The following is a 105,185-nucleotide window of genomic DNA, read 5'->3' as shown; positions in this document are numbered from 1 at the left end:
GCTCACCGTCGACCGGGATGGTGATCGTGCCGGTGCAGCCGTTCTGCGAGGTGATCTGGTGGGCGTGCTGGTCGTGGCCGAGCACGTAGGTCATGGTGACCTTCGAGCAGTCGATCGCCCCGTCCTCCGGGTCGGTGACCGTGACGCTCCACGGCACGCTGTCGCCGAACGAGACCAGCTGGCCCTTCGCCGGGGCGTTGACGACGACCGTCGGCGCGGTGTTGCCGACGCTGATCAGCACGCTGGACGTGGCCGGGGCGTTCTGGTTGTCCCGCACGGTCAGCGTCGCGGTGTAGTTGCCGTTGGTGTTGTACGTGTACGACGGGTTCGCCGCGGTGGAGTCCTGCGTGCCGTTGCCGTCGAAGTCCCACGAGTACGTCAGCGGACCACCCTCCGGGTCGCTGGACCCGGCGGAGGAGAACGTCACCGCGAGCGGCGCCGCACCCGAGGTCTTGTTCGCGCTCGCCACGGCGGTCGGCGCGCGGTTGCCGCCACCCACGTAGTCGTAGCGGTACAGGGCCGAGTTGGCGTCGCCGTTGAAGTAGCCGGTGCCGTAGTCCAGGACGTACAGCGCGCCGTCGGGGCCGAACTGCATGTCCATGACCTGCTTGCCGCCCCACGGGAACGTGTCGATCGCGCCGCGGGTGCCGTCGCTGTTGACGACGATCGGCTTGATCCAGCCACGCCCGAACTCACCGGCGAAGAACATGCCGTTGAAGCTGGCCGGGAATTTCGTGGCCGACGGGTTGGCCGCGTCGTAGCGGTACACCGGGCCGCCCATCGGCGACTCGGAGCCGCCGCCGAACTCGGTCGGGCTGCCGCTGTCGCCGCCGTACTTGATCCACGCGGGCCGCGCCGCGGGCAGGGTGCCCAGGCCGGTGTTGCGGAACGAGTTGTTCGTCGGCCCGCCGGCGCAGTTGTACTTGGCGCCACCGGTGCCGGCGGCGAAGTCCCACTCGTTGTAGATCTCGGTGCTGGTGTTCGAGCCGGTGCAGTACGGCCAGCCGTAGTTGCCGGGCGACGTGATCCGGTTGAACTCGACCTGCCCGGACGGGCCGCGGTTGGCGTTGGTGGTGCCGGCGTCGGGGCCGTAGTCGCCCACGTAGACGATGCCCGTGGCCTTGTCGACGCTCATCCGGAACGGGTTGCGGAAGCCCATCGCGTAGATCTCGGCCCGGGTGTTCGCCGTCCCCGGCGCGAACAGGTTCCCGGACGGGATGCTGTACGTGCCGTTGGCGTTGACCTTGATCCGCAGGATCTTGCCCCGCAGGTCGTTGGTGTTGCCCGCCGAACGCTGCGCGTCGTAGGCAGGGTTGCGGTTGGTCCGCTCATCGAGGGGCGAGTAGCCCGCGGAGTCGAACGGGTTGGAGTCGTCGCCGGTCGACAGGTACAGGTTGCCGGCCGCGTCGAAGTCGATGTCGCCGCCGACGTGGCAGCAGATGCCGCGGTTCGCGGGCACGTCCAGGATGTTGACCTGGCTGCTCATGTTGACGGTGAAGTTCGCGTTGAGGGTGAACCGGGAGAGGCGGTTGACCCCGGTCCAGGTGGCCCAGTCGGTGGCGGTACCGGTGGCCGGCGCGTCGCCCGCGGGGGTGCTCAGCGGCGGCGCGTAGTACAGGTAGATGTAGCGGTTCGTGGCGAAGTTGGGGTCGGCCGCGACGCCCTGCAGGCCTTCCTCGTCGTGCTGGTAGACCGGGATGTTGGCGATCACCGACGTGGTGCCGTTGGCGTCGGTGCGCCGCAGCGTGCCGTTCCTGGCGGTGTGCAGGACCGAGCGGTCGGGCAGCACCGAGATGGTCAGCGGCTCGCCGACCTCGGGCTCGCCCTTGGCGAGGGTGACCTGCTGGAAGTCGGCCGCGTTGATCGCCGCCGCCGCGGGCGCGGCCTGGACGACGACGGCGCTGACGCTCGCGCTCGCCGCAACAAGGAGCAGGGCGGCACTCATCGGCCGCCATCGATGACGTGAGGGTTGTAGGTTCACTGTGTCCCTTCCTGACGAAACGTGCCAGGCAGGGCGCGCGCCGCCGCGCCGGATGCCGTGTGCCTCCGCAACACAGACATGCCCATCGATGCATCCACTGTCGCCGGATAACATCGATGAAACACTCCAGTGTCGTGGGGGACACACTAGGAGCTTCGAACCAACCTGTCCACACTTTCCGTCGCGTTGGCATGAACTTTTGTCCCGCTAACCAAAAGTCACCGCCCGCTACGTCTGCGCGCATGCATTATGATGGGTGGCGTCACCGACAAGAAATTTGGTCGGTGGTGCTAAGGTTGCAGGTAAAGCAGCGCGCCGCCACCGGCCTGGCTCCGTGCCGACTCGGCGGGTCACGGCGCGCCGGCTCGTTCCTTCGTCCCTCATCGACACAGCGCTGGGCGGTGGCCATCGGACAGAACTTTTGACAGGTGTCGAGGAGTTGCCGCCCCGCCCCTCGTGCCCGGACCCGGCACAAGGCTGCTGGAAGCCGGTGAGCGCCGGCGCCTGACACCACGGACCTGGAGCGTTTTGTCGCCTGACACCACGGGCCTGGAGCGCTTTGTCGACGGCTCTACGTGGGCGGCGCGCCGGAGATGTGAGCCCTGGCCAGCCGCACCGCCACCGCCCCTGTCACATCGGCGCGCGGCATGACAGGCGCGCTCCGGAATGCCGACGACTCCGTGAGCCGCCGAGGAGAAGGCCGCGTTCTAGGCGGTCGAGGACGTGCAGCGCCGCTCCGGCGACGAACAGCTGTGGGCCCGCCTGACGGCCACCCCCTTCGAAGGCCCCGAGAATGAGCTCGCCGCCCGCCGCCACCGGCCGTCAACCCCACCGTCAGGATGTGTCCCGGTCTCAACCGCCGTGCGGGGGCGCCGTCCCGCTGGAGCGGCCAGGACCGGCGGGCACTCACCCAGGACACCGTCGCCGAAGGCCTCCTGCTCTTCGGCGCAGAGGGCCTGGTCGCGGGCGACTGGAAGCCCCCGGGTGGCGCCTCGATCAAGACCTGCTTCATCGGCTCGTGCGTGCTGAGTTTCGCGGACCAGTACCGCGCGGGGCGGCGGCACAAGGCCAGATAGGAGCAACACCTGCGGCGGCGATGTCGCGATGATCACGCGCGTTCGGACCCGACCCGTGGGCATCGCCGCACGCTGGGACGGCATCCGCCGGGGGCTTCAGGGAGTTCGGCCCTCGCGCCCGTGACGCGATCATCCTGACCGGGCGCGGCTACTCGCAGATCGAGATCGCCGACTTCGTGAACATCAGCGTCTGCGGTGGCGGGGGGTTCCGCACCGCGATCGGGCCCCGGGACCAGCACGTCACAGACGGGCGCGGGTGAGCGACGTTGGCGTCGAGGTCGGCAAGATCACCATGGTGGTGGGCTTCGTGTTCAGGGGGTCAGGTCCGTTGGCGCCGAGGTGGTCGTGACCTCGCCAGCGCGGGGCGGCGCAGGTCAGCAGGGCTGGCGCCAGGCGTCGAGGTCCTGCTTCTTCTTCATCGACGAGAAGCGCAGGGCGGTGGTCTTCGGGCAGAACTTGGCGGTGTCGACGTCGTACTCGACGTGGAAGACGGGCTTGCCGGCGGCGATGAAGGCCTTGAGGGTGTCGCACTCGTCGTAGTGGGCGCACTCCTCGTTGACCGCGAAGTCGAACGCCGGGGCGAGGGCGGCGGCCTGCTCGACGTCGTTCTTCAGGCCCACCGCGAGGCCGAGGCGGTGGGCGAGGTCGGCGACGCGGCGGTTGAACGTGAGCTGGTCCTCGGCGGTGAGGGGGAAGCCGCTGTTGTTGGCGTAGCCGTCGACGTTGTCGGGCTCGACGGCGTCGAAGCCCTTGTCCTTGCACACCTTGAAGCGGGCCTCGAGCAGCGGCGCCAGGGTGTCCCAGCGGCGGATGTCGAGCCACTTCTCCCCCGGCCAGCCCTCCAGGCCCTTGCCGCGCACCGACTCGGGGAAGTTGCCGGCGTCGGCGCGGAAGTCCTCGTGGGCGCCGGCGTTCACGTAGCAGATGACGTGACGGCCCGCGGCCTTGAGCTTCGCCACCTCGGCGGCGGAGGTGGTGACGGCGTCGACGTCGTACACGTCGACGGCCACCGACGTGTCGAGCGTGCCGGTCAGCTGCCACTGCCAGGTGAGGCCGACGGCCGGCCGCCACCAGCCGACGGGGGTGGCCGGCGCGGGCGACGGCGACGCGGACGCTGAGCCGAGGCCGCCGTAACCGGACGGGGGCACCGCGGCGGTCTTCGGGGTGCCCCGGCCCTCGTCGGGGTCGCCGCCGGCGCCGGTGCACGCGGCCGCGTACAGGACGGTCAGCATGACGAGGCCGAACAGTGCGAGGCGGAGCCGCCGGTCGGTCACCGCGCGGCCGCCGCGCGCTGCCGGACCACCGTCGGGATCCCCTCGTACGGTAGGGGGGCGACGAGGTCGGTGACGAGGCCGTGCGGGGCGCGGGACAGCAGCAGCGCGGTGGCGGCGCCGATCCGCTCCGTGGGGACGCCGTAGACGAGGTGCGCGGCGTTGGGCCAGTCGCGGCCGTCGGGCAGCCCGTACGCGGGCGGTGCGTCCACATAGGACTCCCAGGGGCCTTCGAAGGTGCAGACCACGTCGGCGAGGTCGGCGTAGCCGGGCAGGCAACGGGTGCCGGGGTTGAGGACCACCGATCCGCGCACCGCCCGCACCACCTGTGTCACGTAGGCGAGGCCGGCCGCGTCGGCCGGCACCTGGTCGAAGAAGATACCGCCGACCGGGTACCGCGCCCAGCCGACGATGTCGCACCACACCTCACCGTTGGCGCGGCGGCCGTAGTCGAGGTCGACGTAGCCGAGCATGCGCACGCCGGAGCGGTGCAGGCGGGCGGTCGCGACCGCGTACACCTCGTCGCGCTCGGCGCCGCCGGGGCCGTTGTGGACGTTGACGATCGCGGTGGGGCGTTCGGTGCTGCGGCACAGCGCCTCCCACGCGTCGGGGTCGGCCAGCGGGTGGACGTACATCGGCAGGAGCATCATCGGTAACTCTCCGGGTCACGCAGGACGAGCGCCGCGACGGCGAGGCCGGGCAGCCCCGCACCGAGCAGGGTCGCGACGGCGAGGGTTTCGGTGAACGTGGGGGCCACGTGCACCAGGGCGGGCGCCCAGTGCCCGACGCCCGCGACGAGCAGCGTCGGCCACCAGACGACGAGGGCGGCGGTGCCCGCCCGGCCGTGGGCGGCGAGGACGAGGCACAGGGCGTACACGCCGGTGAGCAGGATCGCGGCGGCGAGCGCCTGCCCGCCTGGGCCGCTGATCCCGACCCACACGGCGCCGGCGATCGCGGCCCCGAGCGCGACGGGGACGCTCAGCACCCCGACGGTGCTTTTGCTGATGCGGGCGAGCCGCCGGTCGAACGCGGCGCGGTCGGCGAGGACGGCCCGCGCGTACGCGATGCGCCGCTGATGCCAGACCAGCGTCAGCTCGATGAGCGGGACGCCGACGAGCAGCGGCACCGCCTGGACCGGCACCCGGTGCGGGGCGATCCCGTCGAGGGCGACGGCCCGCAGCAGCGCCGCCTGGCCGGTGCCGACGAGGCCGTAGAGCAGCGCGTAGCCGATGTCGCCGCGCCACGACCGCCACCGCCGCCACGGCATCCGGCCGCTGACGTCCGCGCCGGCGACGGGGCGGAACGCGACGGCGAGCAGGGCCACGACCCCGCCCAGCAGCGCGGTCACAGCCCAGGTCCCGGCCCCGAGCGCGACGCAGGCGGTGGCGACCCAGCAGGGCGCGGCGGCGGCGAGGACGACCCGTTCGCGGCGGGTGACGAGCGCGACGGCGGCGACCGCGAACAGGGCGAGCTGCACTCCGGCGATCGTGTACGCGCGGACCCCGCTGCCGGCGAGCGCGACGGCCCAGACCGCGGCGAGGCCGAGGAACCCGGCGCCGAGCAGGCGGGCGGCGGCGGTGACGCCCCGCTCCGACAGCGCCCGGTAGCCGAGGTACGACAGCGCCTGCCCGCCGCCCCAGCCGAGCAGCAGCGTGCCGGTCGTCGCGAGCGGCGGGGCGCCGTCGACCTCGGCCGCCGCGCCAAGGCCGATCGCGAGCGGGGTCAGGTAGATCGTCGCGCGGGTCAGCGTGTCGGTGATGACCGCGCGGGGCGTCGGCCCCTCCTCCAGGGGCGTGGCCTGCACGACCGTGGCGGCGGTTTCGACGGTACGGGCAACGACCCGCCCGGCCAGCGCGAACACCGACGGCAGGCCGTACTCCCGGTCGGCGACGCGGTCGTTGATGCCGTTGGCCTCGAGGATCGCGGCGACCTCGTCGACGTCGACGGCGCCGACGCAGTCCTCCAGCATCCGGTCGGCGAGCGCGGCGACGGGGTCGGTGGAGGCCCGCCCGACGTACCGCAGCGACTCGCCGCGCTCCAGCGCCGGCGGCCGCGCCCGCCGCTGCATCGGCACGACCAACAGCGAATCAGCACTCATGCCGCCACCTCTGCTGCGCTCCGGCGTCGGCCTGAGCCACACCTGTCATGCTGGTTCGCGGCTCCTCCGCTGCGCTCCGGCCCGCTCACGCGGGCACCAGGACGGGGTCGGGGACGGGTGCCGAGGCGGTGACGCGGTGGCCGGTCAGCCGCTGGTACCGGCCGCGGTACGCCGACAGGCAGCGGTCCAGCGTGTACTCCTTCAGCGCCCGTTCCTGGCCGGCGCGGCCGGTCGCCGCCCGCAGCTCGGGCGAGGTGAGCAGTGCGACGCACGCCTCGCCGAACGCCTGCGGGTCGCGGGGCGGCACGACGAGCCCCGCGTCGCCGACGGCCTCGGCGACGCCGCCGACGTCGGTGCTGACCGTCGGCCGGCCGCACATCATCGCCTCCAGCACCGTGTACGGCATGCCTTCGGAGATGCTGGACAGCGCCGCGACCTGCCCCTCGGCGAACGCGTCCCGGCTGGAGGCGCACGGCCCGGCCCAGGTGACCGCGTCGGTGAGGCCGAGCTCGGCGGCGGTGTCCCGGCAGGCGGCCGCGTAGGCCTCGTTGCCGGCCGGGACGGGGCCGGCGAGGTGGAGCCGCGCGTCGGGCACCTTCGCCCGGACCACCGCGAGGGCGCGGATGAGGGTTTCGAGGTCCTTGAGCGGGTCGATCCGCCCGACCCAGGAGATGACCGGCCCGGCCGGCTCCTCGGGCAGCGGCGGGAAGCGGGCCGGGTCGACGCCGTTGCCGATGACGGCGAGCTTCGCCGGGTCTGCGCCGTGCCGGACCGCCCACCGCGAGTTGAACCCGCTGACGGGGGTGATGAGGTCCGACTCCCAGTACGCCAGCCGGGCGAGCGCACGGTGGAAGCGCAGCAGCGCCGTCTTGACGCCGGGTGACTGGTCGCCGGCGCTGAGGTAGCGTTCCCGGAGGTACACGCCGTGCTCCGTCATCATGAACGGCACCCCGAGGCGCCATTTCGCGGCGAGGGCGACCATCGCCGACAGGCCGTTGGCGTTGGCGTGGACGAGGTCCGCATCCGGCGGGATCTCGGCGGCGAGCGGGCGGAGCGCGTGCTCCACCAGTACACCGGCGACATCCGCGTCGCGAAGGGTCAGCCGCGGCAGGTGGATGCCGTCGGACCTGGCCCGCGCCCACGCGTCCAGCAGGACGTCCGCGAGCCTGGCGCCGGCCAGTGGATGCCGTCCGCCGCGGGCGGGCAGGAACCGCCCCGGGCGGGGCCGCGCGAGCTCGGCGAGCTCACGCAGCCCCTCGGAGAACACGACCAGGTCGGCCGCGGTGTCGCCGAGCATGCCGCGGCACAGCCTGGCGGCGGCCCGTTCGGGTCTGCCGCGGGCGGGCCGGGCGGTGCCCCAGACCGGGACCGCTGTCAGCGACCGGACGTTGCCGGGCAGCTGGACCGCGGGCCGGTCCGGTTCGGTGCCGACGATGGCGACGAGGTCCCAGTCCACCTCGGACAGTCCTCGGACCAGCTGGTCGCACCAGGTGCTGACGCCGCCGGTGACGTACGGGTAGGTGCCTTCGTTGACGAGCACGACACGCACGGCGCGGACCTCAGGCCGGCAGCCGCAGCTGCTGCGACGCGCCGCGGCCCAGGCTCCGCCAGGTGGAGCGTTCGCCGCCGTACGGGTCGCCGAAGTTGCCGCCGACGACCTCGATGCCGAGCACCGACATGCTGATGACCTTGGTGCCGTTCGGCATGGTCATGGGCACGTCGAGGGCGCCGCCGCCCCGGTTGACGACGGTGACCCGGCCGTCGAGCGTGTACGCCTCCACGGCCCGGCTCCGCAGCGCCGCCGCCCACGCCGCCTGTCGCTTGTTCTGCAGCGCGGTCTCGGCGAACTTCGGGTTCACGACCGGGGTCGCGCTCGTGTAGGTCGCGGTGTAGCGGGCGAGGACCGCGTCGAGGACCGGGTAGAGGATGCGGTCCTCGGCGAGGTTCGACTGGTGCGCGTAATGCGGCGCCGGGCTGGTGGAGACCACGTGGTCGTAGGCGATGCGGGCCTCGACCGGCACGATGTAGGTGTCGAAGCCGTTGGCGCCGAGCGGGGTGATGCAGGTGGAGGCGGGGTTGTTCTCGCAGATGCCGCTGCCGCCGTGGGCCCGGCTGGTGTAGATCCAGTTGTACTCGTCGACCTCTTCGGCCTTCGTCGCCACGTTGTAGTAGATGTTCATCGGGTAGCGGGGCACGGTGACGGCGTTGCCGACGGCGCGGGTGGTCTGCTCCCGGGAGGCGTCGGAGGCGATGTACTTGACGCCGGTGCCGTTCAGCGCGGGCGCGAGGTTCGGGTTGTCGGCCGGCATCTGCGGCAGCGTCTTCAGGCCGGAGTGCTCGCCGGTGACGAGCTCGGCGGCGTCGACGGTGATGCCTTTGCTCTTCGCCCAGTCGATGTTGCGCTTGATCTGGGCGGTGATGTCGGCCTGCGACGTCCACCGGGTGGCGCCGTAGCCGTCGGTCGCGCACTTCCACGGCGACACGGTGAAGTCCTGGACGCAGCCGAGGTACGGGTGCTCGTACGTGTGGTTGATCCAGCGGAACTGGTTCTTGTTGGTCACCATGGCGGTGGTCAGCGGGTCGCCGGCACCGGCCTCGACGCTGCCGCCGCCGTTGAACGCGATGTCGAGCTTGAGGTCGTTGGCCTGCTGCCAGGCGATGAGTGCCTGCACGTCGGCGGGCGTCATCCGGATCGTCGTGTTCTCGATCCCGGGGCCGCAGTCGTCGCCGACGGTGCAGTTGTGTGTGGTGTCCCACCGGTCGTCGGGCAGGAGCACGTCGTCGACGTGGACGCTGAGGAAGTTGCGGGTGTTGCCGAGGTGGACGCCCTTGGTGAGCCAGGTGATCAGGCCGTGGCCGAGTTCCATCGCGTGTGTCTGGTAGCGGTTGGCGGCGAGCGTGACGACGAGCTCCTCGCGGCCGTCGTGGGTGTAGACGCCCATCAGCGAGCCGTTCGGGGCGTTGGGCACCGAGCCGGTGACGAGCGGGGTGAAGGTCGCGCCTTCCCGCCGGGTGCCGAGGTACCCGTAGGACTCGATGACGGCCGGGTCGCGGTCGTCGATGCGGACGGCGCCCTTGAGGTAGCCGAAGCCGGCGGCCTTGCCGGCGTCGGTGACGGTCATCGCCGCGCCGTCGAGCACGCCGCTCCAGGCGAGGTCCTGCCCGACGTTCGGGTTCGCCCACGTGTACGCGTCGATCTGGCGGATCTTGAACTCGCGTTCGAAGTCGGCGAGGGCGGTCGCCTCGGTGCCGGTGACCGCGCTCTCGTTCGGCACGATCACGCCCTGGAACTTGGCCCGCCGCACGCCGCTGACGGAGTCGGCGAGGAACGCGGGGGTGATCCGGGCCCGGCCGGCGTCGGCGAGCTGCAGCGCGTCGTAGGGGACGCCTTCGCGGTCGAGCTGGGCGCGGAGCATGTCGACGCCGGTGCTGCCGTCGTCGAGCACGAGGACACGCAGGTCGATGCGCTGGCGTGGTTCGGCGGCGAGCGCCGGCGGGGCGAAGACGAGGCCGGTGAGGCCGACGAGCGCGCAGGCACCGGCGATGGCTCGCCGGCGGATCCGGAACTTCAACGTGCTGCTCCTTCGGGCGGGGGGTTTCGCTGTTCGCTGTCGCTTGTCCGTGCTTTCGTTCGGCAGGTGTACGAGCAGGTGCCGCGGCGGGCGGGTCAGGCACCCTGACCTGGGGCTCCGCGACCGGGGGCGGCGGGCGGTCAGGCTCTTCGAGGGGGTGGCGGGCGGGGTCAGGCGGCCTGGGGTTCCGCGACGGGGGTGGCAGCGGCGCTGCGGACGATCTCGTCGAGGTCGTGGCGGGCGCGCCAGCCGAGCAGCTCGTGGACCCGGGCCGGGGAGGCGACGACCGCCGCGGGGTCGCCGGTCCGGCGGGGCGCCACGACGTACGGCAGCGGCAACCGCAACGCGCCGGACACCGCGGCGATCATCTGCAGCACCGAGGCGCCCTCGCCGCGACCGATGTTGAGGACCTCGTCGTGGAGGTCGCCGTCCCTGAGCGCCAGCGCCGCGTGGGCGTGGGCCTCGGCGATGTCGGCGACGTGGACGTAGTCGCGCACGGCGGTGCCGTCGGGCGTCGGGTAGTCGTCGCCGTAGACGACCGCCGGGAGGCCCTCGGCGGCCGCCCGCAGCAGTCGCGGCACGAGGTTGGTGCCGCCGTGGTCGCGCAGGTGCGGGGCGCCGGCGCCGGCGACGTTGAAGTAGCGCAGCGCCGCCCAGCCGAACCCGACGCTGGCGGCCGCGTCGCGCAGCATCCATTCACCGATCAGCTTGGTGCGCCCGTACGCGTTCTCGGGTGCCGTGCGGGCCAGTTCGCTGACCGGCGAGCAGGTCGGCGTGCCGTAGACGGCGGCGCTGGAGGAGAACAGGACCGACCGGGTGCCGGTCGCGGCGACGGCGGCGAGGACGGACCGCAGCCCGTCGAGGTTGTCCTGGTAGTAGCGCAGCGGGTGGGCGGTCGACTCGGCGACGTCCTTGCGGGCGGCCAGGTGGATGACGCCGTCGGGCTGGAAGCGGCGGAACAGGTCGCGCATCGTGGTGCTGTCGCGCACGTCGGCGCGCACCAGCGGCACCCCGAGCGGCAGGCGGGCGGCGCGCCCGGTCGACAGGTCGTCGACGACGACCGATTCGACCCCGGACGCCCCGAGGGCGGTGACGACGTGCGCGCCGATGTACCCGGCGCCTCCAGTGACAAGCCATCTCACGATGGGGGCAACGAGGGTCTATCACTACGAATCGGGCAACTGTCGGGTTCCTGACACTTGGAACACCCAAAAGTCCGACCAAAGTCCCCCCAGTTTGCCCGCTTCCTCGACCCACGCCTTCCGTTTTGTCCGATTTACGCCTATTCGAGTGAGAGGCGCGTCGCAAGGCTCATGCCGGCCGTCGCGCTGCCGACGTCTCTGGTCGGAACGACGACCAACGACCGGACGGGGGAGGCACATGACTGAGGCTCGGCTGCCGATCCCGCTGTGGCCCTTCGGACCGCACCACGACCTGTCACTGCAGGTGCACGAGCTGACCGTGCACGGCCGCAACTCCGAGGCGCTCGAGCTCGCCGACCGGCTCGAACACGTCGTCGCCATCCTCGGCGACGACCGCAGCGCCGGCATGATCCGCCAGGGCCGCCTGTACGCGCTGATCAGCCTCGGCCGGTTGCACGAGGCCCTGGAGGAGGCCGACCGCCTCCTGCAGATGCACCGCGCCGCCGGCACCCGCACCGGCGAGGCGAAGATCCTCGCCGACACCGCCGAGATCCTGATCAAGCTCGGCCTGCTCGACGAGGGCCTGCACCACCTCGCGAGCGCCCTGCGGCTGATGGAGACCATCCCGCGCGGCAACGTGCGGTACATCTCCGCGATGTCGTCGGTCAGCGAGGCCGCGCGCGCCGCCGAGCTGTACGAGCTGGCCGACGAGGTGTCCGCGTTCGCCGTCGAGTCCTTCAGCCCCGGCACCGACCAGCGCGCCGCCGCCGAGCTGCAGCGCGCCGAGCTGCTCCTCGAGTGGGGCCTGCGGCTGGAGCACGTCGGCCTGGTGGAGGAGGCGAACGTGCGCTTCGCCCGCAGCGTCGGCCTCGTCCGGTACTGGGTGCAGAACCACTTCCACGACGCGCCGCTCGCCACCGTCCTCTACACGCTCGGCCTGGTGAAGATCGGCGCCGTCGACGAGGCCCTCGTCCTCGCCGACTCGCTGGTCGTGCCGCTGCGCACCAACGGCCACGAGCACGAGGCGCGCCTGGCCCACCTCGCGTACGGCATCGCCCTGCGCTGCACCGGCCGCCTCCGCGAGGCCCGCCGCGAGTTCCTCGCCGCCGACGAGCTGGCCCCGCTGAGCCCGCAGCGGCTGATCTTCCAGTACGAGCTGGCCCTCCTCGCCGCCGCCGAGCTCCCCGGCGACTCCACCGGCGCTCTGCTCAACGCGGTCCGCGCCCACGCCCGCCACCTGTGGCGGCTCCGCCTGGAGCGCCGCTCGATGCTCCAGCAGGCCCGCCGCCGCGTCGACCTGGAGGCCGCCCGCGCCCGCGCCGACCGCGTGGCCGCGTCGGACGCCCTGACCGGCCTCGGCAACCGCCGCCAGTTCGACCGTCAGCTGGCCGGCGTCGCAGGCACCCTGGTCCTACTTTTAGTGGACATTGACCATTTTAAGGGCATCAACGACCGCTTCTCCCACATCGTCGGCGACCGTGTCCTGCGCGAGATCGCCGCCATCCTGCGCTCCCACTGCCGCCCCGAGGACACCGCCGTCCGCCTCGGCGGCGACGAGTTCGCCCTCTTCCTGCGCACCGACCTGCCGACCGCCGCCCGCATCGGCGAACGCATCCTCAACGTCGTCACCGCCCGCGACTGGAACCAGCTGGCGTTCGGCCTGCACGTCACGCTGAGCATCGGCGTGGCCGCCCTCGACGACGGCATGGACGGCCGCGAACTCTACGACCTCGCCGACCGCAACCTCTACACCGCCAAACGCACAGGCCGCGACCGCCTCGCCGCCTGACCCGCGCTCCCCCGCCCACCGCTGGCCAGCCTGTCCCACCCGGTCCGGGACACGCGCGGGCGCGGGGGCGGGGCGGGGGCTGCTCAGGAAGGTCCGGGCCGCTCAGCGAGGCAGGCGGTCCGGTGGGTGTCGGAGGTGCGGGGTCTGACGGCCGGTGGGCGTTCCGCTCTATCCCAGCCTAGACCCGGCTTCCAAACCGGCGAACCGCATCGTCACCCGGTGTAACCGGGGTGAGTTGACAAAAGGCGGTCAGGCGCGGAGCAGGCGGGCGGCGTCCACGGCCCAGTAGGTGAGGATGAGCTGGGCGCCGGCGCGGCGGATGGAGGTGAGGGTCTCCAGGATGACGCGGTCGCGGTCCAGCCAGCCGTTGGCGACGGCGGCCTCGACCATCGCGTACTCGCCCGAGACCTGGTAGGCGGCGACGGGCACGTCGACCGCGGCGGCGACCTTCGTGAGGACGTCCAGGTACGGCAGGGCCGGCTTGACCATGACCATGTCGGCGCCCTCGGCGATGTCGAGGGCGACCTCGCGGAGGGCCTCGCGCAGGTTGCCGGGGTCCTGCTGGTACGACTTGCGGTCGCCGACGAGGGCGGACTCGACGGCCTCGCGGAAGGGGCCGTAGAAGGCGCTGGCGTACTTCGCCGCGTAGGCCAGCTGGGCGACCTCGGTGAAGCCGGCCTCGTCCAGGGCGCGGCGGACGACGCCGACCTGGCCGTCCATCATGCCCGAGGGGCCGAGGACGTGAGCGCCGGCGGAGGCCTGGGCGACCGCCATCGTGGCGTACGCCTCGAGGGTGGCGTCGTTGTCGACCGTGCCGTCGGCGGCGAGCAGGCCGCAGTGGCCGTGTGAGGTGAACTCGTCCAGGCAGAGGTCGCTCATGATGACGGTGGCGTCGCCGACCTCGGCGGCGAGGTCGCGGATGGCGACGTTGAGGATGCCGTCGGGGTCGGTACCGGCGGAGCCCTGCGGGTCCCGGGAGGTGGGCACGCCGAAGAGCATGATGCCGCCGACCCCTGCCTGGACCGCCTCGACGGCGGCCTTCCGCAGGGATTCGCGGGAGTGCTGGACGACACCGGGCAGCGACGAGATCGGTCGCGGCTCGGTGAGGCCCTCTTTGACGAACATGGGCAGGATGAGGTTCGACGGCTCGACGTGCGTTTCGACGACGAGCCGTCGCATCGCTGGGGTACGACGCAGCCTGCGTGGGCGGACGGTCGGGTAGCCAGCCATGGTGAACCCCCTGCGGCAAAAACGATCTAGCGGATGACGACCTAACGGAACCGGAGCGCGGTCGGGCCCTGGACCTTGGAGCCGCGGCGCTGCTTGGCAGGCATCGCGGCGAGCTTCTCGCGCAGTTCCACGGCGTAGCCGGCGAGGGCTTCGACGAGGTCGGGCACGGAGGCGTGCGGCGGCTGGACGTCCACGCGGAGCCCGAACTCGACGGCGGTGTCGGCGGTCTTGGGACCGATGACGGCGACGACGGTGCGGGCGTGCGGCTTGCCGGCGATGCCGACGAGGTTGCGGACGGTGGAGGACGAGGTGAAGAGCACCGCGTCGAAGCCGCCGGACTTGATGGCGTCGCGGATGTCGGCCGGCGGCGGGGCCGCGCGGACGGTCCGGTACGCGGTGACGTCGTCGACCTCCCAGCCGAGTTCGGTGAGTCCGGCGGCGAGGGTCTCGGTGGCGATGTCGGCGCGGGGCAGGAGCACCCGGCCGACCGGGTCGAGGATCTCGTCGTGCGGGGAGAACTCGGCGAGGAGCCCTTCGGAGGACTGGTCGCCGGCGGGGATGAGCTCGGGGACGATGCCGAAGCCGCGGACGGCCTCGGCGGTCGCCTCGCCGATGCAGGCGACCTTCACGCCGCCGAAGTGGCGGGCGTCGAGGCCGTGCTCGGCGAACTTCTCCCAGACGGCGCGGACGGCGTTGACCGACGTGAAGACGGTCCAGGCGTAGCGGCCGTCCACGAGGCCCTTGATCGCGCGTTCCATCTGGGCGGGTGTACGGGGCGGCTCGACCGCGATGGTCGGCACCTCGCACGGGATGGCCCCGTAGGCGCGCAGGCGCTCGCTCATCGCGCCGGCCTGCTCCTTGGTGCGGGGGACGAGGACCTTCCACCCGTACAGGGGGCGGTTCTCCCACCAGCCGAGCTTCTCGCGCTGGGCGACGCCGGCGCCGAGGCACAGGACGACCCGGCCGGCGAAGCCGAGCGCGGCGGCGACCATGCTGTCGACGGTCGTGGCGGAGCTGTACTGGGTCTCGCCGGTGCCGTCGCCGGTGACGGAGACGGGCGTGGCGGGGTCGACGCCGGCGGCGAGGAGGCCGTCGCGGACCGCGGCGAGGTCACCGGCGTCGACGGCGACGGCCGAGGAGCCCCGGCTGACGGCGGCGGCGATGGACTCGAAGTCGACGCTCTGGACGTCGTCGACGTCAGCGGTGACGCGGACCCCGGGGAGGGGCACGCCGGCGTACGTGGCGACGCCCGCCGCCTGTCCGATGCCGGGGACGACCTCGAACGGGACGGCGGTGCGGGCGACGGCCTGCACCTCCTTGAGCACCGTGTCGTGGGCGAGCGGGTCGCCGCCGACGAGGTGGATGGCGCGCAGCCCGGACCGGGCCGCGGACAGCAGCACCTTGGCGACGTCGCCGGGCGCTCCCTCGGCCGGGGAGAACTGCGTCTCGGGGTCGGCTTCGGCGCGGATCACGCTGAGCAGCGACTCGGGGACATTGCGGTCGTGGACGATGTGGTCGGCGGACACCAGCGCCTCATGGGCGCGACGCGTCAGCAGGCCTGGATCGCCGGGGCCGGCCCCGACGAAGGCGATCCGGCCGGTGCTGCCCTTACGGGTGCGGGTCATGCTGCACTCCCAGTGCGTTGTCGGCGCCTTCTTCGCGCAGGTCGCGGGCCAAGGCTCGGCCCACCTCCGCGGCGTCGGCGAGCGTTCCGGTGCGCGACAGCCGGAGGGCGAACCCGCCGTCCGGGCTGAAGACAGCACCGCGCAGATAGATCTCCGGGCCGTCGTCGCCTTCTGCGACCTCGGCCAGTGCCGCGATCGGGGCGGAGCATCCCGCCTCGAGCTCGGCCAAGAGCGCCCGCTCGGCGGTGACCGCCGCGCGGGTGTATTCGTCGTCGAGCGCGGCGAGGAGGTCGCGCAGCTCGGCATCGTCTTCTCGGCATTCGACCGCGAGTGCGCCCTGCGCGGGGGCGGGCAGCATCAGCAGCGGGTCGAGGACCTCGGTGGCTTCGCCGCCGCGGCCGAGGCGGGCCATGCCGGCGTGGGCGAGGACGATCGCGTCGTACTCGCCTTCGGCGAGCTTGCGGAGGCGGGTGTCGACGTTGCCGCGCAGCGGAAGCGGCTCGAAGTGGCGGCCGAGCGCGTTGAGCTGTGCGATGCGGCGGAGTGCGCCGGTGCCGATACGCGCGCCGGCGGGCAGCTCGTTGAGGGTGAGGCCGTCGCGGGCGACGAGGGCGTCGCGGGGGTCGTGGCGCGGCGGGATCGCGGCGACGACGAGCCCGTCGGCGGGGGCGGTCGGCAGGTCCTTGTAGGAGTGGACCGCGAAGTCGATCTCCTTGGCGAGCAGGGCGTCGCGGAGCGCGGACACGAAGACGCCGACGCCGAGGGTCTGGATGGGCGCGCTGGAGCGGTCGCCGGGGGTGACGATCTCGACGAGCTCCACGTCGCGGCCGGTGCGGTCGCGCACGGCCTGGGCGACGGTGCCGGACTGCGCCATGGCGAGGGCGCTGCCCCGGGTGCCGAGTCGCAACGGGTTGGTGGACATCAGGGGTGCACCTCGCCTGCGGCGGCCGGGTCGATGTCGGCGGTGGGGATCTGCAGATCAAATAGTTCCCGGAGCGCCTGAGCATATGCCTCGCCACCGGGTTCGGCGGCAAGTTGGCGCACGCGGACGGTCGGCTGGTGGAGGAGCCGCTGGACGATCCGGTGGACGCTGTGGGCCACCTCGGCGCGGTGGCCGTCGGTGAGCTCGGGGCAGCGCTGGGCGAGCCGGCCGAGCTCGGCCTCGACGACCTCGTCGGCGCGGGCGCGCAGGGCGGCGACGGTGGGCGCGACGTCGGCGCCGCGCAGCCAGGTGAGGAACGCCTCGACCTCGCCGGCGACGATGTCCTCGGCGGCGCGCTGCTCGGCGTCGGCGGTGGTGGACAGCGACGTCGACAGCAGCTCGATGTCGACGAGCGTGACGCCGGGCAGGTCGCCGACGCCGGGTGCGACGTCCCGCGGCAGCGCGAGGTCGAGCACGAGCAGCGAGTCACGGGAGCCGGAGAGGGCGGCGCCGACCAGGGCGGCGTCGAGGACGGGCTCGGGTGAGGCGGTGGCGCTGACGACGACGTCGACCTGCTCCAGTGCGGTCGGCAGGGTGGCGTACGGCACAGCGACGGCACCGTGCAGCTCGGCGAGCCGTTCGGCCCGCTCGTGGCTGCGGTTGGTGACGTACAGGGGGTGCGCGCCGGACCGGCGCAGCGTGGCGAGCGACAGGGCGCCCATGGCGCCGGCGCCGATGACGAGCGCGGGGCGGCCTTCGACGGGGCCGGTGGCGCCCTGGCCGTATGCGAGGGCGGCGCTGACGACGCTCTGCCCGGCGCGGTCGATCTCGGTCTCGGCGTGAACCCGCTTGCCGACGCGCAACGCCTGCTGGAGCAGCTCGTGCAGGACGCGGCCGGCGGTGCCGTGTTCGGCGGCGGCGCCGTAGGCGTCGCGGAGCTGGCCGAGGATCTGGGCCTCGCCGACGACCATGGAGTCGAGGCCGGCGGCGACGCGGAAGGCGTGCCGGACGGCGTCGACCTCGTAGTGGACGTAGAGCTGGCTGGCCAGGTCGCCGACGGTGGTGCCGGACCGTGCGGCGAGGACGCCGCCGATGTCGGCGAGGGCACCGTGGAAGGCGGTGACGGCGGCGTAGATCTCGACCCGGTTGCAGGTCGACAGAACGACGACCTCGTCGACGTACGGCTGGGCGACGAGGTCACGCAGGAGGGTGGGCAGCTGCTCGCCCGTGACGGCGAGGCGCTCCAGCAGGGGCACCCCGGCGGTCCGGTGCGAGATGCCGACGACGAGCAGGTTGGATCCGTTCATGCCGTCACCTGCGCTGCGCTGCGGCGCCGGCCTGATCCGGCGCCGAGCCGCTGGTGGATGGCTGCTCCGCTGTGCCCCGAACTGTTCACGTGGCCACCGCCTCCCCGCCGAGCCGGTTGGCCATGCCGACCCGCCCGGGTTTCTGCACCGCGGCCGGCAGCGCGGTGAGCGCTGACTTGCGGTGCTCGTGGAAGGACAGGATTTGCAGTTCGATGGCCAGATCGACCTTACGCACGTCGACGCCGTCGGGAACGTTCAAGACGCATGGTGCGAAGTTCAGGACACTGGTGACGCCGGCCTCGACGAGGCGGTCCGCGACGTGCTGGGCGGCGTGCGCGGGGGTGGCGATGACCGCGATCGAGATCGATTCCTGTTCGACCACTTCGGGCAGGTCGTCGATGTGGCGGACGACGAGGCCGTTGATGTGCTCGCCGACGCGGCCGTGGTCGGCGTCGAAGAGGGCGGCGATGCGGAAGCCGCGGGTGCCGAAGCCGGCGTACCCGGCGAGGGCGTGACCGAGATTACCCACGCCGACGAGGGCGACGGCCCTGCGGTGGGTGAGCCCGAGGACCTGTTCGATCTGGTCGATGAGCAACGTCACGTCGTAGCCGACGCCGCGGGTGCCGGTGCGGCCGAGGTGGGAGAGGTCCTTGCGGAGCTTGGCGGAGTTGACGCCGGCGGCCGCTGCGAGGCCCTCCGAGGAGACCGTGTCGTGCCCGTCCTCGGCGAGGTGGTGCAGGGCGCGCAGGTATTCCGGAAGCCGGGCGACGGTCGCCTCCGGGAGATCCGGAAAGTCCGGTCCGCCGGTGGGGCCGGTGCGCTGCTGGCTCATGAGTCTCCGTGACGACGACGGTATGCGAGGCCGCTCGCGATGGCTGTGACCGCCTGTGCTAGCGGGGTTCGTCGTTGCAACAGAGTAGGCGCTTGTGAAGCCGTGCACAAATCGCGATCTTGAAGCGTCCACGCCAACCACGTAGAGGTCAGCGCCCGCCCGTGCGGTCCATGTCGACATGGAATGCCCCCGCGGCACCTGCGTGCCCCTTTCCCCGGACCTGGCCGGCAGCGGGCGGGCGCTCGATGAAGTATCACTACAAAATCGGGCATTTCACTGACGCCACGCGGAAGAGAAAAACTCACCAGTAGCCAGGCTACACGTCTCGGTAGGGTTGCCCCTACTACCGAGAAGCCAGGCGGCGGGATGGGATGGGCGGGGCGTCATGCATAGCGTCGATGACATGACAACGACCATCACCCCTCGCCGCCGCGGAGTCTTCCGCCAGCTTGCCGTTGACACCCAGTACGTGCTGCTCGGCTTCCCACTCGGCATCCTGACCGTGGTGCTCTTCCTCGTCGGCTTCGCCCTCGGCGTCGGGCTGATCGTCACCGTGCTCGGCTTCCCGATCCTGGTCGCGACGCTCTTCCAGGCCCGCGGCTTCGCCACCGTCGAGCGCGCGCGGATCGGACCCGTGCTCCGGACCCGGCTACCACACCCCTATTACAAGAAACCCGACCCGGACGACGGCTTCTGGCGAAAGATGATCGTGCCGCTCAGCGACGGTCAGTCGTGGCTGGACCTGCTGCACGGGATCCTGCGCTTCATCCCGAGCACGATCGCCTTCGCGTTCGTCGTCACCTGGTGGGTCGGCGCCCTCAGCGGTGTCACCACCATCCTATGGGACTGGTCGATCCCCCGCCCCCCGGACAACAAGGACCTCAACGAGCTCATCGGCATCGGCGGCGGCGACAGCGGCCGGGTGCTGCTCTACACCGGGCTCGGCCTGATCTTCGCGCTCACCCTGGTGCCGGTCGTGCGGGGCGCCGCGCAGCTGGAGGCGCAGTTCGCCCGGGCGCTGCTCAACGGCGTCAACGAGCTGCGGGAGCGGGTCGCGGAGGCCGAGGCCGGCCGGGACGCCGCCCGCGCCCAGCGGGAGGCCGCCGTCTCCGCGGAGGCGACCGCGCTGCGCCGCCTCGAGCGCGACATCCACGACGGCCCGCAGCAGCGGCTCGTCCGGCTGGCGATGGACCTCGGCCGGGCCGACCTGCAGTTCGAGTCGGACCCGCAGGCGGCGCGCGCCACGGTCGCGGAGGCCCTCGCGCAGACCCGGGAGACGCTCGACGAGCTGCGGGCGCTGTCGCGCGGCATCGCGCCGCCGATCCTGGTCGACCGCGGGCTGCGGGCCGCGCTGACCGCGCTCGCCGGCCGGTCGCCGGTGCCCGTGGACCTGGACCTGCCGGAGCTGGACGAGCGGCTGGCGGAGAGCCTGGAGACCACGACCTACTTCGTCGTCGCCGAGGCGCTGACCAACGTCGCGAAGCACGCCGGTGCCGAGGAGTGCCGGGTGCGGCTCCAGCGGTCGGCGTACGGGCTGCTGGTCACCGTCGAGGACGACGGCGTCGGCGGGGCGAGCCTGGCCAAGGGGCACGGCCTGACCGGCCTCGCCGACCGGGTCAAGGCCGCCGGCGGCGAGATGACCGTCACCAGCCCGCCCGGCGAGGGCACCCGCCTCACCGCGATCCTGCCCGTCTGAGCCGCCCGATCCGAGCCGCCCCCATCTGAGCCACCTCGATCTGAGCCGCCGTGCGGGCCGGGCCTCACGTCTGCAGGTACGTCAGCACCGCCAGCACCCGGCGGTGCTGCTCGTCGTCCGGGGGCAGGTCGAGCTTGGTGAAGATGTTCTTGACGTGCTTCTCGACGGCGCCGTCGGTGACGACGAGCTTGCGGGCGATCGCCGTGTTGGAGCGGCCCTCCGCCATCAGCCCCAGCACCTCGCGCTCCCGCGGGGTGAGGCTGCGCAACGGGTCGTCGCGGCGGCGGCGGACCAGCAGCTGGCCGACGACCTCCGGGTCCAGGACGGTGGCGCCGGACGCGACGCGCCGCATGCCGTCGAGGAAGTCGGCGACGTCGGACACGCGGTCCTTGAGCAGGTAGCCGACGGCGCCGGCCCGGTCGGCGAGGAGGTCGTCGGCGTAGGAGACCTCGACGTACTGCGACAGGACCAGGATCGGGGTGCCCGGCACCTGCCGGCGGGCCTCGACGGCGGCGCGCAGGCCCTCGTCGGTGTGCGACGGCGGCATCCGCACGTCGACGATCGCGACGTCGGGCCGGTGCTCGACGACCGCCGCGACCAGGCTCGGGCCGTCGCCGACGGCGGCGACGACCGTGTGGCCGCTCTCGGTGAGCAGCCGCACCAGACCCTCCCGCAGCAGCACCGCGTCATCCGCGACAACCACCCGCATATTCATGCCGTCACCTCCGCTGCGCTCCGGACCGCTCATGCCGCCAGCTCGACGGCCTCGAGCAGCGTGTACGCCACCGGCAGGCCGGTCGCCTTCAGCAGCGTCTCGTCGGTGAAGCCGCCGGCGTACAGGACGCAGGACGCGCCGACGGACGTGGCGGCCTCGCCGTCGTCGACGGAGTCGCCGATGAGCACGACATCGGCGGGGTCGAGGGCGAGGGCCTGCAGGTGGCGCTCCAGGTAGGTGGCCTTGCGGTGGCCGCCGACGGTGCCGGGCAGGCCGTCGACGCGGACCAGCCGGGCGCCGAGGCTGTGCCGCTCGACCTCGATCAGCAGCTCGTCGTGGAAGAACATCGACAGCAGCGACTGGGTGCCGGTCCAGCGGCCCATCGCGGCGAGGGCGTCGGGGACGAGCTGCACGTCGGCCATGCCCAGCCGGTACGCGTCGTGGAACGCGTCGTCGAGCAGCTGGAACTCGACCTGGTCGACGGGGCGGGCGAGCACGTGCGCGTAGTAGTCGAGGATCGGGCGGCGGAAGTCACGGCGGTGGTCGGCGGCGGTGATCACCGGGCCGCCGACGGTGGCCAGGCAGACGTTGGTGGCGTCGACGACCAGCTTCAGGTCGTCGAGCAGGGTCCCGTTCCAGTCCCAGACGAGGTGCTTCACGCGGGTGAGGATAGCCGTATGTCGCGCAGGAGCCGGTCCTCCTCCACGCGCCAGTAGCCGTGCTCCCTGCCGTCGAGGAGGACGACCGGGATGCGGAAGCCGTACTCCTCCTCCAGGGCCTCGTCGCCGGTGATGTCGACCTCGGTCCAGGCCTCGCCGGTCGCGGCGGCGACCCGTTCCATCGCCTCCTTGGCGACGTCGCACAGGTGGCAGCCGGGCCGGGTGTACAGGGTGAGCCTCATCGCAGCGCCGCCTTACGGATCTTGCCGGTCGCGGAGTGGGGCAGCTCGTCGACGAACTCGACGGCGGTCGGGCACTTGAACCTGGCGAGGTTGCGTTCGCAGTGCGCGATCAGCTCCTCGGCGGTGACCTGTGACCCGGGGCGCCGCACGACGACGACCTTGACGGTCTGGCCGGTGTACGGGTGGGGCACGCCCAGCGCGGCCGCCTCCACCACCGCGGGGTGCGCGGCCAGCACGAGCTCGACCTCGTGCGGGTACACGTTGAAGCCGCTGACGAGGATCAGCTCGCCGAGCCGGTCGACGATGAACAGGTCGCCGTCCTCGTCGGCGTAGGCGACGTCGCCGGTCGCCCACCAGCCGTCGGCGCCGGGCGCCTCCTCGCCGCCGGGCCAGTAGCCGTCGAAGAGGTTCGGGCCGCGCACGACGATCTCGCCGGGGTCGGTGCGCACCTCGTCGTCCTCGTCCAGGAGCACCTCCTCACCGCCGGCGTCGAGGAGCTTGAGCTCGACGCCGGGGATCGGGCGGCCGATCGAGCCGGGCTTGACCGTGCGGCTGGAGAGCGTGCTGGACACCACGGGGGCGGCCTCGGTCAGCCCGTACCCCTGATGCACCGGCTTCCCGGTCGCCTCGGCGAAGCGTCGCTCGGCGGCGGCGTCCAGCGGAGACGCGCCGCAGACGGCGAGGCGGACGCCGGACCAGGCGCGGGTGAGCCGCTCCCCCATCAGCGACCAGGCGATGAACATGGGCGGGACGCCGACGACGCCGGTGACGCCGTGCCGCTCGATGGCCTCCAGGGAGTCGGCGGGGTCGAACCGCTCGACGAGCACGCCGCACGCGCCGTGGTAGGCGACGGCGCCGAGGCCGCTGTTCAGCCCGTACGCGTGGAAGAGCGGCACGGCGAGCAGCAGCACGTCGTCGGGGCGCACCGGCGGCGGGTCGATCGCGGCGAGCTGCTCGTGGTTGGCGAGCAGGGCCCGGTGCGACAGCATCGCGCCCTTCGGGGCGCCGGCGGTGCCGGACGTGTAGAGGAGCAGCGCCAGGCCGCCGTGCGTCTCGGCCGGTGCGGCGGCGGCCGGCTGGAGCAGCTCCGGCAGGTTGCCGCCCAGGGTGTACCGGCGGGCCGGCGTCTCCACGGCGGCGGTGACCGGCTGGGTGCCCACCAGGACCGCGGCGCCCGAGTCGGTGAGCACGTGGGTCAGCTCGCGGGCGGTGTAGGCGGGGTTGATCGGGACGGCGACCAGCCCGGCGCGCAGCACCCCGAAGAACACGGCGGCGAACTCCGGCACGTTGGGCAGCGCGATCGCGACCCGGGCGGGGCCGTGGTCGTCGGCCGGCAGGGCGAGCCCGGCCAGGTGCGCGGCGACCGCGTCGACCTGCCGGTCGAGCTCCGACCAGGTGATCAGGGTGGCGTGTGATCGCAGGGCCGGTCGGGCGCCAGCGGAGGCGGCGGCGCGCCGGACCAGGTCGGCGAAGTTCGTGACGTCCTGCACGGTCGATCAGTCTGCCACGTCACGGGTGACTTGCCGCCACCTGAGAGATCACCCGTCACCTATCACCCTCGGGGCACCCGGTGCTGTGCCAGGGTGCTTAGGCGCCCGACACGCCGACTGAGTAAAGGTCCACTCGATCGTGTGGGTTGGGTGTGTCGCACCCGAGTAAGTGCGGCGTGTCTACGTCCCGTTTGCCCAAGTATGCGGCGTGTTGCACGGCGAGTTGCCGTCGCGTGACGGACAGCATGTGCGCCGAGGCGTCCCCGATCCGTGGGAAGAATTGTGCCCTCACGCCAAAGACTGCCCACATGCGGGTGACGCCGGACCTATCATCACCCAAGTCAGCTCACCCCATTTGTTGCGAGTTGACACCCCTCACCCCGAGGAGGCCGAAGTGCCCGTGATCGCGCCGAATAGGCCGTGTCGTCTGGATTGCGCAGCATGACCGCGATTCAGCACGTGTTCGACGCCGAGCACGCACTCGCCGATGGGCTGTCGATCCTGCGCGAGTCCGTCCGCGACTCAGTGCGCGACATGTTCAGCACGGTGATCCGCGGTGAAGGCGGCAGCGTTCCGCGTACACGGGGACGCCCCCACACCAACGAGGCACCCACCCGGCAGGGTTCCGGTCAAGGCACCGGCACAAACGTCAGACCGAACCCGGGCGCCAAGCCGTCGCCGGGTGCCGGTCTCATCGAGGAGGACACGGTCCCGATCACGAAGTCCGTGGTCGCCGGGACGCTCGTCGACACCGCGCCCGAGCCGGGTGGCCCCGCGCAGGAGCCCGCCCCGAAGCCGGCGCGGCCGGACCGCGGCGACCCCGCCTCGGAGGTGTGGGCGCTGATCGAGCGCGCCCAGGCCGGCGACGGCGCGGCGTTCGGCCTGCTGTACGACCGGTACTTCGACACCGTCTTCCGGTTCGTGTACTTCCGCGTCGGCAACCGGCAGCTCGCCGAGGACCTCACCGCCGACACGTTCCTGCGCGCGCTGAAGCGCATCGGCAGCTTCACCTGGCAGGGTCGCGACCTCGGTGCCTGGCTCGTCACGATCGCGCGGAACCTCGTCGCGGACCACTTCAAGTCCGGGCGGTACCGGCTGGAGGTCACCACGGGTGACGTCCTGGACGCCGACCGGCCCGACCGGGGGCCCGAGGGCAGCCCCGAGGCCGCGGTCATCGACCACATCACCAACGTCGACCTGCTCAAGGCGGTCAAGCAGCTCAACCCGGAACAGCAGGAGTGCATCGTGCTGCGCTTCCTGCACGGGTTCTCCGTCGCGGAGACCGCACAGGCCATGAGCAAGAACGAGGGAGCGATCAAGGCGCTGCAGTACCGCGCCGTGCGTGCCCTCGCGCGGCTGCTCCCCGACGGATTCCAGCCGTGACCGTTGTCACCTTCCGTTACAGTGCCTCCTCCGGCGCCGTAACCAGCTTCCGCTCTGCACCGTTGGTCCGGGTGCGACCGTCGGCTTGGCGCACGGCGGACGCGGTGGCACACCATCCCGCTGCCCTGCCGCGCCTGAGTGACGCGATCAGTGAAGGGGGGTGCCTCAGGTGATCGGCTCCGTCTTCCACCGTCGCCGGGTTGAGCGTTTCGCGCAGCTCGTGGACGAGGCTGCAGGAGCCCGCAGGCACCGCATGAGGTCCACGCTCGACGACTCCCTGACCGAACTGGTCTCGGTCAGCCAACGGCTGGCCGAGATGCCGGTCAAAGTGGAGACGCAGCAGGAGTTCAAGGACGGGCTGCGGGCCATGCTCCTGGCCACAGCAGAACGAGAAGGCATCGGCATCACCGCCAAGGACCCGGAGCCCGAGGCGGCCCGCAGGGGCGTGCGCTCGCTGCGGCGCCCGGCGGGCAGCAGGCCGGCGGTCAGCCGCCGGACCCGGACCCGCGGCGCGATCGTCGTCGGCCTCGCCGCCGGCACCCTCGCGCTGTCGGGCATGTCCGCGGCGAGCGGCGACGCCATCCCCGGCGACGCCCTCTACACGGTGAAGCGGTCCACGGAGAAGGCCCAGCTGGCGCTCGCCGGCTCGGACATCAGCCGCGGCCAGCTGTACCTCGAGTTCGCCCGGACCCGGCTCGACGAGGCACAGGCGGTGAAGGACCCGACGGGTCTGACCGCGGTCCTCGACGACATGGACAGCGAGACGCTCGAAGGTGTGCGCCTGCTGACCACGACCGCCGTGAGCCGCAAGGACGCCGCCGCGCTCGACGCCATCGACGCGTTCGTGTCCACGCAGCACGCGGGTGCCGAGAAGCTCCGCAACGGCGTCGACGGCGACGCCAGGGCACGGGCCGGCAACTCCGTCACCCTGCTCGACGAGATCGACCGGCGCTCCAAGGCGATCCGCCCGCTGATCAAGTGCGGCACCGCCGCGGTCTCCGCCGCCGACCAGCTCGGACCGGTGCCCAACAGCACCGCGTGCAAGCCGGCCGGGCAGAAGACCTCCGGGACCAACCAGCAGCCCGGCAACACCCAGCAGCAGAACAACCCGGGCCAGACCGGCACCCCCGCCGGCCAGCGTCCCGTCCCGAGCGGATCGGCTTCCAACGGCACGGCGACCGAGTCCGCGCCGGCGGTGCCCTCCCAGGGTCCCTCACCTTCCCCCACGAAGAACCAGGGCCTGCTCGACTGGCTGTTCCACTGATGGTCCGCCAGCAGCGTTGAGAAGGGCCCGGTGTCTGACACCGGGCCCTTGTCGTTGTCCATGCCGGTACGGTTGGTCGAACACGACAGGGGGTTTCTCCGCATGCCGATCCGACCTTCGACCGCCGCGCTCGCCCTGCGCCGCCGCCGGCAGGGCCGAATCGCGCCGCCCAGATCCACTTCGCCGTCAGCCGGCTGGGCCGTCGCGGAGGTCGAGGCCGCGCTCGCCGTCCCGGCCGACCTGTCCGCCGCCGCGTTCTTCGACGTCGACAACACCATGATGCAGGGCGCGTCGATCTACTACTTCGCCCGCGGCCTCGCGAAGCGCCGCTACTTCACCAGCGGCGACCTGGTCCGCTTCGCGTACCAGCAGGCCCGCTTCCGCCTCCTCGCCTCCGAGCATGCCGGCACCGTCGCCGGCGCCAAGTCCGCGGCGCTCACGTTCATCGCCGGCTGGAAGGTCGACGACATGTCGCGCCTCTGCGAGGAGATCTTCGACGAGCTGATGGCCGACCGCATCTGGTCCGGCACCCGTGCCCTCGCCCAGCTCCACCTCGACGCCGGCCAGCGGGTCTGGCTCGTCACCGCCGCCCCCGTCGAGCTCGGCCGCATCATCGCCCAGCGCCTCGGCCTCACCGGCGCCATCGGCACCGTCGCCGAGATCCAGGACGACGTCTACACCGGCCGCCTCGTCGGCGACCTCATGCACGGCCCCGAGAAGGCCGCCGCGATCACCGCGCTCGCCTCGGTCGAGGGCCTGGACCTGTCGCTGTGCTCCGCCTACAGCGACTCGGTCAACGACACCCCGATGCTCTCCACCGTCGGCCACGCCGTCGCCGTCAACCCCGACCCCGCCCTGCGCCGCGAGGCCCGCAAGCGAGGCTGGGAGGTCCGCGACTTCCGCACCGGCCGCAAGGCCGCGAAGATCGCCATCCCCGCCGCCCTCGCCACCGGCGCCATCCTCGGCGGCGTCGCCACCGCCGCCGCCCTACGCCGCCGAGCTGTCACCCGCCAACAGCTTCGCTGAAGCGCTGTCACCCGCTGTCACCCGCCTGTGGCCTTCGGCCATGGGCTCGCCTCCCCACCGCTGCCGCGGCGGGGCCCGCCGGGGGATTCTCACCCCGGACCCCCAATGCGCCGCTGCGCGACGCACTGCCAGCGCTGCCGCGCGGCAGGACCGCGCAGCACGCCGCATCCCGGTGGCCGCCCACCGCCGTGGCTGGGCGGCCCTTCCCATCATGATCCGGTAAACCTTGTGCACCCAGGGCTGCACAAGGTTTACCGGATCATGGGAACGGATGCGCCCGGGCTTGCCGCGGGGTCGATCGGGGTCGATCGGGGTCGATCGGGGTCGATCGGGGTCGCCGAAGAGGCGGGAGAGACGCGGTGGTCGGCCACGTCGGGCACGCGTGAGCGGTATCCGGCCAGCGGCACGCGCGGCCGTGCGCCGCTCGCGGCGCATTGGGGTCCGGGTGAGAATCCCCGGCGGGACCCGCCGCGCCAGCGGTGGGGCGGCGAGCCCATGGCCGAAGGCCACAGGCGGGTGACAGCGTTATGCGAAGGCGTCGGGGCGGCGGTCGAGGAGCTTGTAGAGGGTCTGCTGGATCGTCTCGCGGACCTGGTCGGCGAGGTTGAACACGACCATCGGGTCGTCGGCGGAGTCGACGAAGTCGGCGGTGGGGATGGGCTCGCCGAACTCGATGAGCCACTTGCTCGGCAGCGGCACCAGGCCCAGCGGGCCCAGCCACGGGAAGGTCGGGGTGACCGGGAAGTACGGGGCGCCCAGCAGGCGGGCGAGGGGGCGCAGGTTGCCGATCAGGGGGTAGATCTCCTCCGCGCCGACGATGGAGACCGGGACGATCGGCGTGCCGGTGCGCACCGCCGCGGAGACGAAGCCGCCCCTGCCGAAGCGTTGCAGCTTGTACCGCTCGGCGAAGGGCTTGCCGATGCCCTTGAAGCCCTCGGGGAAGACGCCGACGAGCTCGCCCTCGCCGAGGAGGCGTTCGGCGTCGGGGTTGCACGCGAGGGTGGCGCCGGACTTGCGGGCCATCTCGGACAGGACCGGGAGGCGGAAGACCAGGTCGGCGCCGAGGAGCCGGAGGTGGCGCCGGGCGGAGGTCTCGTCGTGGACGGCGACGGAGAGCATGAGGGCGTCGAGGGCGACGGTGCCGGAGTGGTTGGCGACGACGAGGGCCGGGCCTTCCTTGGGCAGGTGCTCGACGCCGAAGACCTCGGTGCGGAACCACTGGTTGTACAGGGGGCGCAGCAGCGGCAGGAACACGCCGTCGGTCAGGTGCCGGTCGAACCCGAAGCCGTCGACCTCGTAGTCGCCGGTGAGGCGTTCGCGGACGAACGCGAGCGCGCCGGCGACCCGGTCGTCCCACTGGTCGGGCAGCGCGGGCTCGGACGCCGCGGCGTCGGACCTCGCGGCACCGGGCGCCCTGGAGCCGGGCACCGCACGGTCCGTCGCGGCAGTGTCAGGCAGCGCGGCGTCGGCCGCCGCAGCGTCCGGATCCGCGGCACCGGGCAGCGCGGCGTCGCGCTCCGAGGCGCCGGGCAGCGCGGTGTCCGGCGGCGTGGCGTCGGGGTCGGGCAGCCCTGGGTCAGGGGAACCAGGGTCGGTCATGAGCCCGCCTCCAACGCGGCGCGCGCCGCACGGGTCCGTCGGAAGCCTTCGAGCAGGGTCTGTTCGACGGCGCGGATACGGTCCGCCGGCAGCGCCTCGCCGGAGCGGCGGCTGCGGACGAACTCTTCGAAGGCCTCCGCCGTGGTCCTGGGCGTGAACCCGAACTCGCGGACGAGCCTGCTGGTGTCGACGACCCGGCCGTGGACGAACAGGTCGAGCTGGTCCAGCGACACGATGCCGCGGCCGAGACCGGCGGCGATGCCGAGGCCGGGCTCGAGGACCGGCATGGTGATGCGTCCGGCGCGCCGGATCGCCTGCGACAGCGTCAGGGTGCCGCCGCCGGCGACGTTGAACGTGCCGGGGTGCGACTCGGCCACGGAGCGGTGCAGGACCTCGAACGCGTCGTCGACGTGCAGGAACTGCAGGCGCGGGTCGCGGCCGAACACGGTCGGCACGACGGGCGCGGCGAAGTACCTGGTGAGGCTGGTGTCGACGGTCGAGCCGATGAACGGCGCGAAGCGCAGCACGGTGGCACCGACGTCGGGGCGCCGGCGGCGGAAGCCGCGGACATAGCCCTCGATGTCGAGGACGTCCTTGGCGAAGCCGCCGCGCGGGATCTCCCGCGGCTCGGTGTCCTCGGTGAAGATCGCCGGGTCGCGGAAGGACGCGCCGTAGGCCGCGGTGGAGGAGCGGACCACCAGCTTGCGCAGCCGGGACGCCTGCTGGCAGGCGGCGAGCAGCTGCATCGTGCCGATGACGTTGAGCTCTTTCATCGCGGCGCGGCCGCCGTGCTGGTCTGCGGCGGTGGTCACCGCGAGGTGCGCCACCGCTTCGACCCGGGCGTCGACGATCACCCGCAGCACCCCGGGGGTGCGCAGGTCGACCTGGTGCACGTCGACGTCCTTGAGGACGGTGGCGAGCTCGCCCGCCGGTGCCGTGGCGTCGATGCCGACGACCCGCTCGATGCGCGGGTCCTTGGCGAGCCTGGCGGCCAGGTGCGCGCCGAGATATCGGCCCACCCCGGTCACCAGGACTACCCGTGGCGTCGTCACAGCGTCACCTCCGAGCCGGGGCGGACCGCCGACGCGTTGCTACTTGCCGAGACGACGACGCTGGACGCGGGTCTTGCGCAGCAGCTTGCGGTGCTTCTTCTTGGCCATACGCTTGCGGCGCTTCTTGACCACCGAGCCCATACGGGTATCTCCTCGAAACAGCGGAACGCGTGCCATCGCTGGCACGCCGAAGACATGGTTAGCGGCTCCAGCGTAGCCGCACCCCCGCGTGATCGGAAAAGCGGGCCCACCATCAGCGGCGAAACGTGCGACTTACGCCGTTTCGCGGAACGCCTCGCGCAGATACGCGTCGACCGCGTGCTCAGGCACCCGGAACGACCGGCCGACCCGCACGGCGGTGAGGTCCCCGGCGTGAACCAGGCGGTAGACGGTCATCTTGGACACTCGCATCAGGGTTGCGACCTCGGCAACCGTGAGAAACCTGACCTCGCCCAACCGGCCTTCGGTGGTGTGTGGCGTGCTAGACATCGCGACCTCCGACCAGCGTGCTCGCCAAGCTGATGAATCAGCGTGTTATCAGTACGGTAACGGTACTGCTGTGACTTGCGCCCTCGCTTCGTCGGATTCTTTGCTGCCAAGGTCAAGTCGGGCGCGGACACACCGCGCGACGCACCACGACTCGCCGTGCGGGTCACTCGGTGCGCAGCGCGACCACGGGGTCGAGGCGGCCGGCGCGCTGGGCCGGCACGACGCCGAAGACGATGCCGACGGCCGCGGAGACCCCGAACGCCAGCGCGAGCGACCACCACGTGATCGCGGCCGGCACGGGCGACAGCGCGGCAACGACCAGGGCGGCGCCGATGCCCAGACCCATCCCGATGAACCCGCCGAGCGTCGTGAGCAGCACCGCCTCGAGCAGGAACTGCACGCCGATGTCGCGGGGCCGGGCGCCGACGGCCTTGCGCAGCCCGATCTCCTTCGTGCGCTCCCGGACGGAGACGAGCATGATGTTGGAGACGCCGACCCCGCCGACGAGCAGGGAGATCCCGGCGATCGCGGCGAGGACGCCGGTGAGCACCCCGAGGATGTCGCCGAGGACGCCGAGGATCTGCTCCTGCGTGACGGCGCTGAACTCGGTGCCGGGGTGCCGGCGGGCCAGCTCGGCGATGATGCGGGCGCTCAGGTCGTCGATCTCGTCCCGGTTCGGGGCCTTGATCGCGATGCCGTCGACCCGGTTGGTGCCCAGCAGGCGGTGCGCGGTGGTGATCGGCACGTGGACCTCGTTGTCGCGGTCGACGCCGAGGCTCTGCCCGAGCTTCGCGAAGACGCCGATCACCCGGAAGCGCACGCCGGCGATGGTGACCTGCTGGCCGACGGCGTCGCGGTCGCCGAACAACGCTCGCGCGACGGTCCACCCGAGGACGGCGACGCGGCGCTGGGTGTCGACGTCGCTGCGGCTCAGGTACGTGCCGCGGGCCAGGCTCCGCACGAACACCTGCGGCGTGGTCTCGATGACGCCGTTGATGGTGGCGAACGTGTCGACGTTGCCGGCCGCGACGGTCTCGCCGGAGGCGACGGTGACGGCGACCCGGTTGCGGTCCCCCACGATCTTCGACACGGCGTCGACGTCGGACAGGTCCATCCGCGACACGGACGGCGCGGAGCCGAGGCTCACCTGGCCGGGCAGGACGATGAGGAGGTTCGAGCCGAGCCCTTCGACCTGCCGTTCGATCTGCTGCTTCGTGCCGGTGCCGATGGCCACCAGCACGACCACCGCCGCGACGCCGATGATGACGCCGAGCATGGTCAGCGTCGAGCGCAGCCGGTTGGCCCGCAGCGCGTCGATGGCGACCCGCCACGCCTCCGCGAACCTCACGAGACGCCCTCATCAGCGGTGGGGGCAGCGGGCGGGACGTCGGTGGACACGATCACGCCGTCCCGCATGACGATCTTGCGGTGGGCGCGGTCGGCGACCTCGTTGTCGTGGGTGACGATCACCAACGCGACGCCCTGCTCGGCGTTGAGCGTCTCCAGCAGGGCGAGCACCGCCTGGCCGTTGCGGGTGTCGAGGTTGCCGGTCGGCTCGTCGGCGAGCAGCACCTGCGGGTCGGTGACCAGCGCCCGGGCGATCGCGACCCGCTGCTGCTCGCCGCCGGACAGCTGGTTGGGCCGGTGGTCGAGCCGGTGACCGAGCCCGACCCGCTCCAGCATCGCCACGGCGCGGCGGCGCCGCTCGGAGGCGCGCATCCCCCGGTACACCAGCGGCAGCGCCACGTTGTCGACGGCGCTGGTGCGGGCCAGGAGGTGGAAGGACTGGAAGACGAAGCCGATGGTCTCGTTGCGCAGCCTGGCCAGGGCCTGCGGGTCGAGGCCGGCGACGTCGCGCCCGCCGATCCGCAGCGACCCCGCCGTCGGCCGGTCCAGGCCGCCGAGCAGGTGCATGAGCGTCGACTTGCCGGACCCGGACGGGCCGATGATCGCGACGTAGTCGCCCGCGTCGACGGTGAAACTGACCCCGCGCAGCGCCGGCACGGTGACGCCGTCCAGCGCGTACTCCCGCGTCACGTCCTGCACGACGAAAGCGGGGCTCATCGGGTCAGGTCCATGCCCTGCTTGACCTTGTCGGTGCCGCGGATCACGACCCGGTCGCCGTCGGCGACGCCGCTGAGCACCTGCACCCGGTCCTGGCCGGCGACGCCGACGGCGACGGGCGCCTGGACCGCCTTGCCGTCTCGGACGAGCCAGACGACGTCCTTGCCGCCGACGTTGAACACCGCGGCCGCCGGCACCGTCACCGCGTCGCGGATCTGCCGGACCTGCAGGTGCGCGACCGCGTTCATGCCGGGGCGCGGCGCCGGGGCGGCCCGCCCGTCGGCGAAGGTGCCCCCGCTCAGCGTGAGCCGCGACCGGTACGAGACACCCCCGCGCGCCGACGCGGACGGCAGCACGTCCGCGGACGTGACCGTCGCCTCGTAGGTGGCGCCGGGTGCCGCGTCGAGCTCCACGCGGGCCGTGACGCCCGGCTCGACGAGCAGGACGTCGGTCTCGTCGATCTCCGCCATCAGCCCGAGCTGCGACACGTCGACGACGGTGAGGATCGCGGTGCCGGCGGCCACCTGCCCGCCGACCGGGACGGCCGGGTCGACCCCGGGGCCGGAGGCGCCCGCGGTGCCGGCGGCGGCCGGAGCGGCACCCGCCGGAAGCGCCGCGCCGAGCAGGTCGGTGATGGACGGCGCGGCGGCGGCCGACGTGCCGCCGAGCTGGACGACGCCGCCGACGGGCGCCCGCAGCGTCAGCGCGTCGACGGTCGACTTCGCCAGGTCGTACGCGGCCTGCGCTTGGCTGCGCTGCGCCGTCGTCAGTGCGGCCATCGCCTTCGTCACGCTCGCCAGGCCGCGCTGCACGGCGCTGATCACGGCGCGGGCCGAGGCGGCCGCCTCCTGGTACGACCTCTCGGCGAAGTCGATCTGGGCGAGGAGGCCGGCCCGTACCGTGGCATCGGCGATGGCCTGAGCGGCCTTGCGTGCCTCGCCGAACGCCTTCGCGGCCGCGTCGTCGGTCTTCTTCTGCGTCGCCGACAGGTTCTTGACGCCGCCCCCGCCGCCGCCGGCGCCCTTGAGCGCGTCGAGGGCCTCCTCGGCGCCGCGCAGCCGCTGCTGTGCCGACGGGGAGTCCACGACGGCCAGCACCTGCCCCGCCGTCACGGTGTCGCCGGGCCGCACGGCCAGGGAGGCGAGGGTGCCGTCGGCGGCCGCGGTCAGCGTCGCCGCGGCCCGCGCGGTGACGGTGGCGGGTGCGTCGACGACCTCGACGACGTCACCGCGGCCGGCGGTGCCGAGTCCGATGCCGTCGTCCTCGTCGGAGCAGGACGCGCCGGTGAGCGAGAAGACGGTCAGGACGGCGACGAGCAGCTGAACACGCGGGGGGACGCGATTCACGCCCGTAAGTCTGCCACGGGCTTTCAGGCGTGATTGCGGACGTACTTGACGCAGTCGGTGGCGACGTCGTCCCACGACACGCCGTAGGCCTTCGGGGCGGCGTCCTGCAGCGCGACGCCCTGCCTGGCGGCCAGGTCGAAGAACTCCAGCATCTTCGCCTCGCCGAAGCGCTCCACCATGCGGTTGACCGCCATGTACGCGACGCCGTACCGGCCGCTGACGTCGGCGGACGTGGTGCCCTCCGGCGGGTCGTCCATCGCGATCTCGTTCTGCCAGCGGCCGCTCTGCACGTACTTGCGCACCGACGAGACGTCGTCGAACCGGCCGCCGAGGCCCTGCACCCGCACGTACTCGGCGATGCCCTCGACGAGCCACCACGTCTGGTCGTAGGCGCGCGACACCTTCGACAGGGTCACCACGTGCGTGAACTCGTGCCGCAGCACGTCCAGGGTCTCCTTCACGTCGACCCGGTTGGCGTTGAGCACGATCTCGGTGGCCTCGGCGGTCAGCGGCAGCGCGAAGCCGGCGACCCAGCTCTCCTGCCGGATGCCGTACCAGGTGGACCACTCCTCCGGCCCGGCCAGGTAGACGACGTACCGCGACGGCGGCGAGGTCCACTTCGAGTAGCGGTCGGACAGCTCGGCGGCCTTCTCGGCGGCGTTGAGCATGGTGGTGAGGCGCGAGGCGTACTTCGGGGTGGTCGCCATGATGACCCGCTTGCCGACGGCGACCTTGAGCTCGCTGCGCTCGAACGGCCGCGGGCCGAGGTCCTCGGCGGTGCCGAACTCGAGCAGCTTCACGCCGGCGGCGGTGACGCTCCACTTCGTCTTCGTCTCGAGGTTCATCGGGTCGCAGGTGGTGACGACGTAGCAGTACCGGACGTAGACGATCACGTCGGCCGTGCTGTCGCCGGCGACCTCGACCTTGTCCAGGACGCTCGGCTCCCACAGCTTCACCTGCAGCTGGCGCAGCGAGTTGAAGCGTTTGGTGAGCTCGTCGCGCAGCGCCGCCGCGGACGGGTCGACGGCCGCGACGAACCCGGCGGAGTCGCCGTTGAGCAGCGCGTTGCCCTGGTCGGTGAGCGCCTGCTTGATCTTGCCGTCGACGGACGCGGGTGGCGGCGTCTTCGGGGTGCCGCTGGCGCCGGGGCGGCCGTTCGCCTGGCCGGGGCTCTTCCCGGCCGGGTCGACGCTCTGCGCGCTGCCAGCGGTCCGCTCCCGGCGCACCGTCTCGAACGCGATCGCCGCGGGCGGCGTGACCAGCACCAGCGCGAGCGCGACGAGCAGCGCCATCCGCAGCCCGGTGAGCTTCCCGCGCCGCGGTGGCTCCGGTTGGTATGGGTGTCCGGTGTACGCCTGGGGGTAGCCGCCGGCGTGCGGCGGGAACATCTGCGGACCGGCCTGCGACGGCACACCGAGGTGCGGCCCGTGCTCCTGCGGCCGGTGCTGCTGCGGTACGAACGGGAACTGGCCGCTCGGGTGCGCCCCGGCCGGCGACGGTCCCGCCTGCCGCGGCACGACCGGGAACTGCTCCGTCGGCGCCTGGCCCGGCGGCGGCACGACGGGGAACTGCCCCGTCGGTTGGCCCGACCGCGGCACGACCGGGAACTGCCCGCTCGGGCGCTGGACCGCCGGCTGTGGCACGACCGGGAACTGGCCGGTGGGGCGCTGGACTCCGGGCTGTGGCACGACGGGGAACTGGCCGCTCGGGCGCTGGACTGCCGGCGGCGGCACGACGGGGAACTGGCCGCTCGGGTGTGATCCGGCCGGCGACGGTCCCGCCTGGTGGGGCACGAGCGGGTGCTGGGCGGTCGGGTGCCGGCCGGCCTGGGGCGGCACCACCGGGAACTGGCCGGTCGGGTGCTGGGCCGCGGGTGGCAGGGGCTCGCCGGGCATCGGCCGGCGCTGCGCCGGCGGCAGGCCGGTGGCCGGGCGCGGCTGGACGATCGGGTGCTGGCCGGTGTTGCCCATCCGCGGCGGGAACGGTCCGGCCGGCGGCCACGGCGCCACCGGCTGCGCCGACGTCCGCGGCCGCTCCTCGGCCAGCGGCTGCGGCGACGGCGAGTCCGGCGCCACCCACATCGGGGCCGCGACGGGCTCGCCGATCAGCTCGGCCGCCGCCGGCTCGGGCGCCCACTCGGCGGCCGGTCGCGGGCGGGGCAGCGGCGGGCGGGCCGGCACGTCGGACGGCGCGGGCTCCGGTGTGGTCTCCGGTCCCGTGCGGTGCGGCGCGTCGGCTTCATCCCCCTGCATCACTGCCGGAACGTACGCGACCCGGTCAAGGCGCCGCGTCGCCCGTACGGACGAGATGCTGAGTAAGCCCGTAACCTCCCGAGATGTCGGACTAGCCGCGCGAACTGACCGCCCGGGCGAGGAAGCCGAGGTTGGCGGGGCGTTCGGCGAGGCGCCGCATCATGTACGCATACCACTGCGTGCCGTACGGAAGGTAGACCCGCACGGTGTACCCGAGTTGGGCGAGGCGCAGCTGCTCGTCGGGGCGCACGCCGTACAACATCTGGATCTCGAACTCGTCGGGGTTGCGGTCGAACCACTTGGCCCGGTCCTCGCCGATGGCGACCAGTCGCGGGTCGTGCGTGGCGATCATCGGGTAGCCGGTGCCGGACATCAGGACGTTGAGGCAGCGCACGTACGACTTGTCGACCTCCAGCCGGGACTGGTAGGCGACCGACTCGGGCTCCTTGTAGGCGCCCTTGCAGAGCCGGACCCGAGAGCCGGTGACGGCGAGCTCGCGGCAGTCGGCCTCGGTGCGGCGCAGGTACGACTGGACGACGGCCCCGGTGGTGGGGAACTCGGCGCGCAGCCGGCCGAGGACCTCCAGGGTCGAGTCGGTGGTGGTGTGGTCCTCGGCGTCGAGGGTGACGGTGGTCCCGGCCTCGCTCGCCTTGGCGCAGATCGCGCGGGCGTGCTCGTAGGCGACCTTCTCGTCGAAGACCTGGCCGAGGGCGGACAGCTTCAGGCTCACCTCGGCGGCGGGGGTCAGCTCGGCGGCGTGCAGGGCGTCGAGCAGCTTCAGGTATTCCTCCCGGGTCGCCTCGGCCTGCTGGGGATTGGCGGTGTCCTCCCCCAGGTGGTCGATGGTGACGGCAAGTCCGGCGGCGACGAGCTCGCGGGTGCGTTGTAGCGCGTCCTCCACGTGCTCTCCGGCGATGAACCGGCGCACGATGCTGCGGCTGACCGGGGCGGTTTCAACGATCCGCTCGACCCGATGTGAGCGGGCGGCGGCGAGGATGACCGATCTGAGCATGTGCCGAGCGTAGACAGAACCGCCCGACTCCGGTGACGCCTGGTCGCCAGTGTGGCATTTCTTGACTACCTTGGTCGGGTGGACTTCGACGCGTATGCGCGGACCGCCGTCGACATCGTCAACGCGCCGCTCGAAAGCATGCAGGATCTCGCCGCCCTGTTCGGCGAGGACAGTTGGCAGACCGCCGAGGCGACGGAGCGCGATCTGATCGCGTTCCGGCGTGCCCGGAAGCGGCTGCGGGAGGTGTTCGAGCACGGCTCGTCCGGCCGGGACGTCGCGGCGGTCGCCGAGCTCAACGCGCTGCTGGAGGTTTATCCCATGCAGCCGCGCATCTCCGGTCACGACACCCACGACTGGCACATGCACGTCACCGGTCGCGGGTCCTCGGTCAGCTCGGAGCTGCTCGCCGGCGCGGCGTGGGGCCTGGCGGTGTGGCTGTGCGAGCACGGCAGCTCCAGGTTCGGCGTCTGTGCGGACGAGCGCTGCGGCAACGTCTACCTGGACACGTCGTCCAACTGCTGCCGACGGTTCTGCTCGGAGCGGTGTGCGACCAGGTCGCACGTCGCGGCACACCGGGCCCGCAAGCGTGCCGCCGAAACGGGCGCCACACTCGCACCGTCGCAGGTAGGGGTGGGCGAGGCCGATCGGGCGGTCGTGACCGCGTAACTGCGCGAAACGGCCACACACGCCGCCAACTTCGGCATATCTTGCGTGTTGTGGTTCGCTTCACCGCGTGCCCGACCAATCCGATTTAACGGGTAAAGTCGGACATGCGGGTAGGGCGATGTTGGGTCGTGGCACCAGTTCGCGGCGCTCGACACCGGGGTCCCGCACCGGATCACGACGCCCTACGAAGGAGAAACAGCACCATGGCACAGGGAACCGTGAAGTGGTTCAACGCTGAAAAGGGCTTCGGCTTCATCAGTGTCGACGGCGGCAACGACGTCTTCGTCCACTTCTCCGCCATCGCCGAGGACGGCTACCGTAGCCTCGACGAGAACCAGCGCGTCGAGTTCGAGATCAAGCAGGGTCCGAAAGGCCCTCAGGCCGAATCCGTCCGCAAGCTCTGACCGGCGACTTCACGGCCCGGCGCGCATTGGCGTGCCGGGCTTTTTCCTGCCTGTCGACTCGCCCTGCCCAACCCCCCTCAGCCGGCGATTGCCGGCTCCCACCCGAAAAATACGAAAAGTCGGATAAGTCTGGCGCTCGCGCCGGACTTATCCGGGGGAACGGGGCGAGGGCGGTCGGCCTTGTTACACCTTGCTCGGTTCGACGGTGGGGGTGGTGGCCAGGTGCCGGCGGGCGAAGTGCAGGGACTCCGCCAGGTCCGCCTCGCGGTCGGCGCGGCTGCTCGCCTTGCGGGTGCCGACCTCGACCGCGACCGACCCGGTGAACCCGCGCCGCTCCAGCGACCCCAGCAGCTGCGCGCACGGCTGGGTGCCCCGGCCGGGCACCAGGTGCTCGTCGCGGCCCTTGCCGGTGCCGTCGCCGAGGTGCACGTGGGCCAACCCCGCGCCCATCGTGTCGGCGAGCCCGATCGCGTCGGTCCGGGAGGCCGCGCAGTGCGAGAGGTCGAGGGTGTACGCGTCGAAGCCGGTGATCGTCGGGTCCCAGCCCGGCGCGTACGGGACGAACTCCCGCCCGACGCCCCGCAGCGGGAACATGTTCTCCACCGCGAACCGGATGCCCGGAAACGCCTTGCCGAGCTTGGCCAGGCCGCTGCTGAAGGTCCGCGCGTAGTCGCGCTGCCAGGCGAACGGCGGGTGCACCACCACGACCGGCGCGCCGAGCGTGTCGGCGAGCACCGCGGCCCGCCGCAGCCGCTCCCACGGGTCGGGGCTCCACACCCGCTGGGTCACCATCAGGCACGGCGCGTGCACCGAGCCGACCGGCACGCCGTAGTGCTTCGACAGGCCCGCGAGCGCGCCCGCGTCCTGGCTCACCGCATCGGACCAGACCATCACCTCGACGCCGTCATACCCGACGGCGGCCGCCATCTCGAACCCGGCCGCGGTCGGCTCGGGGAAGACTGACGACGTGGACAGCAGCACCGGCACTCGATGACTCACTCCCCCAGGCTAGCCCCAGCCGGGTAGCGTCTCCTGTCGATCAACTCGACTCCAGCACTTCCAGCCGGCGAAGAATCACCCCTTCGCGCAGCGCCCAGGGACAGATCTCGACCTCGTCGATCCCGAGGGTGCGCATCGTGACCTCGGCGACGACCGCGCCGGCGAGGATCTGGTGGGCGCGGCCCGGGCTGACCCCGTCGATCTCGGCCAGGGCCGCCGACGGCATCCTGCGGATGAACGACAGCACCTGGTGCAGCCCCACCCTGGTCAGCTTCCGCGGCGCCCGCGGCCCCGCGGACGACGGCGCGGCGCCGGCCAGGCGGGCCAGGGTCCGGAACGTCTTCGAGGTCGCCACCGGCCGGTCCCAGCCGGCCTCCATCAGCCGCTTCGCCGGCCTGGCGATCTCGGCCTCGGCGTATTCGCACAGCGCCTCGACGGAGGCCCTGGCCGGCGGGTCGCCGTCGAGTCGCTCGCGGGTCAGCCGTCCCGCGCCGAGCGGCACGGACAGCGCCACGTCAGGCTCCTCGTCGATGCCGGTCGCCAGCTCCAGCGAGCCGCCGCCGATGTCCATGACCAGCAGCCGCCCCGCCGACCAGCCGAACCAGCGGCGCACCGCCAGGAAGGTCATGATCGCCTCGGCCTCGCCGGACAGGACCTGCAGGTCGACGCCCGTCTCCTCGCGGACCCGCCGCAGGACCCGCGCGGAGTTCTTCGCGTCCCGAACCGCCGACGTCGCGAACGCCAGAAGGTCGTCGGTCTCCAGGGCGGACGCCGCGTCGCGGGCCTCGGCGCACGCCGCCACCAGGCTGTCGGCGCCGGCCTTGGTCAGCTCCCCGTTGGTCCCGATCTTCTCGGCGAGCCGCAGCTCCGCCTTCTGCGAGTGTGCGGGCCACGGATGGGCGCCATGGTGCGCGTCGACCACCAGCAGGTGGACCGTGTTCGAGCCGACATCCAGCACACCGAGCCGCATCCCTTCACCGTAATGCCGTGACGGGACGCGTACGCTTCACCAAATGGAGATTCACGTCGCGGTCGACGGCACCGGCGAGCCAGAGACGCCGCGCGACCTCGAGGTCGATCTCGACTTCCCGCGGGAGTTCCTGGAGTTCACCGACCCCGCGGACGCCGACCACCTCGTGCGCGCCGACCTCACCTGGCTGCTGTCGAACTGGACCTGTGTCTACGGGCAGGGCTGCCACGGCATCATCGAGGGCAAGGCCGAGGAGGGCTGCTGCTCGCACGGCGCGTTCTTCACCGACGACGACGACGAGAAGCGGGTCCGCGCCGCCGCGAAGCGCCTCACCCCGGAGCACTGGCAGCACTACCGCCGCGGCTTCAAGAACTACACCGAGTGGGACACCATCGACGGCGAGTCGAAGGCCCTGCGCACCGCGACCCGCCCCGGCGCCGGCTGCGTCTTCCAGAACGACACCGACTTCGCCGGCGGTGGCGGCTGCGCCCTGCACGGCCAGGCTCTCCGCGACGGCGTGCACCCGCTGGAGTACAAGCCCGACGTGTGCTGGCAGCTGCCCGTGCGGCGGGACCAGGACTGGCGCAAGCGCCCCGACGGCACCAAGGTCCTCGTCTCCACCCTCGGCGAGTTCGACCGCCGCGGCTGGGGCGAGGGCGGCCACGACCTGCACTGGTGGTGCACATCCTCCCCCGAGGCGCACGTCGGCGCGAAGCGGCTCTACCAGGAGTACGAGGCGGAGCTCGTCGCCCTCATCGGCCGTGCCGCCTACGCGAAGCTCGCCGAGCTGTGCGCGGAGCGCGCCCGGCAGGGCATGGTCGCTCCCCACCCGGCGACGACGGTCGCCCTGACCCTCCTGCCGACCCGCAAGTCCTGACCTCAGCCACAGGACCAGCGGCCGGGGCTCAGTCGTCGTCGGAGCTGGACTCCGAGCGGGTGCGGCGGGACCTCGCGAAGAGGGAGTAGCCCACGGCGGTCATGGACAGCCCGATGAGGATGCTGGGGACGGCCGCGGCCCAGCCCGTGCGGGCGATGGCGGTCCAGGTCGAGCTGATCGCGAGGATCACGCCGACCAGCATCATGAGCGTCCCGGCGGGGCCGGAGTTGAAGCTGCGCACCCCAGGAAACGCTACGGGTCGCGGGGTGTCCGGTGTGTGACAACGCCCGAACCCGGCGGTCGAACCGGCCCGCGGTGCAATAGGTTCATCCGGTGACCGAAGAGATCTTCCCCGGGGTTGAGCTGGGTGAGGGCACCGTGGTGGAGCCAGGTGCGCGGATCGGGGTGCCGCCGCGCGGCGCGGCACCCGGCGAACTGCCGACGATCATCGGGCCGGGGAGCCGGATCAGGTCCGGGACGGTGATCTACGCCGGGGCGCGGATCGGGGCCCGGTTCCAGTCCGGGCACGGCGCGATGATCCGGGAGAACAACGTCATCGGCGACGGCTGTTCGGTGGGCACCAACGCGGTGCTGGAGCCGGGCAACCGGATCGGCGACGGCAGCCGGGTCCACTCGCACTGCTTCCTGGAGAACGTGACGCTCGGCCGCCGGGTGTTCCTCGGCCCGGGCGTGGTCTTCACCGACGACCCGCACCCGCCGTGCCCGCGCTACGACGAGTGCGTCGGCGGGGCCACGGTCGAGGACGACGCCTCGATCGGCGGCAACGCGACGATCCTGCCCGGTGTCCGGATCGGGGCCCGGGCGCTGGTCGGCGCCGGGTCGGTGGTGACCCGGGACGTGGCCCCGGACACCGTGGTCGCGGGCAGCCCGGCGCGCGAGAAGCGCAAGACGTCGGAGCTGGTCTGCGCCCCCGGCCACTTCGCGAAGCCGTACGAGTGGCGCGAGGCACTGGACTCGTAGCACCCCGGCACTCAAGTCGGCGGCCGATCGGCCGAACGTGTAATCGTGACCCTGCCCGCGATCAACGCTCTGGTCGACGTGGTGCTGATGGACGGCGAGGCCTATCAGTCCCGCGTCGAGGACGTGACCGGCAAGCGGCTGACCGTCGCCGCGCCGTTCGGCGTCAACGGCGCCGACATGCCGAAGCTCGGCACCTCCGTCGAGCTGGCGTGGGTGGCGGGCGACCGGCGGCAGGCCGTCGACGTCCGGCTGGTCGAGCTGAGCAAGGAGCACCCGCCGCGCTGGAGCCTGGAGGCCGTCAGCTCGGTGCGGCTGCAGACCCGGCGCAACTACGTGCGCGGCGGGGGCGGCGAGAACGTCGAGGTCGGCAAGGACGGCACCGTGTTCCGCGGGCGGGTCATCGACCTGTCCGAGGGCGGCGTGCGGTGCCGCCTGCACGAGGACCGCTTCGAGCGCGACGACCGGGTCGACCTGCGGATCGCGCTCGACGACGAGACGATCGCGATCCGCGGCACGGTGCTCTTCGTCCGCCGCGACCCGGAGAACGACGCGTTCGACGTCATCATCACGTACGAGACGTCCGAGAACATGGGACGGGCGATCCGCGGCTACGTCCTGCGCCGCGAGATGGAGGAGCGCCGCCGGGCCCGCGAGTCCGTCGCGAACGCCGGGTGAGCCGGGGCCCGGCAGCTTCCTACGGCTCGAACTTGTAGCCGAGGCCGCGCACGGTGACGATGAAGCGCGGCGCCGACGGCTCCGGCTCGATCTTCGAGCGCAGCCGCTTGACGTGCACGTCGAGCGTCTTCGTGTCGCCGACGTAGTCGGCGCCCCAGACCCGGTCGATCAGCTGGCCGCGGGTGAGGACCCGGCCGGCGTTGCGCAGCAGCAGCTCGAGCAGCTCGAACTCCTTCAGCGGCAGCTGGACCGCGTCGCCGGCGACGGTGACGACGTGCCGGTCGACGTCCATGCGGACCGGGCCCGCGGACAGCGTCGGCGGGGCCAGCTCGCCGACCGTGTCGACCTGCCGGCGCAGCACGGCGCGGATGCGGGCGACCAGCTCGCGGGGCGAGTACGGCTTCGTGACGTAGTCGTCGGCGCCGATCTCCAGGCCGACGACCTTGTCGATCTCACTGTCCCGGGCCGTGATCATGATGATCGGCACGTTGGACTTGGTCCGCATCTGGCGGCAGACCTCGGTGCCCGACATCTCCGGCAGCATCAGGTCGAGCAGGACGATGTCCGCTCCGGTGCGGTCGAACTCCGTGAGGGCCTCGGTGCCGGTCGCCGCGATGGAGACCTCGAAACCTTCCCTGCGGAGCATGTACGACAACGGGTCCGAAATGGACTCTTCGTCCTCGACCACGAGTACGCGCGCCAACGTGCTGTCCTTTCGTAGTTGCCGGGGAGCCGCACTGCGCTGCGAACCGCGGGTCTGATGTTGCGATTGGGTCACAATCATGGGGTGCCTCCGATCTCAACGGACGGCGGTAGCGCCAGCGCGGCATCTGTCGGACGCGCGGGGAGCCGCAAGGTGAACGTCGAGCCAACTCCGACCGTGCTGACCACGTCAACCCGGCCGCCGTGGTTGGTCGCGATGTGCTTGACGATCGCCAGGCCGAGGCCGGTGCCACCGGTCGCGCGGGACCGGGCCCGGTCGGCCCGGAAGAAGCGCTCGAAGATCCGGTCGATGTCACGCGGCTCGATGCCGATGCCCTGGTCCTCGACCGCGATCTCGACGTAGCTGGCGTCGGCGTCCGTCAGGACCCGGGTCGACAGGCTGACCGTGGTGTTCTCCGGGGAGTAGGCGATCGCGTTCTCCACCAGGTTCACCACGGCGGTGACGAGCTGGTTCTCGTTGCCGTAGACGGTCAGCCCGCGGGTGCCGCTCGACGCGACCTCGATGTGCTTCGCGGAGCCGGGCGTCTTCGTCCGGTCCAGCACCTCGGCGACGATCTTGTCGACCTCGACGGGCTCCGGCTCCGGCAGGGGCTCGGCGCCCTGCAGGCGCGACAGCTCCAGCAGCTCGGAGACGAGCCGGCCGAGCCGGGCCGACTCGTGCTTGATCCGCTCCGCGAACCGGATCGCGGCCGCCGGGTCCTTGTCGGTGGCGTCCAGCAGCGCCTCGGCGAGCAGCTGCAGGGCGCCGACCGGGGTCTTGAGCTCGTGGCTGACGTTGGCGACGAAGTCGCGCCGGACCCGGGCGACCCGGTGCGCCTCGGTGACGTCGGTCGCCTCGATCGCGACCCGGCCGCCGTCCAGCGCCACCGCCCGCACGTTGACGCCGAGCGGGTCGCCGTGGGTGAGGCGGGGCAGGTCGAGCTCGACGACGCGGGTCACCCCGTTGCGCCGGACCTGGGTGGCGAGGCTGCGCACGATGGTGTGCGCCTCCTCCGCCGCGCCCTGGCGCTGCCGGACCAGGCCCATCTCGCGGGCAGCCGCGTTGACCAGCACAGGCTGGTCGGTGTCGTCGAGCACGACGACACCGACCAGGAGGGCGTCGAGGATCTCGGTCATGGCCGAGCCCATCGCCGCGCTGTCGGCCTTCGACTGCCGGAACTTCCAATCCACGACCTGATGGTAGGAGGTCGCTTACCCGACGGACGGTGGTCCAGGGCACGAAACGGGCTCACATCACCCAGTGTTCACTCTCGCGCGGGATGAAGTTCACCGGATGCGCCGGTGCGGGACCTACCGTGAGGGACACCACGATAGGAGAACCATGCGCGACGAATACCGTGCCGACCTGCTGCAGGTCAACCGTCTACTGGTTTCGATGGCGGACGCCGTCCGCAGCGCGATGATCCGTGCCACGAAGGCGCTGCTCACCGCCGACCAGACCGACGCCGAGGAGGTCGTGGCCCGCGACGCGGAGGTCAACGCCCTCTACCGGCTCGTCGAGGACAAGGTCTACGACCTCTGCGCCCGCCAGGCGCCGGTCGCCTCCGACCTGCGGGTCGTGCTGACCGCGCTGCACCTCGCGGCGGACCTCGAGCGCATGGGCGACCTCGCCGACCACGTCGCGAAGACGGCGCTGCGCCGGCTGCCCGAGGTGGCGGTGCCGGAGCCGCTGATCGCGACGTTCGAGGAGATGGGCACGGTCGCCGACCGGATCGCCGGCAAGATCTCCCGCGCGATCTCCAACCTCGACGTGGTCGCCGCCGGCCAGCTGGACCGCGACGACGACGAGATGGACCGGCTGCACACCAGCCTGTTCGAGACGATGTTCGGCCCGAAGTGGACCGAGAGCACGCAGGCCGCGGTCGACACCGCGCTGCTGGGCCGCTTCTACGAGCGCTACGCCGACCACGCCGTCAACGCCGGCCGTCACGTCGTGTTCCTCGTCACGGGCGAGTCGTTCGACTCCACGCAAGCCTGAGACCCACGAGAAGAGGGGGCCGCTTCCGCGGCCCCCTCTTTCTGTATGTGAGCGGTTACCGGCCCTGGTTGGCGACCGCGGCCGCGGCCTCCTTGGCCGCCTCCGGGTCCAGGTAGGTGCCGCCGGCCGTGACCGGCCGCAGCGCCGCGTCGAGGTCGTAGCGCAGCGGGATGCCGGTCGGGATGTTGAGCTTGGCGATGGCCTCGTCGGAGATGCCGTCGAGGTGCTTCACCAGGGCGCGCAGCGAGTTGCCGTGCGCCGCGACCAGCACGGTGCGGCCGGCGAGCAGCTGCGGCACGATCTGGTCGTACCAGTACGGCAGCATGCGCTGCACGACGTCCTTGAGGCACTCGGTGCTCGGACGGATGTCCGGCGTCAGGTTCGCGTAGCGCGGGTCGGAGGCCTGCGACCATTCGTCGTCGTCGGCGATCGGCGGCGGCGGCACGTCGTAGGAGCGGCGCCAGAGCATGAACTGCTCCTCGCCGAACTCCTCGAGCGTCTGCTTCTTGTTCTTGCCCTGCAGGGCACCGTAGTGCCGCTCGTTGAGCCGCCAGCTGCGCTGGACCGGGATCCAGTGCCGGTCGGCGGCGTGCAGGGCGATCTCGCTGGTGCGGATGGCACGGCGCAGCACTGACGTGTGCACCACATCCGGCAGCAGACCGGACTCACGGAGCAGCTCGCCGCCCCTGCGGGCCTCGGCCTCTCCTTGGGCGCTGAGGTCCACGTCGACCCAGCCGGTGAACAGGTTCTTCGCGTTCCACTCGCTCTCACCGTGCCGCAAGAGCACCAGTGTCCCGACTTCACTCATGCCGCAATCTTCCCGCACTGAATCACTTCGACAGCACCGGACCTCCAATGTAAGGATGCGGGCGTGCCGCGCAGCTTACAAAAACGGTTACCGTCCCAGTTCTGGGTCGTCTGGACCGCCACCCTGATCAACCGTGCCGGCGGGTTCGTCGGCATCTTCCTGACGATCTACCTGACGACGGAGCGCGGGTTCAGCGAGTCCACGGCCGGGTTCGTCCTCGGGCTCTACGGGCTCGGCGGCGCGATCGGCGTCACCGGCGCCGGCCACCTGACCGACAGGTGGGGGCGGCGGCCGACGGTCCTGCTGGCGATGGGCTCCGCGTCGGTGCTCATGGTGGTCCTGGGGCTGGCGCACAGCCGGCCCGCGATCATGGCCGGCGCGCTCGCGCTGGGGATCGCCGCCGAGGGCGCCCGCCCGCCGCTCGGCGCGATGATCGCCGACCTGGTGCCGGCGTCCGACCGCGGCCGGGCCTTCTCCGTGTACTTCTGGGCGATCAACCTCGGCTTCGCGACCGCGGCGATCCTCGCCGGGTTCGCCGCCGGCAGCGGCTACCTGACGCTGTTCCTCGCCGACGCCGCGACGACCGGCGCCGCGGCGGTCCTCATCGCGGTACGGATCCGCGAGACGAGGCCCGCGACGACGGCGAGGACCGAGCAGCGGTCCGGCCTGGGCACGCTCGGCCGCGACCGGGTGTTCCTCGGGTTCGTCGTGTGCAACCTGCTCATCGCGCTCCTGCTGCTCCAGCACATGGCGATGCTGCCGATCGCGATGATCGACGACGGGCTGAGCCCGCGCACGTTCGGCGTGGTGATCGCGCTCAACGGCGTCCTCATCGTGCTCGGCCAGCCGCTCGCCACCCGCCTGCTCGCCACCCGCCGCGAGGCGCTCGTCGCGCCGGTCGCGGCCGTGGTCATGGGGGTCGGCTTCGGCCTCACCGCGCTCGCGCACACCCCCGTCTGGTACGGCGCGACCGTGCTGCTCTGGACCGTCGGCGAGATGCTCAACGCCCCGTCCAACGCCGCGCTGCTGGCCGGGCTGTCACCGGTCGACATGCGGGGCCGCTACCAGGGCGCGTACGGGCTGTCGTGGCAGGCGGCGTCGTTCCTGGCGCCGACGCTCGGCGGCGCGGTCCGCGAGCTCGCCGGCAACACCGCGCTGTGGCTGGGCTGCCTCGGGCTGGGCCTGGCCGCCGGGGCGTGGAGCCTGCTCGCCGCGCCCGCCCGGGAGCGCCGGGTGGCCGAGGTCACCGCCGCCGCGGAGGCGCCGGTCGAGTTGGCTAAGATCTAACTGTAAAGATCATTAACAATTCTGGAGCAAACGTGCGCGTGTGGTACCGGTCCACGATCGGTGGTCTGCCGAGGATGTACTGGTACCTCTGGACCGGCATGCTCATCAACCGCGTCGGCGGGTTCGTCGCGCTGGTGCTCTCGCTGTACCTCACCGCCGACCGCGGCCTGAAGCCCGGCGCCGCGGGGCTGGTCGTCGGCCTCTACGGCATCGGCGGGATCGCCGGCGTCCTGCTCGGCGGCGTGCTCGCCGACCGGTGGGGGCGCCGGCCGACGCTCCTGCTGGCCCACTTCGGCGCGGCGGCGTTCGTCGGCGGGCTGGCCCTGACCCGGGACATCCCCGCGATCGCCGCCCTGGCCGCGCTGCTCGGGCTCATGCACTCCATGCCGGGCCCCGCGTTCGTCGCGGCGATCGTCGACGTGGTCCCCGCCGCCGACCGCAACCGCGGGTTCAACCTGCAGTTCTGGGCGATGAACCTGGGCATGGCCGCGGCGTCCGTCATCGCCGGCGCGCTCGCCGAGGTCAGCTTCCCGCTGCTGTTCACCATCGACGCCGCCGGCACGCTGGTCACCGCCGTGCTGCTGCTGTGGAAGGTCCACGAGACCAGGCCCGCGACGCGGACGATGGGCGGGCCGGCCAAGGGCGGGCTGCACACGGCGCTGACCGACCGGGCGTACCTGGCGTTCGTCGGGCTGAGCCTGCTGCTGGCCGTCGTCACCATGCAGAGCTCGACGATCCTGCCCCTCGCGATCAACGCCGACGGGCTGCGGCCGACCGTGTACGGCTCGGTCGTCGCCTACGCCGGCCTGCTCATCGTCGCCGGGCAGCTCTTCGTGCCGAAGCTCATCGACCGCTGGCGCAAGGGCACCACGCTCGCCGTCGCCAACGTGTTCCTCGGGCTCGGCTTCAGCTGCGTCGCGCTCGCCTCCGGTGTGCCCGGCTACCTGGTCGCGGCGACCATCTGGACGATCGGCTCGATGCTCGCCGCGCCACCGAACGCGGCCGTCATCGCGGAGCTGTCGCCGGAGGCACTGCGCGGGCGGTACCAGAGCGTCTTCTACCTGATCTTCCCGGCGGCGAGCTTCATCGCGCCCGCGGCCGGCGGCGTGAGCCTGGAGTTCCTCGGCGACTGGCACTGGGTGATCTGCGGCGGGCTCGGCGCGCTCGCCGCCGCCGGTCACCTGCTGATCCAGCCGGCCCGGGAGCGCCGGGTCGCTCAGGCCGAGAAGGAGCGTTTAGCGGTGCCGGTAGCGGGGTAGACGCCGCCCTTCGACGTGACAGGGGGCGAAGTGGACGGTTTGACGGCGAAGCTCGAGGCGCCGGACCCCGGCACGGTCGTCATCCGGCTCGACGGGGAGCTCGACCTCGCCACCCGCGACCACCTTTCCGAAGCGGTGCGGGCGGTGCTGCCCGTCTTCCGGCCGGGGGCGCTGGTGGTGGACCTGGCCGGCGTGACGGTGCTCGACTCCGCCGGGATCGGCGCGCTGGTCGGCTGCTGGAAGCTCGCCAAGGAGACCGGCTGCACGCTGAGCCTGCGCAACCCGCGCCCCCTCGCCTACGCGCAGCTGCGGCTGACCGGCCTGCTGCCCGTCTTCGCGCTCAGCTAGAGCGTCCCGTCATACCTGGCGGCGCCGCTGACGGTGGCGTCGGCGCGGAGCCGGCCCTTCGCGGCGCTGTCGCTGTAGAGGGTGTACCGCAGGAAGTCGAGCATCGTCCTGGACACGGCCTGGTTGGCCGGTGCCGAGCCGAACAGCCCGCCGCCGTGGTCGCCGCCCAGCAGCGTCAGGAACGCCTTGGGCCAGCCGCAGCCGTCGTACAGGCCGCGGCCGCTGCTGTAGGGGACGGTGCCGTCGGCGTCGCCGTGGATGAACAGCACCGGCGTGGCGGCGCCGCTGAACTTCCCGCCCATGCCGCCGCCGGAGACGATGATGCCGCCCTTGAGCCGGGCGTCGCGGCCCGAGCCGGACAGCATGCCGGCGGTCGTGTAGCCGCCCGCCGAGTGGCCGCCCGCGGCGACCCGGCCGGTCTCGATGTGACCGGCGAGCGCGGCGCCGGCCTTCGTGTCGAGCTTGAGCACCTCGGTGATCACGGCGGACGCGTCGGCGGGCTGGTTGCCCATGTCGTTCTGGTTGAACGGGTTCGCCGCGGAGTTGGTGAACGGGTAGGCCGGCGCCGCGACGACGAACCCGGCGGCGGCGATCTTCGCGGTGACGCCCTGGTAGCCCTCCGGCGAGCCGTGCAGGCCGTGGCTCCACAGGACCAGGGGGAACCTGCCCGCGGCGACACCCGCGTTGCTCTTCGGCGAGCCGCCGGCCGCCCCGATCGCCGGGTAGAAGACCAGGGTGCGCAGCGTGCGGCCGGCGCGGCTGAACGTGAACTGGCTGACCCCGACGGCGAACGTCTGGGTGGGCGCCTTCACGGCGGGCGGCGCGGCGCTCTTCGAGGCGGCGGCCGACGCGGACCCGGAGGGCGCGGCCCCGGCGGCGGCCAGGGCGGCGACGGCGTCCCCGCTCGCGGCATCCTCGCCCGCGTTCGCGTCCGCGGATACGGACATTTCCGGATTCGCCGATGCGTCGGTCTTCGCGCCGCAGCCGGCCAACGTGACGACGAGCAAGAGACCGGCGAGAGCACCGCGCATCCGCATGCGAGAGAAACTACGGCTCTGCGACTTTGTGCGTCTTTACGCCGGACTTAAGTTTGGGGCCGATGCCCAGTCCTGAAAACTCGTACCGGCGGCAGCGGGTGGCGTGCACCCCCAGTCCACGACCACCCGCTCTGCTGCGGTCTTTCGACCGCGCGGTGCCGCCGGTTGCAGTGGTCGCCCCGCCCGGACAGACCACTGCGAGTGGGCCCGTGAAGGCCCAGAAACACCCCCGTCGCTCCCCAACTTCAGGAATCGCCGGTATCCGTGATTGACGGTACGCGGCGAGGAATTGCAGCGACAAGTAACGGGACTGTCGGCTCCCTCACACACTTGAAATAATTGAAATCAATCGAAGTGCTGGAAGCCCGGCCACAGGTCGGCCCAGGTGCCCCTCAGCCCCCGGCACACGAAGACGCGAGCTGTTTGCTCTTCGTTCTCCACGCCGTAACCATTGTCCAGATTCGCCTTGAACTCGCATGATACGAACGCCGGCGAGCGGCTCGGGTCACCCTGTGTCACGAGCACGACGACGGTCGCGGACTCCGGCGGCGGGCCGAACCGGTGCAGCTCGTTCTGTCCACTGTAGACATCCGGCAGGCCGAGGGCCCTGCCGTAGCGGTCCAGGGCGCCGGCCTCGCCGTAGTTGCCGGTCAGGAGCACCGTGTGCGGCTTGTCCTGCGCCGGGAGGGCCTCGTACACGTCGGCGACCTGCCGCACGTACCGGCGCCAGCCGACCTGGTCGGAGATGCCCTGGTTGATCGCGGGGATCGGCGTCCCGCCCACGACGCCGACCGGCAGCACCGGCAGCGACATCAGGATCGCGAAGCCCACGTTGACCGCGGCACCGGCGACCAGGATCCAGCGGCGGGTCACACGCCGCGCGACGGGCACGGCGCCGATCGCGAACAGCGCCGACAGCAGCCCGACCGTGTAGTACGGCTGGCCGGCGATCACGAACAGGAGCACCAGCATCAGCGGGTACGCCACCCCGAGCGCCCGGATCGGGCGCAGCGCCGGGTTTCGCAGGAGCGTCACGATGCCGGCGACCCACACCGGCACGAAGAACGGGCCCAGCCACGCCAGCTGCAGCGGGATCAGGGTGATCCTGGCCTCGTCGCCCTTGTTCTCGGCCAGGGCCGCGGCCATGTCGAGCTGCGGGAAGCCGTTGGCGATCTGGTACAGCAGGTTGGGCAGCCCGACGACGAGCGCGATGCCGGCGCCGGCCCACAGCCACGGCGACAGCAGGACCTTGCGCGGCCCGGCGACCAGCAGCCCCGCCGCGAACGTGAGCAGCAGCAGGATGACCAGGTGTTTGTTGTACAGCGCGAGCCCGGTGACCAGCCCGGCGGCCAGCCAGTACCGTGGCAGCTCCCGCAACGACGCCCGCATGACGCACAGGACGACCCCGAGCCAGACCAGCAGGTCCGGCCCGGTGGTCAGGGTCAGGTGCGTGGACACCAGGGCGAACGTGGTCAGCGCGCCGGTCCCGGCGAGGGTCTGCGCGACCGCGCCGCCGCCGGCCTCGCGGGCGATGAGGGCGAGCAGGAAGACGGCGGCGGGCAGGAACAGCACGCCGGGTAGCCGGATCGCCCACGCCGAGTCGCCGAAGACCTCGGCGCACAGCCGGATCAGCAGCGGCGTGAACGGCGGCTGGTCGACGTAGCCCCAGCTCGGACGGTCGCCGAGCATGCGGAAGTACAGCTCGTCACGGTGGTAGTCATAGCGGTTGATCGTCAGCAGGAGCGCGACGGCGGCCGTGGCCGCCACCGCACCGACAGGTCTCCAAGCGAGCGGCGCCCGTTCGATCACCGGCTCAGAGTAAGCTAGCTCGTACGCTCCACGAAGGCCGTGAATGCCTTGAGATTGTCGAGGGGCTCGCCGCGCTTGACGCGCCACTCCCACTCGCGGCGGATCGCGGAGCCGAAGCCGATCTCCAGCATCGGGTCGAAGCTCTCGTCGGCGTAGGTCAGCACCGCGCCGAGCAGCCGGTCGAGCTCCTCCTCGGTCACCGCGTGCAGCGGCAGCCGGCCCATCAGGTACACGTCACCGACCGTGTCGACGCTGAACGCGACGCCGTACATGCGCGAATTGCGCTGCAGGAGCCACTGCCACAGCTCCTCGCGGTTCTCGTCCGGGTGGCGCATCACGAACGCCTCGACGCGCAGCGTGTGCTCGCCGACGATGAGGTTGCAGTTGGTCTTCTGCTTGTGGGTGCCGGGCAGGACCGCCACGTAGGCGTTGTCGCCGGTCTTCTCCCAGGCGATCTCGCGCTCGTCGCAGACCCGCTCGATCAGCTGCTTGACCGCTTCGCTCGGGTTGCCGCTCCGCTGCCCGCTCATGACATCGCCGCCAGCAGCTCGGTTTCGCGGTGTGTGGTGAGGGCGTCGCGGTACGCGGCGAGCAGGCCGCTCGCGGTGTGGCTCCACGAGAACTCGTGGGCGTGCCGGACGGCGCCTTCCGAGAGCTCCCGGCGCCTCGCCGGGTGGGCCAGCAGGTCGCCGAGGACGGCGGCCCAGTCCTCCGGGCGGTGCGTGTCGACCAGCACCCCGGAGACCCCGTCACGGACGGCGGTCACCAGCCCGCCGACGGCCGCCGCGACGACCGGTGTGCCGCACGCCTGCGCCTCGATCGCGACCAGACCGAACGACTCGTTGTAGCTCGGCACGGCGACCAGGTCGACGGCGCGGAACAGCTCGGCGAGGTCCTCGCGCGGCTGCGGGGCGAGGAACCGCACGCAGTCGGCGATGCCCAGCTCGGCGGCGAGGTCCATGAGCGCGGTCGGCCGGTCCAGGCCCGAGCCGCTGGGGCCGCCGCAGACGGCGACGACCAGCTTCGCGCCCAGCTCCGGGTCGCGGGCGCGCAGCTCGGCGGCGGCGCGCAGCAGCACGTCGGGCGCCTTCAGCGGCTGGATCCGCCCGACGAACGCGACCACCAGGGCGTCCTCGGGGAGGCCGAACTTCTGCCTGTTCCTGCCGTCGCCCGGGGTGAACGTCTCCAGGTCCACGCCGGGCGGCACCACGCTGACCCGGCGGGGGTCGGCGGCGTACAGCTCGATCAGGTCGGCGGCCTCGGCCGGGGTGTTGGCCACCAGGCCGTCGGCCGCGGCGACGACCTGCTCCTCGCCGATGACGCGGGCCATCGGCTCGGGCTTGTCGCCGTCGGCGAGCAGCTGGTTCTTCACCTTGGCGAGCGTGTGGGCGGTGTGCACCAGCGGGACGCCCCACCGGTCCTTCGCCAGCCAGCCGACCTGACCGGACAGCCAGTAGTGGGAGTGGACGAGGTCGTACCAACCGGGCGCCTGCGACGCCTCGGCGCGCAGGACCCCGTTGGTGAACGCGCACAGCTGCGCCGGCAGGTCCTCCTTGGCCAGGCCCTCGAACGGGCCGGCGATGACGTGCCGCACGAGCACGCCCGGCGCCATCTCCACCACCGGCGGCAGCTCGCTGCACGTCGCCCTGGTGAAGACCTCGACCTCGACGCCGGCCCGGGCCAGGCGCTCGGCGACCTCGACGATGTACACGTTCATGCCGCCGGCGTCGCCGGTGCCCGGCTGGTCGAGCGGGGACGTGTGCACGGACAGCGTCGCGACCCTCCGCGGGAGAGAGCGACGGGACTGCGGGGTGTGCCTGTGCAGCGAGTCGACCCGCGCCACGTCGGTGCTCCTTCATCTGTTGCCGGACGGTTACATCTTCCCAACCGTCCATGTTCCCTCGCGGGCGGCCGTCTACCCACCGTTGCGTTCATCACTGCGGTTCGCGGTGCATGCGGGAGGATGGTCGGCATGTCTTCTCCTGTTGCCGTTGTGACCGGCGCTTCCAGCGGTATCGGCGCAGCTACCACCCGCCGTCTGGCCGCCGAGGGCTTTCACGTGGTGGCCGTTGCCCGGCGCGCCGAGCTGCTCTCCGCGTTGGTGGACTCGCTGCCGTCGGCGACCGCGGTTGTGGCCGACATCACGTCGGATGCGGACATTTCACGACTTGTCGACACGGTCGCCGCGTTGGGTGCGCCCGTGGAGCTGCTGGTCAACAACGCCGGCGGGGCCATCGGCGCGGAGACCGTCGAGGAGGCCGACCTCAGCGACTGGCAGTGGATGTTCGAGGTCAACGTGCTGGGCACGGTCCGGGTCACCAAGGCGCTCCTGCCGCTGCTGTCCGCCTCGGGCCGGGCGACGATCGTCGTGATCTCCTCCACGGCTGGTCTCATCGTGTACGAGGGCGGCGGCGGCTACACGGCGGCGAAGCACGCCCAGACGGCGGTCGCGGAGACCCTGCGGCTGGAGCTGAACGGCCGCCCGATCCGCGTCGTGGAGATCGATCCCGGCATGGTGAAGACCGACGAGTTCGCCCTCAAGCGGTTCGAGGGCGATTCGGAGAAGGCCGCCGCCGTCTACAAGGGCGTGGCGGACCCGCTGGTCGCCGAGGACATCGCCGACTGCGTCGCGTGGACCGCGACCCGGCCGCACCACGTCAACATCGACCGGCTCGTGGTCCGCCCGCTCGCCCAGGCCGCCCAGCACAAGGTGCACCGGGTGACGTGATGCGTGTCCTCGGCGCGATCACGCGCGGGACCACCAATCCCAACCGGCTGCGGCGGGTCGACAACTGGATCGCGGTGACGCTCGGCCCGGTGCTGGCCCGCGCCGACGCGCCGCTCGTCGTCGACCTCGGGTACGGCGCATCGCCCGTCACCACCCTGGAGCTGCGCCGCCGCCTGCTCGACCTGCCGGGCCCGCCGGTCCGGGTGGTCGGCCTGGAGATCGACCCGGAGCGGGTCGCGGTCGCGCAGCCCTTCGCCGACCCGCCGTTCCTGGAGTTCCGCCGGGGCGGCTTCGAGCTGGCGGGGCTCGCGCCGACCGTGGTCCGGGCGTTCAACGTGCTGCGCCAGTACGACCTGGAGGCCGTCCCCGCCGCGTGGGCCGCGATGACCGCGACCGGGGCGGTCCTGGTGGAGGGCACCTGCGACGAGCTCGGCCGGCTGGCGTCCTGGGTGACCGTCACCGGCGGCGTGCCGCGGACCCTGACCCTCGCCAGCCGCCTGTCCACGTTGGACACCCCGGCGACCCTGGCCGAGCGGCTGCCGAAGTGCCTCATCCACCACAACGTGCCCGGGCAGCCGATCCACGCGCTGCTGTCCACACTGGACACCGCCTGGCGCGCGGCGGCGCCGCTGTCGGCCTTCGGGCCGCGCCAGCGCTGGCGGCGCGCGGTCGAGGCCACCCGGGACGCCGGCTGGCCCGTCCTGGACCGCCCCGCCCGCTGGCGCCTGGGCGAGATGACGGTCCCCTACAGTTGCCTCGCTACAGAGAGCAGTTGACGAGGACCGGCTCCGGGTGCAGCCGCACGCCGAACTTCTCCTGGACCCCGTGCTGGATCTCGCGCGCCAGCCCGAGCAGCGCGGCGGTCGTGCCGGTGCCCCGGTTCGTCAGGGCGAGGGTGTGCTTGCCCGACAGCGCCACGCCGCTGGCCGGGTCGCCGTAGCCCTTGCCGAACCCGGCCCGCTCGATGAGCCACGCCGCGCTGAGCTTGACCATCCCGTCGGGCGCCGGCCAGGCGGGCGGCTCGCCGGCGGCCCGGCGCACGTGCTCCACCGCGTCCGCCGCCACCACCGGGTTCGTGAAGAACGAGCCCACCGAGAACGTGTCACGGTCCGACGGGTCCAGGACCATCCCCTTGCCGGCGCGCAGCTTCAGCACCGTCTCGCGCACGTCGGCGAGCGGCGCCGACTCCCCCGCCTGCACGCCGAGCGTCCTGGCCAGCTCCGCATACCGGATCGGCGTCGACAGCGGCGACACCGCCAGCTCGAACGTCACCGACAGGACCACGAACCGCTCGTTGTGCTTGAAGACGCTCGTCCTGTACGCGAAGCCGCACGCGTCCCTCGGCAGCGTGACGATCTCGTCGCGGGTTCGGTCGTACGCCCGGACGGCGGTGATCGTCTCGGCGACCTCCTGCCCGTACGCCCCGACGTTCTGGATCGGGGTGGCGCCCGCCGACCCCGGGATGCCCGACAGCGACTCGATCCCCGCCCAGCCGTTGGCGACCGCCGCCGCCGCGACCTCGTCCCACGGCTGCCCCGCCTGGACGGTCAGCCGGACGCTCCCGCCCTCTTCCTGCACGTGGATCCCGCGCTGCCGCAAAAGCACCACGGTGCCCGGAAACCCCTCGTCGGCGATCACGACGTTGCTGCCTCCGGCGAGGACGAGCACCGGTTTTCCGGTTCGTACCGCGGTGACCGCCTCCTCCTCCGAGGTCACCTCCACCAGTTCCCCGGCGGGGCCACCGAGGCGCAGAGTGGTCAGGTCGGCGAGGCTGGGCGCGGACGCGGCTGCTTCGGGCACCGCACCAGAGTAAGGCGTGCCCTAATGTTGGAGCTGCAGCGTCCGGACCGGGAGAGGGATCGCCGATGAGCAAGCCTCAGCTCACCAAGGAGTTCTGGCTCACCGCGCTGCGCGCCGAAGGCGACGCCTTCCGCGCCGCGCTCGGCACCGTCCCCCTCGACGCCGCCGTCCCCACCTGCCCCGGCTGGCAGCTGCGCGACCTGGCCTGGCACCTCACCCAGATCTATGTGTGGGTCAACGCCATCGCCCCCCGCGGCGTCACCGACCGCCCCGACCCGCGCCCCGACACCCCGCTCCCGGCGGACGTCGACCCGGCGGTCGCGTGGACCGACGCCTTCACCGAGCTCCTCGCCACCCTCGACGCCCTGGAACCCGACCTGCCCGCCTACAACTGGGCCCCGCAGGCGAAGAAGGCCGGCTTCTGGCACCGCCGCATGGCGCACGAGACCGCCATCCACCGCTGGGACGCCCAGATGGCCGCGGGCCTCAGCGAGCCCATCGAGCCCCGCCTCGCCAGCGACGGCGTCACCGAGGTCCTCGACACCTGGCTCCCCGCCGGCCGCCGCTCCGGCCCCACCAACCGCGCCGGCATGATCGCCCTCCACGCCACCGACGTCGACCAGGTCTGGTACGTCCGCCTCCGCGGCGCGGGCGTCGCCCTCCTCGACACCGACACCCTCCTCGACACCGACGACCACCACGAACGCGCCACCGCCAGCGGCCCCGCCAGCGACCTGGTCCTGGCCCTCTTCGGCCGCGTAGCCTTCGACACCCTCCTCGTCAGCGGCGACACCACCCTCCTGGAAGGCCTCCGCACCGGCTGACCCCAATTACCGAGCCAGGGACCAGTCCGCACCGAAGGTCTGCGTCACTGGCTCCACACCGAGCGGTTTCAAGCCGGGGTCAGCAGCGGGTTTCGCGGCGCAGGTTCCCGCCGGAAACCTGCGATGGGGGGGGGTTCCGCGTCGGCCGGGTTCGCCCGGAAGTCCGCTTCAACGCCCCGCAATGAGGGTCCACGCCGGAAGTCCGCACCGAGTGCTCCACACACGAGCTCCCCTCAAGGACCTGCGGTGGGGTCCGCGCCGGAAACCCGCGACGTGGACGCTCGCTGGGAGCCGGACCGCCTGCCGGCAGCATGGTCGTCGCCGTGTCCTGCCCGTCCGGTAATGCGCCCACACGGACCTATGGCACGCCCCCTCAGCGACAGGCCCGCCTTGGCGGCACGCCCAACCAGCAGCAGCACTCACCAACACCGGACCAGACTCCCGACCAGCCGCCCCCAGGTCACCGCCGCCGCTCGGTGGCACACCCGACCCGATGGCACACCCCGCCCGGTGACATGGGCCGCCCGACCCGATGGCAGCCTTGGTCGGCGGCACGCCCGGACACGTGCGGCCGGTCGCCGCGACCGGTCGCCGCGTGACGGCGAGCGTGGCCATGGTGGCGGTGATGGTCGCCGAGGTCACCGCATGCCGAGGTCACCGCATGCCGAGGTCACCGCATGCCGAGGTCACCGCGTGGCGGGGCTCGCCGCTGCCCGCCCGGCCGTCACCCAGCGGTGCGGTGGCCTGTCCTCCGTGCCGGGCGCAACGCTCAAGCCTGCCTTCGCGAGCCAAGGCGGGTGACCCGTCGCGTGGGCCGGTCGCGTCGGCGCCATCGTTGACGTGGCGGCGGAGCCGGTGGACAGTTTCCCACTCGCCGAAGCTCTGCCGCACGAAGCCCGACGCTTCCGCCGCAGCAGCGACCGCGGAACCGGGCGCCTCCCCCTGTTGCGCCGGGCGCCTGGCCACGCCGTATCTCAGGACCCAAACGCGGGCGAACCTCCGAAGACCTGACAGACACGGTTGCCTGCCAACCGTCGGCGTTCAGGTCAGACGGCGGCGCGGACCGCGCCGAATGCCGCTTGATAGTCACAAACCGTCATGCATCCTCACTCCCCCCGGTCGGAAGCGGTCAGGTCACAACCGGCCGGCTACTCCCACATCATGCCCGCCAGGTACGACAGTTTCCGGGGCTCGGACGAGCGGGGGCTTGCCGAGGGCGGCGGACGGCTTGTCGGTCGGAAGGCCGAAGAGCCTGCGGGTCAGCAGGGTGCTGCCGGCAACGGCGGCGGGGACGACCAGGACCGCGGCGAAGGGGATCAGCAGCATCACGAAGACCGGCATGCCGAAGCCGAGCGCGAGCGGGCGGTTGGCGCGGAGCATGGCGCGGCGGTCCTTCAGGCGCAGGCCGCGGCGGTTGAACGGGACGCCGGTCAGCTCCACGGCGAGCAGCCAGCCGCCGACCACGACGTCGAGGACCGGGATGACCGTCTGGCCCAGGACCGGGACGAAGCCGAGCAGGAACAGCGGGACCGAGACGACGATGCCCAGCAGGATGAGCCTGATGGAGTCGGCGGCGTTCTTGAAGAACGTGCGGTGCCACGGCAGGTCGGGCAGCCCCGGCGCGCCGCCGTGGTGGTCCTCGACGCGTTCGGAGATGACCTCGTAGAACGGGTCGCCGATGAGCAGGGTCAGCGCCGTGTACGTGAGGACCGACACCAGGGCGGACACGATGACGATGCCCGCGCCGGCGCCGAACCTGATCACGCCCCGCCACGGCGACCCCCAGTCGTCGGCGAACCAGGTGACAGTCGCGGCCAGGTCGCGGATGAACCAGAGCAGGAAGAACCAGGCGGTCGCCAGCAACAGGAAGGAGATGACTGCCGGGATCAGCCCGAGGAGCAGGAGGCGGGGGCTTCGGCTGTACAGCGAGAACCCCCGCCCAAGCAGTCTCGCCCCCTCGGCGAACTCGTCCCACATCGTCTTCAGCGGCGCCACTCCGTCATCTTTCACGACCCAGAGACCGCCCCGACAGCAAGCCCCGGATACGGAGGAGGCCAGTTTGCCGACTCGTGCGTTGCGGTGGGATGATGGTGGGGCCATGTACGCATAGGACGGCAAGCGGACAAGATCATGGGGTTATCTACCGTTGGGGCATGATCGACCGGAGTTCGGATCGGCCGTTGTACCAGCAGCTGGCGGACCTGCTGCGTGAGCAGATTCGGGCGGGAGAGCTGGCGCCGGGGGCGTTCGTGCCGTCGGAGAGCAGCCTGATGCAGGAGTACGAGCTGGGCCGGCCCGCCGTTCGCAACGCGGTGGCGGTGCTGCGGCAGGAGGGGCTCGTCGTGTCGGCCCGGGGCGCGCGGACCATGGTGCGGCCCGCGCTGCAGCGGGAGGTCGTGGAGCTGCGAGCCGGCGACGAGGTGATCGGGCGGATGCCGACCGATCCGGAGCGACGCGACCTGGGCATCGATCCGGGCGAGCCGATTCTCGAGGTGACCAGGGCCGGCGGCGAGAAGCTGATCCTGCCCGCGGGAGCCAACCTGCTGCGAGCCGCCCCCTGAGGTAAGCAGCCGCGAACAAGCGGGCGCAGGAGCCGAGCAGGCCCGGAGCCGAGCGGACGCAGGAGCCGAGCAGGCCCGGAGCCGAGCGGACGCAGGGGCGAGCAGGCCCGGAGCCGAGCAGGAGGCCACGGCGAGTGGGCGCAGGGCGAGCAGGTCCTGCCTGCGGGAGCCGACCTGCTGCGAGCCGCCCCTGAGGTAAGCAGCCACGAACGAGCGGACGCAGGAGCCGAGCAGACCCGGAGCCGATCAGGAGACCCACGGCGAGCAGGCCGTGAGCGAGCGGGCGCAGGGCGAGCAGGTCCTGTCCGCGAGAGCCAACCTGCACAGGTCGGACCCAGCAGCGGGCGAGCGCGGACCAGGCAAGCGGGGCCAATTGGCAGGCCTTGGGCGAGCGTGCCCCGAGCGAGTGAGTGCAGGGCGAGCGGTCCTACCCCTGAACGCCGAGCTGCTGCGGGTCAGACCCCGAGCAAGCAGTAGCGGCCGGAGCAAGCACGCACAGGGCGAGCAGGTCGTGTCCACAGGCGCCAACCTGCCGCGGGTCGGACCCCTGAAGCGGGTCAGCGCGGAGCAGGCGAGCCGGCGCGTACGAGGGCGGCGGGCGGGTGCTGTGGTGGGGAGCGGGCGTCAGTCGGTCAGGCGGACGCGGACTCGGCGGTTGGCCTTGCCTTTGCTCTCGACCTTGACGACCTGGAGGCGGCCGATCTGGGCGGTCGAGGCGACGTGGGTGCCCCCGTCGGCCTGGGCGTCGAGGCCGACGATGTCGACGATGCGGATCTCCTGCTCGTCGGGCGGGATCAGGTTGGACTGGGTGCGGATGATGTCGGGCAGGGCGAGGGCCTCGTCGCGGGCGAGGACCTTGGTGACGACCTTGCGGTCGGCGGCGACCTCGGCGTTGATGAGCTCCTCGAGCCGGGCCTTGAAGTCGGGTGGGACCTCGGGGAGGTTGAAGTCCATGCGGGCCTCGGCGGGCTCCATGGAGCCGCCGGTGACGAGGGCGCCGAAGTCGCGGAACACCACGCCGCCCAGGACGTGCAGGCCGGAGTGGGTGCGCATGAGCTTGGTGCGGCGGTCGTCCTCGATGGCGCCGATCACCTCGGTGCCGGCGGGCGGGAGCGGGTCTCCCTCGGCGGGCTGGAGGTAGAGGTCGTCGCCTTTGCGGGTCCCGGCGATTCGCGTCTGTACCCCCTGCCACAGCAGCACGCCGTGGTCCGGAGGCTGGCCGCCACCGCCGGGGTAGAAGGCTGAGCGGTCGAGCACGATGCCGTCGGTGGCATCGGAGTGCAGGACGACGCACGTCCACTCGCGCAGCGTCGGGTCGGCGAGGTCGAGGCGGGAGGTCCTGCCGTGTTGCGTGACACCCATGTCCGAAACTCTATGTCGGTCCGGCCCAGCGGCGCAGCGCGGTCATGGTCCGATCCCCCTCAGGTCAGTAGTGGCGAAGTTGTCATCCATAGGACAGACGCTCCGGGGTGCCACTCTGATACGTGCCGGGGGTCAGCCGTTCGGACAGTTTCGGTCGGGGCCGAGGTTCAGGAACGTGGAGATCCGGGCGCGCAGGTCGGCGCGCTGGGTCCAGACGACGCCGGGGCGGTCGTACACGTGCAGCTCCGCGTCGGGGAGCGCCTCGGCGAGCTGCTCGGCCACGGTGACCGGGTGCAGCTCGTCGCCCCTGGAGCCGATGACGAGGCACTTCGCGGTGACCGCGGCGAGGTCGGCGCGGTCCTGCACGGCGACCTGGGCGGGCAGGCTGGCCAGGCCCCCGGCGAGCCCGTCGCGCATCAGCTGGTCGAGCCGCTGGCGCAGGAACGCCCAGACCGGTGGCGAGTTGCGGACCTGGGCGGGGACCTCCATGGAGAGCACGTCGGCCACGGCGGCGGCGTCGCCGGCGTCGATCGCCTCGATCAGGGCGGTGAGGCGCTCCTGCGCGGCGGCCGGGCGTGCCGTGTCGAGGACGGCGGGGAGGAAGAAGACGGCGCGCTCGAAGCGGCCAGGGTTGTCGGCCAGGAGGCGGCAGAGGGCGCCGGCGCCGAGGCTGACGCCCAGGGCGCGGGTGGCGCCGGAGAGGTCGGCGACGGCGCGCAGGTCCCGGGCGAGGTCGGCATAGGTCCAGACGCCGCCGGGCGCGGCGGAGTGGCCGTGGCCGCGGAACTGGAAGAAGACCTTGCGGCCGGCGACGGCGCTGCCCAGGGGGCGGGTCTCGGCGATGCCGCTGCCGAGCCCGTGCGCGAAGACCGTGACGGGGTCACCCTCGCCGGTGAGGAGCCACTCCAGCTCGACGCCGTGCGGGGTGGCGATCTGCTCGGTCGGCGGCGCGGGGAGCGTGGGCCGGCCGGTCTGCGGCCCGCGCGTCACGGGCGGGCGGAACCGGTCGGGCCTGCCGTCGGGCGGCGGCGGCCAGCGGAAGTCCATCAGCGGACCGCCGTCACAATCGCCGTCGGAGAAGCCACCAAGCCAGGCGCCGTTGCGACCGCCATCGCACGGGCCGGAGCAGCCGCCGTCACAACCGCCAGCCCAGCCGCCGGCGGCACAGCCGCCGCAGGCGTCGGCACAACCGCCGGCCCAGCCACCGTCACAGCCGTCGGAGAGGCCACCGAGCCAGATACCGGCGCAACCGCCAGGCCGGACGTCGGAGCGACCGCCGAGCAGGGCAGTGGCGCGATCGCCGGGGCAGCCGTCATTCCGGCCGCCATCACCAGGAGCCGTGGCCGTCGACCGCGTCTCGCAGCGCGGGTCTGATGTCGAGCAGGTAGATGGCGAAGATTCCCGCGGAGATGAGCAGGAAGATGCTGAGGTAGCCCATGCGCAGCTGCGGCGCCAGGGCCGTGAGCAGCAGGCCGCCACCGTTCATGGCCAGCCAGACCGTCTTGGACATCGTGCCGATGGCCGGGAACGCGTCGGCTCGCTGGACGAGACAGTGCAGCAACGCCGCGGCGCCCAGCACCAGGCAGAAGACCCACACCGCCAGGTTGATGTACAGCTCAACCCTGTCGTAGAACACCGGCACTGCAGTCACCATCCCCCGAGCTTATTCCGAAGCCCTCCGAACCGTGCGAGACGGTCCGGAGGGCTCCCGACAAACTCCCGTTACTTCTTGGCGGCGGCGGTCTTCTTCGCCGCGACCTTCTTCGCGGGGGCCGGCGTGTCGGTCTCGACGGGCGTCACGGCCGGCGCGATGTCGGCCGGGGTGGGGGTGACGGCGACCTCGGTGGTCACGGTCTTCGTGGCCGGCGCGATCTCGATCTTCGCCTCGGCGGTGCGGCCGCCGGCGACGACCTTCTCGCCGCGGTTCACGAGCTCGGTGTACACGGCGACCGCGCGGTCCTGCGCGACCTGGGCGCCGGCGAGCAGCGACGTGGTGTTGCGGCGGGCCGCGTTGCGCAGGCGGTCGGCGGCCACGGTCAGGTCGGCGCGGAGGTTGGTCTCGGCGACCGCCGGGCGCAGCTCCTCGACCCGGGCGCGCAGCTGGGCGACCTGCGCGGGCAGCTTGCGCAGCTGCTCATAGGCCAGGTCACCGGCGCCTGCGGCGGCATAGAGCGGGGTCGGGATCTTCCGGGTGGTGGTGCTGGTGGTCATGATGACTCCTCTGACTTCGTCGGTGGTGCCGGGTCGGCGTCGCGCCCCGCCCCCGAGGCGGCGCTGTCGGCATCGCTGCGCGAGTTCTCGCGCCGGAACGTTTCGTAGATCTGCGTGAGCGACTGTTTCTGGGCCGTCGTGAGATCACTGTCCGCAGCGATCGCGGCCAGCACGTCGTGCCCCTCGCGCTCGAGCAGGCCGGCTCGCAGGTACATCAGCGGGGTCGACACCCGCAGTGCACTCGCGAGCTGCGCGAGCACCTCGGCGCTCGGCTTACGCAGGCCACGCTCGATCTGACTGAGGTACGGGTTGCTGACGCCGGCTTGCTCAGCAAGCTGGCGGAGCGAGATGCGCGCGTTGCGGCGCAGGTCACGGATGAACCCACCCAGGTCGCGCGGCTCTTCAGTCACATCACCGACCGTAGCTCGCCGTGCTAACTGTTGCAAGCAAAATGCTAACTCCAGCTAGCGTGAAGCCGCTCACCAGACTGTCCGGACCGAACCTACCCGCACGCCGCCGCCCATGACCGGCATGTCCGAAAAGTCACCCAGGGAGAAGCCGAGACGCGCGAACCCCGCGCTCAGCACGGGCAGTCGCGGCCGCGCGGCGCCGTCGTCGATCTTCAGGGCCACCGCGCCGACGCCCGGGACCGCCGCCGCCATCACGCCCTCGGCCCCGATCTTCGACAGCAGCGTGGGGAACGCCCGCATGAGCTGCGTGTCGTGCCCGTCGGCGTCGGTGCCGGAGACCAGGTCGGGGTGGGCGCGCATGGCGTCCGCGACCAGGCGCGGGTGCGAGCCGGACGGGGCCGACACCAGCCGCAGGAACGCCGCGGCCAGCCCGCGCAGCGACACCGCGAGCAGCGGCGCGCCGCACCCGTCGACGCCGACCGCCGCGGCCGGCTCACCGGCGAGGGACTCGACGCCGGTTCGGATCGCCACCTGCACGGGGTGCGCCGGGTCCAGGTAGCCGGCGAGGGGCCAGCCGTTGGCGGCGCAGGTGCGCAGCATCCCCGCGTGCTTGCCGGAGCAGTTCATGTACAGCGGCGACCGCTCCCCGCCCGCCCGGACCACGGCGTCGCGGGCGTCGTCGGACAGCGGGTAGTCCGGCGGGCAGCCGAGCGCCGAGGCGGGGAGGTCGGCGAGCACACCTCGTACCGACGCCACATGCGCGGGCTGTCCACGATGGCTCGCCGAGATGATCGCCAGCTCCGCCGGTGTCGCGGTGAGGCCGGCCGCCAGCATCCCCACCGCCTGCATGGGCTTGTTGGACGAGCGCGGGAAGACCGGGCCGAGCACGTCACCGGCCCACGCCGTGACCTCGCCGTCGGCGTCCAGGACGACGACTGACCCGCTGTGCCGGCTCTCCACGAACCCGTTGCGCTCGACCTCCGCGAGCAGCTCCCCGCCGAGGTACAGATCGCTCATGCCGCCACCTCCGCTGCGCTCCGGCGTCGGCCTGAGCCACACCTGCCATACCGGTTCGCAGCTCCTCCGCTGCGCTCCGGGCCGCTCATGCCGCCACCTCCGCTGCGCTCCGGCGTCGGCCTGAGCCACACCTGCCATACCGGTTCGCGGCTCCTCCGCTGCGCTCCGGGCCGCTCACGCCGGGATCCCCAGCAGCGCGCGGGCGTCGGACGGGGTCATCGGCGGGCGCTGGGCGAGCCGGGCGAAGGCGGAGGCCCGCGCGACGAGCTGCGCGTTGCTCTCCACCGGCGCGCCCTTGGCGTAGGTGACGGTGTCCTCCATGCCGACCCGCAGGTGCCCGCCCGCCGACAGCGACGCGAGCAGGACCGGCAGCGTGCCGCGGCCGATGCCGGTGGCGGAGAACGTGGTGCCGGACGGCAGGTCGCGCATCGCCTGCACGCAGGCGACCAGGGCCTCGGCGGTGGCGGGCATCCCGCCGGGCACGCCCATGACCAGGTCGAGGTGCACGTGCCCGCCGGCGGGCAGCCCGTGCTTGTCGAGCAGGCGGCGCAGCGTGGTGAGCTGGCCGAGGTCGAAGATCTCGTACTCGGGGACGATCCCCCGGTCACGCATGCGGGTGTGCAGCTCGACGATGAACGACCACCGGTTGAGGAACACGTCGTCGCCGAAGTTGACCGTGCCCATCGTGCAGGAGGCCATGTCGGGCCCGGCGTCGAGGACGCGGAGCCGGTCGGACTCCGGGTCGGTGACCGCGCCGCCGCTGGAGAGCTGGACGATGAGGTCGGTCTCGGCCCGCAGCGCGGCGACGGCATCCTTCAGCCGGCCGAGGTCGAGAGTCGGCCGGGCGTCGTCGTCGCGCAGGTGCACGTGGATGATCGAAGCGCCCACCGCCTGGCACTCCTTGCCGGTCGTGACCAGCTCGTCCAGGGTCACCGGCAGCGCTGGCACGTCGGCCTTGCTCGATTCGGCGCCGGTGGGCGCCACCGTGATCAACGTCGTTGTTGTCATGGCTCTTTCTACAGCGGGTCGATCGCGGCCGTGGACGGGCCCACCAGCAATTGACCCCCGTCTTCGTTGACGTTCTGCCGGACGACGGCGAGCGCGATCTGGCCGAGCTCGTAGTGGCGGGCGGCGGTGCCGACGAACCCGACCGCCCGGCCGTCCCGGACGACCTCGGTGTGCGGCGCGGGGAGCTCGTCGGTGGCGATGCCGTCCAGGTGCAGCAGCACCAGCTTGCGCGGCGGCCGGCCGAGGTGGTGCACCCGGGAGATCGTCTCCTGCCCCCGGTAGCAGCCCTTCTCCAGGTGCACGGCGTGCGCCGTCCAGCCGACCTCCGCGGGCAGGGTCTTGTGGTCGGTCTCGAAGCCGAACCGGGGGCGCCGCGCCGCGACCCGCAGCGCCTCGTACGCCCAGATCCCGGCCAGCGGGAGCTGCGCGGCGGCGACCAGGTCGGGCACCGCGGACCGCGGCACGATCAGGTCTGCGCCGCCCTCCACCCGGCGGACCAGCCCGTCGAACGCCGGCAGCGCGGCCGCCGCGTAGCGTGCGGTCGGCCGGGGCGGCACCACCCCGGTCGCGAACTTCGCCGGCGGCACGGGCACCACGTCGGGCGCGGCGAGCGTGACGCCGAGCGCCCGCAGGGCCTCGTCGGTGTGCGGGCCGACGATCGACAGCACCGCCCGGTCGGCGGTCACGTCGGCGGGCTCGACCCGCATCATGAAGATCATCCGGGACAGGAACGTCAGCAGGCCCGCACCGGCCCCCGGCTCCAGGTCCAGCCACGTGGCCGTGCCGTCGTCGACGAGCATCGCGTGGTGCTCCACGTGCCCGTGCGGCGACAGCACGAGCAGCTCCGAGCCGCTCATGGGGTCCAGGCCGGTCAGGTGCTGGGTGGTGAGGCTGTGCAGCCAGGTCAGCCGGTCGGCGCCGGGCACGGCCAGGACGTCGCGGTGCGAGCGGTCGACCAGCCCGGCCCCGGTGTCGAGGATCTTCTGCTCGCGGGCAGGGTCGCCGTAGTGCGCGACCGCGGCACCGTCGGCGGACGAGGGATCGATGGACGCCACGGTAACTGGCTTCACGGAGCTACTCCTCTTTGGAGCCGCAGCTGCCGCACACGCCGAACAGGGCCACATGGCCGATGTCGAGGCGGAAGCCGCGGGTGGTGCGCAGGTCCTCGGCGAGGCCCTCGAGCATGGGTGGCGGCAGCTCCTGCACGTCGCCGCAGCCCCGGCACACGAGGTGGGCGTGCTGGTGCTCGCCGAGCGGGTGGTAGGTGGGCGCACCGTGCGACAGGTGCGCGTGCGTCACCAGCTGGAGCTCCTCGAGCAGCTCCAGCGTGCGGTAGACGGTGGTGATGTTGACCCCGGCGGCGCGCTCGCTGACGTCGGCGTGGATCTGGTCCGGCGTCGCGTGGCGCAACCGGTAGACCGACTCGAGCACGAGCTGCCGGGGCGCGGTCAGCCGCAGGCCCCGCGACCGGAGCACTGCGGCCAGATCATCGAAACCCACGACGTTCAGATTAACGCGCGACTCAGCCCGCGACGCGTTCCAGGCGGGCGGACAGGTGCGGCTGGAGCGGCTGGCCGACTGCGGCGAGGTCGAACGCGTAGAGCAGCGCCCCCTCGACGATCCCGTAGAGCCGCTTGGCGCCGCGGACCTCCTTGGCGGTCGACGTGCGGACCACCGCGTCGGTGGCCATGTCCCACTGCGTGGTGCCCTTGGCCTGGCCGATGTAGAGCTCCATGATCCCGGTCGGCTGGCTGAGCAGCACCTCGACCTCGTCGGTCGCCTTGCCGTCCGCGAGCACCGGCCGCCACCAGCCGGTCTCCCGGTTGCTGGGCTTGATCGGGTTGCCGTCGACGTCGATCACCCAGGCACGCGACTCGTAGAACAGGAACGGCCGCCCGTCGTGGCTGAAGCGGATCTCCTGCGCGTAGTGGAAGCCCTCGATCGTCGGGTAGTCGCCCTGGCCGCGCCCGCGCCACACCCCGACCAGCGGCAGCAGCCCCAGCAGCGCGGGATGGAGGTCCGGGCCGACCCGCAGGTCGTGCGTCTCCTCGTACGGGTACTCCCCGACCTGGGCCAACCCGGCCCATGGCGGCTGTTCGTCTGTCACCAACGCCCCCTCGACACCCTCACCGCGAGATAGATCAGCCCGCCTGCGAGGGCGCCCATCCCGGCGACCAGCAAGCTGACGAACCCGATCTCGGTAACCATCCCCCGAATCCTATGCTGCGAGGCATGGCACGCTCTCTGGTCATCAAGACAACCGCCGGCTCGGACGCCCCGGAACGCTGTTCGCAGGCCTTCACGGTGGCCGCGACCGCCCTCGCCGGCGGCGTCGCCACCTCGCTCTGGCTGACCGGGGAGTCCGCGTGGTTCGCGCTGCCGGGCCGGGCGGCGCAGTTCGAGCTGCCGCACGCGGCGCCGCTGGCCGACCTGCTGGACGCGGTGCTGGCGGGCGGCACGGTCACGCTGTGCACCCAGTGCGCCGCCCGGCGCGGCATCGGACCCGACGACGTCATCCCCGGCATCCGCATCGCGGGCGCGGCCGTCTTCGTCGAGGAGGCCCTCGAGGAGGGCGCGCAGGCGCTCGTGTACTGAGGGCTAACAGCCCGCCGTCGAGGTGATGTGCAGCTCGCTGCCGTCGACGCGCAGGGCGACACCCGCCTCGCCCGCGCGGAAGGCGAAGAGCTTCGGCTCGTCGAGGACGACCGCGGAGGCCGGGACCGTGGTGCGGGACGCGGCGCCGTCGCCGGTGGTGACGGCCTCGACGGTCCACAGGGTGCCGCCGCCGGGGCAGGTGACCCGATGGGTCCGCCACTGCGACGCGCTCTGCTTGAGGGTGTCGAGGACGGCCTGGACGGGCGCGCGGTTGGCGGTCTGTGACTGCGGGGTCGCCTCCTCGACCGGGGCGTCCTGCACCCGGCAGCCGGTGTCGGCGGTGAAGCGCAGCTGACCCGGCTGGATGACGCTGCCGCGCACCGCGACGAACCCACCGGCGTCGGCGGTCATCGAGTGGCTGCTCGGGCCGCTCACGAGGTGGACGTCGTACGACGCGGGCAGGGCCGCCTTGATCCGGTCGAGAACGTCCGGCTCGGTGCCCTTCTTCACGTACACCAGCAACACCCGCTCGAAGCGGGTGCCCTCGCGGGCGGAGGTGACCCGGCAGCTGCGGTCGACGCGCGTGTAGCCGCCGAGCACCGGGACCGAGGTGGCCGGGTCGACCGCGGCGGCGATGCGGCCGAGGGCCTGGTCGGCGATGGGCAGGCCCTGCGCGATGGTGGTCTGGTCGCGGGAGGTCGGCGTGCCGTGGCGCGAGGAGTAGTAGGCGAATCCGGCCACCACGAGGGCCCAGGCCACCGTTGCGGCGATGATCCAGCGACGTTTCACGGCGGCAATCCTCGCAGTCCGGCACAGTGCCGCCAAATGCCGCCGCCCCCCGGGGTTGGGCCCGGAGGGCGGCGGCACGGTGCGTGCGAAGGTCAGGCGACCGCGACCGCGACCTCGTTGATGCCGCGGGCGGCGGCGAGGCTCGCGTCGCCGTTGCCCTGGCGGGACAGGGCGCGCAGCGTCCAGTTGCCGGGCGCGGCGAAGAACCGGAACTGCCCGGCCGGCGAGGTGACGACCTCGGCGGTGAACTCGCCGGTCGCGTCGAGCAGGCGCACGTAGGCACCGCCGACGGGGCCGTCGCCGGAGCTCACGACGCCCGTGATGACGGTTTCCTTCTCGACGTCGACGGAAGCGGGGATCGGCGCGCTCTGCTCGGGGGCGCCGCAGCTGTCAGCAACACTCATGATGCTCTGCCTTTCACGCGTTGCCGGGCTCGTCGCCGACGGCGACGGGGACACCGACAAGGGAGCCGTACTCGGTCCAGGAACCGTCGTAGTTGCGCACGTCGCTGTGCCCGAGGATCTCCTTGAGGACGAACCAGGTGTGCGAGGAGCGCTCGCCGATGCGGCAGTAGGCGATGGTCGCCTTGCTGTCGTCGAGGCCGGCGGCGGCGTAGATCTCGCGCAGGTCGTCGTCGGACTTGAAGGTGCCGTCCTCGTTGGCCGCCTTGCTCCACGGCACGGACACGGCGGTCGGGATGTGGCCCGGGCGCTGCGCCTGCTCCTGCGGGAGGTGGGCGGGGGCGAGGAGGCGGCCCGCGAACTCGTCGGGCGAGCGGACGTCGACGAGGTTCTGCACGCCGATCGCCTTGACCGCGTCGTCGCGGAACGCGCGGATCGACAGGTCCTGGTCGTGCACCGCGACGTAGCTCGTGGCGGGGCGGCTGACCTCGTCCTTGGTCAGCGGGCGCCCGTCGAGCTCCCACTTCTTGCGGCCGCCGTCGAGCAGCTTGACGTCGCCGTGGCCGTAGAGCTTGAAGTACCAGTACGCGTACGCGGCGAACCAGTTGTTGTTGCCGCCGTAGAGGACGACCTTGTCGTCGTTGCCGATGCCCTTGCTGGACAGCAGGGCCTCGAACTGCTCCTTGTTGACGAAGTCCCGGCGGACCTGGTCCTGCAGCTCGGTCTTCCAGTTGATCTTGACCGCACCGGCGATGTGGCCGCCGTCGTAGGCGGCGGTGTCCTCGTCGACCTCGACGAAGACCACGTTGTCGGCACCGATGTTCTGCTCGGCCCAGTCGGCCGTGACCAGTGCGCTCTCGCGACTCATGAGTGTTTTCTCTCCCAGGGACGATTTTGGGGTGGGTCGAGTCGGCACACGGGTCGGGGTGTGCACCACGCCGCGCGCGACCCGAGGGGACGGATCACGGTTTCGGCGATGGGTCTGAGAACTGCCGCGGACTGGGAATCGCCCGCCAGACCCATCGGTCTGGGGCGCCGCTGCCTCGAGCCGTTAGTCGAGCACGCTGCAGGGCCGCACCACTAGGGGCGGCAACACAGGCAGGTGGCCACGCGGCACAGGTCGACCGCGCGCCGTCTGGTGAGCAGCATGCTCATGGTCAGGCAGCCTAGCACCGCCGGAGGTGTCATCCCAGGGTCCGCTTGGTCACTGTCCGCCTGTTGGACCTGATCACCGCCCGGAAGGGGGCACGATCACCGCCCGGAAGGGGACCTGATCACTGCTCGGACAGCGGAACGTCCTTCGCGGAGGCGGTGACGCGCAGGCCCGAGTCGGTCGTCTCCGCGGAGTTGATCACCAGGTTGTACGGCAGGCCCGGCAGCTTGACGGTGACCTGGAGCCGGCTCTTGTTGGCCTGGATGAAGTCGTTGACGAGCTTCGGCAGGTTGCCCTGGTCGGTGGTGACCGAGTCGAGCTTGAGCCGGACCTTGCCCGACTCGACGACCATGCTGCCGTTGGCGATGATCGTGACCTTGAACCCCTGGTACACGAACGGGATCCGCATCACGATCTTGTTGTTGACCACCTTCACGTCGATGGCGGAGGGGTCCACACCCTGCGGCAGGTTGGTGAACTCCAGCAGCTTCCGGACGTTGTCCCAGGTCATGGTGGCCTGGCCGGTGACCTCGCCGGCCACCACCTCGCCCCGGCCGTTCATCAGGTCGCGCGCGTCGGCCTTGACCGCCTTGGCGTCGACGTTGAGCGTCTCGAGCTTCACGTTGTCGATCTGCGGCTTGCTCAGGGCGATGCTGATCTTCTCGTACTCCCCCGCGAGCACCTGGGTGAGGAACGGGAAGCCGGCGATCTTCACCGAGGGGTCGCCCTCGTAGGTGACGGAGTTGGCCGCGAGCTGCTTGCGGGTCTCGTCGGTGATGCGGTCCCGGGCGGTGCTGGCCGCGATCCGGTCCGCGACGAAGAGCACTCCGACCAGGATGACCGCCAGCACGACCAGCACGATGCTGACCTTGGCACCTCTGCTCGCCACAGCTCTCCTTCCGCGCCCCGGGGTGGGTGTAACCGGGACGTACCCAGCCACCAGGATTTCCTACCCTCGCAACCGCGGGGCCCTACAGCAGTACTAGAGCAGTAACAGCGTGCTGGCGACGTAGGCGGCGGGCGCGGCGAAGGCGAAGGCCCCCATCGGCCCCTGGATGTGGCGGGCGAGGTACATGGCGGGCTCGTCACCGTCGATGACGCGGCTGGCCTCGGCATACCCGACGGACAGGTCCACCATGACGGCGACGATGGCGGTGGCCAGGCCGGCGAGGGCGCTCCACAGCGGCGTTATCCCGTCGAGCAGGTTGCCGATCGCGCCGGCGGCGGCGGTGCCGGCCATCGCGCCGAGCACGACGCCGGCGCCGCCCCGCGGGACCTGCGGCGCGATGCGGGGCAGCGCGACGATCGCGTCGGTGAGCCGGGCGATCACGATGGCGATGCCGGCGGCGGCGAGGCAGGCGACGATCGCCTGGGTGCCGCGCGGGATCCTGCCGAGGACGATCAGGCTGGCGAAGGCCACGACGCCGAGGGTGACCACGAGCGAGGAGCCGAGCGACTCGGTGACCCGCTGCCGCCCCGCGGGGCGGGTGAGCTGGCCGACGACGCCGACGATGAACCCGGCCGCGGTGACATACGCCAGCGGGGCGAGGGACGCCGGGCGGGTGAGGACCGCGGCGACGTCGGTGCCGACGGCGACCGCTATACCGACGGCGGCGACGACGCGCGGGGCCGGCGGCCGGCTGGCGATGATCCACACGCCGACGAACAGGACCTGCACGCCGAAGATCACCACGGCGTAGGACTCGTGCCTGGTCTGCGCGCCGACGACGAGCCCGACGGTCATCAGGGCCGCGAACCCGGCGATGCCGAGGGAGACCATGCGCCGCACCGGGGGGATTTGTCCCGGCGTTTCGGGATTGTCCGGGACGTCGGCCTGCTCCCGGCGCCGACGCCGGGGCGCCTCGTCGGCGGCCGAAGGCCAGGCGCCGTGGTCCTCGGCGTGGTTCTCGGCGGAGGGCGGGGTAGCGGGCACGCCCCGATGGTGCCAGAACTCCCCTCACCCAACCCCCACCGGGATGACGAAATCGCGCATAGCACGCGACGGGGAACGGTGGAGTGTGGCTCAGCCGACTGTCCCGATCTGGATTGCCGCTGGTCGCAAACGATGAATACTCCGATATTCTTGGGCTGAGATACCCCCACAACCTCCCGTCAGTGTGGCCGGGACGAAACAGAGCCGCGGAGGTGACTCGTGGAGATCTTGCTGCTGACCGCGGCTCCCGCGGGCCAGGTGGTCTTGCCCGGCCTCGACCTGCTGCCCCACACGGTGCGCACCGCCCCGCGCGATGTCCGCACACTGGTGAACGGTCCTAGCCCCGACGCTGTGATCGTCGACGCCCGCACGGAGCTTGCCGACGCCCGCGCGACCTGCCGGATGCTGCACGCGACCGGCCTGGGCGTGCCCCTGCTGGCGGTGGTGACCGAGGCGGGCCTCGTCGCGCTGCACGCCGACTGGGGCCTCGACGACGTCGTCCTGGCCAGCGCCGGCCCCGCCGAGATCGAGGCCCGGCTGCGGCTGGGCGTCGGCCGGCTCAACTCGGCCGCGGCCGCGAGCGGGGGCATGATCAAGGCCGGCGAGCTGACGATCGACCCCGACACCTACGCGGCGAAGCTCAAGGGCCGCCCGCTCGACCTCACCTACAAGGAGTTCGAGCTGCTCAAGTTCCTCGCCCAGCACCCCGGCCGGGTCTTCACCCGCGACCAGCTGCTGCGCGAGGTCTGGGGCTATGACTACTTCGGCGGCACCCGCACGGTCGACGTGCACGTGCGGCGCCTGCGCGCGAAGCTCGGCTCGGAGTACGAGTCGATGATCGGCACGGTGCGCCAGGTCGGCTACAAGTTCGTGGTCCCGCCGGCCCGCCCGCTGCACGAGTCCGAGCCGGTGCGGGTCTGACCGCCGCACAGGGCCGACACACAGGCCGACACACAGGCCGACACACAGGCCGCCGCACGGGGCGATCCCGGTAAGGGTCTGCTCTAGGCTTGGCCCGTGACCGTCGAGCAGCTGGACCGCCTCTCCACCGCGCAGGTCGACCAGGTGCTCGCGCTGAGCCAGGCCGCCGGCGACACCGACGGGGCGCTGCCGCTGTCGGAGCACGTGGTGCTGCACCTGCGGCACGGGGGCGAGACGCAGGCGGTGCACCTGCTGGCGCGCGACGCCGACGGCACCGTCACGGGGTATGCGCACGTCGACACGACCGACGCGGTCGCGGGCGCCTCGGCCGAGCTGGCGGTGCACCCGCAGCACCGGCGGCGCGGGATCGGGCGGGCGCTCGCCGAGGCGGCGATCGCGGTCGCCGACGAGCGCTCCGGCGGCCGGCTGCGACTGTGGGCGCACGGCGACCACCCGTCGGCCTCCGCCCTCGCGATCCGGCTCGGCTTCGACCGGGCCCGGGTGCTGCTGCAGCTGCGGCGGTCGCTGTTCGCGCCGCTGGACGAGGTGGCGCTCCCCGACGGGGTGACCCTGCGCGGGTTCCGCCCGGGCGAGGACGACGCCGCCTGGCTCGCGGTCAACGCGGCCGCCTTCGCCGACCACCCCGAGCAGGGCAGGTGGACCCTCGACGACCTGCGCGTGCGGATTCAGGAGCCCTGGTTCGACCCGGCCGGCTTCCTCTTGGCGTTCCGCCAGGATCCGCCGGAAGAGCTCGTCGGCTTCCACTGGACCAAGATCCACGGCGATCCCGAGGATCGCTCGCACGACCCGATCGGCGAGGTCTACGTGCTGGGCGTCGCGCCCGGCGCGCACGGCGGCGGGCTGGGCCGCGCGCTGACCCTGGCCGGCCTCTGGCACCTGCGCTCCCGCGGGCTTTCGCAGGTCATGCTCTACGTCGACGAGGAGAACCGGCGGGCCGTGTCGCTCTACCAGCGGCTGGGGTTCGTGCGCTGGGCGATGGACGTGAGCTTCCAGCGGTCCGGGCCCCGGGACGGCGCCGCGACGCGCTGACGCAAAACGGGCACCGGCTATCTCCACTGGGCAGTTCACCCATTGGCAAACTGGCCTCCGACCAGGCGTCACCTTCCCCGAAGCACCTGTTCACCGTGCGTTCACCCGCCTCCGGAGGACCGGTTACCTAGCGCTCTTAGCGTCGCTTTCAGTCGACGACCCCCGTCGGCAGTACCCCGACGAAGGGACCGCAGTGAACTTCAAGCGGCACGGCATCATGGCCGGCATCGCGCTCACCGCGACGCTGGCGCTCACCGCGTGCGGCTCGGATAACAACGAGACCCCCAGCACGCCGGGCACCGGCGGTGGCAGCACCGCGGCTTCCGACATCACCTGCGCCAAGGGCTCGCTGACGGCCCAGGGCTCGTCCGCGCAGAAGAACGCGATGGACGAGTGGATCAAGGCGTACCAGCAGAAGTGCACCGACGCCAAGATCGACTACCAGGGCACCGGTTCCGGTGCCGGTATCACCGCCTTCTCGGGTGGCACGGCCGACTTCGCGGGCTCCGACTCGGCCCTCAAGGACGGTGACGAGACCACCAAGGCCACCGCGCGCTGCGGCGGCAACCCGGCGCTCAACCTGCCGATGGTCACGGGCCCGATCGCCATCGCCTACAACCTCGATGGCGTGAAGGACCTCCAGCTCAAGCCGGAGACCCTCGCCAAGATCTTCGGTGGCTCGATCACCAAGTGGGACGACGCCGCCATCAAGGCCGACAACCCGAGCGCGACGCTCCCGTCGACCCCGATCAACGCCATCCACCGCCAGGAGTCCTCGGGCACCACCGAGAACTTCACGGGCTACCTGGACAAGGCCGCGGCCGGCACCTGGACCTTCGGCAAGGACAAGGTCTGGAAGGCCACCGGCGGCCAGGCCGAGAAGGGCTCCGACGGCGTCGCGGGCGCGATCAAGAAGGCGCCCGGCGCGATCGGCTACGTCGAGTGGTCCTTCGCCAAGGTCAACTCGCTCTCGACCGCCAAGATCTTCAACGGCGCCGGTGAGTACACCGCGCTGACCGGTGCCGCGGCCGGCAAGACCGTCGCGGGCGCCAAGATCACCGGTACCGGCGACGACCTGAAGCTCTCGATCGACTACGCCACCAAGGAGGCCGGGGCCTACCCGATCATCCTGGTGACCTACGAGATCGTCTGCAGCAAGGGCACCCCGGCCGACAAGCTCGACCTGGTCAAGGGCTTCCTCGGCTACACCGTGAGCGCCGCCGGCCAGGCTCAGCTCGAGAAGCTGGGCTACGCCCCGCTGCCCGAGTCGGTCCAGACCAAGGTCGCTGCCTCCGTCAAGAACCTGGCCTGACAGGACTCTCCTTGAGCCAGCAGACTCTGCCTGCCACCTCCGCCGGTTCGCCCGGCGGAGGTGGCGGTCTTCCGAGGAAGCGCCGTCTCGGCGCTGACATGATCTTCCGTGGCACCGCGACAGCTGCCGGCTCGATGGTGCTCGTCATCATCGCCGCCATCGCCGTCTTCCTGATCGTCAAGGCCGTCCCGGCGATCAACAAGGACACCGAGAACTTCTTCACCTACAAGTCGTGGTTCACCGACGGCGACACCCCGCAGTTCGGTGTCGCGGCGACGGTCTTCGGCACGGTGCTCACCGGCGCGCTCGCGCTGCTACTGGCGGTCCCGGTGGCCCTCGGCATCGCGCTGTGCCTGTCGCACTACGCGCACCGCCGGGTGGCCACCAGCCTCGGCTTCGTGATCGACCTGCTCGCCGCCGTCCCCAGCGTCGTGTTCGGTCTCTGGGGTCGCGACTACTTCTACGAGCCGATCACCAACTTCTCGAAGTGGCTGCACGACACGCTCGGCTGGCTGCCGATCTTCGGGAGCGAAGGCCCCTACGGCAAGTCGATCCTGCTCGGCTCGATCGTCCTGGCGATCATGGTCCTGCCGATCGTCACCTCGCTCTCCCGCGAGGTCTTCATGCAGACCCCGCCGGAGAACCAGGAGGCCGCGCTCGCGCTCGGCTCCACCAAGTGGGAGATGATCCGCACCGCCGTGCTCCCCTACGGCAAGGCGGGCATCATCGCCTCGGTCATGCTGGGCCTGGGCCGCGCGCTCGGCGAGACGATCGCCCTCGCGCTGACCCTCGGCGGCGTCTACGACATCAAGTGGGACTTCCTCGGCCCCGGCGGTGTCACCATCGCCTCCAACATCGCCAACCGGTTCGGTGAGGCCAACGACACCGGTCGCGGTGCCCTCATCGCCTCCGGTCTGGTGCTGTTCGCCATCACGCTGGTCGTCAACATGGCCGCGCGCGCGATCATCTACCGGCGCCGCGAATTCGTCGGGAGCGCATGATGAGCGTCGAAACCCCTGAGCGCGTCGTCGGGCTGAGCAGCGGCCAGCAGCTGCGCAGCAAGTCCCTGCCGTCGTGGTCGGCCTGGGCGGCGGCGGCCGCCGCGATCGCCGTGGCGTTCGTCCTGATCTACCTGACCTCGGCCGGCGGTCTGGTCCTCACCGGGGTCGTCGCGGCCGTGCTGTTCGTGGCGTTCTTCGCGATCGCCGCCTCGATCGTCGAGGGCGGCCGCGCGGCCCGCAACCGGATCGCCACCACGCTGATCTACGGCGCGTTCATCCTGGCCCTGGCCCCGCTGCTGTCGGTGGCCTGGACCCTGGTCAGCAAGGGCACCACCCGCCTCGACGGCAACTTCTTCGGCACGTCGATGAACAACATCGGCGCGTTCGACGAGAAGGGCGGCGCCTACCACGCGATCATCGGCACGCTCGAGCAGGCCGGTCTCGCCACGCTGATCACGGTGCCGCTGGGCATCCTCGGCGCGATCTACATCGTGGAGTACGGCCGCGGCTTCCTGGCCAACGCGATCCGCTTCTTCGTCGACGTCATGACGGGCATCCCGTCGATCGTGTCGGGCCTGTTCATCCTGTCGTTCTGGGTCTTCACGGTCACGCCGCTGTTCAACGACGGCCGGGCCGCCTATTCGGGCTTCGCGGCCGCGCTCTCGCTGAGCGTGCTGATGCTGCCGACCATCGTCCGCTCCACCGAGGAGATGCTGCGGCTCGTGCCCAGCGCGCTGCGCGAGGGCGCCTACGCGCTCGGCGTGGCCCGCTGGAAGACGATCGTCAGCATCGTGCTGCCGACGGCGCTGCCGGGCATCGTCACCGGCGTCATGCTGGCGGTGGCCCGGGCCGCGGGTGAGACCGCACCGGTCCTGCTGGTCGCCGGCGGCCTCAACTCGATCAACTTCAACGTGTTCAGCGGCAACCAGTCGTCCCTCTCCCTGTTCGTCTTCGAGCAGGCCGGGGTCGCCTCGGAGTTCGCGCCCGGCCGCGCCTGGACGGCGGCCCTCACGCTGGTCGTCCTCGTCCTGGTCCTCACCGTCGCGGCGAAGCTTCTGGCCCGCCGAAACAAGCTCGCCCGATGACCCTCTCTGGAGCGCCCCACATGGCAAAGCGCATCGAAGCCCACGGTGTCACCTCGTACTACGGATCCTTCAAGGCCATCGACGGCGTCTCGATGACGATCGAGCCGAAGTCGGTCACCGCTCTCATCGGGCCGTCCGGCTGCGGCAAGTCGACGTTCCTGCGGTCGATCAACCGGATGCACGAGGTCCTGCCCAACGCCAGGATCGAGGGGCAGCTCCTCATCGACGGGCAGAACATCTACGACAAGGACGTCGACGTCACCGCCGTCCGCCGGATGATCGGCATGGTCTTCCAGCGACCCAACCCGTTCCCGACCATGTCGATCTTCGACAACGTCGTGGCCGGCCTGCGGCTCAACGGCGTGCGCAAGAAGTCGGTGCTCGAGGAGGTCGCCGAGAAGGCGCTCCGCAGTGCCAACCTGTGGAACGAGGTCAAGGACCGGCTCGGCCGCCCCGGCGCCGGCCTGTCCGGCGGTCAGCAGCAGCGCCTGTGCATCGCCCGCGCCATCGCGGTCGAGCCGCAGGTCGTGCTGATGGACGAGCCCTGCTCGGCGCTCGACCCGATCTCCACGCTCGCGATCGAGGACCTGATCACCGAGCTGAAGAACCAGTACACGATCGTGATCGTCACGCACAACATGCAGCAGGCGGCGCGTGTCTCGGACCGCACCGGCTTCTTCTCGATCGACAAGACCGGCGACCCCGGCCGCCTCATCGAGTACGACGACACCGCGAAGATCTTCACCAACCCGTCGGTGAAGAAGACCGAGGACTACATCACCGGCCGGTTCGGTTAATCGCGTGGGTCAGATCGGGCGGATGGCGTCGGCCGGGTCACGGTCCGACGCCGCCGCCAGGGCCGCCTCGATGCCGCCCACCCCAGCCAGCTCGACGAGCGTGTGCATGGTGGGCGGCAGCATCGTGAAGCGGCCGTCGGCGGCCTCGGCCGGCGAGCACCACACCGTGTCGTCGGCCTCGCCGCCGACGTCCCTCGTGACCTGACCCTCCGGCAGGGCGGCGAGGAAGAAGTACGTGTCGAAGCGCCGCGGCTCGAACTCCGGCGTGATCCAGCGCGACCAGGGCGCCAGCAGGTCGGAGCGCAGCACGAGACCGTTGTCCGTGAGGAACTCAGCGAAGCCCAGCTCCCGCTGGATCAGCGCGATCCTGGCCCGCTCCCAGTCGGGCCCGCTCACGTCCCCGACCACGGTGTCCACGTCCGCGCCCGCCAGCAGCACGCCGGACTCCTCGAACACCTCCCGGACCGCCGCGCAGACCACCGAGCGCGCCACGGACTCCGGAAGCCGCAGCCGCGCCGCCCACTCCGTCGGCGACGGGCCGGCCCAGCCGGGCTGCACCGTCGCGTCCCGCGGGTCGACGCCGCCGCCGGGGAACACGTACATCGACGCGGCGAAGGCCATCGTGGGGACCCGGCGCAGCAGGTACACCTCGAACGGCGCCCGCATGAGCACCACGGTGCTGGCGAGGCGGGGCTCCACCGGTACAGCACCCGACGCCGCGAACTGACGGGCCTGCTCGGCGAGGGCGGGTGGCAGACGGAACTCAACCATCAGGCCACACTAGGGCCTTGCTCGTGCCCGGGGCGGCCGTGGGTGCGGCGCCGCTCCTTCATCTCGGCCTCGTAGAGGTGCCGGCGGCCCTGGACGAGCTCGTCGCGGGCGGTCCGGTCGAGGTCCTTGAAGGTGGCGTAGTAGTCGTCGTCGAAGTCCTCGACGATCTGGAACGTCCAGTGGCCCGCGATGACGTTGCGGCCCACCAGGTCGGTCTGGATCCGCTCGGCGAGCTTCGGGTGGCCGGCCTCGCGGAAGAGCCTGACGGCCTCGTCCAGCATCAGGTCCGCGTGGCCGATCAGCTGGTGCAGGTCGTAGAGGCGCCCACGGGCCCGCTCGACGCACTCCAGGGCCTCGCTCAACTTGCCCAGCGCCTCGACGGTGGCGTCGGAGACACCGTCTGGCCTGCGGTGCTGCTCATCTGGTCCCACGACGGTCCGGTACCCCGCCGAGCACTAGATTGAACGCCATGGCCGACCGCATTCGCTGGGGCATCCTGTCCACCGGCAGCATCGCGAGCACGTTCGTCGAAGACCTGCACCTGCTGCCCGACGCGGAGGTCGCCGCGGTCGGCTCGCGCACCGCGCAGAGCGCCGAGCGGTTCGCGGCCAAGCACGGGATCCCCCGGGCGCACGGCTCCTGGCAGGCGCTGGTCGACGACCCGGAGGTCGACGCGATCTACGTGGCGACGCCGCACACCGCGCACTACGACGCGACGATGCTGTCGCTCGCGGCGGGCAAGGCGACGCTGACGGAGAAGCCCCTCACGCTCGACGTCGCGTCGTCGGAGGCCCTCGTGGCGACCGCCCGCGAGCGCGGCGTGTTCCTCATGGAGGCGATGTGGATGCGCTGCATCCCCGCCATCCGGCGGATGGTCGAGCTCGTCGCGGCCGGCGCGATCGGCGACCCGACCGCCGTGCACGCCGACTTCGGCATGGCCGGCCCGTGGGACGAGTCGCACCGGCTGCTGTCCCGGGCGCTCGGCGGAGGGGCGCTGTTCGACGTCGGGATCTACCCGGTGACGTTCGCGCACCTGTTCCTCGGCGCGCCGTCCAGCGTGCAGGCGTGGGCGCGGATGAGCGCGGGCGGCGTCGACGAGAACACCGGCATCCTGCTCGGTTACGACTCCGGCGCGCTCGCCGCACTGACCTGCTCGCTGGTCGGCGACAGCGCCCGCCGGGCGACCGTCACCGGCACGACCGGCCGCATCGAGGTGGCCCGCGAGTTCTTCCACCCGTCCGGCTTCACGATCTGGCGCGGCGGCGAGGCCGAGACGGTCGACCTGCCGTTCGAGGGTGCCGGCTACCACTTCGAGGCCGCTGAGGTGCACCGCTGCATCCGGGAGGGCCGCACCGAGAGCCCGCTGGTCCCGCTGTCGGAGACGCTGGACATTTTGACGGTTTTGGATGTTGTACGGGTAAAGGTCGGTCTTGACTACTCGAGCTGAACGGGGTCATCCGTTCGTCGTGTCACCATTACCGTGCGCGATATGGCGAAGGAGATCCGGGCCGATCCCGGCGCGCTGAGCGACCTGGCCGACGCGAGCCTGGCCGCGGCCGCGCACCTGGGCGACCACTTCCGCGGCGGCTACCGCGACCTGCCGGTCCCGGCGACGGCGTTCGGCAACCTCGGCGGCGGCGCCGCCCTGCACGGCACCTGCACCATGGTCCTGCGGGACGCCCAGTCCGTGATCAGCGGGCTGGTGGCGGTCCTGGAGGGCGACGCCGAGCGCCTGTGGCGCACCGCGTTCGCGTATCACGAGGCCGACCGCCTCGCCGACCAGCGCATGGGCGGTTCCCGCGGAGCGCCGGCATGACGAACGCGGGGCTGGTCATGGAGGCGGTCACCGTCGACGACCTGTGGCGGCTCGAGGCGCGGCCCGCGCTGCTCGACGCGGCGGCCGTGGTGTGGCGGCAGGTGGGGCGGGACGCGGACGCGGCGCGCACGGCGCTCGACACGGCGGCCCGGCGGCTGGTCTGGGCGGGCGACGCGGCCGACAGCTACCAGTCGCACCGGGGCCGGCTCGGCCGGGACCTGGACGCCGTGACGGGGCTGGCGCCGGAGGTCGCCTACCGGTACGAGGCGATGGCGGCGCTGCTGCGGCGGGGCCAGGACCTGCTCGACGACGCGTGGCGGGCGATCGCCGCCGTGCCGCACCGGAGGGGGCTGGACGGGGTCACGTTCAGCCCGGCGGACCCGGTGCAGGCCGCCGCGGTCGGGCGGGCCGTCACCGAGGCCGCGACGATCCGGTCGGAGATCGCGCAGGCGCTGGTCGTGCACGACGCCGCGCTTCGATCGGCACGACCGCGGTGGGCGGCGGTGGCGGCCGGTTGGAGCGAGATCGCGGCGGGGCGCGTCGAGGGCTGGCTGGCCGCGGCCGAGGCGTCGCATGCCGTCGACGTGATCGTGGCCGGCAGCGTCGTGGTGGACGCCGGCGCCGGCGACGACGTCGTGACGGTGCGCACCGAGGCCGACGGCAGCAGGATCGTGCTGGTCGGCGGGGTGCCGGTGCGCGTGCCGGCGGGTGCGCGGCTGGTCGTGCGGGCCGGGTCTGGCGACGACACCGTCCGCGTGGAGGGCGGCGGCGCGGTCACCGTGCTCGGCGGCTCGGGCGACGACACGCTGGTGGGCGGCGCCGGCGACGACACGCTGCTCGCCGGCGCGGGAGCGGACACGGTGCGCGCGGGCGACGGCGACGACCTGGTGAGCCTGGGACCGTGGCGGGGCGGCGACCAGAAGGCCGAGACGGCCGCGCTCGGCGGCGGGGACGACCGGCTCTGGGGCGGCGGCGGCATGGCGCGCGTCGACGGCGGCGACGGCGACGACCTGCTCTTCGGCGGCGACGGCGACGACGTGATCAGTGCCGGGGCCGGCGCGGACACCGTCGACGGCGGCGCCGGCGAGGACCGGCTGGCCGGCAACGGCGGCGACGACACGCTCTTCGGCGGCGACTCCGGCGACCACCTCGACGGCGGCGCGGGCGACGACCGGCTCGACGGCGGCGAGGGCGCGGACGTGCTCTACGGGCTCTCCGGCCGGGACGTCCTGACCGGCGGCGCCGGCGGCGACTACCTGGAGGGCGGCACCGGCGACGACGTCCTCGACGGCGGCGACGGCCGGGACGTGCTGTCCGGCGGGCAGGGCGAGGACACGCTGACCGGCGGGGCCGGCGACGACGTCGTCTACTCCGGTGCCGGCGCCGACGCCGTGCGCGGCGGTGAGGGCGACGACCTGCTCTACGGCCAGGGCGACGACCGGGCCGCCGGGGTCGAGCACATGACCGGGGTCGCGACATCCATGGACGCGTTCATCCGGATCGACGGCGACGCGGAGTTCGCCGAGCGGGTCCGGACGGACCTGGACCTGCTCGCCGCCTCCCCCGCCGGCCGGCAGATGCTGGCCGCGCTGCAGGCGACCGCGGTGCCGATCACCATCCGGCCGGTGGGCGACGACAACGGCTACGCCGAGCCGGGGCCGTGGCCGGTGATCCGCTACAACCCGGCGTGGGGTGCCCTGCAGGACGGCCGCCCGCCGCTGTCGACGCTGTTCCACGAGCTGGCGCACGTGTACGACTTCACGCACGGGACGGCCGACGAGCACCCGTACAACGGCGCCAGCGGACGCGATGTGGACGGTCTGGGCAACCCGGTGCTCAACCTCGAACGGCAGGCGACCGGGCTGCCCATCGACCATGACGGCGACCCCGCGACCGCCAACCGCCTCGACCCGCGGCACCCGATCGAGCTCACCGAGAACGGCCTGCGCACCGAGATGCGCCTGCCGCTCCGGGACACGTACGGCCGCCCCTAGGGCCTATGGAGGCTCAGAACATCCAGCGCGAGATCGCGTAGGCGAGGACGGCGATGGCTCCCGCGGCCGGGAAGGTGAGGACCCAGGCGACCAGGATGTTGCCGGCCACGCTCCACCGGACCGCGGAGAGCCGCTTCGTCGCGCCGACGCCCATGATCGCCGAGGTGATCGTGTGGGTCGTCGAGATCGGCACGCCCAGCCACGAGGTGGTGAAGAGCACACCCGAGGCGACCGTCTCGGCGGCGAAGCCCTGCGGTGGGTCGAGGTCGATGACCTTGCGGCCCAGGGTGCGGATGATCCGCCAGCCGCCGGAGTACGTGCCGAGCGCCAGCATCGTGGAAGAGGTCCAGAACACCCACTCGGGGATGTGGCTGGTGTTGTCCTGGTAACCGCCGGCGTACAGGGCGAGGACCACGATGCCCATGGTCTTCGCGGCGTCCTGCATGCCGTGGCCGACCGACATCGCCGCGGCCGAGGCGGTCTGCGCGTAGCGGAAGCCCTTGTTGAGCTTGCGCGGGTTGCCCTTCCGGAAGATCCACATGATGGCGATCATCGCGACGCCGCCGAGCGTGAAGCCGACCAGCGGCGAGGCCACCATCGGGATGACGACCTTCTCCACGATGCCGCCCCACAGGACGGTGGCGTCGTCGACGCCGAAGAGCATCGCCCCGAGCGAGGCGCCGACCAGGCCGCCGACCAGGGCGTGCGACGAGGAGGAGGGGATCCCGAAGTACCAGGTGATGAGGTTCCACACGATGGCGCCGACGACGCCGGCGAACACGATGCCGAGGCCGCTCATCCCGCTCGGCGGGTGGATGATGCCGCTGCCGACGGTCTTGGCGACCTGGCCGCCGAGGTGCGCGCCGGCGAAGTTGCCGAGCGCGGCCATGATCAGACCCGTGCGCGGGCTGAGCGCGCGGGTGGAGACTGAGGTCGCGATCGCGTTGGCCGCGTCGTGGAAGCCGTTGGTGTAGTCGAACACCAGTGCCACGAGGATGACCGCCAGCACCGCGATGAGCTGCGCGCTGATGTCACGACTCCTTGACGACGATGGTCTCGACGGTGTTGGCCACGTGCTCGAAGGCGTCGCACGCGGCCTCGAGCTCGTCGACGACCTCCTTCATCTTGAGCACGGTGAGCGCGTCGTACTCGCCGGAGAAGAGCCGCACGAGCAGCATGCGGTAGGCGTTGTCGCCCTCGTTCTCCAGGCGGTTGCACTCGACCCAGTACTCCTCGAGGTTCTTCATGGTCTTCAGCCGCGGCATGGCCTCGGCGGTGAGCCGGGCCTGCTGGTCGAGGACCTTGACGATCTCGTGCAGTTCGCGGGGCAGCGACGGCAGCTTGGTCAGGCCGTACAGGTACAGCAGGCTGCCGACCGCCTCGAGGTGGTCCATCACGTCGTCGAGCAGCGATCCGAGCCGGTAGATGTCCTCCCGGTCGAACGGCGTGATGAAGCTGGAGTTGATCTTCTTGTAGAGCTCGTGCGTGATCGCGTCGCTGTCGTGCTCGACCTCGACCAGCCGCTCGCTGACCGTCATCACGTCGACGCCGGGAAGCGCGAGCTCGGAGAGCAGCTCCGTGCCCTTCACCAGGTTCCCCGCCGCACGGGTGAAGAAGTCGTAGAACGAATCGTCGCTGGGACGCAGCCTCAAACGCACAGCCTGACCTCGAGACGTGAACGAAATCCGCGAGGGCCGGTTGGTCCTCGGCGGGAATGCTAGATCCCGCCGCCGACCTCGGCAGAACCGCAGTCCTGTGACCTTGTGCAGTTCATCTTCCGTTCAGCTTTTGTTCATCTTGTACGGCAGGCCGCCGAGGCTCGGCCCGATGCTTTCGCTCGCGATCGACTGGTTTGCGGAGAAATCTTGCGAGTTGGGCCCTGTGACGGCTGGCGATGAGGTCGGCGCCCGCCGCGCGCAGTTCCTGCCAGAACGCCAGGCGAACGTGCCGCGGCTCCTCGGGGACGCCGACGAACCGGATCCGGCGGCCGCCGGCGTGCGCGGCGCCGACCAGCGACCGCAGGATGTGCCGCGCCTCCGCGGGGAACTCGGGCCACTCCTCCTGCGGGTCCCAGCCGATCCGCGCGCCGAGCGCCTCGGTGACCAGCGGCGCGACGGTGACGGGCAGGCCGCCGGGCTCCAGGTCGCTGAAGCGGCCCTCCAGGAACGCGAACCGCTCGTAGGCGCCGAGCAGGTCGGCGCGGGACCAGTACGGGCCGGTGAGCACGACGGTGATCGCGCCGGGCACGACGCGGCCGCCGAGGAACGTGGTGAGCAGCTCGGCGCGCGGGCGCAGGAGGAGGTCGAGGGCCTCGTACTCCGGGCGGGCGGCCTGCAGCAGCAGCGCGGCCCGCTGCTGCGGCGCCGTCATGCGCGGCGGCGGGCCCGGCTCCGGGTCGGCGTGGACGAGCAGCAGGAACGGCTCGGCGCGGCGCGGGTGGACCCGGCCGAGCGGGCTCTCGTCGACCAGCGCCGCGAGGGGCTCCAGGACGGCCTGCTCGAAGGTCGGCGCCGGCTCGCCGTCGGGCATGGCGCAGTCCAGGCGCAGGACCGGCGGCGCGGTGTCGGTGTCGAGCCGGACGGCCACCTCGACGCCCGCGAAGCCGGCGCGGACGGCGGCCGCGACGGGGTCGGCGGGGCCGTCGACCGCCACGAGAAGGCCGTCGGCGAGGTACGGCCGGCCGCGCCGCGCCCGCGCCGCGGCCAGTGCGCCCATCGCCGCGAGGCCTACCATGCCGCTGGCGACCGTGGCCAGACCATTGCTCATCCCTAAATGGTATGTAACACGCATATCGCCCGGGTCGGAAACGCCCTGCTTGAATGGGTGTCGTGGTGGATCAGTTCAGCGCGCACCGTGACCATCTCTTCGGCGTGGCGTACCGGATGCTCGGCAGCCGGGCCGATGCCGAGGACGTCGTGCAGGACGCCTGGCTGCGGTACGCCGGGGCGGACACCTCCGGGGTCACCGACCTGCGGGCCTGGCTGACCACCGTCACCGGACGGCTGTGCCTCGACCAGCTGCGGGCCGCGAAGGTGCGCCGGGAGGCGTACGTGGGGCCGTGGCTGCCTGAACCGCTGGTGGAGCGTCTCCCCGACCCGTCGCAGGTGGACCCGGGCGAGCGGGTGTCGTTCCGGGACAGCGTGAGCATGGCGCTGCTGCTGGTGCTCGACTCCCTGACCCCCGAGCAGCGGGTGGCGTTCGTGCTGCACGACGTGTTCGCGGTGCCGTTCGCGGAGGTGGCGGCGACCCTCGGTACAACACCCGAGAACGCAAGGCAGCTGGCCTCCCGCGCCCGCCGTGCGGTCACCGACGGCGAACGCCGCCACACGACGGACCGGGCGCTGCAGGCTTCGGTGCTGACCGCCTTCACCGCGGCGGCGGCCGGCGGGGACATCGAGGCGCTGCTCAAGCTGCTCGCCCCGGACGTGGTCGCCTTCGGCGACGGCGGCGGCGTCGTGTCCGCGGCCCGGCGGCCGATTCTCGGGGCGTCCGACGTGGCCCGCTTCGTGCTGGGCCTGTACCGCCGCACCGCCGATGTGTCGATCGAGGTCGCGCTGGTCAACGGCGACCTGGGGTTGGTGGTGCACTTCGACGGGGCCGCCGCGGTCGCCGGCTTCGGGATCAGCCCGTCGGGGCTCATCACCGGGCTCTACAACCAGCTCAACCCCGCGAAGCTGTCACTGGACGAGATCTAGCCATTCGCGGTACTTGTCGCCGAACGGCTCGATGCGCTGCGAGACGGCGCCGAAGAGCCAATCGGCACTGGCCTGCGCCTCGGCGATCACGTCGGCCGGGTAGGCGTACCTGACCTGGTGCGCGGCGAACTCGTCCTCGTCGAGCAGCTCGACCGCGCCCGTGCGCCGGCGCCGGACGTCGAGGTCCAGGTCGATCATTGTGACCTCCGTCTCCTCCACCCAATGGGGGACGGTGGTGATGTCGCAGTAGATCTCGGTGCGGTGCGGTGCCGCGTTGAAGCACGCGGTCCACCAGGCCTGGCGCGGGAAGAGCAGCACGTGCGGCGCCTCGACCGGGCCGGTCCTCGTCGGTCCGCGGTGCACGATCGTGCCGGTGTCGGCGCCGACCCAGATGCCGTGGTCGTCCTCGCCGAGGATCCTGGTCTCGTAGTTCCAGTGCAGTGAACCGTCGAATTTGCGGTAGACCACCTTTGGCATGCGCCCACAGTACTGATCGTGTTGGTGCCCGCGGGTTTCTGTCGTACCGAGGCGGTAGCTTCTTGGTCGTGACTGCCACGCTTGCGACCGCTGATCTGCTTTCCGCTGCCGTCGGTGCCGTGCCCGGCGGCATGGAGCGGCCCGGGCAGCAGCAGATGGCCGAGGCGATCGCCGCGGCCGCCTCGAGTGAGGAGCACCTGCTCGTCCAGGCCGGCACCGGCACCGGCAAGTCCCTGGCCTATCTCGTGCCGTCCCTGCTGGTCGACGGCCCCGTCGTGGTGTCCACCGCTACCCTCGCGCTGCAGTCGCAGCTCGTCGACCACGACCTGCCCCGGCTCGCCGACGCGGTGGAGCCGCTGCTGCGCCGGCGCCCGACCTTCGCCGTGCTCAAGGGCCGGCACCACTATGTCTGCCTGGCGCGGCTGGAGGGCACCTCCGCCGACGAGCCCGACGACGCGCTCTTCGACGTCGGCGAGGCCCGGCCGACCCGCTGGCTCGGCGAGGCGGGGCGGATCGGCAAGCACATCGAGCGCCTCCGCGACTGGGCGATGGAGACCGAGACCGGCGACCGCGACGAGCTCGACCCGGGCGTCGACGACTCCGCATGGAAGCTGGTCTCGATGCCCGCCCGCGAGTGCGTCGGGGCGGCCCGCTGCCCCTATGGGTCGGAGTGCTTCGCCGAGGCCTCCCGCGCCCGTGCCCGCGAGGCCGACATCGTCGTCACCAACCACAGCCTCCTCGCCGTCGACATGCTCAGCGGCCGCATGATCATCCCGCCGCACAAGCTCCTCGTCGTCGACGAGGCGCACGAGCTCGCCGACCGGGTCAGCTCCGCCTCGCAGGCCGAGCTGACCCCCGAGCTGCTGGAGCGCGCCGCCCGCCGCTGCCGCCCCTATGTCGACGACGACGTCGCCGACCGGCTCATGGAGGCCGGCGACACGCTCACCGTCGCGCTCGCCGACGCCCCCGCGGGCCGCATCACCGACGGCCTGCCCACCACCCTCGGCGAGGCGCTCACGCTCCTCGACGGCGGCGGCCGCAAGGCGATCGACGCGATCGGCGAGGTCAAGGCCGACGACGCCGACCCCGTCCGCAAGCAGCAGGCCAAGACCATGGTCGCCGACCTCACCAAGATCGCCCAGCGCATCCTCTCCGACGCCGAGCACGACGTGACCTGGATCGAGCGCGACGACCGCGGCCGCCGCGCCGTGGTCGTCGCCCCTCTCTCGGTCGCCGGCACGCTCAACACGCACCTGTTCCACGAGCGCACCGTCGTCGCGACCTCGGCCACCCTGGCGCTCGGCGGGCAGTTCGACACCGTGGCCCGCTCGCTCGGCCTGCCTGTCACGGCCCCGGCGCCGGTCCCGGCTCAGCCTTCGTCGCCGGGGGCCGCCGCTCGCGACGCGGTCATGCGCGCCTCCGCCGCCCGCGACGAGGCCGACCTGGCGTGGAGCTCGCTCGATGTGGGCTCCCCGTTCGACTATGCCAAGCAGGGCATCCTCTATGTCGCCGCCCACCTGCCCCGCCCGCAGACCTCCGGCCTGTCCGAGCCGGCGGCCGACGAGATGGTCGAGCTCGTCCAGTCCCTGGGCGGCCGCGCCCTCGGCCTCTTCTCCTCCCGCAAGGCCGCCGAGCGCGCCGCCGAGGTCCTCCGCGCCCGCGCCCCCGGCATCACGATCCTTCTGCAGGGCGAGGAGGCACTGCCGATCCTCGTCCGCAAGTTCCGCACCGACCGCAACAGCTGCCTGCTCGGCGTCATGTCCCTCTGGCAGGGCGTCGACGTGCCGGGCGACGCCTGCCAGCTCGTCATCATCGACCGCCTCCCCTTCCCCCGCCCCGACGAGCCCCTCGCCGCCGCCCGCTCCGCCGCCGTCGACTCCGCCGGCGGCTCGGGCTTCGCCGCCGTCAGCGTCCCGATCGCCGCGGTCCGCCTGGCACAGGGCGTCGGCCGCCTGATCCGAGCCCGCACCGACAAGGGCGTCGTCGCCGTCCTCGACTCCCGCCTGGAGACGGCCCGCGGCTACGGCCCTTACCTGCGCGCCTCCCTCCCCCCGTTCTGGTACACCACAAAGCCCGACGTCGTCCGCGCCGCCCTCCGCCGCCTGTCCACCACCTGACGCGCCCGCTCCCCCCTCGCGGACCGCACCCCTTCGCCAGTCCCACCCAGCGCTGACAGCGGTCACGTCCGCCACCGCACCGAACCTGCCCTGCCGCCCCGTCCACCATCTGACCGCCCACTCCGCCCCCGCCCTCTCGCGGACCGCGCCCTTCGCCAGTCCCACCACCCCGACGGCGGTCACATCGGCCACCACCGGACCTGACCTGCCCCTGCCGCCCGACCGCCACCTGACCGACCACTCCGCCCCTGCCCCCACGCGGACCGCACCGCCTTCGCCGGTCGCCAGCCCACGCCGCACCGACGGCAGTCACGTCCGCCATCGCGCCGGACCTGCCTCGCATCCCGGATCGGCCTACGTCCCCGCCGGCTACCGTCCAACCGTGGCCGCTGCCGCCGCACCGCTCGACACACCAGCCGAGCCCAACAACCCAGTCCGTTGCACGACACCCACCACTGGCCAGCACTGCCGTGCCGACCGACACAGCGCCGATCGAACGATCGCCCTCCGCCGCCTGACCGCCGCTCCAGGCCTGATCAGCGCTGGGACCGGACCGCCGTCGTAGGCCGCCAGCCCCACAACCAGTCCCACCGCCAGACTCCCGACAGCGGTCACGTCCGCCGCCCCGCCGGACCTGCCTCGCATCCTGGATCAGCCCACGTGGCCGCCGGCTGCCGTCCTACCATCGCCGCTGCCGCCACGCCCCTCGACACACCAGCCGCGCCCAACAGACCCAGCCCACCGCACGACACCCACCACTGGCCAACACCACTGCCCCGGTCGACGTGCTGGCCTGGTCCAGCGACACCGCCCACCGCACCTCAGCCCGCCACCGGCCGGCGCCGCGCCGTGCCGACCGACACAGCGCCGATCGGAACGGTCGCCATCCGCCGCCTGACGGCCCGCTTCGGCCCTGACCCCCACTCGGACCGCGCCGACTTCGTGGGTCGCCAGTCCCCACAACTCCGTCCGCCTTTCTGACCGTCTGCTCCGCCCCCGACCTCCTCGCGGACCGCACCGACTTCACTCACCGCCAGCCCACAGCCAGCCATGCCCAGCAACCCCAGCCGACGGCACGGCGCCCTCCCCACCGCCTCCCAGGGCCGAGTCCAGCGGCACCGTGCTTGCAGTGCCCTTCTCCTGTGGCTGGCTTGATCCAAGGACAGGGCTGGCTGCCGGCGCGGCCAGGGCTGGACTTCGATCACCACGTCGACCGGCGCCACCTCGCTGTGGGCGGAGTGCTGCCACCTCGTTGGTGCGCCGGCCTGGTTCGAAGGGCAGGCCTGGCCGGTGGCACGAGCAGGGTCAATCCGCGGAGATGATGACCGAGTCGGGGGGTGGTTCGTGGCGGTGTTGGACCAGGTGGCGGATGCCGGTGTTGAGGACGGCTACCAGGGGGACGGCTACCAGGGCGCCGATGATGCCGGCCAGGACGACGCCGGTGGAGATGGCGACGATGACGGCCAAGGGGTGGACGGAGACGGCGCGGCCCATGATGAGGGGCTGGAGGACGTGGCCTTCGAGTTGTTGGACGGCGATGACGCCGATGAGGACGACCAGGGCGCTGATCGGGCCTTCGTCGACGAGGGCGACGAGGACGGCCACGGCGCCTGAGACGGTGGCGCCGACGATGGGGACGAAGGCGGCCAGGAACACCATTGTCGCCAGGGGGAACCAGAAGTCCACGTCGATGATGACCAGGAGCAGGCCGATGCCGAGGGCGTCGATGAAGGCGACCAGCACCGTCGCGCGGACGTAGGCGACCAGGGTGCGCCAGGCGGCCTCGCCGGCGCGGCGGATGGGGTCGCGGGCGGGGGTGGGCAGGACGCCGGTGAGGAAGAGCCAGATGCGGTGACCGTCGCGCATGAAGAAGAACGTGACGAAGAGCACCAGCAGGAGCAGCGCGAAGAACTCGATGGTGGCGGTGGCGGTGGAGACGGCGCTGTCGGTGAGGCTGCCGCGGTTGTCCTTGAGCCAGTTGGTGGCGGCGTCGAAGGTGGCGTCGAGCTGGCTGCCGTTGAGGTGCAGCGGGCCGGTGGTGAGCCAGTCCTGGATCTGGTTGACGCCGGCCGAGGCCTTGTCGGCCAGGTTGGGGAAGCCGTCGACGAACTCGCTGACGACCAGCGTGAGCACGCCCGCGACGGCGGCGAGGCCGGTGACGAGCACCAGGAACGCGGCCAGGGACGGCGGGAGCTTCACGCGGCGGCGCAGGAACTCCATCATCGGCGCGAGCAGGGCGGACAGCAGCAGGGCGATGCTCAGCGGGATGAGCACCGTGTCGAGCCGGCTGACCAGCCAGAGCAGGACCGCGAGGGCCGCCACGAGGACCAGCAGGCGCCACGACCAGGCGGCGGCGAGCCGCAGGCCACGCGGGATCTCGGCGTCGTCGCGGCTCATCGTCGACGAGTGGATCACGTCGGGCTCGGCCGGCGGTGGAGGCGGCGGCACCTCAGCCTCAGCCACTACCGCGGCGATCGCCTCGCGTTCGAGGCGGGCGTTTTCGAGACGCTGCTCGTACGCCCGCCGGAGATTGGCGCGCACCTGATCGAACCGGCCCACGAAACCCCCTGTGACTGCCTGCGAACCGACCGGACGCTTCACCGTAGTCCGGGTCCCGCGGCGATCGCACGTACCCAGGCGGTAGCGTCGCAACCGTGACAGCCCAGCCAGCCGCCGGTTACCCGCCGGCCACCACCCCGCACGTCGTGTCCGATGTGGAAGGGGGCCTGCCGATCCGGTTGCTGCACGACCGGGTCCTCGTCCGGCTCGAAGGGGCCGAGGGCGAGCGCCGGCACGCGTCCGGCATCGTGATCCCGGCCACGGCGTCGGTGGGGCGGCGCCTGTCGTGGGCCACGGCCGTCGGGGTGGGGCCCAACGTACGGTCGATCGTGGCCGGCGACAGGGTGCTGTTCGACCCGGAGGACCGCTCCGAGGTGGAGCTGCAGGGCCGCGACTACGTGCTGCTGCGCGAGCGGGACGTGCACGCCGTCGCGGCGCGGCGGGTCGAGCCGGACTCGACGGGGCTCTATCTGTAGGTGTAGGGGTAGGGGTATCCGGCGTACATCGGCGGCGGGGGCGGAGGCGGCGGCACGACGACCGGGACGGGCACGACCGGGGTGGGCGGAGCGGCGAGCACCCGGACCATCCCGTCCGGGAAGGTGATGTGGTACCTGCTGCCGTCCCACACCGCCATGGGTGCCTGCGGATCGCGCCCGACGAAGACCTGCCGGTAGGCGGCGAGCGCCGTCAGCAGCTGGCGTTCCTCGGCCAGCGCCTCCATCCGGCGGGCCGGCGTGTTGTCCAGGCCGCGGCGCATGCCGTCGCGGAGCAGGGCGAGCTTCGTCGCGTCGAACTGGAAGGCTTTCATCGCCTTGGCACCCGGGTCTCCGGCGACCCGCTTGGCCCACCGGCGGGCGGACAGCCGCCTGCCGAGCGTGCCGAGCGACGCCACCTCCGGCGGGGAGAACCAGCCGGCCCGCGCGTACTCGGTGAGCATCCGCTCGGTCAGCCTGCCCTCGGCCGCGCGCTGCCACAGCGCGAAGCCGACCATGCAGAGGAAGATCGGCATCATGACGGAGAAGTAGCCGTACAGCAGGATGATCGGCTTCGCGGCGGCGATCACCGACATGAGGTTCCACGAGCCGTGCAGCAGCATCGCGAGCAGCAGGCCGGCGAGGGGTGCGAGCCACTTGACCGCCTTCGTCGAGCTGCGCGACGCGGTGCCGAGCCCGATCGCGGTCATCGACGTGAAGAGCGGGTGCGCGAACCCGGTCATCAGGATGCGCACGATGAAGATGCCGACGAGTGCCGCCGCGCCCTTCACCGCGCCGCCCTGCTCGGCGGTGTCGGCGTAGCCCTTGTACCCGAGGTACAGGATGTTCTCCACCATCGCGAACCCGGTCGCGGACAGCCCGCAGTAGACGATGCCGTCGATCAGGCCGGAGAACGCCCGGGGGCGGCGCCACAGCAGCAGGACCGGCCCGAGGGCCTTCATGCTCTCCTCGATGAACGGCGCGACCACGACCGCCACGATCGCGTCCGACAGGCCGAGCTTGTCGGCGAGGACCCCGCCGGCGGTGTTGACCACGAGCGCCACGCCGGTGGCCACGCACGCGCCCCAGCCGAAGACGAAGACGAGATAGCGGACGGGCTCCGGCTCGTACCGGTCGAGCCACAGGAAACAGGAGACCAGCAGCGGCACCGGGATGACGGCCGCGCCGACGCCGATGACGAGGGCGGTCCATCCGCCGCTGAAGCCGAAGAACGCCAGCAGCGCGACGCCGCACGCCGCGATGCCGCCCATGACGCCGATGAGCGTCCAGAGGCGGCGGCGGTCGGAGCGCTTGGCGGGCGGCGCGGCGGCCAGGGCGAGGGCCGCGGTCGGGTAGCGCTGCTCGCCGGTGTCGGGGGCGGCGGCCTCCGTCACGTTGGGCACGACGTCGCCGCCGGCCGCGTCCCACCCCTGCGGCGCGGCCAAGCCGGCGGCCGGGCCGGCCGCACCACCAAAAGTGCCGCCTGTAGCTCCGCCTGAAGCACCGGCCGATGCGTCGGGCCCCTTGTCCAGGGCGACCGGACCGCCGCTGGACGGGACCGGACCGCCGCTCGACGGGGCAGGTACGGGGATCGGAGCTGCCCAGGGTGACCGTTCCTCGGGCGCGGCAGAGGCGGCCGCTGGTCGTACATCACCCGACGACGGCAACAAGGTGGCGTCACGGTTACCCGGATCCTGAGGCGTCCCAGTCGGCGGGAGATCGGTCATGGGCCAACCATATCCGCGCTACGGTGAGACCAGGTCATGAGTGCCAGCGCTGAAGCCCCGGCTTGCTGGCCGGCAACCCTCGCGTTCGCGGCGGGGTGCCCCGGGTGATGACACGGTCCGGCACGCGGTGTGTCCGGGCAAGCGCGAGCGGAGGACTCTGCCATGTCCACGATCCTGTCCCCCGGTGACGTGAAGCTGCGCGACGGCCGCAGCGTCGACTTCGCCAACCTCGACATCGCCGCGACCGCCCCGTGCCTGCGGGCGGTCGCCGACGCGGTCGCCGAGCTCCTGCCGTTCTACGGCAGCGTCCACCGCGGCGCCGGCGCGCTCTCGGAGCGGTGCACGCGGGAGTACGAGCAGGCCAGAGAGACCGTCGCGGACTTCGTCGGCTGCCGCGACGGCGACACGGTCGTCTTCACCCGCAACACCACCGACGCCCTGAACCTGCTGGCCAGGGCGGTGCCCGAGGGCACGACGGTGCTCACGTTCGACGGGGAGCACCACGCCAACCTGCTGCCGTGGCAGCAGAGCCTCCACCTGGACGCGCCGCGCTCGCCGCAGGAGGCGGTGGAGTTGCTGGAGTGGGCGCTGCGCCGGCAGCCGTGCGGCCTGGTCAGCGTCACGGCGGCGAGCAACGTGACCGGCGAGGTGTGGCCGGTGGCGGCGCTCGCCGAGGTGGCGCACCGCTACGGGGCCCGGCTGGCGGTCGACGCGGCGCAGCTCGCCCCGCACGCCCCGGTCGACCTGACCGCGCTGGGCGCCGACTACGTGGCGTTCTCCGGGCACAAGCTCTACGCGCCGTTCGGGGCCGGGGTGCTGGCCGGGCGGGCGGACTGGCTGGACGCCGCCGAGCCGTACCTGGCCGGGGGCGGCGCGAGCGCCAGCGTCGGCGACGACCTCGACGTCCGGTGGGCGACCGGGCCGGCGCGGCACGAGGCCGGCACGCCCAACCTGCTCGGCGCCGTCGCGATCGCGGCCGCGTGCCGGGCGCTCGCCGCCGCCGACCACTCCGCGGAGCGGGCCCTGGTGGCACGGTTGCGGGCGGGCCTGGCGCGGCTGCCGCACGTGGAGGAGCTGCGGCTGTTCGAGGCGGACGCGGAGCGGGTCGGCATCGTGTCGTTCGCGGTGCTGGGCGAGGACCCCGGCGCGCTGGCCACGACGCTCGGCCGGGACCACGGGATCGGGGTGCGGACGGGGCTGTTCTGCGCGCATCCGCTGACCCGGCGGCTGCTCTCGGAGGCGACGGCCAGGATCGCCCCGTCGGCGCCGGTGCCGCCCCAGGCGGTGCGGGCCAGCTTCGGCCTCGGCACCACGGAAGCCCACATCGACCGCCTCCTGGAAGCCTTGCGCCGCTGAGCCACCAGGCCCGCCGCCACGATCCCGCGGCACCGGCGGCGCCGGCGGCGCCGGCACGATCCGGTGCGGTGTCGGCGGCGCGCCGGCACCGCACCGGGTCACGGCCCGGCGGTGGCGCGGTCCAGCACGACGGAAGGGGTGAGGTCGGCGATGGTCAGCGTGCCCTCGGCGACCTCGTCCCAGGTCAGCGGGGCCGACACCGTCGGCAGGGCACCCGCGCGCAACGAGAACGGCGCGACCGTCGTCTTGAAGGCGTTGTTCTGACTCCAGTCGATGAAGACCTTCCCCGGGCGGAGCTGCTTCGCCATCCTGGCCACGATCAGGTCGGGCCGGAGGCGGGCGAGCTCCTCGGCGACGTCCTTGACGTACGCGCTGATCTCGTCGGCGGTCTCCTCGCCGGACAGCTCGGCGGTCAGCTGCATGCCCTTGCGGCCGGAGGTCTTGGCGGCGGGCTCCAGGCCGTCGGCGGCGAGCCGGTCCCGGACCAGCAGGGCCACCTCGTAACAGTCGGCGAGCGTGGCCGGCGGGCCGGGGTCGAGGTCGATGACCAGCAGGTCGGGGTTGAGCGGCGAGCCGTCGGCGGCGACGCGCCACTGCGGGGTGTGCAGCTCGAGCGCGGCGAGGTTCGCCAGCCAGACCAGCGTGGCCAGCTCCTCGACGACGATGAAGTCGATGGTCTCGCGGCCACGGCTGGAGCCGGGCACCGGCAGCCGGACGGTGCGGACCCAGTCGGGCGTGCCGGCCGGCGCGTTCTTCTCGAAGAAGCTGATGCCGTCGACCCCGTTGGGGTAGCGGATACGGGTCAGGGGCCGGCCGGCGAGGTGCGGCAGGAGGACCGGCGCGATGCGGGTGTAGTAGTCGATGATCTCGCCCTTGGTGTAGCCGACCTGCGGGTACAGGACCTTGTCGAGGTTGGTCAGGTCGAGGTGCCGCCCCTCGACCTCGACCCGGACCTTGTCAGGCATCGACGCCGCCCGAGGAGGAAGCGACGTCCGCGGGCGTGAGGTCCGGCCGCAGGCGCAGGAAGCGCGGGAAGCGGAGCCGCCCGTCGCGCGTCCGGTGGCTGAACTTCACCTCCACCACCAGCGTCGGCGTGACCCAGGTCGCGCCGCGGGCGTCCTCGCGGGGCACGGTGCCGGCGAAGGGCGGCTGCGGCACCGACAGGTCACGCAGCGCGTCCAGCAGGGCGCGCTCGGCCGCGTTGGAGATCCCCCCGCCGACCCGGCCGCTGAAGGCGAGCAGCCCACCGGCCGCCGGCACCCCGACGAGCAGGGCGCCGAGGGCGCGCTTGCCGGGCCGCCAGCCGCCGACGACGAACTCGCAGCTCTCCTCCAGCTTGACCTTCACCCAGTCCGGCGAGCGGAGGCCGGGGTGGTAGTGCGAGCCGGTCCGCTTCGCCACCACGCCTTCGAGGGCGTTGTCGCGGCTGGCGGCGACGGTCGCCGGTCCGTCGTCGAAGCACGGCGGGATCACCGCCCGCGCCCCCAGCGCGAGCCCTTCGAGGATGCGTCGGCGGCTGGTGTACGGCGATGCGAGCACATCCTTGCCCGCGGCCCTCAGCACGTCGAACGCCAGGTAGGACACGGGCAACGCGACCGCCAGCCGCGCGGCCCGGGCCGGCTCGCGGACGTGCATCCGCTCGGCCAGCAGCTGGAAGGACGGCCGGCCGGCCTCGTCCATGGTGACGACCTCGCCGTCGAGGACGGTGTCGTCGAGGCCCTCGCCGATCGCCGCGAGCTCCGGATAGGCGGCGGTCACCTCGACCCCGCTGCGCGCGTAGAGGCGGGTGACGCCGGCGGTGACGACGGCGATCGCCCGGATGCCGTCCCACTTGAACTCATACGACCAGCCCGGCCCGGTCGGAAGCGGGCCGGTCGAGGCGAGCATCGGTGCGGGCGGCCCGGTCCCCATCACCCCACGATAGTTCGCCGCCGACTTCCTCGCGTGGAGGTCGATTCGATGCGAAGCTGGTGTTCCGAGGTCAACACGCTGCGGAAAGGGATCCCTTAATGCGCGCGATCTGGAAAGGCGCGGTCTCCTTCGGGCTCGTGTCGATCGCCGTCCGGCTGTATTCGGCGACAGAAGAGAAGGACATCCGCTTCAACCAGGTGCACCGCGACGACGGCGGCCGGATCAAGTACAAGCGGGTGTGCTCGATCGACGGCGAGGAGGTCGCGTATGACGACATCGCCAAGGGGTACGACCTCGGCGGCGGCGAGATGGTGATCCTCACCGACGAGGACTTCGCCGACCTGCCCCTGACCACGAGCAGGGCGATCGAGGTGCTGGAGTTCGTGCCGGCCGAGCAGGTCGACCCGATCCTCTACAACAAGGCGTACTACCTGGAGCCGGACAAGACGGCCGCGAAGCCCTACGCGCTGCTGCGCGACGCGCTCACCAACACGGAGCGGGTCGCGATCGTCAAGGTCGCGCTGCGGCAGCGGGAGCAGCTGGCGACGCTGCGGGTCCGCGAGGACGTGCTGGTCCTCAACACGATGCTGTGGCCCGACGAGATCCGGGCGGCGAAGTTCGACATCCTCGACGAGGACGTGTCGGCGCGCCCGGCGGAGCTGGCGATGGCCGGCTCCCTGATCGAGTCGATGGCCGCGGACTTCGACCCGTCGACGTACACGGACAACTACCGCGAGGCGCTGCAGGAGGTCATCGACGCGAAGGTGGCCGGCCGGGAGGTCGTCCAGCCGGAGGAGACCGAGGAGGCGCCGGCCGCGGCGGTCGACCTGATGGCGGCGCTGCGGGCGTCCGTGGAGCGGGCGAAGGCGGCACGCGGCGAGCCGGCCCCGGCGCCCGCGAAGAAGGCCGTGAAGACCGCCGCCGCGAAGGACGACGACGTGGCCGAGGCGACCCCGATCAAGCGGGCCCCGGCGAAGAAGGCGCCCGCGGCGAAGAAGGCGACGCCCGCGAAGAAGGTCACCCCAGCGAAGGCGAGGAAGTCCGCCTAGCTGGTGGTGCGGGTGAAATAGACCGTCGAGGAGGCCTTGTCGAGCAGCAGGTCGGTGCCGTCGACCCGCAGCCATGCGGCGCCGGCTGGCGCGAAGGGGCGGAGGTCCTCCGGCACGTCCGGAGCCTCCGCCGCCGTGGTCGCCGGCAGCGCCTGGGCCCGCTCCGCGGTCAGCACCGCGAACCCGTCCATCGTGTAGTCCATCGGCCCGATCTCCGGGCAGGACCGCGCCCTGGCCTCGTGCTCCTGCCAGTGGACCTGCTGGATCGGCGCGAGCTGCGGCCACTGCTGCTCGATGCGGGTCGTCGAGGTGATGATCCCGGTCTTCGTGGGCTTGTCGAGCTCGTCGCAGCCGGCGAGTCCCGGCACCAGGTCACTCAGTGCCAGGACCACGCCACAGGCCGCGATCACGCAGGCGAGGACGGCGCCGGAGACGACAAGCGCGATCTTCGCCGTACGGTTCACCCGTTGATCTGTACCACCTCGAGGCCACCATCCGCATAGTCGGCGCGGACGCGCTTCTTGTCGAACTTGCCGACGCTCGTCTTCGGCACCGCCTCGATGAACGACCAGCGCTCCGGCAGCTGCCACCGCGCCACCTTGTCGGCGAGGAAGTCGCGCAGCGTCCCGGCGTCGGCGCTCGCACCCTCCCTGAGCACGATCGTGGCCAGGGGCCGCTCGCCCCACTTGTCGTCCGGCACGCCGACGACGCACGCCTCGAGCACGGCGGGGTGCGCCATGAGCGCGTTCTCCAGGTCGACGGAGCTGATCCACTCGCCGCCGGACTTGATCACGTCCTTGGCCCGGTCGGTGAGCGTCAGGTAGCCGTTGGGCGAGAGGGTGCCGACGTCGCCGGTACGCAGCCAGCCGTCCTCGAACTTGTCGGGGTCTGGGCCGTCCTCGCCGATGTACTGCGCGGTGATCCACGGCCCGCGGACCTGCAGCTCCCCGACGGCCGTGCCGTCGTTGGGCATGACCTCGCCGGTGGGCCCGACGATGCGGCCCTCGACCCCGGCCGGGAGCCTGCCCTGGGTGTACCGGTAGGCCCACGCCTCGGCGCCGTCGACGCCGGAGGGCTCCCGGGCGACGGAGCCGAGCGGCGACATCTCCGTCATGCCCCAGGCGTGGATGACCTCGATGCCGTGCCGCTCGGAGTACGCGTGCATCAGCGCCGGCGGGCAGGCCGAGCCGCCGATGACGACCTCCTTGAGCGACGAGGTGTCGGTCGGGTTGGCGTCCAGGTACGCGAGCAGGTCGGTGAAGATCGTCGGCACGGCGCCGGCGAACGTCGGCTTCTCCGTGGCGATCATCTGCGCGAGCGGGGCCGCCTGCAGGAAGCGGTCGGGCATGATCAGCGAGGCGCCGCTCATCATCGCCGCGTACGGCAGGCCCCACGCCATCGCGTGGAACATCGGCACGATGCACAGGTCGCGCACCTTCGGCCCGAGCCCGAAGCTCTCCGCCATGCAGACCTCCATCGAGTGGAGGTAGATGGAGCGGTGCGAGTAGGCGACGCCCTTCGGGTTGCCCGTGGTGCCGCTGGTGTAGCAGAGCGCGGCGGCGTCGTGCTCGTCGACGGCGGGCCAGTCGTACGTGTCGGGCTTGCCGTCCAGCAGCGCGTCCCAGCGGTGGACCTCGACGCCGTCCTTGCTCAGCTTCGACGCGTCGCCGTCGCCGACGACCACGATGTGGCGGATCGTGGTCAGGTGCGGCAGCACGCCGGCGAGCAGCGGGATCAGCGTCGAGTCGACGATGACGACCCGGTCCTCGGCGTGGTTGGCGATGTAGATCAGCTGCTCGGGGAAGAGCCGCAGGTTGAGCGTGTGCAGCACGGCGCCCATGCTCGGCACCGCCAGGTACGCGATCAGATGCTCGGCGTTGTTCCACATGAGGGTGCCGACGCGCTCGTCGCCGGTGACCCCGAGGTCGTCGTGGAGGGCGTGGGCGAGGCGGGCGGCCTGGCGGCCGACCTCCGCGTATGACGTGTGCCTGCCGTCGGCGCCGGCCCAGGTGACCACCTCGGAGTCGCCGTGGACGGTGGCCCCGTGCTGCAGAATTCGGGAGATCAGGAGGGGTGTCTGCATCATCGTGCTGCGCATGTACTGCACGCTAATGTGCGGTGGCTCACAACGGAACCCCGGAGCTACTGGTGAGTAGCTCCGGGGTTCCTGTGTCAGAACGCGGCGGCCTTGGCTTCCATCTCGGCCGCGGCTTCCTCGCTGTCGGTCTGCTGCGGCGCCCCGCCCTGCAGCGGCTTGTCCGGCAGCGCGATCGTGATCACCGTGCCGACGAACGCGACGACCGCCGCGGCGAGGAACACCGGGTGCAGCGCGTTGACGAACACGTGCTCGACCGCCTCCAGGACCTGCGGCGGCAGCTTGCGGACCTCGGCCGGCGCGTTGATCGACACGCCCTTCATGCCGCTGTCGCTCATCTGCGCCGCCAGCTTGTTGTTCATCAGCGCGCCGAGCGCGGCGACGCCGACCGAGCCGCCCAGCGACCGGAAGAACGTGGCGGCGCTGGTGCCCGCGCCCATGTCACGCAGGTCGAGCGCGTTCTGCACGGCGAGGATGAGCGGCTGCATGGCCATGCCGAGGCCGACGCCGATCACGGTCATGTAAATGAACGCCTGCCACAGCGGCGTGTCGACCTGCAGCGTCGTGAACAGCAGCAGCCCCGAGCCCATGATCACGGTGCCGGCGACCGGGAACCACTTGTACCGGCCGATCCCGCTGATGACCCGCCCGGCGACGATCGAGGTCACGATGACGCCCGCCATCATCGGCAGCATCAGCAGGCCCGAGCGCGTCGGCGAAGCGCCCTTGACGATCTGCAGGTACAGCGGGACGTAGATGATCGAGCCGAACATCGCGAACCCGAGGATGAAGGTCGCGGTGTTGGCGAGGGAGAACGTCGCCCGCTTGAACAGGCGCAGCGGCAGGATCGGCTCCTCGGCGCGGCCCTCGGCGACGATGAACAGCGCGGTCAGCACCGCACCGCCGGCCAGCAGCCCGAGGATGGTGGGCGAGCCCCACGCGTACTCGTTGCCGCCCCACGACAGCGCGAGCAGCCAGGCGCTGACCGCCGCGACCATGAGCGTGGCGCCCAGGTAGTCGATCTTGTGGTCCCGCCGGACGTGCGGGACGAGGCGCAGCACCCGGCTGCACACGAACAGCGCGAACACGCCCAGCGGCACGTTGATGTAGAAGATCCAGCGCCAGTCCGTCTCGGCGAAGTAGCCGCCGACGAGCGGGCCGGCCACCGAGGAGATGCCGAACACGGCACCGAAGAGCCCCTGGTACCGGGCGCGCTCCCGCGGCGCGACGACGTCGGACACGATGGTGAACGCGAGCGTCATGAGACCGCCGGCGCCGATGCCCTGCAGGGCGCGCGTGGCGATCAGCTGGGTCATGTCCTGCGACAGGCCGGCGAGCAGCGAGCCGACCAGGAACGTCGAGATCGCGAACAGCAGGACCGGGCGGCGGCCGTACAGGTCGCTGATCTTGCCGTACAGCGGGGTCGACGCGGTCGAGGCGAGCAGGTACGCGGTCACGACCCACGAGTAGTGGTCGAGTCCGCCGAGGTCACCGACGATGGTCGGCAACGCGGTGCCCACGATGGTCTGGTCGAGCGCGGCCAGCAGCATCCCGGTCATGAGACCGCCCATCAGCAGCATGATCTGCCGATGGGCGAGTTGCGGCCGGGCCTGTTCCGGCGGCGCGACGGTGGTCATCGAGCGTCCCTTTCGGAGCTTGTTCCTGGCAGCTTCTCGGCCAGCGTCTGGTTCAGTTGCGTGAAAAGGGCGGCGAAGATCTGCCGCTCCTCGGGCGTCCACCCGGCGAGCAGCTCCTGCCACATGGCGAGCCAACGGGCCTTGTTCTCCGCGAACACGTCACGGCCGAGGTCGGTGACCTCCACCAGGCTGGCGCGGCGGTCGGTCGGGTCCGTCGCGCGACGCACCAGCCCCGCCGACTCCAGCGCGGCGACCTGCCGGCTGACCGTGGACAGGTCCAGCGCGACCTCGGTGGCGAGCGCCGACAACCGGAACGGCCCGTCGACCGCGATCCGGCTCAGCAGCACGTACGCGGGGCGCTCCAGCCCACGGCCCGCGTCACTCCACTTGAGCGTGGCGAACAAGCGCTCGGAGAGGCGGATGAACCGCCCCACCTGCCGCCCGATGGCGGCGTGCTCGGCCAGCTCGGCGTCGTCGTCCACGGATCCTCGTCCCTGCGTCGCGATACTTGCTTGCCACAAGCATCGGTTCGCGGGGCATGGTTCACCAACTCAATAACGGGTGATCCGCGTTACGGCTGGCTTTGCTTCAGTGGCCGGTCTTGTGTTACCCGCGCTACTCTCGGCCGAACTCGAAGCGGTCCGCGGGGAACGACTTGTCGCCGACGACCAGGACAGGCACGCCGTCGCCGAGACCGTGCTCCTTCTTCTCCTGCGGGGTGGGCATGCGGGCCCAGACGACCTCGCCCTGGTGCAGCCAGATCCGCTCCCGCGGCGCGTTGGACCGCACGCGGCTGCGGTAGCCGCGCTTGCTCTCCACGAGCCCCTCGCCGCGCAGGTACGCCATGGCGTCGCGAATCGTGTCGCGGCCGACGTCGTACTCCTCGGCAAGGTACTTCTCCGAGGGCAACAGGCTCCCCGGAGCCATCTCACCGCTGTTGATCTTCTGTCGGATCGCGTCCGCGACCTGCAGGTAGAGAGCCAGGCCGGAACTCCGGGAGATCATGACCGCGACCATATGAAGGTCTATCGGCGGGAGATATTGTGGCCTTATGGCCATTGGGCTACTATCTGAGTCAGGCGCGGGGCCGGGCTGGGCGGTCCGGTTCCGTGCCACCAGATCAGGGGTGCGGCGCCGTTACCACGACGCTGCGAGCCGCGCGGCGCCGTACCCCACCTTCAGTGCGCAGCCGACCAATCGGAGCCAGCCATGGACGACGACGACCTCTTCCCCATCGTCACCCTCGACCTGCGCGCCATCCGCGCCGTCCTCACCGAGGACGAAGGCGACCTGATCCTCCTGGTCGACGACGGCGACGTGCAGATCGAGTTCAGCTCCGGCCTCTGCGGCACCTGGGAGCAGGCCATCCTGGGCGCCGAACGCGTCGCCACCGCGGCCACCGACTTCGCCGCCGCACTCCGCCGCGTCCACGCCCCGACCCCCCTCGCCGCCTGACCCACCGGTTGCCTGTGCACCGGACTGGTACCCCAGAACCCCCTGATCACCAGTCCGCTGCAGAAGCAACCGTTGGGTGTCACGGTCCAGCACTGTCCACCGACCGCCCGCCCGTGATCCAAGGACAGCAGCGGCCGCCCGGACAGCCACCACGCGACTTCGATCACAAGAAGAAGAACGCGAGCAGGGCAGGGGACGCGCGGCAGATGCGGCGCGCAGGCGCGGAAGCCGCCGCCCCGCGCCGAAGGCGCGCAGCAAGCGCAGCGTGGCCGGCGGTGCGAGCGCAGCGAGCATTGGGGCGCGGGTGAGAATCCCCGCCGGGACCCGCCGCGACAGCGGTGGGGCGGAAGCACAGCACAGCACAGACAGCGCCGCCCGGGCAGCGGGCTCGCCGGGGAAGGGCGGGCGGCGCTGCACGGGCGGCGAAGGGGTCTCAGGCGGCCCTGCGGCGCGCCAGGATCTGCAGGAGGCGGCCACACACGACGAGGAGGACGCCGCCGCCGAGCATCAGGGCCACGTTGTTGCCGGTGACCGGGAGGCCGCCGCCGGCCTGGCCACCGCCGCCGCCAATACCGCCGCCGCCGCCGTAACCGTCGTCGTCATCGTCATCGTCGTCGCCGGGGCCGTAGCCGCCGTCGGAGTCGTCGCCGGGGCTCTTGGTGGGGGTGCCGGGGGCCTTGGGGGCCGCGGCGGCCGCCTCGAGGGTGCAGATGCCCAGGTCGACGAGGGCGGTCTTGTCGGCCGGGCCGGAGTCGCCGTGGCCGTAGCCGCCGCTGGACTTCCACGTGTTGCGGGCGATCAGCTGGACGCGGACGGAGGCGGCCTTGGCGTAGACGCCGGTGGAGCTGAACTGCTTCTCGACCACGCCGAGCTCGACCCGCAGGACCACCACGCCGCGCTTCGAGGGGGCGGTGCTCTCGGTGGAGGCGGCGGCCGGGGCGGCCGTGGAGGAGCCGAGCAGGCCGCCGACGACGGGGAGGCCGGGCAGGCCGCCGAGCAGGCTGTTGAGGTCGGCGCCGGGCAGGATGGCCGTGGCGCCGCCGACCACGCCGGAGACGGCGGAGGTGATGCCGGTCAGCAGGTCGAGCAGCGGGATGCCAGACAGGATCGGCAGGCCTTCGGTGCGGGCGAGGTCGATGG

The 105,185-nt window shown here is 72.1% G+C and carries 103 protein-coding genes, 2 pseudogenes and 1 riboswitch (1 of these 106 only partly in view); of the genes and pseudogenes, 35 read left to right on the top strand and 70 right to left on the bottom strand.

What is annotated here, in order from left to right; all coding sequences use genetic code 11:
* Positions 1-1,945: PQQ-dependent sugar dehydrogenase (locus tag ABD332_RS47845; RefSeq protein ID WP_344511620.1), on the bottom strand; the 1,945-nt coding region annotated here is incomplete at its 3' end.
* Positions 1,946-2,820: 875 nt separating this feature from the next.
* On the opposite strand from ABD332_RS47845, the gene ABD332_RS47840 reads away from it, so the two are divergent.
* Positions 2,821-3,057, top strand: coding sequence for a hypothetical protein (locus ABD332_RS47840; protein WP_344511618.1), 237 nt, complete (start codon positions 2,821-2,823; stop codon positions 3,055-3,057).
* Between the two features lie 374 nt (positions 3,058-3,431).
* Here ABD332_RS47840 and ABD332_RS47835 read toward each other — a convergent pair whose 3' ends face one another.
* The 6 genes from ABD332_RS47835 to galE form a co-directional block, all read right to left on the bottom strand.
* Positions 3,432-4,331 carry an endo alpha-1,4 polygalactosaminidase gene (locus ABD332_RS47835; RefSeq protein ID WP_344511616.1) on the bottom strand — a complete coding sequence of 300 codons (900 nt, stop codon included), beginning with the start codon at positions 4,329-4,331 and terminating at the stop codon, positions 3,432-3,434.
* A complete protein-coding gene (locus ABD332_RS47830; protein ID WP_344511614.1) occupies positions 4,328-4,978 on the bottom strand; it encodes a spherulation-specific family 4 protein in 651 nt (216 codons plus the stop codon). Before ABD332_RS47830 ends, ABD332_RS47835 begins: the two co-directional genes overlap by 4 nt.
* Complete coding sequence (locus ABD332_RS47825) at positions 4,975-6,426, bottom strand: hypothetical protein (RefSeq protein ID WP_344511612.1); 1,452 nt, start codon at positions 6,424-6,426, stop codon at positions 4,975-4,977. The genes ABD332_RS47830 and ABD332_RS47825 overlap by 4 nt, the downstream gene beginning before the upstream one ends.
* A gap of 85 nt (positions 6,427-6,511) precedes the next feature.
* Entirely contained in the window at positions 6,512-7,975 is a 1,464-nt protein-coding gene (gene pelF / locus ABD332_RS47820) for a GT4 family glycosyltransferase PelF (protein ID WP_344511610.1), read from the bottom strand.
* Positions 7,976-7,985: 10 nt separating this feature from the next.
* Positions 7,986-9,998 carry a hypothetical protein gene (locus ABD332_RS47815; RefSeq protein WP_344511608.1) on the bottom strand — a complete coding sequence of 671 codons (2,013 nt, stop codon included), beginning with the start codon at positions 9,996-9,998 and terminating at the stop codon, positions 7,986-7,988.
* 170 nt (positions 9,999-10,168) lie between these two features.
* On the bottom strand, positions 10,169-11,140 hold the full coding sequence (galE, locus tag ABD332_RS47810; RefSeq protein ID WP_344511606.1) for a UDP-glucose 4-epimerase GalE: 972 nt from the start codon (positions 11,138-11,140) through the stop codon (positions 10,169-10,171).
* A gap of 238 nt (positions 11,141-11,378) precedes the next feature.
* Between galE and ABD332_RS47805 the strand changes: the two genes are divergently transcribed.
* Positions 11,379-12,929: a diguanylate cyclase gene (locus ABD332_RS47805; RefSeq protein WP_344511605.1), complete on the top strand. Its 1,551-nt coding sequence runs from the start codon at positions 11,379-11,381 to the stop codon at positions 12,927-12,929.
* 249 nt (positions 12,930-13,178) lie between these two features.
* On the opposite strand, the gene hemB is transcribed toward ABD332_RS47805, so the two are convergent.
* The 5 genes from hemB to ABD332_RS47780 form a co-directional block, all read right to left on the bottom strand.
* Positions 13,179-14,159, bottom strand: a complete 981-nt coding sequence (gene hemB, locus ABD332_RS47800) for a porphobilinogen synthase (protein ID WP_344511603.1) — start codon at positions 14,157-14,159, stop codon at positions 13,179-13,181.
* Between the two features lie 41 nt (positions 14,160-14,200).
* Complete coding sequence (locus ABD332_RS47795; RefSeq protein ID WP_344511601.1) at positions 14,201-15,784, bottom strand: bifunctional uroporphyrinogen-III C-methyltransferase/uroporphyrinogen-III synthase; 1,584 nt, start codon at positions 15,782-15,784, stop codon at positions 14,201-14,203.
* Positions 15,768-16,706: a hydroxymethylbilane synthase gene (hemC, locus tag ABD332_RS47790; RefSeq protein WP_344511600.1), complete on the bottom strand. Its 939-nt coding sequence runs from the start codon at positions 16,704-16,706 to the stop codon at positions 15,768-15,770. The genes ABD332_RS47795 and hemC overlap by 17 nt, the downstream gene beginning before the upstream one ends.
* The gene (locus ABD332_RS47785) at positions 16,706-18,013 is read right to left on the bottom strand and encodes a glutamyl-tRNA reductase (protein WP_344511598.1); all 1,308 of its coding nucleotides are present in this window, start codon (positions 18,011-18,013) and stop codon (positions 16,706-16,708) included. The genes hemC and ABD332_RS47785 overlap by 1 nt, the downstream gene beginning before the upstream one ends.
* 85 nt (positions 18,014-18,098) lie before the next feature.
* Positions 18,099-18,845: a redox-sensing transcriptional repressor Rex gene (locus tag ABD332_RS47780; RefSeq protein ID WP_344511596.1), complete on the bottom strand. Its 747-nt coding sequence runs from the start codon at positions 18,843-18,845 to the stop codon at positions 18,099-18,101.
* A gap of 403 nt (positions 18,846-19,248) precedes the next feature.
* On the opposite strand from ABD332_RS47780, the gene ABD332_RS47775 reads away from it, so the two are divergent.
* Positions 19,249-20,541 carry a sensor histidine kinase gene (locus ABD332_RS47775; RefSeq protein ID WP_344511595.1) on the top strand — a complete coding sequence of 431 codons (1,293 nt, stop codon included), beginning with the start codon at positions 19,249-19,251 and terminating at the stop codon, positions 20,539-20,541.
* Positions 20,542-20,605: 64 nt separating this feature from the next.
* On the opposite strand, the gene ABD332_RS47770 is transcribed toward ABD332_RS47775, so the two are convergent.
* From ABD332_RS47770 to ABD332_RS47755, 4 genes are read right to left on the bottom strand one after another with little or no spacing between them, the layout of a single operon-like run.
* Entirely contained in the window at positions 20,606-21,250 is a 645-nt protein-coding gene (locus ABD332_RS47770; RefSeq protein WP_344511637.1) for a response regulator, read from the bottom strand.
* Positions 21,251-21,285: 35 nt separating this feature from the next.
* Positions 21,286-21,915: an HAD family hydrolase gene (locus tag ABD332_RS47765; protein ID WP_344511593.1), complete on the bottom strand. Its 630-nt coding sequence runs from the start codon at positions 21,913-21,915 to the stop codon at positions 21,286-21,288.
* Complete coding sequence (locus ABD332_RS47760; protein ID WP_344511591.1) at positions 21,912-22,157, bottom strand: glutaredoxin family protein; 246 nt, start codon at positions 22,155-22,157, stop codon at positions 21,912-21,914. Before ABD332_RS47760 ends, ABD332_RS47765 begins: the two co-directional genes overlap by 4 nt.
* Complete coding sequence (locus ABD332_RS47755; protein WP_344511589.1) at positions 22,154-23,647, bottom strand: AMP-binding protein; 1,494 nt, start codon at positions 23,645-23,647, stop codon at positions 22,154-22,156. Before ABD332_RS47755 ends, ABD332_RS47760 begins: the two co-directional genes overlap by 4 nt.
* A 441-nt stretch (positions 23,648-24,088) precedes the next feature.
* On the opposite strand from ABD332_RS47755, the gene ABD332_RS47750 reads away from it, so the two are divergent.
* The 3 genes and pseudogenes from ABD332_RS47750 to ABD332_RS47740 all read left to right on the top strand — a co-directional run bounded on the left by ABD332_RS47750 (position 24,089) and on the right by ABD332_RS47740 (position 27,320).
* Complete coding sequence (locus ABD332_RS47750; RefSeq protein ID WP_425552405.1) at positions 24,089-25,030, top strand: sigma-70 family RNA polymerase sigma factor; 942 nt, start codon at positions 24,089-24,091, stop codon at positions 25,028-25,030.
* Between the two features lie 169 nt (positions 25,031-25,199).
* Positions 25,200-26,063 (top strand): annotated as a pseudogene (locus ABD332_RS47745) (DUF5667 domain-containing protein); the annotation flags it as partial.
* 333 nt (positions 26,064-26,396) lie between these two features.
* The gene (locus tag ABD332_RS47740; RefSeq protein WP_344511587.1) at positions 26,397-27,320 is read left to right on the top strand and encodes an HAD family hydrolase; all 924 of its coding nucleotides are present in this window, start codon (positions 26,397-26,399) and stop codon (positions 27,318-27,320) included.
* Between the two features lie 525 nt (positions 27,321-27,845).
* On the opposite strand, the gene ABD332_RS47735 is transcribed toward ABD332_RS47740, so the two are convergent.
* From ABD332_RS47735 to ABD332_RS47695, 9 genes are all read right to left on the bottom strand, one after another.
* Positions 27,846-28,919: a lysophospholipid acyltransferase family protein gene (locus ABD332_RS47735; protein WP_344511585.1), complete on the bottom strand. Its 1,074-nt coding sequence runs from the start codon at positions 28,917-28,919 to the stop codon at positions 27,846-27,848.
* Positions 28,916-29,971: an NAD-dependent epimerase/dehydratase family protein gene (locus ABD332_RS47730; protein ID WP_344511584.1), complete on the bottom strand. Its 1,056-nt coding sequence runs from the start codon at positions 29,969-29,971 to the stop codon at positions 28,916-28,918. The genes ABD332_RS47735 and ABD332_RS47730 overlap by 4 nt, the downstream gene beginning before the upstream one ends.
* Before the next feature lie 39 nt (positions 29,972-30,010).
* Positions 30,011-30,112, bottom strand: a complete 102-nt coding sequence (locus tag ABD332_RS47725; RefSeq protein ID WP_007465623.1) for a 30S ribosomal protein bS22 — start codon at positions 30,110-30,112, stop codon at positions 30,011-30,013.
* Between the two features lie 132 nt (positions 30,113-30,244).
* On the bottom strand, positions 30,245-30,460 hold the full coding sequence (locus ABD332_RS47720; RefSeq protein ID WP_033363444.1) for a helix-turn-helix domain-containing protein: 216 nt from the start codon (positions 30,458-30,460) through the stop codon (positions 30,245-30,247).
* A gap of 163 nt (positions 30,461-30,623) precedes the next feature.
* A complete protein-coding gene (locus ABD332_RS47715) occupies positions 30,624-31,808 on the bottom strand; it encodes an ABC transporter permease (RefSeq protein WP_344511581.1) in 1,185 nt (394 codons plus the stop codon).
* Positions 31,805-32,524 carry an ABC transporter ATP-binding protein gene (locus tag ABD332_RS47710; RefSeq protein WP_344511579.1) on the bottom strand — a complete coding sequence of 240 codons (720 nt, stop codon included), beginning with the start codon at positions 32,522-32,524 and terminating at the stop codon, positions 31,805-31,807. The genes ABD332_RS47715 and ABD332_RS47710 overlap by 4 nt, the downstream gene beginning before the upstream one ends.
* Positions 32,521-33,870, bottom strand: coding sequence for an efflux RND transporter periplasmic adaptor subunit (locus ABD332_RS47705; protein ID WP_344511577.1), 1,350 nt, complete (start codon positions 33,868-33,870; stop codon positions 32,521-32,523). The genes ABD332_RS47710 and ABD332_RS47705 overlap by 4 nt, the downstream gene beginning before the upstream one ends.
* A 23-nt stretch (positions 33,871-33,893) precedes the next feature.
* Positions 33,894-36,122: a hypothetical protein gene (locus ABD332_RS47700; protein ID WP_344511575.1), complete on the bottom strand. Its 2,229-nt coding sequence runs from the start codon at positions 36,120-36,122 to the stop codon at positions 33,894-33,896.
* A 91-nt stretch (positions 36,123-36,213) separates the two neighbouring features.
* Positions 36,214-37,134, bottom strand: coding sequence for a proline dehydrogenase family protein (locus ABD332_RS47695; protein WP_344511573.1), 921 nt, complete (start codon positions 37,132-37,134; stop codon positions 36,214-36,216).
* Between the two features lie 78 nt (positions 37,135-37,212).
* On the opposite strand from ABD332_RS47695, the gene ABD332_RS47690 reads away from it, so the two are divergent.
* Entirely contained in the window at positions 37,213-37,800 is a 588-nt protein-coding gene (locus tag ABD332_RS47690) for a CGNR zinc finger domain-containing protein (protein ID WP_344511571.1), read from the top strand.
* 203 nt (positions 37,801-38,003) lie between these two features.
* Positions 38,004-38,204, top strand: a complete 201-nt coding sequence (locus ABD332_RS47685; protein WP_344511569.1) for a cold-shock protein — start codon at positions 38,004-38,006, stop codon at positions 38,202-38,204.
* A 183-nt stretch (positions 38,205-38,387) separates the two neighbouring features.
* Here the strand turns inward: ABD332_RS47685 and ABD332_RS47680 are convergent, their stop codons facing one another.
* Together ABD332_RS47680 and ABD332_RS47675 are read right to left on the bottom strand one after the other, a co-directional pair.
* Complete coding sequence (locus ABD332_RS47680; protein WP_344511567.1) at positions 38,388-39,203, bottom strand: sugar phosphate isomerase/epimerase family protein; 816 nt, start codon at positions 39,201-39,203, stop codon at positions 38,388-38,390.
* A gap of 40 nt (positions 39,204-39,243) precedes the next feature.
* The gene (locus ABD332_RS47675) at positions 39,244-40,173 is read right to left on the bottom strand and encodes a Ppx/GppA phosphatase family protein (RefSeq protein WP_344511565.1); all 930 of its coding nucleotides are present in this window, start codon (positions 40,171-40,173) and stop codon (positions 39,244-39,246) included.
* A 43-nt stretch (positions 40,174-40,216) separates the two neighbouring features.
* Here ABD332_RS47675 and ABD332_RS47670 point away from each other — a divergent pair, with 43 nt between their 5' ends.
* Positions 40,217-41,050 (top strand): DUF3109 family protein, encoded by an 834-nt coding sequence (locus tag ABD332_RS47670; protein ID WP_344511563.1) that lies wholly within the window; start codon positions 40,217-40,219, stop codon positions 41,048-41,050.
* A 28-nt stretch (positions 41,051-41,078) separates the two neighbouring features.
* Here the strand turns inward: ABD332_RS47670 and ABD332_RS47665 are convergent, their stop codons facing one another.
* The gene (locus tag ABD332_RS47665) at positions 41,079-41,291 is read right to left on the bottom strand and encodes a hypothetical protein (protein ID WP_344511561.1); all 213 of its coding nucleotides are present in this window, start codon (positions 41,289-41,291) and stop codon (positions 41,079-41,081) included.
* 293 nt (positions 41,292-41,584) lie between these two features.
* Between ABD332_RS47665 and ABD332_RS47660 the strand changes: the two genes are divergently transcribed.
* Positions 41,585-42,031 carry an acyltransferase gene (locus ABD332_RS47660; RefSeq protein ID WP_425552406.1) on the top strand — a complete coding sequence of 149 codons (447 nt, stop codon included), beginning with the start codon at positions 41,585-41,587 and terminating at the stop codon, positions 42,029-42,031.
* 45 nt (positions 42,032-42,076) lie between these two features.
* Complete coding sequence (locus ABD332_RS47655; RefSeq protein WP_344511558.1) at positions 42,077-42,706, top strand: PilZ domain-containing protein; 630 nt, start codon at positions 42,077-42,079, stop codon at positions 42,704-42,706.
* Positions 42,707-42,725: 19 nt separating this feature from the next.
* Here ABD332_RS47655 and ABD332_RS47650 read toward each other — a convergent pair whose 3' ends face one another.
* Both ABD332_RS47650 and ABD332_RS47645 read right to left on the bottom strand, forming a co-directional pair.
* The gene (locus ABD332_RS47650) at positions 42,726-43,409 is read right to left on the bottom strand and encodes a response regulator (RefSeq protein WP_344511556.1); all 684 of its coding nucleotides are present in this window, start codon (positions 43,407-43,409) and stop codon (positions 42,726-42,728) included.
* Positions 43,410-43,486: 77 nt separating this feature from the next.
* A pseudogene (locus tag ABD332_RS47645) lies at positions 43,487-44,533 on the bottom strand (sensor histidine kinase); the annotation flags it as partial.
* Between the two features lie 217 nt (positions 44,534-44,750).
* Between ABD332_RS47645 and phoU the strand changes: the two are divergent.
* On the top strand, positions 44,751-45,407 hold the full coding sequence (gene phoU / locus ABD332_RS47640; protein ID WP_344511554.1) for a phosphate signaling complex protein PhoU: 657 nt from the start codon (positions 44,751-44,753) through the stop codon (positions 45,405-45,407).
* Positions 45,408-45,462: 55 nt separating this feature from the next.
* On the opposite strand, the gene ABD332_RS47635 is transcribed toward phoU, so the two are convergent.
* Positions 45,463-46,215 carry a phosphoglyceromutase gene (locus tag ABD332_RS47635; protein ID WP_344511552.1) on the bottom strand — a complete coding sequence of 251 codons (753 nt, stop codon included), beginning with the start codon at positions 46,213-46,215 and terminating at the stop codon, positions 45,463-45,465.
* A 63-nt stretch (positions 46,216-46,278) separates the two neighbouring features.
* Here ABD332_RS47635 and ABD332_RS47630 point away from each other — a divergent pair, with 63 nt between their 5' ends.
* Genes ABD332_RS47630 through ABD332_RS47620 form a run of 3 tightly spaced genes read left to right on the top strand, consistent with a single transcriptional unit; the run spans position 46,279 to position 49,109 of the window.
* Positions 46,279-47,502, top strand: a complete 1,224-nt coding sequence (locus ABD332_RS47630) for an MDR family MFS transporter (protein ID WP_344511550.1) — start codon at positions 46,279-46,281, stop codon at positions 47,500-47,502.
* A gap of 32 nt (positions 47,503-47,534) precedes the next feature.
* A complete protein-coding gene (locus ABD332_RS47625) occupies positions 47,535-48,761 on the top strand; it encodes an MFS transporter (RefSeq protein WP_425552404.1) in 1,227 nt (408 codons plus the stop codon).
* Between the two features lie 39 nt (positions 48,762-48,800).
* Positions 48,801-49,109 carry an STAS domain-containing protein gene (locus ABD332_RS47620; RefSeq protein WP_344511548.1) on the top strand — a complete coding sequence of 103 codons (309 nt, stop codon included), beginning with the start codon at positions 48,801-48,803 and terminating at the stop codon, positions 49,107-49,109.
* Here ABD332_RS47620 and ABD332_RS47615 read toward each other — a convergent pair.
* The 4 genes from ABD332_RS47615 to mshA all read right to left on the bottom strand — a co-directional run bounded on the left by ABD332_RS47615 (position 49,106) and on the right by mshA (position 53,798).
* The gene (locus tag ABD332_RS47615; protein ID WP_344511546.1) at positions 49,106-50,056 is read right to left on the bottom strand and encodes an alpha/beta hydrolase family protein; all 951 of its coding nucleotides are present in this window, start codon (positions 50,054-50,056) and stop codon (positions 49,106-49,108) included. The two genes, ABD332_RS47620 and ABD332_RS47615, sit on opposite strands and share 4 nt — an antisense overlap.
* Positions 50,057-50,491: 435 nt before the next feature.
* On the bottom strand, positions 50,492-51,955 hold the full coding sequence (locus ABD332_RS47610) for a glycosyltransferase family 39 protein (RefSeq protein ID WP_344511545.1): 1,464 nt from the start codon (positions 51,953-51,955) through the stop codon (positions 50,492-50,494).
* A 14-nt stretch (positions 51,956-51,969) separates the two neighbouring features.
* Complete coding sequence (locus ABD332_RS47605; RefSeq protein ID WP_344511544.1) at positions 51,970-52,485, bottom strand: type III secretion system chaperone family protein; 516 nt, start codon at positions 52,483-52,485, stop codon at positions 51,970-51,972.
* Positions 52,482-53,798, bottom strand: a complete 1,317-nt coding sequence (gene mshA, locus ABD332_RS47600) for a D-inositol-3-phosphate glycosyltransferase (RefSeq protein ID WP_344511542.1) — start codon at positions 53,796-53,798, stop codon at positions 52,482-52,484. Before mshA ends, ABD332_RS47605 begins: the two co-directional genes overlap by 4 nt.
* Before the next feature lie 129 nt (positions 53,799-53,927).
* Here mshA and ABD332_RS47595 point away from each other — a divergent pair, with 129 nt between their 5' ends.
* Positions 53,928-54,683: an SDR family oxidoreductase gene (locus ABD332_RS47595; RefSeq protein ID WP_344511540.1), complete on the top strand. Its 756-nt coding sequence runs from the start codon at positions 53,928-53,930 to the stop codon at positions 54,681-54,683.
* Positions 54,683-55,459, top strand: a complete 777-nt coding sequence (locus ABD332_RS47590) for a class I SAM-dependent methyltransferase (RefSeq protein WP_344511631.1) — start codon at positions 54,683-54,685, stop codon at positions 55,457-55,459. The genes ABD332_RS47595 and ABD332_RS47590 overlap by 1 nt, the downstream gene beginning before the upstream one ends.
* On the opposite strand, the gene ABD332_RS47585 is transcribed toward ABD332_RS47590, so the two are convergent.
* Positions 55,443-56,483: a UDP-N-acetylmuramate dehydrogenase gene (locus tag ABD332_RS47585; RefSeq protein ID WP_344511538.1), complete on the bottom strand. Its 1,041-nt coding sequence runs from the start codon at positions 56,481-56,483 to the stop codon at positions 55,443-55,445. The genes ABD332_RS47590 and ABD332_RS47585 overlap by 17 nt on opposite strands.
* A 65-nt stretch (positions 56,484-56,548) precedes the next feature.
* On the opposite strand from ABD332_RS47585, the gene ABD332_RS47580 reads away from it, so the two are divergent.
* Positions 56,549-57,307, top strand: coding sequence for a maleylpyruvate isomerase family mycothiol-dependent enzyme (locus tag ABD332_RS47580; RefSeq protein WP_344511536.1), 759 nt, complete (start codon positions 56,549-56,551; stop codon positions 57,305-57,307).
* Positions 57,308-58,441: 1,134 nt separating this feature from the next.
* On the opposite strand, the gene ABD332_RS47575 is transcribed toward ABD332_RS47580, so the two are convergent.
* The gene (locus ABD332_RS47575) at positions 58,442-59,317 is read right to left on the bottom strand and encodes an EI24 domain-containing protein (RefSeq protein WP_344511534.1); all 876 of its coding nucleotides are present in this window, start codon (positions 59,315-59,317) and stop codon (positions 58,442-58,444) included.
* A gap of 143 nt (positions 59,318-59,460) precedes the next feature.
* On the opposite strand from ABD332_RS47575, the gene ABD332_RS47570 reads away from it, so the two are divergent.
* On the top strand, positions 59,461-59,868 hold the full coding sequence (locus ABD332_RS47570; RefSeq protein ID WP_344511532.1) for a GntR family transcriptional regulator: 408 nt from the start codon (positions 59,461-59,463) through the stop codon (positions 59,866-59,868).
* 624 nt (positions 59,869-60,492) lie between these two features.
* Here the strand turns inward: ABD332_RS47570 and ABD332_RS47565 are convergent.
* The 11 genes from ABD332_RS47565 to mtfM form a co-directional block, all read right to left on the bottom strand.
* Positions 60,493-61,230 carry an alanyl-tRNA editing protein gene (locus tag ABD332_RS47565; protein ID WP_344511530.1) on the bottom strand — a complete coding sequence of 246 codons (738 nt, stop codon included), beginning with the start codon at positions 61,228-61,230 and terminating at the stop codon, positions 60,493-60,495.
* Positions 61,231-61,362: 132 nt separating this feature from the next.
* The gene (locus ABD332_RS47560; protein ID WP_425552403.1) at positions 61,363-62,277 is read right to left on the bottom strand and encodes an alpha/beta fold hydrolase; all 915 of its coding nucleotides are present in this window, start codon (positions 62,275-62,277) and stop codon (positions 61,363-61,365) included.
* Between the two features lie 280 nt (positions 62,278-62,557).
* The gene (locus ABD332_RS47555) at positions 62,558-62,884 is read right to left on the bottom strand and encodes a DUF2516 family protein (RefSeq protein ID WP_344511528.1); all 327 of its coding nucleotides are present in this window, start codon (positions 62,882-62,884) and stop codon (positions 62,558-62,560) included.
* A gap of 68 nt (positions 62,885-62,952) precedes the next feature.
* Positions 62,953-63,441 carry a hypothetical protein gene (locus tag ABD332_RS47550; RefSeq protein ID WP_344511527.1) on the bottom strand — a complete coding sequence of 163 codons (489 nt, stop codon included), beginning with the start codon at positions 63,439-63,441 and terminating at the stop codon, positions 62,953-62,955.
* Positions 63,438-63,851, bottom strand: a complete 414-nt coding sequence (locus ABD332_RS47545) for a helix-turn-helix domain-containing protein (RefSeq protein WP_425552402.1) — start codon at positions 63,849-63,851, stop codon at positions 63,438-63,440. The genes ABD332_RS47550 and ABD332_RS47545 overlap by 4 nt, the downstream gene beginning before the upstream one ends.
* Before the next feature lie 69 nt (positions 63,852-63,920).
* Positions 63,921-64,868, bottom strand: coding sequence for an asparaginase (locus tag ABD332_RS47540; RefSeq protein WP_344511525.1), 948 nt, complete (start codon positions 64,866-64,868; stop codon positions 63,921-63,923).
* Between the two features lie 174 nt (positions 64,869-65,042).
* Positions 65,043-65,876: a beta-keto acid cleavage family enzyme gene (locus ABD332_RS47535; RefSeq protein WP_344511523.1), complete on the bottom strand. Its 834-nt coding sequence runs from the start codon at positions 65,874-65,876 to the stop codon at positions 65,043-65,045.
* 8 nt (positions 65,877-65,884) lie between these two features.
* Complete coding sequence (gene ygfZ / locus ABD332_RS47530; protein ID WP_425552401.1) at positions 65,885-67,000, bottom strand: CAF17-like 4Fe-4S cluster assembly/insertion protein YgfZ; 1,116 nt, start codon at positions 66,998-67,000, stop codon at positions 65,885-65,887.
* A complete protein-coding gene (locus tag ABD332_RS47525) occupies positions 66,951-67,376 on the bottom strand; it encodes a Fur family transcriptional regulator (protein WP_344511519.1) in 426 nt (141 codons plus the stop codon). The genes ygfZ and ABD332_RS47525 overlap by 50 nt, the downstream gene beginning before the upstream one ends.
* A gap of 22 nt (positions 67,377-67,398) precedes the next feature.
* Positions 67,399-67,983, bottom strand: coding sequence for a heme-binding beta-barrel domain-containing protein (locus tag ABD332_RS47520; protein WP_344511517.1), 585 nt, complete (start codon positions 67,981-67,983; stop codon positions 67,399-67,401).
* Positions 67,980-68,084, bottom strand: a complete 105-nt coding sequence (mtfM, locus tag ABD332_RS47515; protein WP_033363477.1) for a small membrane protein MtfM — start codon at positions 68,082-68,084, stop codon at positions 67,980-67,982. Before mtfM ends, ABD332_RS47520 begins: the two co-directional genes overlap by 4 nt.
* A 12-nt stretch (positions 68,085-68,096) precedes the next feature.
* On the opposite strand from mtfM, the gene ABD332_RS47510 reads away from it, so the two are divergent.
* Positions 68,097-68,471, top strand: a complete 375-nt coding sequence (locus tag ABD332_RS47510) for a DsrE family protein (RefSeq protein ID WP_344511515.1) — start codon at positions 68,097-68,099, stop codon at positions 68,469-68,471.
* A gap of 3 nt (positions 68,472-68,474) precedes the next feature.
* Here the strand turns inward: ABD332_RS47510 and ABD332_RS47505 are convergent, their stop codons facing one another.
* The 6 genes from ABD332_RS47505 to ABD332_RS47480 form a co-directional block, all read right to left on the bottom strand.
* Positions 68,475-69,260, bottom strand: a complete 786-nt coding sequence (locus ABD332_RS47505; RefSeq protein ID WP_344511513.1) for a hypothetical protein — start codon at positions 69,258-69,260, stop codon at positions 68,475-68,477.
* Between the two features lie 92 nt (positions 69,261-69,352).
* Positions 69,353-69,664 carry a DUF1416 domain-containing protein gene (locus ABD332_RS47500; RefSeq protein WP_344511511.1) on the bottom strand — a complete coding sequence of 104 codons (312 nt, stop codon included), beginning with the start codon at positions 69,662-69,664 and terminating at the stop codon, positions 69,353-69,355.
* Between the two features lie 13 nt (positions 69,665-69,677).
* On the bottom strand, positions 69,678-70,529 hold the full coding sequence (locus ABD332_RS47495) for a sulfurtransferase (protein WP_344511509.1): 852 nt from the start codon (positions 70,527-70,529) through the stop codon (positions 69,678-69,680).
* 212 nt (positions 70,530-70,741) lie between these two features.
* Positions 70,742-70,810, bottom strand: a complete 69-nt coding sequence (locus ABD332_RS47490) for a putative leader peptide (RefSeq protein WP_313900978.1) — start codon at positions 70,808-70,810, stop codon at positions 70,742-70,744.
* 125 nt (positions 70,811-70,935) lie between these two features.
* Positions 70,936-71,703, bottom strand: coding sequence for an LmeA family phospholipid-binding protein (locus ABD332_RS47485; RefSeq protein WP_344511507.1), 768 nt, complete (start codon positions 71,701-71,703; stop codon positions 70,936-70,938).
* 93 nt (positions 71,704-71,796) lie between these two features.
* A complete protein-coding gene (locus ABD332_RS47480) occupies positions 71,797-72,747 on the bottom strand; it encodes a hypothetical protein (protein ID WP_344511505.1) in 951 nt (316 codons plus the stop codon).
* 219 nt (positions 72,748-72,966) lie between these two features.
* Between ABD332_RS47480 and ABD332_RS47475 the strand changes: the two genes are divergently transcribed.
* From ABD332_RS47475 to pstB, 6 genes are all read left to right on the top strand, one after another.
* On the top strand, positions 72,967-73,668 hold the full coding sequence (locus ABD332_RS47475) for a winged helix-turn-helix transcriptional regulator (protein WP_344511503.1): 702 nt from the start codon (positions 72,967-72,969) through the stop codon (positions 73,666-73,668).
* A 96-nt stretch (positions 73,669-73,764) separates the two neighbouring features.
* Positions 73,765-74,718: a mycothiol synthase gene (gene mshD / locus ABD332_RS47470; RefSeq protein ID WP_344511501.1), complete on the top strand. Its 954-nt coding sequence runs from the start codon at positions 73,765-73,767 to the stop codon at positions 74,716-74,718.
* 193 nt (positions 74,719-74,911) lie between these two features.
* On the top strand, positions 74,912-76,030 hold the full coding sequence (gene pstS, locus ABD332_RS47465) for a phosphate ABC transporter substrate-binding protein PstS (protein WP_344511499.1): 1,119 nt from the start codon (positions 74,912-74,914) through the stop codon (positions 76,028-76,030).
* A 98-nt stretch (positions 76,031-76,128) separates the two neighbouring features.
* The gene (gene pstC / locus ABD332_RS47460; RefSeq protein ID WP_344511497.1) at positions 76,129-77,031 is read left to right on the top strand and encodes a phosphate ABC transporter permease subunit PstC; all 903 of its coding nucleotides are present in this window, start codon (positions 76,129-76,131) and stop codon (positions 77,029-77,031) included.
* Positions 77,028-78,116, top strand: coding sequence for a phosphate ABC transporter permease PstA (gene pstA, locus ABD332_RS47455; RefSeq protein ID WP_425552400.1), 1,089 nt, complete (start codon positions 77,028-77,030; stop codon positions 78,114-78,116). Before pstC ends, pstA begins: the two co-directional genes overlap by 4 nt.
* Positions 78,117-78,136: 20 nt before the next feature.
* On the top strand, positions 78,137-78,913 hold the full coding sequence (pstB, locus tag ABD332_RS47450) for a phosphate ABC transporter ATP-binding protein PstB (RefSeq protein ID WP_344511493.1): 777 nt from the start codon (positions 78,137-78,139) through the stop codon (positions 78,911-78,913).
* 9 nt (positions 78,914-78,922) lie between these two features.
* Here the strand turns inward: pstB and ABD332_RS47445 are convergent, their stop codons facing one another.
* Positions 78,923-79,684, bottom strand: coding sequence for an NUDIX hydrolase (locus ABD332_RS47445; protein ID WP_344511491.1), 762 nt, complete (start codon positions 79,682-79,684; stop codon positions 78,923-78,925).
* Positions 79,684-80,115, bottom strand: coding sequence for a hypothetical protein (locus tag ABD332_RS47440; RefSeq protein WP_344511489.1), 432 nt, complete (start codon positions 80,113-80,115; stop codon positions 79,684-79,686). The genes ABD332_RS47445 and ABD332_RS47440 overlap by 1 nt, the downstream gene beginning before the upstream one ends.
* A 38-nt stretch (positions 80,116-80,153) precedes the next feature.
* Here ABD332_RS47440 and ABD332_RS47435 point away from each other — a divergent pair, with 38 nt between their 5' ends.
* The 3 genes from ABD332_RS47435 to ABD332_RS47425 are packed head-to-tail and all read left to right on the top strand — an operon-like array spanning position 80,154 to position 83,494.
* The gene (locus ABD332_RS47435) at positions 80,154-81,131 is read left to right on the top strand and encodes a Gfo/Idh/MocA family protein (RefSeq protein ID WP_344511487.1); all 978 of its coding nucleotides are present in this window, start codon (positions 80,154-80,156) and stop codon (positions 81,129-81,131) included.
* Positions 81,132-81,173: 42 nt separating this feature from the next.
* The gene (locus tag ABD332_RS47430; protein ID WP_344511485.1) at positions 81,174-81,500 is read left to right on the top strand and encodes a hypothetical protein; all 327 of its coding nucleotides are present in this window, start codon (positions 81,174-81,176) and stop codon (positions 81,498-81,500) included.
* Positions 81,497-83,494 (top strand): M91 family zinc metallopeptidase, encoded by a 1,998-nt coding sequence (locus ABD332_RS47425; RefSeq protein WP_344511483.1) that lies wholly within the window; start codon positions 81,497-81,499, stop codon positions 83,492-83,494. The genes ABD332_RS47430 and ABD332_RS47425 overlap by 4 nt, the downstream gene beginning before the upstream one ends.
* Positions 83,495-83,507: 13 nt before the next feature.
* On the opposite strand, the gene ABD332_RS47420 is transcribed toward ABD332_RS47425, so the two are convergent.
* From ABD332_RS47420 to ABD332_RS47410, 3 genes are all read right to left on the bottom strand, one after another.
* Positions 83,508-84,524, bottom strand: coding sequence for an inorganic phosphate transporter (locus ABD332_RS47420; protein ID WP_344511626.1), 1,017 nt, complete (start codon positions 84,522-84,524; stop codon positions 83,508-83,510).
* A 1-nt stretch (position 84,525) separates the two neighbouring features.
* A complete protein-coding gene (locus ABD332_RS47415) occupies positions 84,526-85,152 on the bottom strand; it encodes a DUF47 domain-containing protein (protein WP_344511481.1) in 627 nt (208 codons plus the stop codon).
* A 112-nt stretch (positions 85,153-85,264) separates the two neighbouring features.
* Positions 85,265-86,260: a PI-PLC domain-containing protein gene (locus ABD332_RS47410; protein WP_344511479.1), complete on the bottom strand. Its 996-nt coding sequence runs from the start codon at positions 86,258-86,260 to the stop codon at positions 85,265-85,267.
* Between the two features lie 65 nt (positions 86,261-86,325).
* Between ABD332_RS47410 and sigJ the strand changes: the two genes are divergently transcribed.
* Positions 86,326-87,189 (top strand): RNA polymerase sigma factor SigJ, encoded by an 864-nt coding sequence (gene sigJ, locus ABD332_RS47405; protein ID WP_344511477.1) that lies wholly within the window; start codon positions 86,326-86,328, stop codon positions 87,187-87,189.
* Here the strand turns inward: sigJ and ABD332_RS47400 are convergent.
* The gene (locus ABD332_RS47400) at positions 87,172-87,666 is read right to left on the bottom strand and encodes a DUF402 domain-containing protein (protein ID WP_344511474.1); all 495 of its coding nucleotides are present in this window, start codon (positions 87,664-87,666) and stop codon (positions 87,172-87,174) included. The two genes, sigJ and ABD332_RS47400, sit on opposite strands and share 18 nt — an antisense overlap.
* A gap of 131 nt (positions 87,667-87,797) precedes the next feature.
* On the opposite strand from ABD332_RS47400, the gene ABD332_RS47395 reads away from it, so the two are divergent.
* Positions 87,798-89,783, top strand: a complete 1,986-nt coding sequence (locus ABD332_RS47395; protein ID WP_344511624.1) for an ATP-dependent DNA helicase — start codon at positions 87,798-87,800, stop codon at positions 89,781-89,783.
* A 1,305-nt stretch (positions 89,784-91,088) separates the two neighbouring features.
* Here the strand turns inward: ABD332_RS47395 and ABD332_RS47390 are convergent.
* Positions 91,089-92,342 carry an AI-2E family transporter gene (locus tag ABD332_RS47390; RefSeq protein WP_344511472.1) on the bottom strand — a complete coding sequence of 418 codons (1,254 nt, stop codon included), beginning with the start codon at positions 92,340-92,342 and terminating at the stop codon, positions 91,089-91,091.
* A gap of 146 nt (positions 92,343-92,488) precedes the next feature.
* Between ABD332_RS47390 and ABD332_RS47385 the strand changes: the two genes are divergently transcribed.
* Positions 92,489-92,818, top strand: coding sequence for a GroES family chaperonin (locus ABD332_RS47385; protein ID WP_344511622.1), 330 nt, complete (start codon positions 92,489-92,491; stop codon positions 92,816-92,818).
* Here the strand turns inward: ABD332_RS47385 and ABD332_RS47380 are convergent.
* On the bottom strand, positions 92,809-94,260 hold the full coding sequence (locus tag ABD332_RS47380; RefSeq protein WP_344511471.1) for a PrsW family intramembrane metalloprotease: 1,452 nt from the start codon (positions 94,258-94,260) through the stop codon (positions 92,809-92,811). The genes ABD332_RS47385 and ABD332_RS47380 overlap by 10 nt on opposite strands.
* Positions 94,261-94,574: 314 nt before the next feature.
* Positions 94,575-94,692: riboswitch (SAM riboswitch) on the top strand.
* Between the two features lie 12 nt (positions 94,693-94,704).
* Between ABD332_RS47380 and ABD332_RS47375 the strand changes: the two genes are divergently transcribed.
* Positions 94,705-95,898: an aminotransferase class V-fold PLP-dependent enzyme gene (locus ABD332_RS47375; RefSeq protein WP_344511470.1), complete on the top strand. Its 1,194-nt coding sequence runs from the start codon at positions 94,705-94,707 to the stop codon at positions 95,896-95,898.
* A gap of 98 nt (positions 95,899-95,996) precedes the next feature.
* Here ABD332_RS47375 and ligD (ABD332_RS47370) read toward each other — a convergent pair whose 3' ends face one another.
* Together ligD (ABD332_RS47370) and ligD (ABD332_RS47365) are read right to left on the bottom strand one after the other, a co-directional pair.
* Positions 95,997-96,863: a non-homologous end-joining DNA ligase gene (ligD, locus tag ABD332_RS47370; RefSeq protein WP_344511468.1), complete on the bottom strand. Its 867-nt coding sequence runs from the start codon at positions 96,861-96,863 to the stop codon at positions 95,997-95,999.
* On the bottom strand, positions 96,856-97,809 hold the full coding sequence (ligD, locus tag ABD332_RS47365) for a non-homologous end-joining DNA ligase (protein ID WP_344511466.1): 954 nt from the start codon (positions 97,807-97,809) through the stop codon (positions 96,856-96,858). The genes ligD (ABD332_RS47370) and ligD (ABD332_RS47365) overlap by 8 nt, the downstream gene beginning before the upstream one ends.
* A 98-nt stretch (positions 97,810-97,907) precedes the next feature.
* Between ligD (ABD332_RS47365) and ku the strand changes: the two genes are divergently transcribed.
* Positions 97,908-98,858, top strand: a complete 951-nt coding sequence (gene ku, locus ABD332_RS47360) for a non-homologous end joining protein Ku (RefSeq protein WP_344511464.1) — start codon at positions 97,908-97,910, stop codon at positions 98,856-98,858.
* Here ku and ABD332_RS47355 read toward each other — a convergent pair.
* From ABD332_RS47355 to ABD332_RS47335, 5 genes are all read right to left on the bottom strand, one after another.
* Positions 98,855-99,322, bottom strand: a complete 468-nt coding sequence (locus ABD332_RS47355) for a hypothetical protein (RefSeq protein ID WP_344511462.1) — start codon at positions 99,320-99,322, stop codon at positions 98,855-98,857. The genes ku and ABD332_RS47355 overlap by 4 nt on opposite strands.
* Entirely contained in the window at positions 99,319-100,956 is a 1,638-nt protein-coding gene (locus ABD332_RS47350; RefSeq protein WP_344511460.1) for a fatty acid--CoA ligase, read from the bottom strand. Before ABD332_RS47350 ends, ABD332_RS47355 begins: the two co-directional genes overlap by 4 nt.
* Positions 100,957-101,030: 74 nt before the next feature.
* Complete coding sequence (locus ABD332_RS47345; protein ID WP_344511458.1) at positions 101,031-102,590, bottom strand: MDR family MFS transporter; 1,560 nt, start codon at positions 102,588-102,590, stop codon at positions 101,031-101,033.
* Positions 102,587-103,072, bottom strand: a complete 486-nt coding sequence (locus tag ABD332_RS47340) for a MarR family winged helix-turn-helix transcriptional regulator (RefSeq protein ID WP_344511456.1) — start codon at positions 103,070-103,072, stop codon at positions 102,587-102,589. The genes ABD332_RS47345 and ABD332_RS47340 overlap by 4 nt, the downstream gene beginning before the upstream one ends.
* 133 nt (positions 103,073-103,205) lie before the next feature.
* A complete protein-coding gene (locus ABD332_RS47335; protein WP_344511454.1) occupies positions 103,206-103,595 on the bottom strand; it encodes a GntR family transcriptional regulator in 390 nt (129 codons plus the stop codon).
* A 204-nt stretch (positions 103,596-103,799) separates the two neighbouring features.
* On the opposite strand from ABD332_RS47335, the gene ABD332_RS47330 reads away from it, so the two are divergent.
* Positions 103,800-104,045: a hypothetical protein gene (locus ABD332_RS47330; protein ID WP_344511452.1), complete on the top strand. Its 246-nt coding sequence runs from the start codon at positions 103,800-103,802 to the stop codon at positions 104,043-104,045.
* Between the two features lie 433 nt (positions 104,046-104,478).
* On the opposite strand, the gene ABD332_RS47325 is transcribed toward ABD332_RS47330, so the two are convergent.
* Positions 104,479-105,185, bottom strand: partial view of a hypothetical protein gene (locus tag ABD332_RS47325; RefSeq protein ID WP_344511450.1) — the 3' portion only. 874 nt of this gene lie beyond the right edge of the window; the window shows 707 of its 1,581 coding nt (coding positions 875-1,581); its start codon lies off the right edge, out of view; its stop codon occupies positions 104,479-104,481.

It is taken from the genome of Dactylosporangium maewongense, from assembly GCF_039531485.1.
Lineage (GTDB): Bacteria > Actinomycetota > Actinomycetes > Mycobacteriales > Micromonosporaceae > Dactylosporangium > Dactylosporangium maewongense.
Note: the sequence above shows the minus strand (reverse complement) of the source record. Positions and strands in the feature narration are given on the sequence as shown.

Excerpts from the sequence above, each read along its gene's own strand:
- ABD332_RS47550 (WP_344511527.1), bottom strand. The coding sequence starts at position 63,441 with ATGACCACCAGCACCACCACCCGGAAGATCCCGACCCCGCTCTATGCC.
- ku (WP_344511464.1), top strand. The coding sequence starts at position 97,908 with ATGCGCGCGATCTGGAAAGGCGCGGTCTCCTTCGGGCTCGTGTCGATC.
- mtfM (WP_033363477.1), bottom strand. The coding sequence starts at position 68,084 with ATGGTTACCGAGATCGGGTTCGTCAGCTTGCTGGTCGCCGGGATGGGC.
- ABD332_RS47840 (WP_344511618.1), top strand. The coding sequence starts at position 2,821 with ATGTGTCCCGGTCTCAACCGCCGTGCGGGGGCGCCGTCCCGCTGGAGC.
- ABD332_RS47330 (WP_344511452.1), top strand. The coding sequence starts at position 103,800 with ATGGACGACGACGACCTCTTCCCCATCGTCACCCTCGACCTGCGCGCC.
- ABD332_RS47535 (WP_344511523.1), bottom strand. The coding sequence starts at position 65,876 with ATGACAACAACGACGTTGATCACGGTGGCGCCCACCGGCGCCGAATCG.
- ABD332_RS47685 (WP_344511569.1), top strand. The coding sequence starts at position 38,004 with ATGGCACAGGGAACCGTGAAGTGGTTCAACGCTGAAAAGGGCTTCGGC.
- pstA (WP_425552400.1), top strand. The coding sequence starts at position 77,028 with ATGATGAGCGTCGAAACCCCTGAGCGCGTCGTCGGGCTGAGCAGCGGC.
- phoU (WP_344511554.1), top strand. The coding sequence starts at position 44,751 with ATGCGCGACGAATACCGTGCCGACCTGCTGCAGGTCAACCGTCTACTG.
- ABD332_RS47725 (WP_007465623.1), bottom strand. The coding sequence starts at position 30,112 with ATGGGCTCGGTGGTCAAGAAGCGCCGCAAGCGTATGGCCAAGAAGAAG.
- ABD332_RS47805 (WP_344511605.1), top strand. The coding sequence starts at position 11,379 with ATGACTGAGGCTCGGCTGCCGATCCCGCTGTGGCCCTTCGGACCGCAC.
- ABD332_RS47580 (WP_344511536.1), top strand. The coding sequence starts at position 56,549 with ATGAGCAAGCCTCAGCTCACCAAGGAGTTCTGGCTCACCGCGCTGCGC.
- ABD332_RS47760 (WP_344511591.1), bottom strand. The coding sequence starts at position 22,157 with ATGAGGCTCACCCTGTACACCCGGCCCGGCTGCCACCTGTGCGACGTC.
- ABD332_RS47775 (WP_344511595.1), top strand. The coding sequence starts at position 19,249 with ATGACAACGACCATCACCCCTCGCCGCCGCGGAGTCTTCCGCCAGCTT.
- ligD (WP_344511466.1), bottom strand. The coding sequence starts at position 97,809 with ATGGGGACCGGGCCGCCCGCACCGATGCTCGCCTCGACCGGCCCGCTT.
- ygfZ (WP_425552401.1), bottom strand. The coding sequence starts at position 67,000 with ATGTGGCCCTGTTCGGCGTGTGCGGCAGCTGCGGCTCCAAAGAGGAGT.
- ABD332_RS47660 (WP_425552406.1), top strand. The coding sequence starts at position 41,585 with ATGATCCGGGAGAACAACGTCATCGGCGACGGCTGTTCGGTGGGCACC.
- ABD332_RS47565 (WP_344511530.1), bottom strand. The coding sequence starts at position 61,230 with ATGGGTGTCACGCAACACGGCAGGACCTCCCGCCTCGACCTCGCCGAC.
- ABD332_RS47445 (WP_344511491.1), bottom strand. The coding sequence starts at position 79,684 with ATGGTTGAGTTCCGTCTGCCACCCGCCCTCGCCGAGCAGGCCCGTCAG.
- ABD332_RS47740 (WP_344511587.1), top strand. The coding sequence starts at position 26,397 with ATGCCGATCCGACCTTCGACCGCCGCGCTCGCCCTGCGCCGCCGCCGG.
- ABD332_RS47825 (WP_344511612.1), bottom strand. The coding sequence starts at position 6,426 with ATGAGTGCTGATTCGCTGTTGGTCGTGCCGATGCAGCGGCGGGCGCGG.
- ABD332_RS47750 (WP_425552405.1), top strand. The coding sequence starts at position 24,089 with ATGACCGCGATTCAGCACGTGTTCGACGCCGAGCACGCACTCGCCGAT.
- ABD332_RS47595 (WP_344511540.1), top strand. The coding sequence starts at position 53,928 with ATGTCTTCTCCTGTTGCCGTTGTGACCGGCGCTTCCAGCGGTATCGGC.
- ABD332_RS47400 (WP_344511474.1), bottom strand. The coding sequence starts at position 87,666 with ATGCCAAAGGTGGTCTACCGCAAATTCGACGGTTCACTGCACTGGAAC.
- ABD332_RS47605 (WP_344511544.1), bottom strand. The coding sequence starts at position 52,485 with ATGAGCGGGCAGCGGAGCGGCAACCCGAGCGAAGCGGTCAAGCAGCTG.
- ABD332_RS47375 (WP_344511470.1), top strand. The coding sequence starts at position 94,705 with ATGTCCACGATCCTGTCCCCCGGTGACGTGAAGCTGCGCGACGGCCGC.
- ABD332_RS47350 (WP_344511460.1), bottom strand. The coding sequence starts at position 100,956 with ATGCGCAGCACGATGATGCAGACACCCCTCCTGATCTCCCGAATTCTG.
- ABD332_RS47425 (WP_344511483.1), top strand. The coding sequence starts at position 81,497 with ATGACGAACGCGGGGCTGGTCATGGAGGCGGTCACCGTCGACGACCTG.
- hemB (WP_344511603.1), bottom strand. The coding sequence starts at position 14,159 with ATGGCTGGCTACCCGACCGTCCGCCCACGCAGGCTGCGTCGTACCCCA.
- ABD332_RS47770 (WP_344511637.1), bottom strand. The coding sequence starts at position 21,250 with ATGCGGGTGGTTGTCGCGGATGACGCGGTGCTGCTGCGGGAGGGTCTG.
- ABD332_RS47345 (WP_344511458.1), bottom strand. The coding sequence starts at position 102,590 with ATGACCACCGTCGCGCCGCCGGAACAGGCCCGGCCGCAACTCGCCCAT.
- ABD332_RS47830 (WP_344511614.1), bottom strand. The coding sequence starts at position 4,978 with ATGATGCTCCTGCCGATGTACGTCCACCCGCTGGCCGACCCCGACGCG.
- pstB (WP_344511493.1), top strand. The coding sequence starts at position 78,137 with ATGGCAAAGCGCATCGAAGCCCACGGTGTCACCTCGTACTACGGATCC.
- ABD332_RS47675 (WP_344511565.1), bottom strand. The coding sequence starts at position 40,173 with ATGCGGCTCGGTGTGCTGGATGTCGGCTCGAACACGGTCCACCTGCTG.
- hemC (WP_344511600.1), bottom strand. The coding sequence starts at position 16,706 with ATGTCCACCAACCCGTTGCGACTCGGCACCCGGGGCAGCGCCCTCGCC.
- ABD332_RS47560 (WP_425552403.1), bottom strand. The coding sequence starts at position 62,277 with ATGGACTTCCGCTGGCCGCCGCCGCCCGACGGCAGGCCCGACCGGTTC.
- ABD332_RS47700 (WP_344511575.1), bottom strand. The coding sequence starts at position 36,122 with ATGCAGGGGGATGAAGCCGACGCGCCGCACCGCACGGGACCGGAGACC.
- ABD332_RS47430 (WP_344511485.1), top strand. The coding sequence starts at position 81,174 with ATGGCGAAGGAGATCCGGGCCGATCCCGGCGCGCTGAGCGACCTGGCC.
- ABD332_RS47335 (WP_344511454.1), bottom strand. The coding sequence starts at position 103,595 with ATGATCTCCCGGAGTTCCGGCCTGGCTCTCTACCTGCAGGTCGCGGAC.
- ABD332_RS47590 (WP_344511631.1), top strand. The coding sequence starts at position 54,683 with ATGCGTGTCCTCGGCGCGATCACGCGCGGGACCACCAATCCCAACCGG.
- ABD332_RS47720 (WP_033363444.1), bottom strand. The coding sequence starts at position 30,460 with ATGTCTAGCACGCCACACACCACCGAAGGCCGGTTGGGCGAGGTCAGG.
- ABD332_RS47540 (WP_344511525.1), bottom strand. The coding sequence starts at position 64,868 with ATGAGCGATCTGTACCTCGGCGGGGAGCTGCTCGCGGAGGTCGAGCGC.
- ABD332_RS47395 (WP_344511624.1), top strand. The coding sequence starts at position 87,798 with ATGGAGCGGCCCGGGCAGCAGCAGATGGCCGAGGCGATCGCCGCGGCC.
- ABD332_RS47695 (WP_344511573.1), bottom strand. The coding sequence starts at position 37,134 with ATGCTCAGATCGGTCATCCTCGCCGCCGCCCGCTCACATCGGGTCGAG.
- ABD332_RS47500 (WP_344511511.1), bottom strand. The coding sequence starts at position 69,664 with ATGAGTGTTGCTGACAGCTGCGGCGCCCCCGAGCAGAGCGCGCCGATC.
- ABD332_RS47670 (WP_344511563.1), top strand. The coding sequence starts at position 40,217 with ATGGAGATTCACGTCGCGGTCGACGGCACCGGCGAGCCAGAGACGCCG.
- ABD332_RS47780 (WP_344511596.1), bottom strand. The coding sequence starts at position 18,845 with ATGAGCCAGCAGCGCACCGGCCCCACCGGCGGACCGGACTTTCCGGAT.
- ABD332_RS47555 (WP_344511528.1), bottom strand. The coding sequence starts at position 62,884 with ATGGTGACTGCAGTGCCGGTGTTCTACGACAGGGTTGAGCTGTACATC.
- ABD332_RS47510 (WP_344511515.1), top strand. The coding sequence starts at position 68,097 with ATGCTGCGAGGCATGGCACGCTCTCTGGTCATCAAGACAACCGCCGGC.
- pstC (WP_344511497.1), top strand. The coding sequence starts at position 76,129 with ATGATCTTCCGTGGCACCGCGACAGCTGCCGGCTCGATGGTGCTCGTC.
- ligD (WP_344511468.1), bottom strand. The coding sequence starts at position 96,863 with ATGCCTGACAAGGTCCGGGTCGAGGTCGAGGGGCGGCACCTCGACCTG.
- ABD332_RS47570 (WP_344511532.1), top strand. The coding sequence starts at position 59,461 with ATGATCGACCGGAGTTCGGATCGGCCGTTGTACCAGCAGCTGGCGGAC.
- ABD332_RS47435 (WP_344511487.1), top strand. The coding sequence starts at position 80,154 with ATGGCCGACCGCATTCGCTGGGGCATCCTGTCCACCGGCAGCATCGCG.
- ABD332_RS47795 (WP_344511601.1), bottom strand. The coding sequence starts at position 15,784 with ATGACCCGCACCCGTAAGGGCAGCACCGGCCGGATCGCCTTCGTCGGG.
- ABD332_RS47735 (WP_344511585.1), bottom strand. The coding sequence starts at position 28,919 with ATGACCGACCCTGGTTCCCCTGACCCAGGGCTGCCCGACCCCGACGCC.
- ABD332_RS47710 (WP_344511579.1), bottom strand. The coding sequence starts at position 32,524 with ATGAGCCCCGCTTTCGTCGTGCAGGACGTGACGCGGGAGTACGCGCTG.
- ABD332_RS47410 (WP_344511479.1), bottom strand. The coding sequence starts at position 86,260 with ATGAGCAATGGTCTGGCCACGGTCGCCAGCGGCATGGTAGGCCTCGCG.
- ABD332_RS47785 (WP_344511598.1), bottom strand. The coding sequence starts at position 18,013 with ATGAACGGATCCAACCTGCTCGTCGTCGGCATCTCGCACCGGACCGCC.
- ABD332_RS47615 (WP_344511546.1), bottom strand. The coding sequence starts at position 50,056 with ATGTCCGTATCCGCGGACGCGAACGCGGGCGAGGATGCCGCGAGCGGG.
- ABD332_RS47635 (WP_344511552.1), bottom strand. The coding sequence starts at position 46,215 with ATGAGTGAAGTCGGGACACTGGTGCTCTTGCGGCACGGTGAGAGCGAG.
- ABD332_RS47495 (WP_344511509.1), bottom strand. The coding sequence starts at position 70,529 with ATGAGTCGCGAGAGCGCACTGGTCACGGCCGACTGGGCCGAGCAGAAC.